General features: G+C 69.4%; 111 protein-coding genes, 2 tRNA genes, 1 pseudogene and 1 riboswitch (1 of these 115 cut by a window edge). Of the genes and pseudogenes, 38 read left to right on the plus strand and 76 right to left on the minus strand.

The window, feature by feature from the left end; translation table 11 throughout:
* Window positions 1-91: 91 nt before the first annotated feature.
* From smc to ACIBGM_RS29235, 10 genes are all read right to left on the minus strand, one after another.
* On the minus strand, window positions 92-3652 hold the full coding sequence (smc, locus tag ACIBGM_RS29190; RefSeq protein ID WP_396387581.1) for a chromosome segregation protein SMC: 3561 nt from the start codon (window positions 3650-3652) through the stop codon (window positions 92-94).
* 290 nt (window positions 3653-3942) lie between these two features.
* On the minus strand, window positions 3943-4098 hold the full coding sequence (locus ACIBGM_RS29195) for a hypothetical protein (protein WP_233712037.1): 156 nt from the start codon (window positions 4096-4098) through the stop codon (window positions 3943-3945).
* A 186-nt stretch (window positions 4099-4284) separates the two neighbouring features.
* Window positions 4285-5139 (minus strand): bifunctional DNA-formamidopyrimidine glycosylase/DNA-(apurinic or apyrimidinic site) lyase, encoded by an 855-nt coding sequence (gene mutM, locus ACIBGM_RS29200; protein ID WP_360533950.1) that lies wholly within the window; start codon window positions 5137-5139, stop codon window positions 4285-4287.
* Window position 5140: 1 nt separating this feature from the next.
* A complete protein-coding gene (gene rnc / locus ACIBGM_RS29205) occupies window positions 5141-5869 on the minus strand; it encodes a ribonuclease III (protein WP_360533953.1) in 729 nt (242 codons plus the stop codon).
* 14 nt (window positions 5870-5883) lie between these two features.
* Window positions 5884-6075: a 50S ribosomal protein L32 gene (gene rpmF / locus ACIBGM_RS29210; protein WP_360533956.1), complete on the minus strand. Its 192-nt coding sequence runs from the start codon at window positions 6073-6075 to the stop codon at window positions 5884-5886.
* 68 nt (window positions 6076-6143) lie between these two features.
* Window positions 6144-6665: a YceD family protein gene (locus ACIBGM_RS29215; RefSeq protein ID WP_360533959.1), complete on the minus strand. Its 522-nt coding sequence runs from the start codon at window positions 6663-6665 to the stop codon at window positions 6144-6146.
* A gap of 130 nt (window positions 6666-6795) precedes the next feature.
* The gene (gene coaD / locus ACIBGM_RS29220) at window positions 6796-7266 is read right to left on the minus strand and encodes a pantetheine-phosphate adenylyltransferase (protein ID WP_360533962.1); all 471 of its coding nucleotides are present in this window, start codon (window positions 7264-7266) and stop codon (window positions 6796-6798) included.
* A complete protein-coding gene (rsmD, locus tag ACIBGM_RS29225; protein WP_360533964.1) occupies window positions 7235-7819 on the minus strand; it encodes a 16S rRNA (guanine(966)-N(2))-methyltransferase RsmD in 585 nt (194 codons plus the stop codon). The genes coaD and rsmD overlap by 32 nt, the downstream gene beginning before the upstream one ends.
* Window positions 7816-10062 carry an ATP-dependent DNA helicase RecG gene (gene recG / locus ACIBGM_RS29230; protein WP_396387333.1) on the minus strand — a complete coding sequence of 749 codons (2247 nt, stop codon included), beginning with the start codon at window positions 10060-10062 and terminating at the stop codon, window positions 7816-7818. Before recG ends, rsmD begins: the two co-directional genes overlap by 4 nt.
* Window positions 10059-11681 carry a DAK2 domain-containing protein gene (locus ACIBGM_RS29235; protein ID WP_396387334.1) on the minus strand — a complete coding sequence of 541 codons (1623 nt, stop codon included), beginning with the start codon at window positions 11679-11681 and terminating at the stop codon, window positions 10059-10061. The genes recG and ACIBGM_RS29235 overlap by 4 nt, the downstream gene beginning before the upstream one ends.
* Before the next feature lie 35 nt (window positions 11682-11716).
* On the opposite strand from ACIBGM_RS29235, the gene ACIBGM_RS29240 reads away from it, so the two are divergent.
* The gene (locus ACIBGM_RS29240) at window positions 11717-12712 is read left to right on the plus strand and encodes an SAM-dependent methyltransferase (RefSeq protein WP_396387335.1); all 996 of its coding nucleotides are present in this window, start codon (window positions 11717-11719) and stop codon (window positions 12710-12712) included.
* A 56-nt stretch (window positions 12713-12768) separates the two neighbouring features.
* On the opposite strand, the gene rpmB is transcribed toward ACIBGM_RS29240, so the two are convergent.
* From rpmB to ACIBGM_RS29265, 5 genes are all read right to left on the minus strand, one after another.
* Window positions 12769-12990, minus strand: a complete 222-nt coding sequence (gene rpmB, locus ACIBGM_RS29245; RefSeq protein WP_131355194.1) for a 50S ribosomal protein L28 — start codon at window positions 12988-12990, stop codon at window positions 12769-12771.
* Window positions 12991-13085: 95 nt separating this feature from the next.
* The gene (locus ACIBGM_RS29250; protein WP_396387336.1) at window positions 13086-15068 is read right to left on the minus strand and encodes an aldo/keto reductase; all 1983 of its coding nucleotides are present in this window, start codon (window positions 15066-15068) and stop codon (window positions 13086-13088) included.
* A 24-nt stretch (window positions 15069-15092) separates the two neighbouring features.
* Window positions 15093-15920: a carbohydrate ABC transporter permease gene (locus ACIBGM_RS29255; protein WP_360533978.1), complete on the minus strand. Its 828-nt coding sequence runs from the start codon at window positions 15918-15920 to the stop codon at window positions 15093-15095.
* Window positions 15910-16902: a carbohydrate ABC transporter permease gene (locus ACIBGM_RS29260; RefSeq protein WP_396387337.1), complete on the minus strand. Its 993-nt coding sequence runs from the start codon at window positions 16900-16902 to the stop codon at window positions 15910-15912. The genes ACIBGM_RS29255 and ACIBGM_RS29260 overlap by 11 nt, the downstream gene beginning before the upstream one ends.
* A 1-nt stretch (window position 16903) precedes the next feature.
* Entirely contained in the window at window positions 16904-18181 is a 1278-nt protein-coding gene (locus ACIBGM_RS29265; protein WP_360533984.1) for an extracellular solute-binding protein, read from the minus strand.
* A gap of 160 nt (window positions 18182-18341) precedes the next feature.
* Here ACIBGM_RS29265 and ACIBGM_RS29270 point away from each other — a divergent pair, with 160 nt between their 5' ends.
* Window positions 18342-18941: an HAD-IA family hydrolase gene (locus tag ACIBGM_RS29270; RefSeq protein ID WP_360533987.1), complete on the plus strand. Its 600-nt coding sequence runs from the start codon at window positions 18342-18344 to the stop codon at window positions 18939-18941.
* 76 nt (window positions 18942-19017) lie between these two features.
* A complete protein-coding gene (locus ACIBGM_RS29275) occupies window positions 19018-20604 on the plus strand; it encodes a GxGYxYP domain-containing protein (RefSeq protein ID WP_360533990.1) in 1587 nt (528 codons plus the stop codon).
* Between the two features lie 4 nt (window positions 20605-20608).
* Here the strand turns inward: ACIBGM_RS29275 and ACIBGM_RS29280 are convergent, their stop codons facing one another.
* The 4 genes from ACIBGM_RS29280 to ACIBGM_RS29295 form a co-directional block, all read right to left on the minus strand.
* Window positions 20609-21091, minus strand: coding sequence for a GNAT family N-acetyltransferase (locus tag ACIBGM_RS29280; protein WP_360533993.1), 483 nt, complete (start codon window positions 21089-21091; stop codon window positions 20609-20611).
* Window positions 21092-21781: 690 nt separating this feature from the next.
* Window positions 21782-23803 (minus strand): hypothetical protein, encoded by a 2022-nt coding sequence (locus ACIBGM_RS29285; protein WP_396387338.1) that lies wholly within the window; start codon window positions 23801-23803, stop codon window positions 21782-21784.
* 484 nt (window positions 23804-24287) lie between these two features.
* Complete coding sequence (locus ACIBGM_RS29290; protein ID WP_396387339.1) at window positions 24288-25472, minus strand: MFS transporter; 1185 nt, start codon at window positions 25470-25472, stop codon at window positions 24288-24290.
* Window positions 25469-26125 carry an HAD family hydrolase gene (locus ACIBGM_RS29295; protein ID WP_396387340.1) on the minus strand — a complete coding sequence of 219 codons (657 nt, stop codon included), beginning with the start codon at window positions 26123-26125 and terminating at the stop codon, window positions 25469-25471. The genes ACIBGM_RS29290 and ACIBGM_RS29295 overlap by 4 nt, the downstream gene beginning before the upstream one ends.
* Before the next feature lie 47 nt (window positions 26126-26172).
* Between ACIBGM_RS29295 and ACIBGM_RS29300 the strand changes: the two genes are divergently transcribed.
* Window positions 26173-27324 (plus strand): ROK family protein, encoded by a 1152-nt coding sequence (locus ACIBGM_RS29300; RefSeq protein ID WP_396387341.1) that lies wholly within the window; start codon window positions 26173-26175, stop codon window positions 27322-27324.
* Here ACIBGM_RS29300 and ACIBGM_RS29305 read toward each other — a convergent pair.
* From ACIBGM_RS29305 to ACIBGM_RS29315, 3 genes are read right to left on the minus strand one after another with little or no spacing between them, the layout of a single operon-like run.
* Window positions 27302-27925 carry a DinB family protein gene (locus ACIBGM_RS29305; RefSeq protein WP_396387342.1) on the minus strand — a complete coding sequence of 208 codons (624 nt, stop codon included), beginning with the start codon at window positions 27923-27925 and terminating at the stop codon, window positions 27302-27304. The two genes, ACIBGM_RS29300 and ACIBGM_RS29305, sit on opposite strands and share 23 nt — an antisense overlap.
* Window positions 27922-28725, minus strand: a complete 804-nt coding sequence (gene thiD, locus ACIBGM_RS29310) for a bifunctional hydroxymethylpyrimidine kinase/phosphomethylpyrimidine kinase (RefSeq protein ID WP_396387343.1) — start codon at window positions 28723-28725, stop codon at window positions 27922-27924. The genes ACIBGM_RS29305 and thiD overlap by 4 nt, the downstream gene beginning before the upstream one ends.
* Before the next feature lies 1 nt (window position 28726).
* A complete protein-coding gene (locus ACIBGM_RS29315) occupies window positions 28727-29689 on the minus strand; it encodes a thiamine-phosphate kinase (RefSeq protein WP_360536644.1) in 963 nt (320 codons plus the stop codon).
* A 140-nt stretch (window positions 29690-29829) separates the two neighbouring features.
* Between ACIBGM_RS29315 and ACIBGM_RS29320 the strand changes: the two genes are divergently transcribed.
* The 4 genes from ACIBGM_RS29320 to ACIBGM_RS29335 all read left to right on the plus strand — a co-directional run bounded on the left by ACIBGM_RS29320 (window position 29830) and on the right by ACIBGM_RS29335 (window position 32292).
* On the plus strand, window positions 29830-30063 hold the full coding sequence (locus ACIBGM_RS29320; RefSeq protein WP_040455366.1) for an Lrp/AsnC family transcriptional regulator: 234 nt from the start codon (window positions 29830-29832) through the stop codon (window positions 30061-30063).
* Window positions 30064-30091: 28 nt separating this feature from the next.
* Complete coding sequence (locus tag ACIBGM_RS29325) at window positions 30092-30547, plus strand: DUF3515 domain-containing protein (RefSeq protein WP_396387344.1); 456 nt, start codon at window positions 30092-30094, stop codon at window positions 30545-30547.
* 119 nt (window positions 30548-30666) lie between these two features.
* Window positions 30667-31083, plus strand: coding sequence for a YciI family protein (locus ACIBGM_RS29330; protein ID WP_360536640.1), 417 nt, complete (start codon window positions 30667-30669; stop codon window positions 31081-31083).
* A 6-nt stretch (window positions 31084-31089) separates the two neighbouring features.
* Window positions 31090-32292: an RNA polymerase sigma factor gene (locus ACIBGM_RS29335; protein ID WP_396387345.1), complete on the plus strand. Its 1203-nt coding sequence runs from the start codon at window positions 31090-31092 to the stop codon at window positions 32290-32292.
* A 14-nt stretch (window positions 32293-32306) separates the two neighbouring features.
* Here the strand turns inward: ACIBGM_RS29335 and ACIBGM_RS29340 are convergent, their stop codons facing one another.
* The gene (locus ACIBGM_RS29340; protein ID WP_360536636.1) at window positions 32307-33437 is read right to left on the minus strand and encodes a D-alanine--D-alanine ligase family protein; all 1131 of its coding nucleotides are present in this window, start codon (window positions 33435-33437) and stop codon (window positions 32307-32309) included.
* Between the two features lie 101 nt (window positions 33438-33538).
* Window positions 33539-33661, minus strand: coding sequence for a hypothetical protein (locus tag ACIBGM_RS29345; protein WP_360536634.1), 123 nt, complete (start codon window positions 33659-33661; stop codon window positions 33539-33541).
* A 158-nt stretch (window positions 33662-33819) separates the two neighbouring features.
* On the opposite strand from ACIBGM_RS29345, the gene ACIBGM_RS29350 reads away from it, so the two are divergent.
* Window positions 33820-34434, plus strand: a complete 615-nt coding sequence (locus ACIBGM_RS29350) for a TetR/AcrR family transcriptional regulator (protein WP_360536632.1) — start codon at window positions 33820-33822, stop codon at window positions 34432-34434.
* 78 nt (window positions 34435-34512) lie between these two features.
* The gene (locus ACIBGM_RS29355) at window positions 34513-35625 is read left to right on the plus strand and encodes a trans-sulfuration enzyme family protein (protein ID WP_396387346.1); all 1113 of its coding nucleotides are present in this window, start codon (window positions 34513-34515) and stop codon (window positions 35623-35625) included.
* Here ACIBGM_RS29355 and ACIBGM_RS29360 read toward each other — a convergent pair.
* The gene (locus tag ACIBGM_RS29360; protein ID WP_360536628.1) at window positions 35609-36775 is read right to left on the minus strand and encodes an MFS transporter; all 1167 of its coding nucleotides are present in this window, start codon (window positions 36773-36775) and stop codon (window positions 35609-35611) included. The genes ACIBGM_RS29355 and ACIBGM_RS29360 overlap by 17 nt on opposite strands.
* Complete coding sequence (locus ACIBGM_RS29365; RefSeq protein WP_396387347.1) at window positions 36772-37533, minus strand: DeoR/GlpR family DNA-binding transcription regulator; 762 nt, start codon at window positions 37531-37533, stop codon at window positions 36772-36774. The genes ACIBGM_RS29360 and ACIBGM_RS29365 overlap by 4 nt, the downstream gene beginning before the upstream one ends.
* Window positions 37534-37585: 52 nt before the next feature.
* Between ACIBGM_RS29365 and ACIBGM_RS29370 the strand changes: the two genes are divergently transcribed.
* Together ACIBGM_RS29370 and ACIBGM_RS29375 are read left to right on the plus strand one after the other, a co-directional pair.
* A complete protein-coding gene (locus tag ACIBGM_RS29370) occupies window positions 37586-38740 on the plus strand; it encodes an MFS transporter (RefSeq protein ID WP_360536624.1) in 1155 nt (384 codons plus the stop codon).
* A gap of 102 nt (window positions 38741-38842) precedes the next feature.
* Entirely contained in the window at window positions 38843-40237 is a 1395-nt protein-coding gene (locus tag ACIBGM_RS29375) for an MFS transporter (protein ID WP_396387348.1), read from the plus strand.
* On the opposite strand, the gene ACIBGM_RS29380 is transcribed toward ACIBGM_RS29375, so the two are convergent.
* Window positions 40163-40414, minus strand: a complete 252-nt coding sequence (locus ACIBGM_RS29380) for a hypothetical protein (RefSeq protein WP_360536620.1) — start codon at window positions 40412-40414, stop codon at window positions 40163-40165. The genes ACIBGM_RS29375 and ACIBGM_RS29380 overlap by 75 nt on opposite strands.
* 48 nt (window positions 40415-40462) lie before the next feature.
* On the opposite strand from ACIBGM_RS29380, the gene ACIBGM_RS29385 reads away from it, so the two are divergent.
* The gene (locus tag ACIBGM_RS29385) at window positions 40463-41194 is read left to right on the plus strand and encodes a MerR family transcriptional regulator (protein WP_396387349.1); all 732 of its coding nucleotides are present in this window, start codon (window positions 40463-40465) and stop codon (window positions 41192-41194) included.
* Here ACIBGM_RS29385 and ACIBGM_RS29390 read toward each other — a convergent pair.
* The gene (locus ACIBGM_RS29390) at window positions 41184-41636 is read right to left on the minus strand and encodes a winged helix-turn-helix transcriptional regulator (RefSeq protein WP_396387350.1); all 453 of its coding nucleotides are present in this window, start codon (window positions 41634-41636) and stop codon (window positions 41184-41186) included. The two genes, ACIBGM_RS29385 and ACIBGM_RS29390, sit on opposite strands and share 11 nt — an antisense overlap.
* Window positions 41637-41727: 91 nt before the next feature.
* On the opposite strand from ACIBGM_RS29390, the gene ACIBGM_RS29395 reads away from it, so the two are divergent.
* Genes ACIBGM_RS29395 through ACIBGM_RS29405 form a run of 3 tightly spaced genes read left to right on the plus strand, consistent with a single transcriptional unit; the run spans window position 41728 to window position 43652 of the window.
* A complete protein-coding gene (locus ACIBGM_RS29395) occupies window positions 41728-42321 on the plus strand; it encodes a dihydrofolate reductase family protein (RefSeq protein WP_396387351.1) in 594 nt (197 codons plus the stop codon).
* Complete coding sequence (locus ACIBGM_RS29400) at window positions 42318-43256, plus strand: NAD-dependent epimerase/dehydratase family protein (protein WP_396387352.1); 939 nt, start codon at window positions 42318-42320, stop codon at window positions 43254-43256. The genes ACIBGM_RS29395 and ACIBGM_RS29400 overlap by 4 nt, the downstream gene beginning before the upstream one ends.
* A gap of 12 nt (window positions 43257-43268) precedes the next feature.
* Window positions 43269-43652, plus strand: coding sequence for a PPOX class F420-dependent oxidoreductase (locus ACIBGM_RS29405; protein WP_360536610.1), 384 nt, complete (start codon window positions 43269-43271; stop codon window positions 43650-43652).
* Window positions 43653-43656: 4 nt separating this feature from the next.
* On the opposite strand, the gene ACIBGM_RS29410 is transcribed toward ACIBGM_RS29405, so the two are convergent.
* Both ACIBGM_RS29410 and ACIBGM_RS29415 read right to left on the minus strand, forming a co-directional pair.
* Entirely contained in the window at window positions 43657-44664 is a 1008-nt protein-coding gene (locus ACIBGM_RS29410; RefSeq protein ID WP_360536608.1) for a sugar phosphate isomerase/epimerase family protein, read from the minus strand.
* 11 nt (window positions 44665-44675) lie between these two features.
* On the minus strand, window positions 44676-45770 hold the full coding sequence (locus ACIBGM_RS29415) for a Gfo/Idh/MocA family protein (RefSeq protein ID WP_396387353.1): 1095 nt from the start codon (window positions 45768-45770) through the stop codon (window positions 44676-44678).
* A gap of 74 nt (window positions 45771-45844) precedes the next feature.
* Here ACIBGM_RS29415 and ACIBGM_RS29420 point away from each other — a divergent pair, with 74 nt between their 5' ends.
* On the plus strand, window positions 45845-46972 hold the full coding sequence (locus ACIBGM_RS29420) for an ROK family transcriptional regulator (protein ID WP_360536604.1): 1128 nt from the start codon (window positions 45845-45847) through the stop codon (window positions 46970-46972).
* Here the strand turns inward: ACIBGM_RS29420 and ACIBGM_RS29425 are convergent.
* The 3 genes from ACIBGM_RS29425 to ACIBGM_RS29435 are packed head-to-tail and all read right to left on the minus strand — an operon-like array spanning window position 46948 to window position 49660.
* Window positions 46948-47853 (minus strand): aminoglycoside phosphotransferase family protein, encoded by a 906-nt coding sequence (locus ACIBGM_RS29425; RefSeq protein ID WP_396387354.1) that lies wholly within the window; start codon window positions 47851-47853, stop codon window positions 46948-46950. The two genes, ACIBGM_RS29420 and ACIBGM_RS29425, sit on opposite strands and share 25 nt — an antisense overlap.
* Window positions 47850-48851, minus strand: a complete 1002-nt coding sequence (locus tag ACIBGM_RS29430) for an NAD(P)H-dependent glycerol-3-phosphate dehydrogenase (RefSeq protein ID WP_360536600.1) — start codon at window positions 48849-48851, stop codon at window positions 47850-47852. The genes ACIBGM_RS29425 and ACIBGM_RS29430 overlap by 4 nt, the downstream gene beginning before the upstream one ends.
* Window positions 48848-49660, minus strand: coding sequence for a lysophospholipid acyltransferase family protein (locus ACIBGM_RS29435; RefSeq protein WP_360536598.1), 813 nt, complete (start codon window positions 49658-49660; stop codon window positions 48848-48850). Before ACIBGM_RS29435 ends, ACIBGM_RS29430 begins: the two co-directional genes overlap by 4 nt.
* A 16-nt stretch (window positions 49661-49676) precedes the next feature.
* On the opposite strand from ACIBGM_RS29435, the gene cofC reads away from it, so the two are divergent.
* Entirely contained in the window at window positions 49677-50348 is a 672-nt protein-coding gene (gene cofC / locus ACIBGM_RS29440) for a 2-phospho-L-lactate guanylyltransferase (RefSeq protein ID WP_396387355.1), read from the plus strand.
* Window position 50349: 1 nt separating this feature from the next.
* Window positions 50350-50556, plus strand: a complete 207-nt coding sequence (locus ACIBGM_RS29445; RefSeq protein ID WP_360536594.1) for a hypothetical protein — start codon at window positions 50350-50352, stop codon at window positions 50554-50556.
* Window positions 50557-50651: 95 nt separating this feature from the next.
* On the opposite strand, the gene ACIBGM_RS29450 is transcribed toward ACIBGM_RS29445, so the two are convergent.
* The 5 genes from ACIBGM_RS29450 to leuC all read right to left on the minus strand — a co-directional run bounded on the left by ACIBGM_RS29450 (window position 50652) and on the right by leuC (window position 55127).
* Entirely contained in the window at window positions 50652-51224 is a 573-nt protein-coding gene (locus ACIBGM_RS29450) for an HU family DNA-binding protein (RefSeq protein ID WP_360536592.1), read from the minus strand.
* A gap of 214 nt (window positions 51225-51438) precedes the next feature.
* The gene (locus ACIBGM_RS29455; protein WP_360536590.1) at window positions 51439-51624 is read right to left on the minus strand and encodes a hypothetical protein; all 186 of its coding nucleotides are present in this window, start codon (window positions 51622-51624) and stop codon (window positions 51439-51441) included.
* A 61-nt stretch (window positions 51625-51685) separates the two neighbouring features.
* Window positions 51686-52828, minus strand: coding sequence for a magnesium/cobalt transporter CorA (corA, locus tag ACIBGM_RS29460; RefSeq protein ID WP_360536588.1), 1143 nt, complete (start codon window positions 52826-52828; stop codon window positions 51686-51688).
* A 255-nt stretch (window positions 52829-53083) separates the two neighbouring features.
* Window positions 53084-53683: a 3-isopropylmalate dehydratase small subunit gene (gene leuD / locus ACIBGM_RS29465; protein WP_396387356.1), complete on the minus strand. Its 600-nt coding sequence runs from the start codon at window positions 53681-53683 to the stop codon at window positions 53084-53086.
* Window positions 53684-53696: 13 nt separating this feature from the next.
* Window positions 53697-55127 carry a 3-isopropylmalate dehydratase large subunit gene (gene leuC / locus ACIBGM_RS29470; RefSeq protein ID WP_360536584.1) on the minus strand — a complete coding sequence of 477 codons (1431 nt, stop codon included), beginning with the start codon at window positions 55125-55127 and terminating at the stop codon, window positions 53697-53699.
* Between the two features lie 110 nt (window positions 55128-55237).
* Between leuC and ACIBGM_RS29475 the strand changes: the two genes are divergently transcribed.
* On the plus strand, window positions 55238-55957 hold the full coding sequence (locus tag ACIBGM_RS29475) for an IclR family transcriptional regulator (protein ID WP_012922430.1): 720 nt from the start codon (window positions 55238-55240) through the stop codon (window positions 55955-55957).
* Here ACIBGM_RS29475 and ACIBGM_RS29480 read toward each other — a convergent pair.
* Window positions 55949-56458 (minus strand): 2'-5' RNA ligase family protein, encoded by a 510-nt coding sequence (locus tag ACIBGM_RS29480; protein ID WP_396387357.1) that lies wholly within the window; start codon window positions 56456-56458, stop codon window positions 55949-55951. The genes ACIBGM_RS29475 and ACIBGM_RS29480 overlap by 9 nt on opposite strands.
* Window positions 56459-56529: 71 nt before the next feature.
* Between ACIBGM_RS29480 and ACIBGM_RS29485 the strand changes: the two genes are divergently transcribed.
* Window positions 56530-57105 carry an HdeD family acid-resistance protein gene (locus ACIBGM_RS29485; protein WP_396387358.1) on the plus strand — a complete coding sequence of 192 codons (576 nt, stop codon included), beginning with the start codon at window positions 56530-56532 and terminating at the stop codon, window positions 57103-57105.
* A 10-nt stretch (window positions 57106-57115) separates the two neighbouring features.
* Here the strand turns inward: ACIBGM_RS29485 and ACIBGM_RS29490 are convergent, their stop codons facing one another.
* From ACIBGM_RS29490 to ACIBGM_RS29520, 7 genes are all read right to left on the minus strand, one after another.
* Window positions 57116-57805, minus strand: a complete 690-nt coding sequence (locus ACIBGM_RS29490) for a LuxR C-terminal-related transcriptional regulator (RefSeq protein WP_396387359.1) — start codon at window positions 57803-57805, stop codon at window positions 57116-57118.
* Window positions 57780-59885 (minus strand): ATP-binding protein, encoded by a 2106-nt coding sequence (locus tag ACIBGM_RS29495; RefSeq protein ID WP_396387360.1) that lies wholly within the window; start codon window positions 59883-59885, stop codon window positions 57780-57782. Before ACIBGM_RS29495 ends, ACIBGM_RS29490 begins: the two co-directional genes overlap by 26 nt.
* Window positions 59886-59962: 77 nt before the next feature.
* A tRNA-Glu gene (locus ACIBGM_RS29500) sits at window positions 59963-60038 on the minus strand.
* Between the two features lie 78 nt (window positions 60039-60116).
* Window positions 60117-60188, minus strand: a tRNA-Gln gene (locus ACIBGM_RS29505).
* 117 nt (window positions 60189-60305) lie between these two features.
* Window positions 60306-61214, minus strand: coding sequence for a CPBP family intramembrane glutamic endopeptidase (locus ACIBGM_RS29510; RefSeq protein ID WP_360523817.1), 909 nt, complete (start codon window positions 61212-61214; stop codon window positions 60306-60308).
* Window positions 61214-62731 carry a glutamate--tRNA ligase gene (gltX, locus tag ACIBGM_RS29515; protein WP_396387361.1) on the minus strand — a complete coding sequence of 506 codons (1518 nt, stop codon included), beginning with the start codon at window positions 62729-62731 and terminating at the stop codon, window positions 61214-61216. Before gltX ends, ACIBGM_RS29510 begins: the two co-directional genes overlap by 1 nt.
* Complete coding sequence (locus ACIBGM_RS29520; RefSeq protein WP_396387362.1) at window positions 62724-63512, minus strand: fumarylacetoacetate hydrolase family protein; 789 nt, start codon at window positions 63510-63512, stop codon at window positions 62724-62726. The genes gltX and ACIBGM_RS29520 overlap by 8 nt, the downstream gene beginning before the upstream one ends.
* Before the next feature lie 41 nt (window positions 63513-63553).
* Here ACIBGM_RS29520 and ACIBGM_RS29525 point away from each other — a divergent pair, with 41 nt between their 5' ends.
* The 3 genes from ACIBGM_RS29525 (at window position 63554) to ACIBGM_RS29535 (ending at window position 65239) form a co-directional block, all read left to right on the plus strand.
* Window positions 63554-64036 carry a GNAT family N-acetyltransferase gene (locus tag ACIBGM_RS29525; RefSeq protein WP_360523820.1) on the plus strand — a complete coding sequence of 161 codons (483 nt, stop codon included), beginning with the start codon at window positions 63554-63556 and terminating at the stop codon, window positions 64034-64036.
* Window positions 64033-64893, plus strand: coding sequence for a 3-methyladenine DNA glycosylase (locus ACIBGM_RS29530; RefSeq protein WP_396387363.1), 861 nt, complete (start codon window positions 64033-64035; stop codon window positions 64891-64893). Before ACIBGM_RS29525 ends, ACIBGM_RS29530 begins: the two co-directional genes overlap by 4 nt.
* 148 nt (window positions 64894-65041) lie before the next feature.
* Window positions 65042-65239 (plus strand): hypothetical protein, encoded by a 198-nt coding sequence (locus ACIBGM_RS29535; protein ID WP_360523826.1) that lies wholly within the window; start codon window positions 65042-65044, stop codon window positions 65237-65239.
* Here the strand turns inward: ACIBGM_RS29535 and ACIBGM_RS29540 are convergent.
* Window positions 65195-65521, minus strand: coding sequence for a hypothetical protein (locus tag ACIBGM_RS29540; protein ID WP_360523829.1), 327 nt, complete (start codon window positions 65519-65521; stop codon window positions 65195-65197). The two genes, ACIBGM_RS29535 and ACIBGM_RS29540, sit on opposite strands and share 45 nt — an antisense overlap.
* Window positions 65522-65571: 50 nt before the next feature.
* Here ACIBGM_RS29540 and ACIBGM_RS29545 point away from each other — a divergent pair, with 50 nt between their 5' ends.
* The gene (locus ACIBGM_RS29545) at window positions 65572-66042 is read left to right on the plus strand and encodes a MarR family winged helix-turn-helix transcriptional regulator (protein WP_396387364.1); all 471 of its coding nucleotides are present in this window, start codon (window positions 65572-65574) and stop codon (window positions 66040-66042) included.
* Here ACIBGM_RS29545 and ACIBGM_RS29550 read toward each other — a convergent pair.
* From ACIBGM_RS29550 to ACIBGM_RS29560, 3 genes are all read right to left on the minus strand, one after another.
* Window positions 66009-66635 (minus strand): class I SAM-dependent methyltransferase, encoded by a 627-nt coding sequence (locus ACIBGM_RS29550; protein WP_396387365.1) that lies wholly within the window; start codon window positions 66633-66635, stop codon window positions 66009-66011. The two genes, ACIBGM_RS29545 and ACIBGM_RS29550, sit on opposite strands and share 34 nt — an antisense overlap.
* Complete coding sequence (locus tag ACIBGM_RS29555) at window positions 66632-67651, minus strand: alpha/beta fold hydrolase (protein ID WP_396387366.1); 1020 nt, start codon at window positions 67649-67651, stop codon at window positions 66632-66634. Before ACIBGM_RS29555 ends, ACIBGM_RS29550 begins: the two co-directional genes overlap by 4 nt.
* Before the next feature lie 87 nt (window positions 67652-67738).
* A complete protein-coding gene (locus tag ACIBGM_RS29560) occupies window positions 67739-68614 on the minus strand; it encodes an alpha/beta hydrolase (protein WP_396387367.1) in 876 nt (291 codons plus the stop codon).
* 77 nt (window positions 68615-68691) lie between these two features.
* On the opposite strand from ACIBGM_RS29560, the gene ACIBGM_RS29565 reads away from it, so the two are divergent.
* The gene (locus tag ACIBGM_RS29565) at window positions 68692-69393 is read left to right on the plus strand and encodes a TetR family transcriptional regulator (protein WP_360523844.1); all 702 of its coding nucleotides are present in this window, start codon (window positions 68692-68694) and stop codon (window positions 69391-69393) included.
* Between the two features lie 33 nt (window positions 69394-69426).
* Here the strand turns inward: ACIBGM_RS29565 and ACIBGM_RS29570 are convergent, their stop codons facing one another.
* A complete protein-coding gene (locus ACIBGM_RS29570) occupies window positions 69427-70251 on the minus strand; it encodes a class I SAM-dependent methyltransferase (protein ID WP_360523847.1) in 825 nt (274 codons plus the stop codon).
* 233 nt (window positions 70252-70484) lie between these two features.
* Here ACIBGM_RS29570 and ACIBGM_RS29575 point away from each other — a divergent pair, with 233 nt between their 5' ends.
* The 4 genes from ACIBGM_RS29575 to ACIBGM_RS29590 all read left to right on the plus strand — a co-directional run bounded on the left by ACIBGM_RS29575 (window position 70485) and on the right by ACIBGM_RS29590 (window position 77795).
* Window positions 70485-71759, plus strand: a complete 1275-nt coding sequence (locus tag ACIBGM_RS29575; RefSeq protein WP_396387368.1) for a Fic family protein — start codon at window positions 70485-70487, stop codon at window positions 71757-71759.
* Window positions 71760-71840: 81 nt separating this feature from the next.
* The gene (locus ACIBGM_RS29580) at window positions 71841-72422 is read left to right on the plus strand and encodes a DinB family protein (RefSeq protein ID WP_360523853.1); all 582 of its coding nucleotides are present in this window, start codon (window positions 71841-71843) and stop codon (window positions 72420-72422) included.
* 75 nt (window positions 72423-72497) lie between these two features.
* Window positions 72498-72654, plus strand: a riboswitch (cobalamin riboswitch).
* 132 nt (window positions 72655-72786) lie between these two features.
* Complete coding sequence (locus ACIBGM_RS29585) at window positions 72787-76734, plus strand: ribonucleoside-diphosphate reductase subunit alpha (RefSeq protein WP_396387369.1); 3948 nt, start codon at window positions 72787-72789, stop codon at window positions 76732-76734.
* On the plus strand, window positions 76716-77795 hold the full coding sequence (locus tag ACIBGM_RS29590; protein WP_396387370.1) for a ribonucleotide-diphosphate reductase subunit beta: 1080 nt from the start codon (window positions 76716-76718) through the stop codon (window positions 77793-77795). Before ACIBGM_RS29585 ends, ACIBGM_RS29590 begins: the two co-directional genes overlap by 19 nt.
* A gap of 39 nt (window positions 77796-77834) precedes the next feature.
* On the opposite strand, the gene ACIBGM_RS29595 is transcribed toward ACIBGM_RS29590, so the two are convergent.
* The 6 genes from ACIBGM_RS29595 to ACIBGM_RS29620 form a co-directional block, all read right to left on the minus strand.
* Window positions 77835-78071: a hypothetical protein gene (locus tag ACIBGM_RS29595; protein ID WP_360523862.1), complete on the minus strand. Its 237-nt coding sequence runs from the start codon at window positions 78069-78071 to the stop codon at window positions 77835-77837.
* Window positions 78068-79657: a citramalate synthase gene (gene cimA / locus ACIBGM_RS29600; RefSeq protein WP_360523865.1), complete on the minus strand. Its 1590-nt coding sequence runs from the start codon at window positions 79655-79657 to the stop codon at window positions 78068-78070. The genes ACIBGM_RS29595 and cimA overlap by 4 nt, the downstream gene beginning before the upstream one ends.
* A gap of 229 nt (window positions 79658-79886) precedes the next feature.
* Window positions 79887-80285, minus strand: a complete 399-nt coding sequence (locus tag ACIBGM_RS29605) for a hypothetical protein (protein WP_360523868.1) — start codon at window positions 80283-80285, stop codon at window positions 79887-79889.
* A 156-nt stretch (window positions 80286-80441) separates the two neighbouring features.
* Window positions 80442-81533 (minus strand): branched-chain amino acid aminotransferase, encoded by a 1092-nt coding sequence (locus tag ACIBGM_RS29610; protein ID WP_360523871.1) that lies wholly within the window; start codon window positions 81531-81533, stop codon window positions 80442-80444.
* A gap of 119 nt (window positions 81534-81652) precedes the next feature.
* Entirely contained in the window at window positions 81653-82702 is a 1050-nt protein-coding gene (locus tag ACIBGM_RS29615) for a 3-isopropylmalate dehydrogenase (RefSeq protein WP_360523874.1), read from the minus strand.
* A complete protein-coding gene (locus ACIBGM_RS29620) occupies window positions 82699-82854 on the minus strand; it encodes a hypothetical protein (RefSeq protein WP_396387371.1) in 156 nt (51 codons plus the stop codon). The genes ACIBGM_RS29615 and ACIBGM_RS29620 overlap by 4 nt, the downstream gene beginning before the upstream one ends.
* A gap of 168 nt (window positions 82855-83022) precedes the next feature.
* Here ACIBGM_RS29620 and ACIBGM_RS29625 point away from each other — a divergent pair, with 168 nt between their 5' ends.
* Window positions 83023-83589 (plus strand): class I SAM-dependent methyltransferase, encoded by a 567-nt coding sequence (locus ACIBGM_RS29625; RefSeq protein WP_360523880.1) that lies wholly within the window; start codon window positions 83023-83025, stop codon window positions 83587-83589.
* A gap of 99 nt (window positions 83590-83688) precedes the next feature.
* Here ACIBGM_RS29625 and serA read toward each other — a convergent pair whose 3' ends face one another.
* The 11 genes and pseudogenes from serA to ACIBGM_RS29680 form a co-directional block, all read right to left on the minus strand.
* Complete coding sequence (gene serA / locus ACIBGM_RS29630; RefSeq protein WP_360523883.1) at window positions 83689-85287, minus strand: phosphoglycerate dehydrogenase; 1599 nt, start codon at window positions 85285-85287, stop codon at window positions 83689-83691.
* A gap of 116 nt (window positions 85288-85403) precedes the next feature.
* On the minus strand, window positions 85404-86603 hold the full coding sequence (locus tag ACIBGM_RS29635; RefSeq protein ID WP_396387372.1) for a serine protease: 1200 nt from the start codon (window positions 86601-86603) through the stop codon (window positions 85404-85406).
* A gap of 105 nt (window positions 86604-86708) precedes the next feature.
* Window positions 86709-87728 (minus strand): ketol-acid reductoisomerase, encoded by a 1020-nt coding sequence (gene ilvC, locus ACIBGM_RS29640; RefSeq protein WP_396387582.1) that lies wholly within the window; start codon window positions 87726-87728, stop codon window positions 86709-86711.
* A 184-nt stretch (window positions 87729-87912) separates the two neighbouring features.
* A pseudogene (ilvN, locus tag ACIBGM_RS29645) lies at window positions 87913-88416 on the minus strand (acetolactate synthase small subunit); the annotation flags it as partial.
* A gap of 82 nt (window positions 88417-88498) precedes the next feature.
* Window positions 88499-90247 carry an acetolactate synthase large subunit gene (locus ACIBGM_RS29650; RefSeq protein WP_360523889.1) on the minus strand — a complete coding sequence of 583 codons (1749 nt, stop codon included), beginning with the start codon at window positions 90245-90247 and terminating at the stop codon, window positions 88499-88501.
* Between the two features lie 334 nt (window positions 90248-90581).
* Entirely contained in the window at window positions 90582-92249 is a 1668-nt protein-coding gene (gene ilvD / locus ACIBGM_RS29655; RefSeq protein ID WP_396387373.1) for a dihydroxy-acid dehydratase, read from the minus strand.
* Between the two features lie 36 nt (window positions 92250-92285).
* Window positions 92286-93227: a hypothetical protein gene (locus ACIBGM_RS29660; protein WP_396387374.1), complete on the minus strand. Its 942-nt coding sequence runs from the start codon at window positions 93225-93227 to the stop codon at window positions 92286-92288.
* Window positions 93228-93290: 63 nt separating this feature from the next.
* Entirely contained in the window at window positions 93291-93824 is a 534-nt protein-coding gene (locus ACIBGM_RS29665; RefSeq protein WP_360523898.1) for an AAA family ATPase, read from the minus strand.
* Window positions 93821-94090 carry a MoaD/ThiS family protein gene (locus tag ACIBGM_RS29670; protein WP_396387375.1) on the minus strand — a complete coding sequence of 90 codons (270 nt, stop codon included), beginning with the start codon at window positions 94088-94090 and terminating at the stop codon, window positions 93821-93823. The genes ACIBGM_RS29665 and ACIBGM_RS29670 overlap by 4 nt, the downstream gene beginning before the upstream one ends.
* A gap of 1 nt (window position 94091) precedes the next feature.
* A complete protein-coding gene (locus ACIBGM_RS29675) occupies window positions 94092-95189 on the minus strand; it encodes a WD40/YVTN/BNR-like repeat-containing protein (protein ID WP_396387376.1) in 1098 nt (365 codons plus the stop codon).
* Window positions 95190-95201: 12 nt separating this feature from the next.
* The gene (locus ACIBGM_RS29680; RefSeq protein ID WP_396387377.1) at window positions 95202-96131 is read right to left on the minus strand and encodes a 2-hydroxyacid dehydrogenase; all 930 of its coding nucleotides are present in this window, start codon (window positions 96129-96131) and stop codon (window positions 95202-95204) included.
* A 70-nt stretch (window positions 96132-96201) separates the two neighbouring features.
* Between ACIBGM_RS29680 and ACIBGM_RS29685 the strand changes: the two genes are divergently transcribed.
* The 5 genes from ACIBGM_RS29685 (at window position 96202) to ACIBGM_RS29705 (ending at window position 101603) form a co-directional block, all read left to right on the plus strand.
* Entirely contained in the window at window positions 96202-97581 is a 1380-nt protein-coding gene (locus ACIBGM_RS29685; RefSeq protein WP_360523910.1) for an FAD-binding oxidoreductase, read from the plus strand.
* Entirely contained in the window at window positions 97578-98864 is a 1287-nt protein-coding gene (locus tag ACIBGM_RS29690; protein WP_396387378.1) for a class I SAM-dependent methyltransferase, read from the plus strand. Before ACIBGM_RS29685 ends, ACIBGM_RS29690 begins: the two co-directional genes overlap by 4 nt.
* Before the next feature lie 72 nt (window positions 98865-98936).
* A complete protein-coding gene (locus ACIBGM_RS29695) occupies window positions 98937-99839 on the plus strand; it encodes an LLM class flavin-dependent oxidoreductase (RefSeq protein WP_360523916.1) in 903 nt (300 codons plus the stop codon).
* 31 nt (window positions 99840-99870) lie between these two features.
* The gene (locus ACIBGM_RS29700) at window positions 99871-101019 is read left to right on the plus strand and encodes a PQQ-dependent sugar dehydrogenase (protein ID WP_360523920.1); all 1149 of its coding nucleotides are present in this window, start codon (window positions 99871-99873) and stop codon (window positions 101017-101019) included.
* Window positions 101020-101096: 77 nt separating this feature from the next.
* The gene (locus ACIBGM_RS29705; RefSeq protein WP_360523923.1) at window positions 101097-101603 is read left to right on the plus strand and encodes a general stress protein; all 507 of its coding nucleotides are present in this window, start codon (window positions 101097-101099) and stop codon (window positions 101601-101603) included.
* 48 nt (window positions 101604-101651) lie between these two features.
* Here ACIBGM_RS29705 and gatB read toward each other — a convergent pair whose 3' ends face one another.
* Genes gatB through gatC form a run of 3 tightly spaced genes read right to left on the minus strand, consistent with a single transcriptional unit; the run spans window position 101652 to window position 104946 of the window.
* On the minus strand, window positions 101652-103148 hold the full coding sequence (gene gatB / locus ACIBGM_RS29710) for an Asp-tRNA(Asn)/Glu-tRNA(Gln) amidotransferase subunit GatB (protein ID WP_396387379.1): 1497 nt from the start codon (window positions 103146-103148) through the stop codon (window positions 101652-101654).
* Entirely contained in the window at window positions 103145-104650 is a 1506-nt protein-coding gene (gatA, locus tag ACIBGM_RS29715) for an Asp-tRNA(Asn)/Glu-tRNA(Gln) amidotransferase subunit GatA (protein ID WP_360523929.1), read from the minus strand. The genes gatB and gatA overlap by 4 nt, the downstream gene beginning before the upstream one ends.
* Entirely contained in the window at window positions 104650-104946 is a 297-nt protein-coding gene (gene gatC / locus ACIBGM_RS29720) for an Asp-tRNA(Asn)/Glu-tRNA(Gln) amidotransferase subunit GatC (protein ID WP_360523932.1), read from the minus strand. The genes gatA and gatC overlap by 1 nt, the downstream gene beginning before the upstream one ends.
* Window positions 104947-105146: 200 nt before the next feature.
* Between gatC and ACIBGM_RS29725 the strand changes: the two genes are divergently transcribed.
* Window positions 105147-105794, plus strand: a complete 648-nt coding sequence (locus tag ACIBGM_RS29725; RefSeq protein WP_360523935.1) for an ACT domain-containing protein — start codon at window positions 105147-105149, stop codon at window positions 105792-105794.
* A 57-nt stretch (window positions 105795-105851) separates the two neighbouring features.
* On the opposite strand, the gene ACIBGM_RS29730 is transcribed toward ACIBGM_RS29725, so the two are convergent.
* Window positions 105852-106076 (minus strand): hypothetical protein, encoded by a 225-nt coding sequence (locus tag ACIBGM_RS29730; RefSeq protein ID WP_360523938.1) that lies wholly within the window; start codon window positions 106074-106076, stop codon window positions 105852-105854.
* Between the two features lie 20 nt (window positions 106077-106096).
* Window positions 106097-107083 (minus strand): hypothetical protein, encoded by a 987-nt coding sequence (locus tag ACIBGM_RS29735; protein WP_360523941.1) that lies wholly within the window; start codon window positions 107081-107083, stop codon window positions 106097-106099.
* Window positions 107084-107167: 84 nt separating this feature from the next.
* On the opposite strand from ACIBGM_RS29735, the gene ACIBGM_RS29740 reads away from it, so the two are divergent.
* A complete protein-coding gene (locus ACIBGM_RS29740) occupies window positions 107168-107575 on the plus strand; it encodes a hypothetical protein (RefSeq protein ID WP_360523944.1) in 408 nt (135 codons plus the stop codon).
* A 70-nt stretch (window positions 107576-107645) separates the two neighbouring features.
* On the opposite strand, the gene ligA is transcribed toward ACIBGM_RS29740, so the two are convergent.
* The 3 genes from ligA to mnmA all read right to left on the minus strand — a co-directional run.
* Entirely contained in the window at window positions 107646-109772 is a 2127-nt protein-coding gene (gene ligA / locus ACIBGM_RS29745) for an NAD-dependent DNA ligase LigA (RefSeq protein WP_360523947.1), read from the minus strand.
* Window positions 109773-109802: 30 nt separating this feature from the next.
* On the minus strand, window positions 109803-110783 hold the full coding sequence (locus ACIBGM_RS29750) for a methionine synthase vitamin-B12 independent (RefSeq protein ID WP_396387380.1): 981 nt from the start codon (window positions 110781-110783) through the stop codon (window positions 109803-109805).
* 115 nt (window positions 110784-110898) lie between these two features.
* On the minus strand, window positions 110899-111124 hold the 3' end of the coding sequence (gene mnmA / locus ACIBGM_RS29755; protein ID WP_360523953.1) for a tRNA 2-thiouridine(34) synthase MnmA. 869 nt of this gene lie beyond the right edge of the window; the window shows 226 of its 1095 coding nt (coding positions 870-1095); the start codon falls outside the window, past its right edge; it ends in the stop codon at window positions 110899-110901.

The following is a 111124-nucleotide window of genomic DNA, read 5'->3' on the forward strand; positions in this document are numbered from 1 at the left end:
CTTCATCACGCACCAGACCCCGTCCGAACCGCCAAGACGCCGGACGGCACTCACGCCTGCCCACACTCACCCTTGACTCCCAGCGCGAAAGCTAGACCGGCTCGGGCTCGCGGATGCGCTGGGAGATCACCGACGACACACCGTCTCCGCGCATGGTCACGCCGTACAGCGCGTCGGCGACCTCCATGGTGCGCTTCTGGTGGGTGATGACGAGCAGCTGGCTGTTCTCCCGCAGCTCCTCGTAGATCTCCAGCAGCCGGCCGAGGTTGGTGTCGTCCAGCGCCGCCTCGACCTCGTCGAGGATGTAGAACGGCGACGGCCGGGCCTTGAACAGCGCGACCAGGAAGGCGACCGCGACCAGCGACCGCTCACCACCGGACAGCAGCGACAGCCGCTTCACCTTCTTGCCCGGCGGGCGCGCCTCGACATCGATGCCGGTGGCAAGCATGTCATCCGGGTCGGTGAGCACCAGCCGGCCCTCACCGCCGGGGAACAGCCGGCTGAACACGTGCTGGAAGGCGACCTCGACGTCCCGGTAGGCCTCGGTGAAGACCTGCTCGACCCGCTCGTCGACCTCCTTGACGATGTCCATCAGGTCGCGCCGGGACTTCTTCAGGTCGTCGAGCTGCTCGGACAGGAAGCGGTGCCGCTCCTCCATCGCCTCGAACTCCTCCAGCGCGAGCGGGTTGATCCGCCCGAGCTGGTTCAGTGCCCGCTCGGCCTGCTTGAGCCGCTTCTCCACCTTGGTCCGGTTGAACGGCTCGCCCTCGAGCTCGAGGGTGTTTTCCTCGCCGTCCTTCGGCAGCGGCGGCACCAGCTGGTCCGGGCCGTACTCCGCGACCAGCGCGTCGACCTCGATGCCGAGCTCGCCCAGCGCCTTCTCGTACAGCGCCTCCAGCCGCATCTTCTGCTCGGCCCGCGCCAGCGCGTCCCGGTGCACGGTGTTGGTCAGCTGCTCCAGCTCGGAGCTCAGGTTCCGCGTCGCGGACCGGGCTTGCGCCAGCGCCTGCTCACGGTCCGCTCGCTGGGCCTGGATCGCGGCCCGCTCCGACGCGGCCATCTGCAGGGACGACTCCAGTCGAGCCAGCACGTGACCGGCAGCCAGGTGCACAGCCTGGGCCGCCTCCGCCTGCCTGGCCCTGCGTGCAGCCCGTGCGACCGCCCGCGCCCGAGCCTCGCGCTCCTGCCGCGCTGCGCGCTCCAGCGAGTCCGCACGGCCGGCCAGCGCTCGCGCACGCTCCTCGGTGGTCCGCAGCGCCAGCCGCGCCTCCATCTCGGCCGCCCGTCCCGCCTTGGCCGCGTCGGCCAGGCGGTCGCGCTCGCTGGTGTCCGGCTCGTCGCCGTCCTCGTCGAACTGCTCGGCGTCGGTGAGGCGCTCCTCCAGCTCGGCCAGGCCGGACAGGTTCCGATCGCGCTCCTCCTCGGCCGCCGCGATCGCCTCGGCCATCCGCTGCGCCTCGCCGCGGGACGCCTTGGCCAGCGATCCGAAGTGCGCGAGCTGCTCGGCCACTGCGGCCATCGCCGCGTCCGACTCGTGCAGCCGGGCCAGCGTGATCTCGACGGTGTCCTTCTGCCGCGTCCGCTCGTCCTCGAGAGCCTGCAGTTCGAACCGCAGCCGCTCGCTGCGCGCCGTCGCCTCGGTCAGGTTCTCCGCGGCCTCGTCGACCGCGGACTGCACCTCGATCAGGCTGGGCGCCGCGTCCGAACCGCCGTACGCGAAGTGCGCTCCCAGTACGTCGCCCGCGCGGGTGGTGCAGGTGACGTCGGGCAGGTGCCGGACCAGCGACTGAGCCGCCGGTACGTCGTCGACCACGGCCACCTTCCGCAGCAGTCGCCGCAGCGCGGGCCGCAGGCCGTCCGGGCAGTCCACGACATCAACGGCGTACGACGCTCCGTACGGCAGCTGAGGCCAGGACGTGTAGTCGTCGGTTGGCGCGTCGCCCAGCAGCATCCCGGCGCGGCCGAGATCGTGCTGCTTCAGGTGGCCGACCGCCTCGAGTGCAGCGTCGGTGTGGGTGACTGCGACGGCGTCTGCGGCCTCGCCGAGGGCAGCCGCGATCGCCGTCTCGTAGCCGGTGCGCACGCTCAGCAGCGCCGCCACCGAGCCCATGAGTCCGTTGATCTGCTCGGAGGCGGCCAGCAGGGCGCCGGCGCCGTCCTTGCGGTTCAGACCGAGCTCGAGGGCTTCCTTGCGCGCTGCCAGGCCCGTGCGCTCGCGCTCGGCGTCGCGCTCCTCGGCACGCACCTTGGCGAGCCGCTCGTCCATCTCGTCGAGAACCGCCTGGGCTGCCTCGTACTCCTCGTCGAGACCCCGCTCGCCGGCGTCGAGGCCGGCCACCTGGGTCTCGAGCGCGGTGAAGTCGTGCTGGGCCTTGGCCGCCCGGGCCTCCGCCTCCCGCATGTTGCTGGCGAGCCGGCCGATCTCGGACTCGGCCGCCGAGGCGCGGCTCTTCAGCGCGTTCACCTGACCGGTCAGCCGGGCCAGGCCCTCGCGGCGGTCCGCCGCGGCCCGGATCAGCGCCGCGATCCGGCGCTCCTCCTCGGCCTCCTGCGACTCCAGCTGCTGGCGGCGCTCGACCGCCTCGGCGAGCAGCTCCGAGTGCGCCTCGACCTCGGCCTCGATCTGCGCCTCGGTCTCGCGGACCCGCGCCGCCTCCAGCTCGAGCTCGTCGGGGTCCCGCCCGGCGCGCGGCTCCTCGGCCTCGTCGTTCAGCGACCGGATCCGGTCCGCGGCGATCCGCGCCGTACCTTTGATCTTCTCGCTGAAGCCGGACAGCTGGTACCAGGTGTCCTGGGCCGCCTGCAGGGCCGGCGCGTCCTCGCGCAGCGCGTCCTCCAGCTCGGCCTCGAGCTCCCGGGCCTCTCGCAGCCGGGCCTCGGTCTCGGTCCGGCGCTCGGTCAGCCGTGCCTCGTCCTTGAGCTCGGCCTCCAGCGCGGACTGCGCCTGGACGATGTCGTCGGCGAGCAGCCGGGCCCGGCCGTCGCGGACCTCCGCCTGGATCGTCACCGCGCGGCGCGCCACCTCCGCCTGGCGCCCGAGCGGCTTGAGCTGGCGGCGGATCTCGGTGATCAGGTCCCCGAGCCGGTGCAGGTTGCCCTCGGTGGCCTCCAGCTTCCGGATCGCCTTCTCCTTGCGCTTGCGGTGCTTCAGGACCCCGGCCGCCTCCTCGACGAACCCGCGCCGGCCCTCCGGCGTGGCGCGCAGGATCGAGTCGAGCTGGCCCTGGCCGACGATGACGTGCATCTCGCGGCCGATACCGGAGTCGCTGAGCAGTTCCTGGACGTCGAGCAGCCGGCAGCTCTGGCCGTTGATCTGGTAGTCGGACCCGCCGTTGCGGAACATCGTCCGGCTGATCGTCACCTCGGCGTACTCGATCGGCAGCGCGCCGTCGGTGTTGTCGATGGTCAGCACCACCTCGGCGCGGCCCAGCGGGGCGCGGCCGGAGGTGCCGGCGAAGATGACGTCCTCCATCTTGCCGCCGCGCAGCGACTTCGCGCCCTGCTCGCCCATCACCCAGGCGAGGGCGTCGACGACGTTGGACTTGCCGGAGCCGTTCGGGCCGACGATGCAGGTGATGCCCGGTTCGAAGTTCATCGTCGTGGCCGACGCGAACGACTTGAAGCCTCGGAGCGTCATGCTCTTCAGGTACAAAGCGAAGCTCTCCAACCCGTGAAAGGACAGACGATACCTGGGGAACCGTCGTAACTGCTCGTGACGCTGCCGCTACCCGGGGGAAGTAGTTCCGCTTCGCAGTCTACAAAGACATTCTCGCGAACCGGTGGAGGCCGACCGACAGAATGGCCGGCAATGGCGTGGGCGCTCAACATTCCATGAACATACGGTGTACTTCAGGCAAAAAAGGCGGCGGAGGCCCGGACGGGGGCCACCGCCGTGGTTGTGCGGACGGTAGAGATGGAACTCTGTGTCTGCGGCTCGGGTCCTCAGACCGAAGCGGGGGCGCGCAGAGCCTCGTCGACAGTGAGCAGTCGGCCTTCGTGGACCTGTGCGACGAGGTGGTCGTTCTCTGCCTGCAGGCGCATCACGTGCGCCTCCAGATCGGCGACACGCCGGTTGAGCAGTCGAACCTGCTCCAGCATGCGCGGGTCAGTGCCTCCAAGGTGCCCTAGAAGAGCCTTGGCCATTGTGCTGTCCTCCGGAAGGGTTCTGGCCTGTGAGCGCCCCTGGTCCACGGAGCGCCGAAACAAATAATGTGTGCCGTCTTTCAGGGTGACACCGGTGGGCCCGACGGTCAACCTAGGCCCACACTCTTTAACGATACCTCTCTACCAGCGGACGTGCCGCGGGACCGGCTGGCACTTCGGGCAGCGGTACGACGAACGGTTCATGAACGGCTCGCGCCGGATCGGCCGGCCGTCGCGCGGGCACGGCGAACCCTCTTGCCCGTAGACGTTCAGGCCGCGTTCGAAGTAGCCGGACTCTCCGTTCACGTTGACGTACAGGGCGTCGAAGCTGGTCCCGCCGACGTCGAGCGCCGCGGCCATCACCTCGTGCGCGTGCCGGAGAATCTCCTTTGCCTGAACGGGTTTCAGCGTTTCGGTGGCGCGCGCGTAGTGCAACTTGGCGCGCCACAACGCTTCGTCGGCGTAGATGTTGCCGATCCCGCTGACCACGTTCTGATCCAGCAGCGCCCGTTTCAGGCCGGTCCTGCGGCGCCGGATCGCGGCCCCCGCGGCGTCCAGGTCGAACAGAGGATCGAACGGGTCCCGGGCGATGTGGGCGATCTCGGGGGGTAACTCAGCGCCACCGTCGGAGTACGACAGACCACCGAACATCCGCTGGTCCACAAACCGGACCTCTCCGCCGTCGTCGGCGAACCGGAACCGGACCCGCAGGTGCGGCTCGTCCGGCGCGCCGACCGGCTGGACCCGGAACTGGCCGCTCATTCCGAGGTGGGTGAGCACCGCGTCCCCGGACTCCAGCGGCAGCCACAGGTACTTGCCGCGGCGGGCCGGCTCGGCGAACACCTGGCCCTTGAGCCGGGCCACGAAGTCGTCCGGCCCGGCGGCATGACGCCGTACCGGGCGGGGGTGCAGGACCTCGACGGCGTCGATGGTCCGGCCGGTGGTGAACTGCGCCAGCCCGCGGCGAACGACCTCTACCTCCGGAAGCTCGGGCACCTCAGGCTTGCGAGGGGTCCGTGCTGTCGGGGTGCGCGGCGCGCAGCGCCTTCCAGGCGGTCTCGGCGGCCTGCTGCTCGGCTTCCTTCTTGCTCCGGCCGATGCCGTGGCCGTAGGTGTCGGAGCCGATCCGGACCCGCGCCTCGAACGTCTTGGCGTGGTCCGGGCCGGACTCGGCGATCACGTACTCCGGGACGCCGACGCCGAGCTGGGCGACCAGCTCCTGCAGCGAGGTCTTCCAGTCCAGGCCGGCGCCGAGCCGGGCCGAGGACTCCATCAGGTCGTCGAACAGCTTGTGCACGACCTGGCCGGCGGTCTCGAACCCGCGGTCCAGGTAGACGGCGCCGATCAGCGCCTCGACGCAGTCCGCCAGGATCGACGACTTGTCCCGCCCGCCGGTCGCTTCCTCGCCCCGGCCGAGCCGCAGGTACTTGCCCAGCTTGAGCTCACGGGCGACCCCGGCCAGCGCGCGCATGTTGACCACGGCGGCACGCAGCTTGGCCAGCCGGCCCTCGGACAGGTCCGGATGGTTGCGGAACAACGACTCCGTGACGATGACGCCGAGGACGGAGTCCCCCAGGAACTCCAGTCGCTCGTTCGTCGGCAGCCCGCCGTTCTCGTACGCGTACGAGCGGTGGGTGAAGGCGTGCTCCAGTAAGTTGTCAGCCAGCGATACGCCGAGCCGCTGGTTCAGCTCGGCGTAGAGCCCCGTTTCGTTGGCAGAGTTCACTGGGTTGGTGCCGTTTAGCTCTCGACGACCTGGCGACGCTCGCCCTTGGCGCCGTACTGGCCGCAGGTCGGGCAAACGGTGTGCGGCAGGTGCTTCGCGCGGCAGGCGGGGTTCACGCAGGTGACCAGCGACGGGGCAGTGGTCTTCCACTGGGCCCGGCGGCTGCGGGTGTTGCTGCGCGACATCTTCCGCTTCGGAACGGCCACGGTTATGACTCCTCGGTTCGGCCGGGGGCTGGTGGACCCGGCCGGCTGGCTGACGTGATGATCGGTATCTAGTTGTCCTGCGGTCGTTCGTCCTGCTGGAGCAGGCCGCTGAGCGCGGCCCAGCGCGGGTCGACCGCCTCCTCGTGCTTGTGGCCGGGCTCGTCCGCCAGGCGCACCCCGCAGTCGGGGCACAGTCCCGGACAGTCGTCCGTACACAAGGGCTGGAAGGGCAGCGCGAGCACCACCTGGTCCCTCAGCACCGGCTCGAGGTCGATCAGATCGCCCTCCATCCGGCTGGCCTCGTCCGGTTCGGCTTCGCTCTCCGGGTAGACGTACAGCTCCTGGACGTCAGCGAGGAACTCGTCCTCGATATCGACCAGGCACCGCGCGCACTCCCCGACCAGACGACCGCGGGCCGTTCCGGTGACGAGCACCCCTTCGACAACCGACTCCAGCCGTAGATCGAACTGGATCGGATCGCCTTCGGGGACGCCGATCACGTCGATTCCGAGATCTGCCGGCGCCGGTGCCGTGAAGGTGACTTCGCGCTGGGACCCGGCGCGGCGTGTCAGCTCGTGCGTGTCGATCACGAGTGGGGACCGCGGGTCCAAGACGCTCAGGACATCCCTTTCAAGGCGTGGGCAGGCAAGATCTCGGTCTCGTCGAGACCGGTGGTCAACATTACCAACTCCGCGGCCCGTCGCCCAATTCGGGGTGATTTTAGAGTTTCTTCAGTAACCGAGCGTGAACGGACGGCGGCACGAAGGCGACGACGTCACCACCCAGCCTGGCGATCTCCTTGACCCAACTCGAGGAGATGAACGCGTTCTCCGACCGGGTCGGCAGGAAAGCGGTGTCCACTCCGGTCATGGCGTGGTTCAGCTGCGCCATCTGCAGCTCGTAGTCGTAGTCCGCGGCCGAACGCAGGCCCTTGACGATCACGCCGGCGCCCTCGGCCCGGCAGTAGTCGACCAGCAGGCCCTCGAAGCTGCCGACCCGGACGTTGCCGAACGGCGCGGTCAGCTCGGTGAGCATCTCCAGCCGTTCCTCCGGGCTGAACAGCCGGTTCTTCGACTGGTTCACCCCGGCGGCCACGATCACCTCGCCGAACGCGGCCGACGCCCGGGCGATGATGTCGAGATGCCCGTTGGTGGGCGGGTCAAATGTCCCCGGAAAGACCGCCGTGCTCATGGCGGTGACCGTACCAAAGCCGGGCCTCGCCGTACTTGCGGTCCCGCAGCGCGGCGAACCCGTCCGGCCATTCCCACGGCTCGCGCTTCCCGCGCTCGACCACGACCACCGCGTCCTCGGCCAGCCAGCCGCCCTCGGCCAGCGAGGTCAGCACGTCCTGCACCTCGGCCGTCTCCAGCTGGTACGGCGGGTCGGCGTAGACGAGATCGAAGGGTCCCTGGGCCCCACCTGCCGCGACTTTCTCGACCGGACGCGTGAGCACGGTTGCCCCGGGCAGGCCGACGACGCGGACGTTCGCCGTGATCACCTCGGCGGCCCGCCGGTCCGACTCGACCAGGACGACCCGCGCGGCTCCCCGGGACAGTGCCTCGAGCCCGATCGCCCCGGACCCCGCGTACAGGTCGAGCACCGCGAGCCCGTCGAAGCTGCCGAACTCCGACTCCAGCGACGAGAACAGCGCCTCCCGGACCCGGTCCGCGGTCGGCCGCGTCCCCGTCCCCGGAGGCACGGCGATCCGCCGCCCGCGGGCCGCTCCCCCGACAATCCGCGTCACGTCTTCTCCAGGTACTCAGTCGTCTCCGACTCCAGCGCGCTCCGGACGAACGACCTGAGCGCCGGGTACTCGGCCAGCTCCGCGTCCACCGAGACGATCGAGTTGGCCACGTGCCGCGCGGCGAAGATGACGTCCTCGTCCCGCAGCACGCTGAGCAGCTTCAGGCTGCTCCGCCGCCCGGACTGCGCGACGCCCAGTACGTCGCCCTCGCGCCGGGTCTCGAGGTCGATCCGGGACAGCTCGAACCCGTCGGTCGTGGACGCGACGGCGTCCAGGCGCCCGTATGACTTCGATCCGGCCCACTGGTCGGTCACCAGCAGGCACAGCCCCGGCACCCGGCCCCGGCCGACCCGCCCGCGCAGCTGGTGCAGCTGCGAGATGCCGAACCGGTCGGCGTCCATGATCACCATCGTCGAGGCGTTCGGTACGTCGACGCCGACCTCGATCACCGTGGTCGCGATCAGCACGTCGACCTCGCCTGCCGCGAACCGCGACATCACCGCGTCCTTCTCGTCGGCCGGCAGCCGGCCGTGCAGGATCTCCACCCGCAGGTCGTGCAGGATCTCGGCCAGCGCCTCGGACACCTGCAGCACCGAGATCGGCGGCCGGGCCTGCTTCTTCGGCCCGTCGCCATCGTCGTCACCGGCGACGAACTCGCCCTCCTCGTCAGCGGCGTTTTTCACGTCGTCGCCGATCCGCGGGCAGACGACGTACGCCTGGTGGCCCTTGCCGACCTCTTCGCGGACCCGCTGCCAGGCCCGCTGCAGCCAGTCCGGCTTCTCCTTGGCAGGGACCACGGACGACTGGATCGGCGACCGCCCGGCGGGCAGCTCGGTCAGCGTCGACACGGCGAGGTCGCCGAACACGGTCATCGCCACGGTCCGCGGGATCGGGGTCGCGGTCATCACCAGCACGTGCGGGGTGTTGTCGCCCGACTTCGTGCTCAGCGCGGCCCGCTGCTCGACGCCGAACCGGTGCTGCTCGTCCACGACCACGAGGCCGAGGTCCGCGAACTGCACCTTGTCCTCGAGCAGCGCATGCGTGCCGACCACGATCCCCGCGGCCCCGCTGGCCGCGTCGAGCATCGCCGTACGGCGGGCTGCCGCGCCGAGCGACCCGGTCAGCAGGCCGACCCGCGTCGCCCGCTCCGCGCCGCCGAGCATGCCCTCCTCGGCCAGGTCGCCGAGCATCTTGGTGAGTGTCTTGTGGTGCTGGGTGGCGAGGACCTCGGTCGGGGCGAGCAGGACGGCCTGGCCGCCGGAGTCCACCACGGACAGCATCGCCCGCAGCGCGACCACGGTCTTGCCAGAGCCGACCTCGCCCTGCAGCAGCCGGTGCATCGGGTGCGGCCGGGCCAGGTCCGCGAAGATCTCCTCGCACACCTCGGACTGCCCCTCGGTGAGCGTGAACGGCAGCCGCTGGTCGAACTCGTCCAGCATGCCGCCCTCGGTCCGCGGCCGCGGTACGGCGTTGAGCGCGTCGGTGACCGCCCGGCGCTGGGCCAGGATCGTCTGCATCACCAGCGCTTCCTCGAACCGGAACCGGTGCTGGGCGTCGCGGATGTCCTTCTCGGTGTCCGGCAGGTGCACCTTCTGCAGTGCCTCGCGCAGCCCGAGCAGCTTCTCGTTGCGCAGGATCAGGTCCGGGATCGGGTCGTCCACAGCGTCGTCCAGGCTGTCCAGGACGATCTTGATCGACCGCTCGATCGTTGCAGTCGGCAACTTGGCGGTGGCCGGGTAGAGCGGCCGGAACGGCCGGGCCCGGCGTTCGATCTCGGCCTCGGTCAGGTCCTCGTCGTCGAGGATCTCGGTGCCCGGGCTCTTCAGCTGCATGATGTCGCGGAACATCGTCACCTCGCCCCAGAACAGGGCGGCGGTGCCTGGTGTCAGCTTGGTCGCCAGCCATGGCTGGTTGAAGAAGGCCAGCTCCAGGTCGCGGCGGCCGTCGGTGACGACGACCTTGGTCAGCGTCCGGCGCCGGGCCCACTTCTGGACGTCGGTGAGCGGGATCTCGGCCTTGGTGTCGAGCGACCGGACGGTGACCTTCTTGACCCGGCCGTTCACGGTGGCCTGGTCGCCGACCTCGAGCTCGTCGAACGGAGTCAGCTCGCCCTTCTTCAGGTAGCGGCGCGGGTAGTGCCGCAGCAGCTCCCCGACCGTCTCCAGGCCGAGCACCTCCGCGAAGGTCTTGGCCGTCCTGGCGCCGAGGAAGTCGCGGAGCTTCCGCTCCATGTCCGTCTTCATTCCACCCCGATCAGCAGCGGGTACCTGTCCTGACCTCCGTCGTACACCACGACATCGACATCTTTGCGGTTCCGCCGGACGTGCCGCTCCACCGCGACCACCAGACCGGGCTGGGCGTCCCGCCCGGTGACGATCGTGAGCAGCTCGCCACCGCCGCCGAGCAGCCGGTCGACCACGCCGATCGCGGCGTCCTCGAGGTCCTCGGTGATCAGCGCGAAGTCGCCGTCGACGACGCCCAGCGCGTCGCCGGTCCGGCACATCCCGGCCATCGTCCAGGCGTCCTTCACCGCGATCGTGACCGCGCCGTGCCGAGTCTGGCCGGCAGCGGCGGACTGGTGCACGACGTCGTCGTCGAAGCTGCGCTCAGGGTCGTGTACGGCGATCGCCGCCAGCCCCTGGACCTGCGCCCGGGTCGGGATCACGGCGACCCGGATCCCGTCCTGCCGGGCCGCGGTGGCGGCGGCCTCGGCGACCGCGATCGAATCCTTGTCGTTCGGCAGCAGCACGATCTCGGGCGCCTGCGACGTCTCGATCGCCTGGAGCAGCTCACCGGTCGAGCAGCGCCGGCCCGGGCCGCCCATGATGGTGTGCGCGCCCGCCTCGGTAAACAGCGCGGCCAACCCTTCGCCGGCCACGACGGCGATCACCGCGCGGCCCGGGGCCGGCTCGTGGTGGTGGGCCTGGTCGGCGAAGTGGGTGACCCGGATCCGGTGCGGCCGGCCGATGTCGATGCCCTGCTCGATCGCGGCGCCCACGTCGTCGGTGTGGACGTGCACGTTCCACAGCCCGTCGCCGCCGACGACCACGACGGAGTCGCCCAGCCCGGCCAGGAGCTGCCGGAAGTCGCCGACCTTGTCGTCCGGCGCGTCCAGCAGGTACATCACCTCGTACGCCGGTCCGTCCTGGCTCTCGGCGCTCTCCCCCTGCGGCTCCACCCGCGCCGGTACGTCGACCCGCACGTGTCGCCCGGTCAGCACCGACTCCATCGCGCCGAGGATGACGACCAGGCCGGCTCCCCCGGCGTCCACCACGCCCGCACGCCGCAGTACGTCGAGCTGTTCGGTCGTCCTGGTGAGCGCCTGCCGGGCGGAGGCGACCGCGGCCAGGCAGACGTCGGCCAAGCTCTTGCCGTCGTTGGCGGCCGTCATCGCCCCGCTTGCCCCGGCCCTGGCGACGGTGAGCATGGTGCCCTCGACCGGCTGTGCGACTGCGCCGTACGCGGCGTCAGCGGCGTACCGCAGCGCGTCGGCGAAGGCGACGGCCTCGCTCATCCGCGGATCTGCCAGTACGGCGTTCCCGTCGGCGTCCGGGTGTCGCGGCAGGTTCTCGGCCAGCCGGAGGCCGAAGGCGCGGACGAGTTGGGAGGTGATGACGCCGGAGTTGCCGCGCGCGCCGAGCAGGGCGCCGCGGCCGAAGGCCTGGACCGCCTCGACGAAGGTCAGCTCACCGGCGGGCAGCGCGTCGCAGGCGGCCTCCCAGGTGAGGTAGAGGTTCGTCCCGGTGTCACCGTCCGGGACCGGGTACACGTTCAGCTCGTCGATCTCGGTCCGCGCCCGGCCCAGCTCGGCCAGCGCGGTCCGAGCCCAGGCCCGCAACACCTCGACGCTCAGTTCCTCCACGCCCGGAAGGCTAACCGGTCGCCTTACCATGTGCTGTGCTCTCCCCGATCTTGTTCTCGGTTGCCGCTGACAGTTACGAGTGGGCGGTGCGGGAGATCCGGGCCGAGTTCGGCCGGGAGGTGCGGATCGAGCGGGTCAGCGGCGATCTCGGGCGTGTCGCCGGACCGCCGGTCGCGGAGCTGGCCGCGGCGTGCGACGCCGGCCGGATCATCTTCGTCCGGCACCTGACCACGGAGGTGGCGAGCTTCGAGGAGCTGCCGCCCGACTACGAGCTCGCCGACCTGGTGCTGGGCGAGCTGCCCGACTACCCGAAGGCGCTCGCCGTTCAGGCCTGGACCGACGGAGCGGGCACCGGTGGCTCCTACTACCACCGGCTGCACGACGCGCTCGCGGATCGTGGGGTGACGGTCACCCGATCCGGTCAGGAGGTGGTCATCTCCTGCTTCGCGGGCCGCCGGGGCATCCTGCTGGGCGTCAACCGCCGCGAGCACAGCCTGTCGGACTGGCCGGGTGGCCGGATGCGGCTGGCTCGCTCGGACGACCGGGTGTCGCGCTCGGAGTTCAAGCTGGAGGAGGCGATCGCCACCTTCGGGCTGGAACTGCCGGCCGGCGGGAAGGCAGTCGATCTGGGTGCCTCGCCGGGCGGCTGGACCCGGATTCTGCGGCTGCACGGGCAGGAGGTGTGGTCGGTGGACCCGGGTGCGCTGGACCCGCGGCTGCGCGGCGACCGCCGGATCCACCACGCGGCGACGACGGCCGGGCGGTTCTTCGCGGAGAACCGGGTCCGCTTCGACGTCGTGGTCAACGACATGCGGATGGATCAGGTGATGAGCGCCCGGATGATGGTCGACGCGGCGGCACACCTGCGCCGGGGCGGGCTCGCGGTAGTCACGCTGAAGGGTGGCGGGAAGAACCCGCTGGACGGGGCGCGGCGTGGGATGGACGTGCTGCGGCAGGAGTACGCCGTACTGCACGCTCGGCAACTGCATCACAACCGCAACGAGATCACGGTGGTGGCCAGACACGAATAGGCGCCCGGGATGATCCCGGGCGCCTGTTCAGGCCCTACAACGGAGAAAGCTGGGGGTCAGCCGACGACGCGCTGGACCTTGCCGGCCTTGATGCAGGACGTGCAGACCTTCAGGCGGGTCGGGGTGCCCTTGATGAGCGCCCGGACCGGCTGGATGTTGGGGTTGAACCGCCGGGGCGTGCGAGCCTTGACCCGGCGGATCATCGCGCCCTTACCCAGGCGGGCAACGTTGTTGCCGAACGTCGGCTGCTTGCCGCAGACATCGCACTTCTTAGACATGATTCTCCGTGTTCAGGGTCGTGACACCGACAGACCATGTTACATGGGCGTCTGCGCACGACCAATTCGGCTCAGGACGTGGTTCAGCTGCTGGTTCAGGCTGTGAGCCAAGCCACTTCCTCGTCGGTGAGGTCCACCGACAACCCCGGCATCGAGGTCCTGGTCTCGCTGATGTGCCGCGGCCCGATCAGCGGGAACACCGGGTACGGCTGGTGCAGCAACCAGGCTAGCGCGATCGCGGTCGGCTCGACGCCCTTGGCGGCGGCGAGCTCCCGGGCGCGGTCGAGCCGCTGGAAGTTCTCGTCGGAGTAGAAGCAGCGGACCAGTTCCTCGTCCGAGCGGTCCTCGGGCTTGGCCCGTCCGGTGAAGAACCCGCGGGCCTGGCTGGACCACGGGAACAGCGCGACCTGCCGGTCCCGCAGCCACGCCTGCGACTCGTCGTCGGCGACGTGCCGGCAGCCCTTCCACGGTACGTCGTACGCCCGGGCGAGGCTGAGGTGGTTGCTCAGCAGGGTGAACGGCTGCTTGCCGTTCGCCTCGGCGTACGCGTTGGCCTCGTCGAACCGCGCGGTGGACCAGTTGGAACCGCCGTACGCCTTGATCCGGCCGGCCTTGAAGTGCTCGTCCAGGACGTCGACGAACTCGCCGACCGCGATCTGCTCGTTGTCGCGGTGCATCAGGTAGAGGTCGACGTGGTCGGTCTGCAGCCGCTCGAGGCTCTCGTGCAACTGCCGGGTGATCGACTCGGGGTCGCAGTGCGGGGTGTGCGCGCCCTTGCCGATGACAACGACCTGGTCGCGGTTGCCGCGCGAGGTGATCCACTGGCCGAGCAGCTTCTCGCCGCGTCCGCCGCCGTAGATGTAGGCGGTGTCGAACGTCGTACCGCCGCGCTCGACGAAGTCGTCGAACATCGCCGCGGCGTGGGTCAGCGTCTGCTGGTTGTCCACGCCCATGACGAGCCTGGACACGTCCTTGTCCAGGCCGGGCACGCGGCCGTACTTCATCGGGGCGTCGGCGCGTCTGGCGAGCGGCCGTCCGGTCGCGGTCGGGATGATCGCGTCGTCCCGCTCGCTCGCGTACTGCTGCCCGATCGCCTTGCGCCACTCGTCCTGGACGGTCAGGTTGCCGAGCGTGTCGGCCCAGCTCATCTCGGGCGCCTGCCGGAGCTCGATCGCGGCCGCGACCGCCTCGGCCTCGGCGGCGTAGATGAGGGCGGGGTCGGCGGAGATGTCGCGCGGCTCCTCCCCCACCTTGTGCAGGGTGACGTGGGTCGGCTCGCCGTCGCCGCCGAACCACGGGTCCTCGACGACGAGGTAGCCCTCGCTGCCGTAGATCCGGACCTGGTTGGCGTCGCGGAGCCGGACGCCGGTGCTCACCTGGGCGGTCACGCCGCCCTCGAAGAACAGCGTGGCGACCGACCACTTGTCGGCGCCGGTCTCGCCGACGTGCCCGACCGCGGTCACCGCGGCCGGGTCGGCGAACGGCTGCCCGGTGGCGGCGCCGGCGATCAGCCGGGCCATCGAGACCGGGTAGCCGCCGACGTCGAGGATGCCGCCGCCGGCCAGCTCGTCGGCGAAGATCCGGCTCTCCGGCCGGTACGACGAGGCGAACGCGAAGGTGGCCTGGATCTGGTGGACGGTGCCGAGCTCGCCGTCGCGGACCAGCTGGGCGATCAGCTTGGTCTGCGGCAGGCAGCGGTACATGTACGCCTCCATCAGGAAGACGTCGTTGGCGACCGCGGCCTCGATCATCGCCTCGGCCCAGGCCTTGTTGATCGCCAGCGGCTTCTCGCACAGCACGTGCTTGCCGGCCTCGGCGGCCTTGATCGCCCACTCCGGGTGCATCGGGTGCGGCGTGGCGATGTACACCGCGTCCACGGTCTCGTCGGCGAGCAGGTCGTCGTACGAGCCGTGCCGGTTCTGGATGTCGTACTTGTCCGCGAAGGCTCCTGCCGAGTCGATGGAGCGGCTGCCGACGGCGACGACCGTGTTGGCCGCCGACGTCGGCACCTGGCTCGCGAACCGGGACGCGATGTTCCCGGTCCCGATGATTCCCCAGCGGAGGGTGGTGTCAGTCAAGAGGTGTCCCGTTCGGTTGAGGGGTCAGAACTTCATGGCGCCGGCGGCGATGTCGGCGATGAAGTGGCGTCCACCGATGATGAAGACGCCGATGAGTGGGATCACACTCATCAAAGCACCCGCCATCACCATGGAGTAGTCGGTTCCGTAGATGCCGTTCAGCTGCTGCAGGGCGACCTGGAGCGGCAGCTTGTTCGGGTCGGTCATCACGATCAACGGCCATAGGTAGTCGTTCCAGACGTTGATGAAGGTGAAGATGCCCAGGAACGCCAGGCCGGGGCGCAGGACCGGGATGCCGACGGTGAGGTACTGGCGGAAGAAGCCGGCGCCGTCGACCTTGGCGGCCGAGATGAGCTCGTCGGGGATGGCGCCCTTGGCGTACTGGCGCATCCAGAAGATGCCGAACGCGTTCGCCGCGCCGGGGATGATGAGCGCCTTCAGCGACCCGATCCAGCCGAACTCGGCCAGCGTCACGAACTGCGGCACCAGCGACAGCTGGGCCGGGATCATGAACGTTGCCAGCAGCAACCCGAACAGCCAGTTGCGGCCGGGGAACTCGTACTTGGCGAACGCGAAGGCGGCCAGCGAGTCGAAGAACAGCACCAGCACGGTGACCGCCAGCGAGACGATCAGCGTGATCAGCATCGAGCCGAAGAAGTCGATGTTGTCGAGCACCTTGCCCATGTTCTCGAACAGGTGCGAGCCGATCACGAGTTTCGGCGGGTAGCTGAAGATGTCCGGTGTGGTGTTGGAGGCCATCACGACCATCCAGTAGAACGGGAAGATCGACAGCACGACGCCGAACATCAGCACGACGTGGCTGACGATGTTGCGGGTCCGGTCAGCTCGCATCGGCGTTCTCCTTCGCGTTGCGGCGGGCGACGCGCCGGCCGATCCGGTCCTCGCCACCGCCGATCAGCCGCCAGTTGATGATGCTGAACAGCACGATCAGGATGAACAGCGCCCAGCCGATCGCGGCGCCGTACCCGAACTGGTTGTCCAGGAACGCGCTCTCGTACAGGTACGACACGATCGTCGTCCCGGCTCCGCCCGGGCCGCCGGTGTCACCCAGCAGCACCTGGGACTCGGTGAAGATCTGCAGGCCGCCGATGGTCGAGGTGACCGCGGTGAACAGGATCACCGGGCGCAGCAGCGGAACCGTGATCCGCCAGAACGTCTGCCGTGGTGAGGCGCCGTCGACCTTGGCGGCCTCGTACACGTCGTTCGAGATCGCCTGCAGGCCGGCCAGGAAGATGATCGCGTTGTAGCCGACCCAGCGCCAGGTGACGATGGTGGCGATCGCGATCTTGATCCCCCACGGCTGGGTGAGCCACTCGATCTTGGTCAGCCCGATGGACTGCAGGAAGGCGTTCAGCAGGCCGAAGTTGTTGCTGAAGATCGAGCCGAACACCATCGTGACAGCGACGATCGAGGTGACGTTCGGGACGAAGTACGCGATCCGGTAGAAGCTGCGGAACCGGGTCGCGTTGTGCAGCGCGTTGGCGATCACCAGCGCCAGCAGCAGCATCGGCACGGTCGAGAGCACCCAGATGATCAGAGTGTTGCCGATCGACTGCCAGAACTTCGGGTCGCCGAGCAGGTAGTTGTACTGCTCCAGCCCGACCCACGTCATCTGGCCGATGCCGTCCCAGGAGTGGAACGAGATCCAGATCGAGAACAGCACCGGGAAGGCGCCGAACACCGCGAACAGGATGAAGAACGGCGAGATCGCGGCGTACTGCGGCAGTGCCTGGCGGTACTTGCCGGGTGGTTTCTGGCCGGGGTCCTTGGTGGTGCTGATCGTGGCCGGGAGTGTCTTGCTGGTCACTGCCATCTCAGATCGCCCCCGCTCGGGTGAGTTCGCGCTCGACCTGCCGCTGCGCATCGGCCCACGCCTGGTCGGGCGACTTGCCGGCGGTCTCGACGTTGACGAGTTCGGCGGCGATCGGCGAGCCGATGATCGAGTCGTACGGGCTGAAGTAGGCGCCCGGGTACTTCTTGGCGGACGCGCCGAAGACGTCGACGATCCGCTGACCGCCGAAGAACGGGTCCGGCGCCGTCATCCGCTCGTCGGTGTAGCTGGCCGGCGTGGACGGGAACAGCACCGGGTCCAGGAAGGCCTGGGCCTGGTTCTTGGACGACTCCAGCCAGCTGATGAAGGCGAAGGCGGCCTCGGGGTTCTTGCAGTACTTCGTGATCGCCAGGAAGGACCCGCCCCGGTTGCCGGCCCCACCAGGAGCTGCCGTCACTCGCCAGAGTCCCTTGGTCTTGGGCGCGGCGTTCTTCGGCCCGAGCTGGGCCCACCAGACGGCCGCGTTGTAGGCGACGAGCTTGCCGTTGGTGACGACGGCGTCGGCGTCGGTGGTGTCCTGCTGCGCGTTGGCGGACAGCCCTTCCTTGACCACCCGGATCGCGAGGTCGAACTGTGCGCGGATGTGGTCCTGGTCGCCGATGTACTGGCCGTCCTCGGTCATGTAGCGCTTGGACTGCTGCGCCAGCGCGTAGCTGTAGATGCCGGTGATGTTGTCGGTGATCGCCGAGCCCGGCACCGCGGCCTTCAGCTTCTTGCCCAGCTCGATGTAGGCGTCCCAGGTCGGCGCCAGCTCCGCGACCGCGGCGGGATCGGTGTCGATGCCGGCCTTCTGGAGCATGTCCGTGCGGTAGAACAACGCGGTCGGCCCGGTGTCCATCGGGTAGGCCATCATCTTGCCCTCGGGCGTGATGCCGAGCTTCCACTTCCAGGCGAGGAAGTCGGACTCGTGGTCGCCGGCGCCGAGGCTCTTGAGGTCGACGAACTGGTCGGCGTTCGGGAAGTACGTCGCGACGTCGTCGTTGATCGCGACGATGTCCGGGACCAGCGACTTGCCGGCCAGCGAGGTGAGCACCTTGGTCTTGTAGCTGGTGCCGATCCGGGTCATCGCCAGGCGCATGTCGTCGTACCCGGGGATGCCTTTCTCGGCCTGGCCGATCAGGTCGTCGTTCACCGAGCCGACCCAGGTCCACATGCTGAGCTCGTCGGACCCGCCGAGCGAACTTCGGGACCCGCAGCCGGTGAGGCCGGCCGCGGTCGTGGCGGCGCCCAGCGCCAGGAACTTCCTTCTGCTCACTGTCATACGCCTTCACCTGGCGCTTTCTGTGTTCATTTCCGCCGGAAGTTGTCCATAATTGTTCAGGCATCGACTAGGTAAGCGCATACCGCTGAACCGGTCAAGGGCCCACCGTTGCCGCCTCCGGCCATCCCGGGCAGGTTCGGGCGCCTGACAGGATGGCGGCATGATCTCCGCCGTGCTCTTCGACGCCGACGGCGTCATCCAGCGCCCGACCATCGACTGGTGGTCCCGGCTGACGTCGTTCGTCCCCTCCGACGGCTCCGCGTTCGTCGCCGACCTGATGGCGGCCGAGAAGCCGAGCCTGGTCGGGAAGGGCGACTTCCGGGACGCGGTCGCCGAGGTCCTTCGGCGGTGGGACTCGCCGGTGTCGCTGGAGGAGGCGCTGGAGCCGTGGCACTCGTTCGCGGCCGAGCCGGCGGTGGTGTCGTTGATCGCCGAGCTGCGCGCTTCGGGGGTGGGTTGCCACCTCGCCACCAACCAGCAGGCGTACCGGCGCGCGATCATGCAGGACGAGCGCGGGTACGGCGAGTGGTTCGACCAGACCTTCTACTCGTGCGATCTCGGGCTGGCCAAGCCGGATCCGGCGTACTTCCGGGCCATCCTGGGCACGCTGGACGTGCCCGCCTCCTCGGTGCTGTTTATCGACGACAACGAAAGCAACGTGGCGGGCGCCCGGAGCGTCGGGTTGCACGCCGAGGTTTACGACCTCTCGTCCGGCGTCGACACGTTGATTGCGCTACTTCGCCAGTACGAACTCTTGTGATGTCTGCACGGTTGTGGCATCGTCGCCCGGCAGATGACAACGTAGGACAGTCACCAGCCGCTCCTGGAGGCACCGCATGTCCGATCGACGACGTCTCACCCGCCGCCATGCCCTCGGCCTGACCGCCGGCGTGGGCCTCGGCTCTCTCGCTCCTTCCATCGCACCTTCCTTCGTTCCTCCGGCCTTCGCCGGCACGGTCTCGGCGTACCCCAAAGGTCAGCGGCCACGGCTGCTGAACGTCCTGGACGAGTCGGCCCTGAGCCTGCCCGAGCGCACGCTCGCGACCACGCTGCAGGGGCTGCTGGCCCGGCGCGGCAGCGAGACGCTCTACCTGAACATCCCCTCGCTGGGCTACCAGTTCTGGCTCGACGACCTCGTCTCCCGGTACGGCGTGGAGGTGCGCCCCGGCGACCTGTGGAAAACCGTCACCCGGTCGCGCATCGGCGGATATGTTCTCTTTCGAACAGGCACCCCGTCGGTCAACGTCGCGACCACGCTCGCCGGGCTGACAGGTGCCGTGGCTATCGAGGAGAGCTTGGAGGCACTCGCGATCCAGAACGGGTTGCGCAAGGTCCTGGACTTGCGGGACAAGGACGACCGCTGGGTGCTGGACAACTACTGGTCCCGGTTGCGGCACGACGTCGCGATCGAGCAGCGAGCAGACATTGCGGAACGACTGCGGGACTACGTCACGATGGCGGGGACGCTCGCCTTCTTCGACGGCAACTCGGACTTCCGGGCCGAGGTGGTCGGCGCGCTCGACGACGACGCGACGGTGATCGGCTGGGGCGATGCTGCCCAGGGCGAGGACAAGTTCATCGGGCCGAACTCCGACGCGGGCGCCAAGGCGATCCCTGCCGACCATGCCCGGAACCTGTCGGTGTTGTCCGGGATCCGCGAAGACCGGTTGAGTCAGGGCGGAGGGGGTGGGGGGAGGGTCCCCGAACCGGATCCGAACGCCCACTACGTGACCTTTCTGATCACCGACGGCGACAACATCCAGTGGATGCTCGGCGACTTCCCCACCGACAAACGCTGGTTCGGCAGCCCGTTGCGCGGCCAGGTCGACCTCGGCTGGGGAATCTCCCCGTCCCTGATCGACCTCGCACCCTCGGTCATGCGCTGGTACTACGACCAATCCGCCAAGGACCGCTGGGTCGTAGGCCCCTCCGGCGGCGGCTACATGTACCCGAGCCGTTACCCCACCGCTGCGCTGACCAAGCACACAGCCACCTTGGCGAAGTCCATGGAACGTGCGGACCTGTCGGCCGTCCAGATCATCGACTTCGACTCCTTCCACGACAAGCGACTCTGGTCGTCGTACCTGAAACACCCCCAGATCGACGGCCTCATCTACCTCGAGTACTCCCGCTACGACACCCACAAGGGCAAGGTCGTCTGGTCCGAAGGCAAGCCGGTCATCTCGGCGCGAACCATGCTCTGGGAAGGCCTCGACGGCGCCGACGAGGCCTCGGTCACCACGGAACTCAACACCGCGGCCCGCAACCCGCGCTCGACCGCCGGCTACTCGATCGTGTTGTGGCATGCGTGGAGCAAGTCCGTCGACCACGTCATGACAGTCGTCAACGGACTTGCTCCGCACGTGAAGATCATCCCGCCGGACACCCTGGTGAAGATGGTCGGCACGTACGCGAAGCCCTAGGAGTTCAGAGCTCGCGGTAGTACACGGCGACCGGGAGCTGGACGCAGCCGAGGCTCTCGTAGAGGGCCCTGGCCGGCGCGTGGAAGTCGTCGCCACCGGTGCCGATCTCGACGACCTCCGCATCCAGCTCCCGCATCGCGTCGAACGCGTGCTCACACAACGCGGTGCCGACTGATCCTCGCCGTTGTTCGGCCGCGACTGCGAGGATCGTGACGGTGCCGTTCCGGCGGGCCGGGTCAACGCTCCACGCGACATAGCCGGCGAGTACGTCGCCCTGCTCGGCGACCGCGACGTACTTGTGCTGGCTGGGGTCGTGGAGCCCGGCGACCTGCCGGCGGTAGTCGTCGCGCCAGTCGCCGTGCTGGTTGGCGAAGATCGCATCTCCGACGAGCGGTCGGAAGGAATCCTCGTAGAACGGCCGGAACGTCTCGATGGTCAGCTCGGTGAGCCGAGCGAGGTCAGCATTGACGTACGAACGAATAGACATGAAGTGTGCCTCTCAGGCTGAAGGGAGTCGGGCATGGCCGGACCCGACCCCGCTGACGATGCAGCGGCGGGTCCTCTTCAGCAGCGAGGACGCCCAGCAGCAAAGCACTCCATGCGACCCATGCTACGGCCCACCGAACTCGCCTAACGCCGCAGCGAACTCGCCTAACGCCGCAGCGCGTGCCTCCTCGCACAGTTGGGAGGGCACGATGGACACCCGACATCGCCATCCGACTCTAACCGCTGCGAGCTCACAGCTCCAAGCAGCGGCCTGGTGGTGCAGAGCCCTCCAGCGTGCCGCCCGGCAGGCTGGCAGGTACCGGCTCGCGGCTGGCGGCTGAGATTCCTCCAGCATGTCGCCACGCGCGCTGAATGCTGGCACTTCAGGTTCATCCAGCATGAGCAGGGCGCGCTGACGGGCGTCCTAGGTGCAGGGTCCTCCAACACGCCCCCGCGCGGACTGGCGGCTCAGATTCCTCCAGCACGGCACTGCCGACGCTGCCGGCCGGCGGTTCAGGTTCATCCAGCATGAGCAAGGCGAGCTAACGGGCTTCCTGGCTTCAGGGTCCTCCAACACGCCGCCACGCGGACTGGCGGCTCACATGCCTCCAGCACGGCACCGCCGACGCTGCCGGCCGGCGGTTCAGGTTCATCCACCACGACGCCAGGCGCGCTGACGGGCTTGCTGGGTTCAGGGGTTTGGAGTGCGGTGGGTGCCGGTGGGGTCGATGGTGAAGGTGAAGCCGTTGGGGGTGGTCCATTGGATGGTGGTGGGGTTGGGGCGGTGTGCGGTCCAGCGGCCGTGGGTTTTGATTCTGTGGGGGAGGCGGCGCAGGGGTGCGAGGTTGGTGGTGTTGGTTTGGCCGGGTGGGCCGAGGGGGTGGTAGGGCTGGATGTGGTCGAGGTCCATGGCGGGGTGGGTTTCGCGGGTGCCGTAGGGGAAGAGTTCGACGGGGTGGGTGAGGCGGACGCGTTCGCGGATGCGGTCGGGGATTTCGTAGGCGTCGACGCTGACGGCGTCGTTGAGGTCGATGACTGGTTTGACGGTGTAGGGGCCGTGGCCGACGAGCTCGCTCAACTGGGTGGCGAGCAGGGGGCCGATGTTCTCGGCGCGCAGGACGCCGGTGCCGGTGGCGAGGGTGTGGTCGGTGAGGTGTACGTAGACCTCGGTCTGCCCGGGCCGCAGGCGGCTGCCTGGCCGCCCCGAGCGCGGGGTGGCGTGGGTGGTGTGGGCGTCGTGGCGGATCTGGGCGAGCCGGGCGTCCAGGGCGCGGCGGGCGGCGGCGTCCATCGGACGGCCGTCGTCGGGGTCGGGGCACAGGCCGGGGTCGAACGCCTCGATGGGTTCCTTGGATGGGGTGTCGAGCGGGTCGGGGAGGTCGCTGTCGCTGGGGTGGGGCGCGTCGCGGTCGGCCTCGTCGTGCAGACCGGGCTCGGCCCAGTCGGCCAGCAGCCCGTCGTCGCCCGGCCAGCCAGCGCAGGGGCCGCCGTCCCATGCATGATCACGGCGCTGCCCACCGCGCCCAGCACCGCGCTCCGCACCGCGCTCCGCCCCGCGTTCGCCGACGCGTTCCGGCGCGGCCGCCGCGGGCTTGGTCCGCGAGGCCAAGTCGGCAGTCGCCACTTCACCATCGTCGAGCGCGCGGCCAGCGGCGGCCCCGCTGATCCGGTCGGCAGTCGAGGTTGGAGCCGGATCGGCGGCCAGGGCGACGGCTGGAGCCGCAGCGCGACTGGTTACATCGGCAGTCGGGACTGAGGCCTGATCGACGTCCAGCGCGACTACTGGAGCCGCGGACCGGGTGGTTGCGTCGGCAGTCCGGGCTGGGGGCTGATCCGCGGCCGGGGTGGCGGGTGGAGCGGCGGGGCGGCTGGTTGGGGCGGTGGTGGGGGCGGCGTCGGCTGTGGCGGTGGCTGGGGGCGGTGGGGTGGTGTGGAGGTGTTGGTGGGCTTGGTGGAGGAGTTCTTCGGTGTAGCGGGGGTCGGCGATGATGCCGACGGCGTCGGCGCGGCGGCGCTGCAGGCAGGCGGTGTCGCCGAGGATCTTGAGGGCTTCGGCGATGCTGGTGATCCGGGCGTCGAAACGGATCGCCGCACCGGAGCCGGTGCGGATGAAGATCTTCTTGGTGCCGTGCTCGTCGCAGCGACCCAGGTAGACGCCGCGTTCGCGGGCCCTCTCCGCGGCCTTCGCTCGAGCGGCTTCGGGGTCGGCGTGCTTCTTGGCGGCCTCGACGATCCTGTCCAGCCGGCCGGGGGTGAGGGTGTCGACGACCTTCGCGACGCGGTGGTCGACGGTACGGGCGGCGTCCTCGGACAGGTCCAGGCAGGCGGTGGCGATCTTGCGGGCCTTCCACGGCGTCGCCTGACCGGACTGCACCCGCGCCCAGGTCAGCGGGAGCCGGTGGCGCAGCGCGAGGGCCTGGCCGATGAAGTCCGCGGCGGCACCGGCGGAGATGCCGATCATCGCGCCGAACTCGGCCGGGGCGAACTCGGCGATCTCCGGGCAGCCCTCGCCGCCCAGGACGATGGCGCGTTCGCGGCCGTCGCTGGGGCGGCGGGTGGGGCGGGGTGAGCAGGCGCTCGGGTGGTAGTGGTCGGCGTAGACCTGGGCGTGCTCCAACAACCGCGCGTCGAGGCGGTTGGCCTCGGCGCGGTGCGCGGCGGCCGACTCCAGCAGGTCGGCCGTCGGGAGGGACGTCAGATCTCCTTCGAACATGTGTTCGATTCTATGCCATGTCGGCGCGTGGGACAAACTCAGAAGAGGCTGGAATCTCTTATCCACAAGGGGAAACTTCACACATGGCCGGGCAGGTGGAGCGGGTAAGCAGGTGCTGGTCGCGTCGAGGCGGGCGAGGTCGGTCGCGTGGTGTGAGTGGGGTGGATCGCGGTGATTTGGCCGCCGGGACGGCGGGACGGGGCGGGACGGCGGGCTGAACGGGGAGGGTCGGCCGGACGGGACAGGGCGCGGGCGGGGCGGACGGGACCGCAGTAACCACGGGCGGACGGGGCCGCGGTGAGCAGGCGCGGGCGGGGGTGGGCGGGGCAGCAACAAGCAGGCGCGGGCGGGGCGGACGGTACCGCGGGAAGCAGGCGCGGACAGGGCGGACGGGGCCGCGGTAAGCAGGCGCGGGCGGGGCGGGCGGGGCCGCGCTGGGCGGGCGCGGGCTGGGGTGCCCTGGCCTGTGTGCTCCGGGTGGTGGTTAGTCGGTTCGGGTGGGTAGGCCGTCGGTCGACGGGTGCTGGTGCGACAGGGCGAGGGGCTCTGGCGGGGCGGCGCGGTTGGGGCTACGGCGGTGTGTGCGCGGGCTGAGTGCGATCAGGAGGACTAGCAGGGGCAGGGCGATCAGGTAGGCGGTCTGGAGGGGGACGGCGCGAGCCATGAGGGCGAGGGTGGCGGGGGTGATGAGGATGGCGGTGCCGGAGGCTAGGGCGCCGATGGCGGATAGGCGGGTGGGGTTGGGGCCTGGGATGGCGACCAGGGCGGCGAGCGTGACTGGGTAGAGCGGGGCTACGCCGGTGCCGGCCAGGACCAGGCCGAGGGTGACTGCGGCGGGGCTGTCGAAGAGGCTGACGAGCAGCGTGCCGACGATCGCGAGCAGGCCGCCGGGTACGACGGGAGACAGGCCGCGCACGTGGATCGGGCCGATCGCGCGCCCGACCGCCATGCCTATCGGGAACGCACTACCCAGCAGTGCGGCCGTTGCCATCGGCAAGCCCGTAGCAGCCAGCCGCGCGACCGCCCACACCACGAAGCAGAACTCCACTCCAACGGCCAGCACAACCCGCAGCCACCCCAGCGCAACCGCCGCAGCCGCAGTGCCGCTCGATTCACGAGCCGGCGCAGCAGGGCGCGAGTCAACGGACCCCTTCAGTACGGCGAGGGCGACAAGCGGCGGTACGGCGGCCAGCAGCGCCAACCGACCCGTCGGGCCAACGGAGTCAACTGCACCGATCGCCAGCGGTGCCAGAATCCCGGTCGCACTGGCGACCGCATTCACCCGACTCAATCGCGACGCAGCCGTAGGACCGTGCAACACCAGTGGAGCAACGAGAACGAGCAGCGCCCCACCAAGTCCGATGCACAGCCCGCCTGCGACCGCCACGCCGTACGCAGGCGCTAGTGCCAGCAGCACGGCTCCGGCCGCGCACACCAGCGACCCAAGGCGCAGCACGGTGATCAGTGCCCAGGACCGCAGCAGCATCGGGCCCACCACAGCTACCACAACGAGCCCCACTGCGAACGCCGACGACAGCAAGGCGAGCCGACCGGTGGACTCGCTCAGGTCCCGTGCGAGCAGAGCGACGCAGGCACCCAGCCCGGCCAGCAAGTACCCCATGGACGAGAGCCCGATCCCGATCCGGATCTCGTCTGCTCGCCCGGTCATCCGGCAGTCAGGTCGTCAGACCCCGTGCCCTCCGTCCGGGCCGTGGTGAGCAGGTCAGCAAGCTGGTGGAGGTCGGTGAGCCGGAAGTCAGCGTCCAGCCCCTTCAGGCCGGCAGTCACGGCCCCAGCCGCACGCCCAGCCTCCAGACCGACCGTCGCGTCCTCCACGACCAAGCACTGCTCCGGCGGTACGCCGAGGAGCTCAGCAGCATGCAGATAGCCCTCAGGGTCCGGCTTGCCCCGGCTGATGTCGTCGACCGTCACCAGCACGGGTGGTGACATGCCGGCCGCAGTCAGGCGTACCTTCGCCAGCCGGTCATCCGCGCTCGTCACGACAGCCCATGGCAGGCCGAGCCGGTCCAACACACCCAGCACCTGATATGCACCCGGAGTCGCGGTCACATCGGACAGGTCGTCGTACTGGAGCTCCAGCTGCCTGGCCGCGGCTGCCGTCTGCTCGGCCGCTGAGAGGTCCGGGCGGGTGCGTGCGACGGTCGAGTCCGCCGGGCTGCCGTGAGCAGCAGGGAGTACGTCGGCCAGCGGTACGTCGTACTCCGCCGCCCAGACCGTCCACGCACGCTCCACGGCGGCGTCGGAGTCGACCAGCGTGCCGTCCATGTCGAACAGCACGGCGCGGATGTCGCGGATCCTCATCACCCCTCCATTAAACTCGTTCTCCGAGCATAAGGTAGAACCATGGCATGACGACAGGTGTCCGGCGGGGGCAGTGGCAGACCGCGGCCGACGTACTCGCGTGGGTGAGCCGCCGGCCCGGGATCACGCGGGCGGCGGTCGCGCGGGAGCTGCGACTGAGCACCAGCTCGGCGACTGAGGTCACTGCGCGGTTGCGCGACGTGCAACTGCTCACCGAGGTCCCCGCGCCTAGTCAGGGACGCGGTCGGCCCACGACTGTCCTACGGGCGCACCCGCGCGGTCCTGTGGCGCTTGCGCTGGAGCTGCGGCAGGGCAGTTGGCGGAGCGCCGTGGTCGCACTGGACGGCTCGTTCCTGGAGCAGCAATCCAAGCGGCACCGCAGCCGGAGGCCGCAGGTGGTGCTCGGCAACCTGCAGAAGGCCGTGCAGCAAGTGCAGGAGCAGTACGGCGATCGCCTGCAAGTCGTCAGCCTGGCAGCAGCTGGCACGATCCGCGACAACCGCCTGATGCAGGCACCCACCCTCGGCTGGGCCGAAGTAGACCTGCAGACCGTCACAGGCCTCCCGCTGCTGGTCGGCAACGACGCAACGCTGAGCGGTGTCGCGGAGGCTCGCACCGGAGCCGCCGCCGGTGCGGGTACGGCGTTGCACCTCATCGTCGAGGTGGGAATCGGCGGCACGCTGCTGATCGACGGCGTACCGGCGCAAGGTGCGTCCGGGGCGGGTGGTGAGTACGGGCACATCCCGTTCGGTGAGCGTGGACGGCAGTGTCCGTGCGGTGCGCGCGGCTGCTGGGATCTGGAGATCGACGGCCGGGCACTGGCGCGGCACCTGAAGGAGCCGGAGCCGGCCGACCCGTACGGCTACACAGAGGCCGTGCTACGCCGTACGGACCGTGCTACGAGCCGTGCGGTCGCCAGAGTGGTGACTGCACTCGCCACAGGCATAGCCGGTCTGGTCAACGCACACGACCCGGAAGTGGTCACGGTGGGCGGTTTGGCGATCCCACTCCGAGCCGCCGCTGTGTCCACGTTCGAGCAGGCCTATCTAGGCGGGCTGATGACCTTCCACCGGGCCGCTCCCCCGCCGGTCCTGCCAGCCGAGTACCAGAGCGACGGTCCGCTGCGTGGTGCCGCAGCGCTGGCCCTCGACCACCTGACGACGGAGCCGTCGATCGCTAGCTGGGCTGATCGACGCTGACCTCGTCAGCCTCTTCGGCGCTGATCTCCTCAGCCGGCGCCTTGGGCACGATAGGCGGCTCCACCTTCGCCAGGATCGTGGTGATGTCGTGGCGGTGGTGCTGGATCTCGTGCGCGGTGTGACGGATGATCCAGCCCAGCGTCCGCGGCGCCCGCACCGGGTAGTTGTAGAGGCCGAGCTTGCCCAACTGCGGCGGCGTAAGCACCCGTGCAGCAGCACCGAACTCGCGAGCGAACCCCACCAGGGCAGCAGCGACCTCCATCGGGTCCTGGTCCTCGTACTTGGCCTGCTTCACGCGACCAGTCCGGTCCATCGGCGCGTACACCGGCCGGTCCTCGGCCAGGCACTGCGCGATCCGCAGCCGCTGCACCTCCAGTACGTCGCGCACGTGGCACGCGTACTCGATTGCCGACCACACCTCAGGCTCTGGGCGCAGCCGTACGACGTCCGGGTCCGGACCGGCGGCCGCCTTCGTCAGCGCCATGCTGCAGTCGGCCGCCTGCCGGATCAGCAACGTCACTGTGCCCTGCAGGTCACCTGTGTCGTAGTTGAACCCGCACTGCTCGCAGTACCCGTCCACTGGCGGCTGCTGCTTGCTCAACTGCTGCTCCCTCGAAATCGCCAGGCGTGATCGACCGGACCGATTCCACCACCGAGCGCGAACCCGGCCCCGATCGCCCCCGTCACGTACTCCTTCGCCGCTCCCACTGCTCCGGGTACGTCGTACCCACGCGCGAGGTACGACGCGATCGCGCTGGCCAACGTGCAACCCGTGCCATGCGTGTGCCTGTTGTCCGCGCGTACGGCGCTGTAGGCCCGGCGCACCCCATCACCGTGCAGCACGTCGACAGACGCCGTACCGGGGTCGTGGCCGCCCTTGACGAGCACCCAGTCGGCGCCGGCGTCCAGCAGCAGCTTCGCGGCGAGCTCTCGGTCCTCCACGGTCTCCAACTCCATGCCGGCGACCGGTCCGAGCTCGGTGAGGTTCGGTGTCAGGACGGTTGCCAGCGGCACGATCTCCATCCGTACGGCGTCCATCGCATCAGCAGCCAGCAACGCATCGCCGTGCTTCGACACCGACACCGGGTCCACCACTACGGGCACGGACGGCGGCAGCGTGCGCAGCAGGTCAGCGACCACCCGGACCATCAGCGCAGAGGCCAGCATGCCGGTCTTGACCGCGTCGACACCGATGTCGTCCACCACACTGCGGAACTGCGCCCGGACTTGTTCCTCCGGCAGCTCCCACGCACCCTGCACGCCGAGGCTGTTCTGCGCGGTGATCGCGGTCAGCACACTCATCCCGTGCACACCGTTGGCCAGCATCGCCTTGAGGTCGGCCTGGATCCCGGCGCCGCCGCCGGAGTCGGAGCCCGCGATCGTCAGCACTCTGGGCAGCATCTCAACTCCTGAAGTGAGCGTGACCGGACTCGGCGGCGTACGCCGCTCCGTCCACGGTCACGGTTCCGGCCGGGCGGTCCTCGTTGCCTTCCGCAACCGAGCCGATGACAGTCCAGCCCTCGGGCACGTCGGCGGGCTCGAAGGTGCCTACCAGCGCATGGTCCTCGCCGCCGGTCAGGACGAACTTGAGCGCATCCACACCAGTCGCGGCGGCCACTGCCTGCAGCGGCTCGGGCACAGTCAACGCCTGCGAGTGCACGTCGATCGCCACCTGGCTCGCCACGGCTATGTGGCCCAAGTCGGCCAGCAGTCCGTCGCTGACGTCACACAGCGACGACGCACCGGACTGAGCCGCCCTAGGTCCTTCGGCGTACGGCGGTTGCGGTCGGCGATGCGCCTCGACGACGGCTCGTGGTGAGCGGAAGCCGCGCGCCAGCACCGCCCAGCCTGCTTCGGCCCAGCCCAGCCGCCCGACGTAGGCGACCTCATCACCCGGGCGCGCGCCAGAGCGCAGCACCGGCGGACGGCCGTCCAGCGAACCGAATGCGGTCACCGAGACGACGATCTTGTCCGACTGCACGGTGTCGCCGCCGACGATGCTCACGTCGACCAGCTCCGCCTCGTCGACCAGGCCCTGGTTGAGCTCCAGCGCCCACGCGGTGGGCAGGTCCGCGGGCGCGCCGAACCCGACCACGAGCGAGGTCGGTCTAGCGCCCATGGCCATGATGTCGGCCAGGTTCTGCGCGGCTGCCTTGCGGCCCACGTCGTACGCCGACGACCAGTCCTGGCGGAAGTGCCGGCCCTCCACCAGCAGGTCGGTCGTGATCACCATCCGGCCGTCCGGCACCGCCACCACGGCCGCGTCGTCGCCCGGCCCGACCAGGACGTCCTCACCTGTGGACAGCCCTTTGGTGACGGCCGCGATCAGGCCGAACTCACCTGTGCTCCCCAACGTCTCTGTCACGTCAGCAGACCTCCCATATCGCCAACCGGAGTCTAGGCGGTACCGTGACCGGGCAACGAAGAGTACGCCCGGCCGTCTCGCAGTACCCCTGCGGAGCACGGCCGGTGCCCGCTGAGGACGACTGAGTGGAGAACGACGTGGTGGTCCAGGCCTACATCCTGATCCAGACCGAGGTCGGCAAGGCTGCCGACGTCGCGGCACAGATCGCCGAGGTCCAGGGCGTCACCCTGGCCGAGGACGTCACCGGCCCGTACGACGTGATCGTGCGCGCCGAAGCCCGCAACGTCGACGAGCTCGGCAAGCTGGTGGTTGCCAAGGTCCAGAACGTGCCCGGCATCACCCGCACCCTGACCTGCCCCGTCGTCCACATCTGAGCGCCACGGGGTCCCGCCCGTCTTTCGCATGCCCAAAGTCCTGCTCGCTGCACTCGGCCTGATCCTGCTGGCCGGGTGCAGTCCGGGTCCCGCACCCGTCGCCGTACCGTCTGCCGCTCCCGAGGTCGCAGCCGCCTGTGAGCCGCTGGTGAAGGCGCTGCCGGAGAAGGTGCTGGACGCGTCGCGGCGCAAGACCGAGCCGGCCAGTCCGCTGACCACCGCGTACGGCGATCCGCCGATCGAGGTGACCTGTGGCGTGAACCCGCCGGCCGGGATGGCCGAGGCGCAGTCGCAGTGCTTCGAGGTCAACGGCGTCGGCTGGTTCGCCAAGGATGTCGGGAACGGTTTCATCTTCACCACCATCGGCCGCCAGCTTTACCTCGAGGTCGCGGTCCCGTCGAAGTACGCCCCGGAAGCGAACGCCCTGACCGACGTCTCCGACGCTGTCCACAGGTACAACAAACTCGTTACTCCCTGCACCTGACAACTGCATACTCCCGTCGAGACCGAAAATGTTCGTCGACGGTGTCCGGTTCGATCCGGCGGGGGCGACGTACCAGGCGAGCGGCGCCGCGGTGGCGCCCTGGACGACGGGAGATTGCGATGAAGTACATGATCCTCACCTACGCGTCGCAGCAGGACTACGACGGGATGGCGGGCAAGGACACCGGGAAGCCGGCCTGGAGCGCGGAGGACTTCGCGGCGATGGGCGCCTTCATGGAGAAGTTCAACAACGACCTGATCGAGTCCGGTGAGCTGGTCGAGACGCGCGGGCTCGCGGCGCCGGTGCACACCCGGCGGCTGGGTTCGAAGGACGGCGCCGCGGTCGTCACCGACGGGCCGTACGCCGAGACCCAGGAGGTGCTCGCCGGGTACTGGATCGTCGAGTGCGAGTCGTTCGACCGGGCGACCGAGATCGCGGCCCGGCTCGGCGACACCCCGGCGCCGGAGTTCGTCCGGGCGACCGCGTACGCCGACATCCGGCCGATCATCGAGGGCCGCGGCGAGATCGCGGACTGATCGATCATGGCCGTGGCTCTAGAGGATCTGCTCCGCGAGCTCACTCCGCAGGTGCTCGGAGCGCTCGTGCGGCGGTTCGGGCACTTCGACACCGCGGAGGACGCGGTGCAGGAGGCCTTGCTGGCCGCGGCGCAGCAGTGGCCGGTGGACGGGGTCCCGGACAGTCCTCGGGGCTGGTTGATCACGGTTGCTTCGCGCCGGCTGACGGATCTGCTTCGCCGTGAGCAGGCCCGTCAGCGGCGCGAGGACCGGGTAGCGCAGTGGGCGACCGGTCCCAGTGAGCCGGTGGCGGACACCGACGACACACTGGTCCTGCTGTTCATGTGTTGCCATCCGTCGTTGTCGCCGGCTTCGCAGATCGCGCTGACACTCCGGGCGGTCGGCGGTCTCACGACAACGGAGATCGCGCGGGCGTTCCTGGTGCCGGAGGCGACGATGACGCGGCGGATCAGCCGGGCCAAGGCGAGCGTGAAGGACAGTGGCGCCCGGTTCGCCCTGCCGGCGGACCGGGACGAGCGGCTGGGCGCGGTGTTGAAGGTCGTGTACCTGATCTTCAACGAGGGCTACTCGAGTACGACGGGGCCGAGCCTGCAGCGGGTGGAGTTGGCGGCGGAGGGGATCCGGTTGGCGCGGATGCTGCATCGACTGCTGCCTGACGACGGCGAGGTCGCGGGATTGCTGGCGCTGATGCTGCTGACCGACGCCCGACGACCGGCCCGGACCAGTCCGCTCGGCGAGCTGGTCCCGATGGACGAGCAGGACCGATCGCTGTGGATACCGGAGCTGATTCAGGAAGGAGTCGAGTTGATCACCGCAACGCTGCCCCGTGGACCTGTCGGGCCGTATCAGCTCCAGGCCGCGATCGCCGCCGTACACGACGAAGCGCCGACCGCGGCGGAGACCGACTGGGCGCAGATCGTCGCGCTGTACGACGTGCTGCTGCAACAGGTCGACAATCCGATGGTCGCGCTGAACCAGGTGGTCGCGGTCGCGATGGCTCAGGGCCCGGACGCCGGCCTCAAACTATTGGCGACGATCGAGACCGACGAGCGCCTCACCGCCGACCACCGCCTACCGGCAGTCCGCGCCCACCTCCTGGAAATGTCCGGCGACGTGGAGGGGGCGCGGGCCGCGTACGAAGAAGCCGCCAACCAAACCACCAGCCTGCCCCAGCAGCGCTACCTCCGCGCCCGTGCGAGACGGCAATGAGCAGCGGCCAGGGGTTAGCGGAGGCCGGTGGGACGGGTGGTAGCCAGGGTCAGAAGGCGGTCGACCAGGGCGGGGTAGTCGACGCCGGTGGCGGCCCAGAGGCGAGGGAACATACTCGTGGGCGTGAAGCCGGGCATGGTGTTGATCTCGTTGATGACGACCCGACCGTCGGCGTCGAGGAAGAAGTCCACGCGGGCCAGGCCCTCACCCTCGATCGCGTCGAAGGCGGTCAGGGCCTTGGCGCGGATCTCGGCGGCGATCTCCTCGGGGAGGTCGGCGGGAACCGACAGGGCGGTGTACTCCTCCCCCTCGGGCAGGTACTTGGTCTCGAAGTCGTAGAAGTCGTGCCCGCCACCGGATACCGCGATCTCACCGCACACGCTGGCCTCGGCCGGGCCCCCGTCCAGGCCGCCGAGCACGCCGACCTCGATCTCGCGCGGGTCCTTCGCGGACGCCTCGACGATCACCTTCGGGTCGTGCGCCCGCGCCTCGGCGACGGCGTCGTCGAGCTCGGCGAGGCTGTTGACCTTGCTGATCCCCAGGCTCGACCCACCGCGGCACGGCTTCACGAACACCGGGTAGCCGAGCGCGTCGACCGCAGTCCGGCAGGCCTCCGGGTCGCGGGTCCAGTCGCGGTCGCGGATGACGACGTACGGCGTGACCTCGAGGCCGGCTGCCTGGAAGACGACCTTCATGAAGTGCTTGTCCATGCCGACCGCGCTGGACAGGACGCCGGAGCCGACGTACCGGATGTCCGACATCTCGAGCAGGCCCTGGATGGTGCCGTCCTCACCCCACGGGCCGTGCAGCAGCGGGAAGACCACGTCGACCTCGCCGAGCGTGTTCGGGACCTGGCCCGGTTCGCTGACCACGAGCTCGCGGTTCGCGCCGAACAGCACCGGCATCGCTGTCACGTCGACCTCCGGGAGCTTGCCGTCGGTGATCGACAGCCGCTCCGGGTCGCCGCTCTCCAGCACCCAGTGGCCGCTGGTGCTGATGCCGACCGGTACCACGTCGTACTTGTCCCGGTCGATCGCCTGCAGCACGTTGGCCGCGGTCACGCAGGAGATGGCGTGCTCGCTCGACCGGCCGCCGAAGACCACGGCGACACGGGGCTTTCGTTGTTCCCTCGAGTACTCACTCACCGGCTCGACTGTAGCGGCCTCGCGATCAGGTTCCGACCTGGGTTCGGTAAAGAGCTCTTCAGATCTCGATCCGTAGTGGCGCACAGACCGTGGCCGTCCGGTCACTCCCAGGTGACGGGCAGGTCGGTCACGCCGTACACGAGGGTGTTGTCCTTGAAGCGGATCTCCTCGAACGGGACGGCCAGCCGCAGGGTCGGAATCCGGGTGTACAGCCGGATGAACACCTCCTGCAGCTTGACTCGGGGTCGAACGGGCAGCCGGACGGGCGCGTCATCGGGAAGGTCATCGGGGCGATCCCTTCAGCCAGATTTTGGTAGTGAATACCATATGGCAGAAGCATCCATGACACGCCGGAACCGGTACTCTGCCCGCGGAGGTGGAGATGGGACTGCGCGAACTCAAGCGGGAGCGGACCCGCCGGCTGATCGCGGACAAGGCGTTCGAGCTGTTCACCGACCACGGCTTCGGCCGGACCACGGTGGAACAGATCGCCGCGGCCGCCGAGGTCGGACCGAGCACGCTGTACCGGTACTTCCCGACCAAGGAGACACTCGTCCTGGAGTTCGTCGAGGACTGCCTGCTGGGCGCGGTCGCGTGGTTCCGCGAGCAGCCCGAGGTGGACCTGCCGGACGGCCTGCAGTCGGTGATCGAGCGGGTGCTCGAGCAGCTCGAAAGCAACCCGGACCGGGTGCGGGCAGTGTTCGACCTGGCCGCGCAGACGGCGTCGGTGAGCGCTCACCTGAACGAGATGATCTGGCGCTTCCGCAACGAGCTGACCGACGAGCTGGTACGGCGCCTGCCCGGCGACGATCCGCAATCCGTCGAGTTCACGGCCGCGCTGTCGGCCGGCATCGCGATGAACATCATCGAGACAGTCGTCCGGCTGTGGGTGGAGAACCCGGGCACCACCGAGGTGAAGCCGCTGGCCCGCCGGGCCATGAAGCTTCTTCGAGGTGGCGGCATCCCCCTTCCGGCGGTGAACGTCTCCGGCAGCTGACCTTCGGCGCCGGCGGAATCGGGCTCTGGGGTGGAGGCCGCTCGACTCGGGATGCGGTCGTGTCGGGAGAATTCCGGTATGAGCTCTGATCTCGATCCGTCCACTGTTGTGGTGCATGCCGGCCGACCTGAGCGGGTGCCGAACGCACCGGTGAATCAGTCGCCGGTGTTCAGTTCTACGTATGTGGCTGGTGGAGACCGGGGGTATGGGCGGTTCGGGAACGACTCGTGGGTCGCGCTCGAGGAGACGCTGGGTGAGCTCGAGGGCGGTCGGGGGCTGACGTTTGCGTCCGGGATGGCGGCGGTGGCGGCGATCGTCGACCTGGTGCCCGTCGGCGGGAAGGTGGTGGCGCCGCAGCACGCGTACTCCGGCGTACTCGCGTTGCTCGACCAGCAGGCGGCAACCAACCGCCTCACCGTCGAGCGGGTGAACGTCGCTGACACCGACGCCGTCATCGCGGCGACCGTCGGCGCGGACATGTTGTGGATCGAGTCGCCGACCAACCCGGCGATGGAGGTCGCCGACCTGCCCGCGCTCTCCGCAGCGGGACGCCAAGCCGGTGCGACGGTCGTCGTCGACAACACCTTCGCGACCCCGCTCCTCCAGCAGCCGCTGAAGTACGGCGCCGACGTCGTGATGCACTCGGCAACGAAGTTCATCGCCGGCCACTCCGACGTCGTCCTCGGCGCGGTCGTCACCGCCGACGACGACCTCTGGAACGCGATCGAGCTCCGCAGACGCAGCCTCGGGGCGATCCCCGGACCGATGGAGGCCTGGCTAGCCCTCAGGGGCCTGCGAACGCTCGCCCTGAGACTGGAGCGGGCCCAGTCCAACGCAGCCTTCCTGGCCGAGCGACTGCGAGAGCACCCGCGCGTCAGCCGCGTGCGATACCCGGGCCTGCCGGATGACCCGGGTCACGCCAGAGCCGCCGCCCAGATGTCCGGCTTCGGCGCGATCCTGTCGTTCGAGCTCGGCGGCGACGCCGAGGGCGCTCAGCGGGTCTGCGAGAGTACGGCGCTCTGGGTGCACGCGACCAGCCTCGGTGGCGTCGAGTCGATGCTCGAGCGTCGTCGCCGCTGGCCGATCGAGGTGCCGACGATCCCGGACGACCTGATCCGGCTGGCCGTCGGGATCGAGCACCCGGACGACCTGTGGGCCGATCTCGAGCAGGCCCTCAAGACCTTGACTTGAGCACCGGCGCGCCGAAGAACGTCAGCACGCACAGCACCACCGGCAGGATGAACGCGATGTTCAGCGGCATCCAGTGCGCGAGTCCGCCGATCAACGCCGGCCCGGCGAGCAGGCCGACGTACCCGAGTCCGACGACACGTGCCATCAACGCACCGGACGCGCGCGGGTCGAGGTTGCCGGCGGCGGTGAAGAGTTGCGGCACACCACCGGCCAGGCCGAGGCCGAACAACGCCCAGCCGAAGAGCCCGACCGGCACCCAAGGTACGACGATCACGATGGTGAGCCCTATCGCCGCCATCGCGGCGCCATAGCGGACGATGGCCGCCGGGCCGACCACGGCCGCGACCCGGTCGGTGAGGAAGCGCCCGACTGTCATCGCGACGGCGAAGGCGCCGTACGCGTAGGCCGCCGTACTGACCGAGGTGTCGAGGACGTCGCGGAACTGGAGGGCGGCCCAGTCGTTGGCGACACCCTCCGCGAGCATCAGGCCGAAGGCGAGGCCGCCGAGCGCCCATACCAGCTTGGCCGGAGGTTTCGCGCGCTCCTCCTGCTCCTCGTGCTCTTCGGGCGTGGCCTCGAGCAGGAATCGGCTCACGACCAGCGACACGACGACACACAGGACGCCGGCCAGGCCGAGCGTGACCTTGGTCGGCACCTCGGCCCGCAGGGTGGCGGCCCCGATCAGCGCGGCGAAGGCCCCACCGATCGACCACATCGCGTGGAACGCAGCCATGATCGGGCGCGGGTAGCCGCGTTCGACGACCACGGCCTGGGCGTTCATCCCGACATCGATCGAGCCGTTGGCGAACCCGAGCGCCATCAACGCGAGGCCGAGGGTCCACCAGTTCTCGGCGAATCCGGGCCAGGGCAGGGCGAGGCCGAGCAGAACACCGGTGGCCGGGACCAGGCGGCGCTGGCCGAGACGGTCTGCGAGCGGTCCGGCGACCTGCATGCCGAGGAAGGCGGCGCCGCCCAGGGCGAGCAGCAGCAGCCCGAGCGTGCTGTGCGTGATCCCGGTGGCGTGCTCGATGCTGGGGATGTGGACAACCCACATGCCGACGGCGAAACCGTTGAGGCCGAAGTAGGTCCAGGTGGCGATGCGGGCGGCTCTTGGCGGTGCGGTCTGCGGACGCAGATCGGTAGCGGTCAAGAGGTCACCTCAACCAGAACTCCACGTTGGGCAAGCATCGTCCTCTGGTCCTCCGGGGCGGTCGGGTCGGTGATGATCAGGTCCGGCCGGTCGGCCGGGCACACGTACGCCAGCGCGGCGCGGTCCCACTTGGCGCCGTCGGCGAGCACCATCGTGCGGGTGGCGACCTCGAGCGCTGCCTGCTTGACCTCGGCGTCGCCGAGGTCGAAGGCGGTGAGCCCGGCGTCGAGGCTGAAGGCGCAAGGGCTGAGTACGGCGAGGTCGAACCGCAGCGCCCGGAGCGACGCAACGGTCAGCGGGCCGACCAGGGCCAGCTCGCCCTTGCGCGCCTCACCGCCGGGCATCAGCAGCCGGATCCGCGGCGCTTCGGCCAACTCGTTGGCGATGTGCAGCGACAGCGGCATCACAGTGATCGCGCGATCGTGCAGGAGCTTGGCCACCTCGAGCGCCGTCGTCCCGCTGTCGAGCACGATCGTCTCGCCGTCATGGATGTGCTCGACCGCGGCCGCGGCAATGGCCTGCTTGGCCGCGACAGCAGCCTGGGCGCGCAGCGAGTACGGCGGCTCGACGCCCGACGGCATCGCGGACACAGCTCCGCCGTGGACCCGCTTCAGCACGCCTTGAGCGGCCAGGAAGTCGAGGTCGCGACGGACCGTCATGTCGGATGCCTCGGTGGCGTCGACCAGTTCCTGGACCGTCACTCGGTCCACCCTGCGCAGTCGTTCTACGATCACTTGGTGCCGTTCTGCACTCCTCACGCGCAGAAAGCTACCATCTGGATGTTCGATCAAACAAAGTGAGTGTTTGCCTGTGGCTGACCTGGTCGCGCGGTCGAGGTATGCGGTGGCAGCCGTCTTCTGTGTGCACGGCGCGGTGACGGGATCTTTCGCGACCCGGGTGCCCTGGATCCAGGAACACTCCGGGGTCTCGGCCGGCCAACTCGGGCTCGCGCTCGCGTTCCCGGCGCTCGGCGCGGCGCTGATGATGCCGCTCGCCGCCCGCGTCAGCCACACCCTGGGCACCCGCAACGCCCTCCGCGTCCTGCTCGCGCTCTGGACGCTCGCACTCGTCCTGCCGTCGCTCGCCCCCAACCTGCCCACCCTGTGCGCGGCTTTGCTGGTGTACGGCGGCACAGCAGGCATGGCCGATGTCGCGATGAACGCGCTCGGCGTCGAGGTCGAGCACCGGCTCGACAGATCGATCATGTCCGGCCTGCACGGCATGTGGAGCGTCGGCGCACTGATCGGGTCGGCCGTCGGAACAGTCGCCGCCCACACCGGGATGAGCGCGCAACTCCATCACGCCCTGGCGGCCGCCGTCCTGACGGTCATCGGTCTTGTCGTGTGTCAGTTCGTGCTGAACCTGCATCCCGCGGACGACGAGGAGCCGCCGGCGAGGTTCGCCTTGCCGCCGCGGTCGGCGTTGCTGATCGGGGCGGTCGGGTTCTGCGCGGTCTTCGCGGAGGGCGCCAGCCTGGACTGGTCGGCCATCTACCTGCACGACGTCCTCGACAGTTCGGCGGGCGTGGCTGCTGCGGCGACCACGGGCTTCGCGTTGACGATGGCGATCGCCCGGATCAGCGGCGATGCGGTGATCGACCGGTACGGCGCCGTACGGACGGTGCGGTGGAGTGGCGTGATCGCGACGGCAGGCGGCGTCCTGGTCGTGGTGGCCCAGAACCCGGCGATGGCGATGGCCGGCTTCGGACTGATCGGGATCGGCATCGCGGTCGTCGTACCACTCGCCTTCGCCGCGGCGGGGCGTACCGGCGCCAACGCGAGCCACGCGATTGCGGGCGTCGCGACGATCACCTACGCCTCCGGACTGGTGGCGCCGTCGATCATCGGCGGGATCGCGCAGGCCAGCAGCCTGACGATCTCGTTCCTGGTGGTCACCGTGCTCGCGACCGGTCTCGCGATCTTCGCCCCGGTACTGCGCACGCGCAGCCGCTCCCGGGTGAGCTGACAACCTCACTCCCCCACAGACGGTCCAACCAGCTCCTTTGACGCAACCGAATGGTTGCTATAGAGTTGCAACCCAACGGTTGCTAAAGAGGTGGAGCGTCTCATGTTCAGTGCACGCCAACGCGTGGTCCTGCTGGTGCTGCTCGGCGCCGGGTTCATGCTGTCCGTCGACTTCTCGATCCTGAACGTCGCGTTGCCGCAGGCCGGTGCGGGCGTCGGGCTGGGGCCGGACGGGCTGGCGTGGATCACCTCGGCGTTCGCGCTGCCTGCGGCGGGGTTCGCCTTGCTGTTCGGGCGACTGGCGGACTACTTCGGCCGGCGGCGGCTGTTCCTGGCCGGCATGGTTCTGTTGGCCTGCGCGTCCGTGCTTGGCGGTCTGTCGACGAGCGCTGAGCAACTGTTGACCGCGCGAGTGCTGCAAGGCTTGGCGACCGCGATGGCCCTGCCCACGTCGTTGTCGTTGCTGACCACGACCTTCGACGGATCGAAGCGTGAGCGGGTGTTGGGTCTGCGGGGTGCGCTGCTGTCCGCGGGCTTCGCGGTCGGCGCTCTGGTCGGCGGTGCGCTGGTGAGCCTGCTGGGATGGCGGGCGGCGTTCTTCATCAACGTGCCGGTCGTGCTGACCGTTCTGGTGCTGGCGCCGTTCGTGATTGCGGAGAGCAAGGCGGCCGTGCGGACGCGTCTCGACGTACTTGGTGCGGTAACGGTGACCGGCGGTCTGCTGGCCGTGATCTACGCCGTGATCGAGCGAAGCCTTCCGACGGCGATCGTCGGCGTACTGCTCCTGGTGGCGTTCTGGCGGATCGAGCGGCGATCGGCCGCACCGCTGGTCCCGGTGCACATCCTGCGACGGCCGTCGGTGACGTGGGGCAACTTCGCGGGTCTGGTGGTCTGCTCGATGGAGCCTGCGATGATCTTCCTGACCACGCTCTACCTGCAGCAGACACTCGGCCTGTCACCGCTCGCGACAGGTCTGGTCTTCGGCATCCCCGGGGTGGCGTCGGTGTTCGCCGGAGTGGTTGCCGGACGCATCATCGGGCGCTTCGGCTACCGCACCGTCCTGACCGTGAGCATGGCCGTGCAGGGCCTGGCGACACTGCCGCTGGTGTTCCTCGGCACCGACCGGGTGATCGCGCTCGTGGTGCTGATTCCGGCGCTGTTCATCGGGTTCTACGGGCACGTGGCCGCGATCGTCGCCTACACGGTGACCGGTACGGCGGGTGTCGCAGACGAGGAGCAGGGCCTGGCGAGTGGTCTGACGTCGATGACCCAGGAGGTCGGCGGCACGGTCGGCACGCCGGTCCTCGCCGCCATCGCCGCGACGCAAGCCACCCACCTCGCGGGGACTCAGCTCGCGCTGGCGGTCGACGTCGTACTGACCCTCGCCTGCGTCGTACTCGTCTGGTTCGGCCTCCGCCCCCGCCTAGCCAAGGAGCCGGTCGAGCGCCTCGCCGGCCTCGCCGTACCCGGCGTCGGAGATCCGCTGAAGCTCCAGTAGGTCGTTCGCGGCGACCGCCCGACGCGTGAGGTGCTCCCCCGCCCGCTCGCATCCCTCGTCCAGCAACTCGCTCAGCGCCTCGACGTCACCACGCTCGTCGGCCAGGTCCGCCAGCCGATCCATCGCCTTCTCGTTCCCCTCGTCAGCCAACGCCCGAAGAGTCTCCCAGTCCGTCATACCTCGATCCTTGAACATTGCCCCAGGGGCAGGGTCAACAATGACTGTGTGCTCACCATCGGACAGCTCGCCCGGTACGTCGGGGTGTCGACCAAGACCGTGCGCGTCTACCACGCCAAAGGCCTCCTCCCCGAGCCCGAACGCGATGCCTCCGGGTATCGCCGGTACGGCGCCCAAGCGGTCGTCGACCTGGTCCGGATCAGGACCTTGGCCGAGGCCGGCGTACCGCTCGCGCGGATCCGCGACCTCGACCAGACGGATCTCGGCGAGGCGCTGCAGCAGATCGACGCCGAGCTGACCGCGCGGATCCGGGGCCTGCGGGACACTCAGCGCCGACTGCGGAAATTGGCGGCCGGCGACATCCGGCTGCTGCCGATCGACGTGGAGAGCCACCTCCAGCAGCTCGAGAAGCGTGGATTCACCCGCCGCTGGGTCGAGTTGGAACGTGACCTGTGGATCGTCGTCTACGCGACGCACCCGGAGATCGCCGGCGACCTCTTCCGCGATCAAGCCGAAGCACTCACCGACCCGGCGCTCGAAGCGCTCTACCTCGCCTACGACCAGGCCCACGACCTCGACCCGGCCGACCCCGTGCTGCCCGAGCTCGCCGACCGCATCGTCGAGGCGACGGTCCAGCGCTACGACCCCGGCAACCTGCCTGGGCAATCGACGGGCACCGCCATCCCCCAACTCCTGCAGAGCACCGTCAACGCGTCATCGCCGGCGTGGCAGCGGCTCGACGGCCTCATCCGCCACCGGCTTCAGCAGCTCACCACATAGCGGCGGGGCCGGGGAGGATGTCGACGTCGTTCGCATGCATGGGCTTGTCGCAGTGAGTGCAGTGGAGGTCGACGTCGGCGATCTCGCCGCAGGCGTGATGGCGGTAGAGAACCGGCGGTCCGGCCTCGCCCGCCAGCCACTTGTCACCCCAGCCCTTCATGACCATGAGCAGGTCGACGAGCTCGGTGCCCTTCTCGGTCAGGTGGTACTCGTACCGCGGGCGGTTGTCGTACGGACGGCGCTCGAGCACGCCGTGGCCGACCAGGTGCTGGAGCCGCTCGGTGAGCACCTTGCGGGAGATCTTGAGGTCCGCCTGGAGCTCGTCGAACCGGCGCATCCCGACCCACACGTCGCGCAGGATGAGTGGCGACCACGGCTCCCCGATCACCTCGAGGGTGCGCGCGATCGAGCAGACCAGCTCACCGAAGTTCGTGCGTTGCATGCCATGAGCCTAACAGTTGGGGTTCCCTTACGGAACTCTAACTGCTACGGTCGTGGAGTCTCTTGAAGGAACCCCAAACCGGAGGACGGCGATGAGCAAGGTCTTCAGCGCACTATCGGTCTCGGTCGACGGCTACATCACCGGTCGTGACCCGCGACCAGGACACGGGCTCGGCGACGGCGGGATGCTCCTCGACTGGTACTTCGACGGCGACACCGCCAGCCAGGTGATGGACGGCTTCAAGCTCAGCGAGCCGAGCGCCCGGCTCTTCGACACCCTCGCCGCCCGGGTCGGCGCCTCCCTCGCCGGGCGCAACACGTACGACGACTCCGAAAACTTCGGCGGCGGCAGCCCGCACCCGACGGCGCCGCTCGTCGTCGTCACCCATCGGCCGGCGCCGGAGGCAAGCGACCGCCAGACGATCGTCACCACCGGGATCGAGGACGCGGTCGCGGCCGCCAAGAAGGTTGCCGGCGACAAGGATGTCGCGCTGATGGGCGGCGGCGTCGTGACCGCTGCCCTGCAGGCCGGCCTGGTCGACGAACTGGTCCTCCACCAGGTGCCGATCCTGCTCGGCGGCGGCCGCCCGTACTTCCAGGACCTGCCCGACCACATCCGGCTGCGTCTGATCGACGTCGTACCGGCGCCGGGCGTGACCCACCTGCACTACGAGGTGCAGCGATGATCCTCGTCACCGGCGGCCTCGGGATGATCGGCGCGCACACCGCTCAGGCGTTGCTCGACCTCGGCGAGGAGGTTGTCGTCACCAGCCACCACAGCGTAGACGTCCCGTCCTTCCTGGCCGGCCGAGTCATCGTCGAACAGCTGGATGTCACCGATCGCGATGCGTTCCTCGACCTCGGCAAGCGCCACGAGATCACCGGGCTCGTGCACCTCGCGGCCCCGCGTCCGTCGTTCGCGCCCTCCCCCACGGGCGCGTCGATCGCCGATCCTGTCGAGTTCCTGCGCAGCAACACGACCGGCCTCTACAACGCCCTCGAAGCCGCTCGCGCGTGGCAGGTACGGCGGTTCGCGGTCGCCAGCAGCATCGGTCTGTACATCGGCCGCCCGGAGTCCAGCTGGCATGAGGAACTCGCGCTGCCGGCGATGACGCTCGACAACCCGATCCTGGCTTTCAAGGAGGCGGCCGAGCCGCTCACCCAACAGGCATTGGCGGGCAGCGCCGTACAGCCTGTCATCCTGCGGCTCGGAACCATCTGGGGCCCGCTGGGCGACCCGACGTCGCCGTTTTATCCGATCCCCTCGCTCATCACCGCTGTTGTCCGCGGAGGCGAGCGGCCGCAGGTGTACGGCGACGACGGTGGCGACCGCTGCTACGTGCCGGACGCCGGCCGGGCGATCGCGCTCCTCATGACCGTCCCGACCCTGAACCACGACACCTACAACGTGTCCAGCGGCCGTCCGGTCGCCAATCACGAGTTCGCCACCGCACTCGAGGCCGCCGTACCGGGGGCACAGGTCCCGTTGACATCGGGCGGCCAACTGGAGCCGTACCTCGACATCACTCGGCTGACCGCCGACACCGGCTTCACGCCGCGCTTCGACACCGCCACCGCAGTCGCCGACTTCGTCGGCTGGCTCGGAACCAACCCTCGCTAGGAGCTGATTGCCATGCTGAACCCCGACGTACGCCGTGTGCTCGAGACGACTGCGGTCGGCCACCTGGCCACTGTGCTGCCCGACGGCGCGCCGCACTCCGTTCCGCTGTGGGTCATGCCGGTGGGCGAGCGCATCGCGTTCCTCACCGGGCCGGACTCGCGGAAGGCCCGCAACCTGCGGCGCGATCCGCGAGTCGCCCTGTCGCTGACGCCGCTCGACAACCCGTTCGAGCCGGTGATCGTCCGCGGCCGCGTCGTCGAGTGGCTCGACGGCGACGCGGCCTGGGAACTCGTGGACCAGCTTGCGGCGAAGTACATCGGCCAGCCCTACCCGCGCGAGCAGGAGCGGGTCGTCGCCTTGATCGAGCCCGAGTGGCAGCAGTTCGGGATGAGGTGACGGCCTACTTGTCCGTCGAGAAGGCCGCGTCGAAGGCCGCCGCGGGCTTGTCGAAGGCGAGCGCCCGGATCACGTTGACGGCTTCGGCGGCGCCGACCTTGCGCTCCATCCCGGCGTCCTCCCACTCGACCGAGATCGGGCCGTCGTACCCGATGGAGTTCAGCACCCGGAAGCAGTCCTCCCACTTCACGTCGCCGTGACCGGTCGAGTAGAAGTCCCAGCCGCGCCGCGGGTCGCCCCACGGCAGGTGCGAGCCGAGCCGGCCGTTGCGGCCGCCGCCGACCCGCATCCGGGTGTCCTTGCAGTCGACGTGGTAGATCCGGTCCTTGAAGTCCCACAGGAACGCGACCGGGTCGATGTCCTGCCAAACCATGTGGCTCGGGTCCCAGTTCAGGCCGAACGCCTCGCGGTGGCCGATCGCCTCCAGGGTGAGCTGGGTGGTCCAGTAGTCGTAGGCGATCTCGGACGGGTGCACCTCGTGCGCGAACCGCACGCCGACCTCGTCGAAGACGTCCAGGATCGGGTTCCAGCGGTCGGCGAAGTCCTGGTAGCCGGCCGCGATCCGCTCGGCCGGCACCGGCGGGAACATCGCGACGTACTGCCAGATCGACGACCCGGTGAAGCCGATCACCGTGTTCACGCCGAGCTTGGCCGCGGCCCGCGCTGTGTTCTTCAGGTCCTCGGCGGCACGCTGCCGCACCCCTTCGGGATCGCCGTCGCCCCACACCCGCGACGGCACGATCGCCTGGTGCCGGAAGTCGATCGGGTCGTCGCAGACCGCCTGGCCGACCAGGTGGTTCGAGATCGCGAACACCTGCAGGTTGTACTTGGCCAGGATGTCGTGCCTCCCCTGGACGTAGGAGTCGTCCTCGACCGCCTGCTGGACGTCGAAGTGATCACCCGAGCAGGCGATCTCGACACCGTCGTACCCCGCTTCGGAGGCGAACTGGCAGACCTCCTCGAACGGCAGGTCGGCCCACTGACCGGTGAACAACGTGATCGGACGTGGCATCTGACTGGCTCCTAAGAGTTCTCGACGGTGATCCAGGCGCTGTCCGCGGCGGCCGACCGCAGCACGGCGTCGACCAGCCGGGCGGACCGCGCTCCGGCGGCGAAATCGGGCAGGCCGTCCGGGCGGTCACCCAGTACGGCGGCATAGCTGTCGGCGACGAAGCTGTCGAAAGCGTCCTGGTACCCCTGCGCATGCCCGGCCGGCAGCCGGTTCACCCGCGCCGCGGGCGGGCTCAGCGTCTCGGGATCCCTGGTCAGCACCTGCGAGGCGGTACGGCGGCCGACCCACAGCCGGTCGGGGTCCTCCTGGTCGAAGCCGAAGCTCGACTCGGTCCCGGAGACCTCGAGGTAGAGGCGGTTCTTCCGGCCGGCCGCGACCTGGCTGACAACGATCGTGCCGACGACTCCGGCCTCGGTCCGGAACTGCGCGGTCGCAAGGTCCTCGGTGCGGACCTCGACGCCGCCACGGTTCGAGCGAACGGTCCGCAGCTGGGCGCTGATCGCGGCGATCCGGTCGCCGGTGACGAACTCGGTCAGGTCGCACCAGTGCGACCCGATGTCGGCAAAGGTCCGCGACGGGCCGCCGGCCTCGTCGTCCACCCGCCAGTTCTGGTCGTCCTCGCCCGCAAGCCAGTCCTGCAGGTACGACCCGTGCAGGCTGGTGATCACACCGGCCTCACCCTCGGCGATCCGGGTGCGGAGCTCGCGAACCATTGGGTGGTAGCGGTAGACGAACGGGACCGTCCCGACCCGCTCGGTCTCGAGGGCCGCGGCGTGCAGTCCGGCAGCGTCCTGGACCGAGGTCGCGAGCGGCTTCTCGCAGACCACGTGCTTGCCGGCTTCGAGCGCCTGCAGCGTCACCGGGAGGTGCGTGTCGTTCGGCGTACAGACGTGGACCACGTCGATGTCGGCGGCGAGCAGCTCGTCGAGGTCGGCGTACCCGCGATCGGCGCCGGTCGCCTCCGCGGCCGCCACGGCGCGTTCGGGTGTTGATCCGATCGCGCCGACCACCTGGGCGCCAGCGACCAGCGCAGACCTGCCGTGGACGCGGCCCATGAAGCCGCCGCCGACGATCCCGACCCGGAGCTTGCGCGCACTGGTGGACACGCTGAAGGACGCTATGTGACACTTTTGAACCCTGTCAAGCAAAAGTCCACGCCCCTCCGACGGAAGTCCTGCGCATGAGTGATCTCGGTACGGCGGGAAGCGGCGCGGTCCTGCGCTTGCTGCTCGACGGGCAGCCGCGGACCCGCGCAGAGCTCATCGACCTCAGCGGACTCGCCCGGTCGACCGTGACCGGGCGGATCGAGGAGCTGGTCGCGGCCGGTCTCGTCGTACCGTCGGGTGAGGCCGCGTCGACCGGCGGACGGCCGCCGGCGCGGTTCCGGTTCAACCCGGCCGCCCGGCTGATCCTGGCCGCGGACATCGGAGCGACGCACCTGTCGGTCGCCCTCACCGACCTGACCGGCGAGATCCTCGACCGGTCCACGATGCCGCTGAACATCGCGGAAGGGCCGGAGACGGTGCTCAGCGAGGTCGTGCGGATCAGCCGCGGCTTGCTGAAGTCGGCGCGGCGATCGGTCAAGGACCTCGCGGGTACGGGCGTCGGACTGCCAGGTCCCGTGGAGCACAGCACCGGGCGGCCGAACCACCCGCCGATCATGCCGGGCTGGGACTCGTACGACGTCGTCGGCCGGCTCGGCCGCGAGCTCGCCGGACCGGTGCTGGTCGACAACGACGTGAACATCATGGCGCTCGGCGAACACGCCTCCGAGTACGCCGACGTCGAGCACCTGCTGTTCGTGAAGGTGGCGACCGGGATCGGCGCCGGCGTGATCAGCGGTGGCCGGCTGCATCGGGGCGCGCAGGGAGCGGCCGGGGACATCGGCCACATCCAGGCACTCGATCACGACGAAGTCTGCCGCTGTGGGAACACTGGCTGCCTGGAGGCGGTCGCGTCGGCCGCAGCGATCGCCGCCCAGCTCGGAGTCAACAGCAGCCAGGACATCGTCAAGCTGGTCCGGGCCGGCGACACGGCTGCGACCGCAGCGGTTCGGCAAGCAGGCCGCGAGATCGGCACCGTGCTGGCGGCCTGCGTCAGCCTCTTGAACCCGTCAGTGATCGTGGTCGGCGGCTCACTGTCGCAGGCCGGTGACAGCCTGCTGGCCGGGATCCGGGAAGCGATCTATGCCAGATCGTTGCCCCTGGCCACCACCGACCTGCTCGTGGTCACCAGCCGGTCCGGCCAGGACGCTGCGCTCCGCGGCGCCGCGACACTCGTCCTTCAGCACCAACTCATGGCCAACTGATCCGCGAGGGCGTTGAGCCGCTTCAGCAACGGCCCACTCCGCGCACGGCCGTAGCCGTACCGCCTGCCGTGCAACGCGGCCTGCACAGCCTGCAGCTGCGCCCACAACCGAACACGTTCCGGATCGAGCTCGGCAGCTTCGGCAAACACCTCCAGCTCGCGCTGCAGCGCCTTCATCAGATCGTCGGACTCCATCAACGCGAGCGCCCGCGGCTTGAGGAACGTGGCGCCGTCGTACGCCGGATCACCCACGTAACCCTTGGGATCCACGGCCAGCCACGGCTCCCGGTCGGCGCGCAGGATGTTGCGCGGATGGAAGTCGCCGTGGATGAGGATGTCCGGTTGGCCCCGGCCGAGCTCGTGGATGACGGCAACAGCCGCGTCGAGGACCGAGTCGGGCAGCGGATGCGTCAGTTCAGCGGCATCCTTGCGGAGCTCCGCTTCCCACTCGTCGGCACGGTCCTGCAGTCGCGGCAGGCCGACGGGTGCAGGAACCGCCAGCCGACGATGCAGCCGCCCCGCGTCCTCCGCGATGTTTGTGCCCTCGTTGAGCGTCGTCGGATGCACGCGTTCGAGCAGCAGCGCGAACCGGTCGTCGTCCCGCTCGTAGAGCCGGACCGCACCACGACCGTCCCAAGCGGCGAAGGCATCCGGCTCGTGCACGTTGCCGGGATGCGGGAACGACACCTTCAACACGGCCGGTGCGGGCGCCAGGACGGGAACGACGACGCCGACCTGGCCATGCATCGCATCGCCGTCGACGGCGCAGTCCCACCGGGACAGCAGTTCCTCGATGATCCCCGGCAACCGTTCGAGCCAGGCTTCTCCGGCCTCGCCTTCGCGATCGACGGTCGCCCGGACGAAGGCCTCCGGGACGATCACCAGCGCTCGGACTTGGCCGACCGGGACACCAGGCTGAACAGCATGTCCTTCGGCGTCATCTCGCCGGCCACGACCTTGGTCACGTGTTCGGCGATCGGCATCTCGACGTCGTGGTGGTGGGCGAGCTCGGAGATCGACGCGCAGGACTTCACGCCCTCGGCGACCTGCCGGGTGGCGCCGGCGATCTCGGCGACGGTCATGCCCTGGCCCAGTTTCTCCCCGAAGGTCCGGTTCCGCGACAACGGCGACGAGCAGGTCGCGACCAGGTCGCCGAGCCCGGCCAGGCCGGAGAACGTGTGCTCCTGCGCGCCGAGCGCCGTACCCAGGCGGGCGATCTCGACCAGGCCGCGGGTGATCACCGACGCCCGGGCGTTGTCGCCGAAGCCGAGGCCGACCGCCATCCCGACGGCCAGGGCGATCACGTTCTTGGAGGCGCCGCCGAGCTCGCAGCCGATCACGTCGTTGTTCGTGTACGGGCGGAACGTCGGCGAGTGGCACAACTTCTGCAGCCGGGTCGCGGTGCCCTCGTCGGCACAGGCGACGACGGACGCGGCCGGCTGCCCTTCGGCGATCTCACGGGCCAGGTTCGGGCCGGAGACGACCGCGATCCGTTCCGGGCCGGCGCCGGTGAGCTCGGCGATCACCTCGCTCATCCGCTTCGTCGTACCGACCTCGACGCCCTTCATCAGGCTGACCAGCGGTACGGCGTTCGGCAGCACGCCGGCCCAGTCCTTCAGGTTGTCCCGCAGCGACTGACTCGGCACCGCGAGTACGACGGCCTCCGCGCCGGCCGCGGCCGCGGCCGGGTCGTGGGTCGCAGTGATCGAGTCCGGCAAACGGATCCCGGGCAGGTAGTCGGAGTTCTCGTGCTGGGTGTTGATCGCCTCGCAGAGCGACTCCCGCCGGCCCCAGATCGACACCTGGTTGCCGGCGTTGGCCAGCACCGTGGCGAACGCCGTACCCCAGGAGCCGGCCCCGAACACCGCAACCTTGGTCATGCCTTCTCCTCACCGTCGTCCTTGGCGTCCTTGGCATCCTCGGCACGCGCCTTGCGCAGGTCGTAGAGCTCCTTGGGCGGGATCTCGCCGCGCACCTCGCCGAGCGTGTCCGCGACCGCGCGCATGATCACCTCGGTTGCCTCGTGCAACAGCCCGTTGGTGATCGGCTTGCCCTCGAACGCGCTCAGGTCGACCGGTTTCCCGGCCCGCACCTTGATGGTCTTGCGCGGCAGCAGCCGGATCCGCAGCTTGCCGGTGTACGACTCCAGCACGTCCTGCGCTCCCCAGTTGGCGATCGGGACCACCGGACACCCGGTCATCAAGGCGATCCGGGCCGCGCCGGTCTTGCCGGTCATCGGCCACAGCTCCGGATCCCGGGTGATCGTGCCTTCGGGGTAGACGCCGACGCACTCGCCACGCTCGATCGCGGCGACCGCATCCCGGAACGCGTCGGCCGCCTGGGCCGACTCCCGGTACACCGGGATCTGCCCGGCACTGGAGATGATCCGGCCGAGGACCGGGATCTTGAAGACCGAGGCCTTGCCCAGGAACCGCGGGATCCGCCGGCACTCCCAGATGAAGAACCCGAGCACCAGCGGGTCGAAGTGCGAGATGTGGTTCGGCGCGAACACCACGCCGCCGGACCGCGGCATGTTCTCCCGGCCGCTGAAGTCCGGCTTGGTGAAGGCCAGCATGAACGGCTTGACGATCGCGACCACCAGCCCGAACCAGAACCCCCGGCGCGGCCTGGGGTCACTCTGCCGGCTGTCCACTCCTGCCTCCTGCTGCTCGTCACTGCCATCCGTCATGGGAGAATCCTGCCTGATGGCAGACCTACAGGTCGCTCCCTGGACCCTGGCGATCCCGGTGAAGCGTACGGCGATCGCGAAGAGCCGGCTCGCTGCGGCCTACCCCCAGCACCGGCCCGAGCTCGCCCGCGCCTTCGCTGTCGACACTACTGCGGCCGCCCTCGCCTCTCCCCTGGTCCGCGCCGTCCTGGTCGTCACCGACGACCCGGTCGTCGCCGGGGACGTCACAGCCGTGGGCGCGCTGGCGGTGCCGGACCTCCCGTCCGCAGGGCTGAACGAAGCCTTGCTGCACGGTGCCACGGTGGCCGCCGCCGAGTTCCCGGACCACGGGGTCGTTGCCCTCTCCGCAGACCTCCCGGCGCTGCGGCCGGCCGAGCTGACCGCCGTACTCGCGGCGTGTGTGGCGCCACGATCGTTCGTGGTCGACCTCCCCGGGACCGGTACGACGTTGCTCGCCGCAGCGCCCGGTGTCGCGCTGGATCCCCGCTTCGGCGCGGGTTCCGCACTAGCCCACCAACTGTCGGGCGCGGTCCCGATCGAGCTGCCCGGCATCGACTCGGTACGGCGTGACGTCGACACCGCAGCCGATCTGGCACACGCCGTACAACTCGGTGTGGGTCCGGCGACGGCCGACGTGATGTCGCTGGTGCTCGGTGCCGCCACCGGGACCGAGGGTCTAGCCTGCTGACATGCAGGGAACCGTGAGCCGTTACGACACCGAGAGTTTCGCCGGTGCGGTGCTGACCGACACCGGGATCGAGTTGCCCTTCACCGTGCACGCGGTGGCCGACACCCCGGTGCGCCACCTGCGGGTCGGCCAGCGGGTCCGGCTGCAGACCAGCGGATCCGGGGCCGGGCTGACTGTCACCAAGGTCGAATTCATCACCGAGCTCTGAAGGTTGCCCGAGGCATCCTGAACACGGCGAAGGCCGGTCGCCCCTGGAGAGGGTGACCGGCCTTCGCTGGTGTTGCGGTGCTGCAGTGCTGAAGGTCAGCGAGAAGCTGCGCGCTTCGCCGGAGCCTTCTTGGCGGGGGCCTTCTTGGCCGGCGCCTTCTTGGCAACGGTCTTGGCCGGGGCCTTCTTCGCCGGCGCCTTCTTCGCGACGGTCTTGGCCGGGGCCTTCTTCGCCGGGGCCTTCTTGGCCACCGTCTTCTTGGCGGCGGTCTTTGTCGCTGCTGCGGTCTTGGTCGCTGCGGCCTTCGCCGGGGCGGCCTTCTTGGCCGGCGCGGCTGCCCTGGTGGCGGTCGCGGTGGCCTTCGGCACAACCAGCTTCGGCAGCTTCTTCGCGCCGGAGACAACGGCCTTCAGCTCCGCACCGGCGCGGAACTTCGGAACCGTGGTCTTCTTGGCGCGCTTGGTCTCACCGGTCCGCGGGTTGCGCACGATGCGCGCCCCACGCTCGATGGCCTCGAAGGCACCGAAACCGGTGATGGCGACCTTGCCACCCTTCTTGGTCAGCTCGCGCTCGATGGTGTCGATGACCGACTCCAACGCATGCTGGGCCTGGCGGCGGTTTCCGTCGAAGTGCACTGCGAGCGCTTCGACCAACTGGCTCTTGTTCACTGCTTCCCTCCGTGAACACTAGGCGTCGAGCACAGCGCTCGATCTCACGTGAACGTTATGGACTCAACACGCCGTTCACAAACACCAACGCGGCAATTCGGCCTTGTTTTGGGCGATTCGTGCCACAATTTCGCCCGATTCGGCCTTCTGGAGGTCTCCGAATCCCTGCTGAGCAACGATCCGATGCCCAAGGGTGACGGCTTCGCAGGCCCCTTCAGTGACGCTTTCCCCGCAAGGTTCGCAGCCCCGACTGGGCTGTGTCGAGGCCTCGCGTCACCGCCGACTCACCTTTGCGGGCCCGCAACTCCTCGGCCACCTTGCCCAGCAGATAGTCCAGCAACGGTACGGCGATCGCCACGATCGCCCACATGATCAGCTTTCGCCGCAGGAACAGCCACATGGTCGGCCTCCAAGGTCCGCAGGGTGTCTGAAGACTAGTGCCCTGGGCGGGCACGGATCATTCAGAGCCAGCCGCGGCGCTTGAAGATCTGGTGCAGACCCCCACACACCAACGCCATCAGGCCGATCGCGAACGGGTAGCCGTACTGCCAGTGCAGCTCGGGCATGCTGTCGAAGTTCATCCCGTAGACGGTGCCGATCAGGGTCGGGGCGAACAGGATCGCCGCCCACGCGGAGATCCGCTTCACCTCTTCGTTCTGCTCGCTGCTGGCGATCGCGAGGCTCTTCATCTCCTCGTTCTGCTGCTGGGCGACCAGCGTCGCGTTCACGGTCAGGATGTCGCGGAGCAGCTCGCGGAACCCGTCGACCTTCTCCACCACCTCGGTGACGTGGTCGGCCACGTCCCGCAGCGACCGCTGCAGCTCCTCGTCCACGCCGTACTTCTCGAAGCCGCCGCGCAGGGACTCGAGCATGCCGACCAGTGGCCGGGTCGCGCGCTGGAACTCGATCACCTCACGGGACAGCTCGTAGATGCGCCGCGAGACCTTCGGGTCGCCGCGGAACACCTCGGTCTCGATCTCGTCGATGTCGTTCTCCAGGCCGGCCACCACGGGCGCGTAGCCGTCGACGACCTTGTCCATGATCGCGTAGAGGACCGCCTCGGTGCCGCGCTGCAGCAACTCGGGGTCGCGTTCGACGCGGCGCCGTACCGCGGCCAGATTGGGCGCCTCGGCGTGTCGGACCGTCACCACGAAGTCCGGGCCGACGAACACATGCACCTCGCCGAACTCGACCTCCTCGGTCGCGTCCCGGTAGCGAGCGGCCTTCAGTACGACGAACAACGTGTCGCCGTACCGCTCCAGCTTCGGGCGCTGGTGGGCCTCGTTGGCGTCCTCGATGGCCAGCTCGTGCAGATCGAACTCCTGGGCCAGGGAGTCGAGCTCGCGCCGGTCCGGACGGTAGAGGCCGATCCAGGCCAGGCTCTGCGGCGCCTTGTGCAGCACGCGGTAGGTCTCGGCCAGCGAGTCCGGCGACGCGACCCGGTTGCCGTCGCAGTAGATCGCGCTGTCGACGACGCTGTGCCCCTTGGGCTTCGGCGTGGTGTCGCGGATCTGCAGCTCGGCGGGCTCCGGCGCGGGACGGCGGGGAGCACGGAAGGGGGTGCGGCCGAAGGCGCGCAGCGGACGGATACGAAGGTCGGACATGAGTCCCCCAGATGCGGTGGCGCGGGTGTATGGGCACACGTCTGCCCGACCCCGCGGCACCCAGGCCGCATCAGAAGAAGAGGAATCAGCCCCTGGAAGGTCGAGCGAGATCGGTATGTCTGGAGGGATCGCTGTTCATGAGCGCCTCACCTCCCGGATCTCGCAAGCCTTGTTCTGACAACCACGCAAGGGTAACACCAGAGTTATCGCCGCCGATGTGCTGCGTGTTACGGCGGCGACAACTCTGCGCGCGTTCTACGCCTTGGCAGGCAGCGTGGCCGGCTTGAAGCTCGGCCGGGTCGCCTCGTAGGCGGCGATGTCGGACTCGTGCGACAGCGTGATGCCGACGTCGTCCAGGCCGTTCAGCAGCCGGTAGCGGGTGTAGTCGTCGATCTCGAACGGCGCGGACACGTCACCGGCCGAGATCGTCTTGTTCTCCAGGTCCACCGTGACCTTGGTGCCCGGGTCGGCCTCGATCGTGGTCCACAGCTGCTCCACGACGTCCTGCGTCACCAGGGCCGCGAGCAGCCCGGCCTTGCCCGAGTTGCCGCGGAAGATGTCGCCGAACCGCGACGACACCACGACCCGGAACCCGTAGTCCATCAGCGCCCAGACCGCGTGCTCCCGGGACGACCCGGTGCCGAAGTCCGGACCGGCCACGAGCACCGAGACCCCGTCGTACTCGGGCTGGTTCAGGACGAAGGTGGGGTCGTTGCGCCAGGCCGCGAACAGCCCGTCCTCGAAGCCGGTCCGGGTGACCCGCTTCAGGTAGACGGCCGGGATGATCTGGTCGGTGTCCACGTTGCTGCGGCGCAGCGGGGCCGCCGTACCGATGTGCTGGGTGAAGGCTTCCATTTCTCTGCTCTCCTCAGACGTTCTCGGGTACGGCGACGTCCAGCGGCTCCAGGTCCGCCGGGGCCGCGAGGGTTCCGGTGACCGCGGTCGCGGCGGCGACCAGCGGCGAGACCAGGTGGGTGCGACCGCCCTTGCCCTGGCGGCCTTCGAAGTTCCGGTTCGAGGTGGAGGCGCTGCGCTCGCCGGGGGCCAGCTGGTCCGGGTTCATGCCCAGGCACATCGAGCAGCCCGCGCCCCGCCACTCCGCACCGGCTTCCTTGAAGATCCGGTCCAGGCCCTCGGCCTCGGCCTGCAGCCGGACCCGGCCGGAGCCCGGGACCACCAGCATCCGGGTGCCGTCGGCAACCTTCCGGCCGGCCAGCACGCCGGCCGCGGCCCGCAGGTCCTCGATCCGGCCGTTGGTGCAGGACCCCAGGAACACCGTGTCCACGTGGATCTCGCGCATCGGCGTCCCGGCGGTCAGGCCCATGTACTCCAGCGCCCGCTCGGCGGCGCGCTTGTCGTTGTCGTTGTCGAAGTCGTCCGGCGACGGCACGTTCTCCGACAGCGGGATGCCCTGGCCCGGGTTGGTGCCCCAGGTGACGAACGGCGTGATGTCCTCGGCGCGCAGCACGACCTCGCGGTCGAAGGTGGCGTCGTCGTCGGTGGCGAGGCTCTTCCAGTACTCGACCGCGGCCTCCCAGTCCACGCCCTGCGGCGCGTGCGGCTTGTCCTGCAGGTAGGCGAACGTGGTCTCGTCCGGCGCGATCATGCCGGCCTTGGCGCCCCACTCGATCGACATGTTGCAGATCGTCATCCGGGCTTCCATGCTCAGCGCGCGGATCGCCTCGCCGCGGTACTCGACGATGTAGCCCTGGCCGCCGCCGGTGCCGACCTTCGCGATCAGCGCCAGCACCAGGTCCTTGGCCGAGACGCCGTCGGGCAGTACGCCGTCGACCGTGACGGCCATCGTCTTGGGCCGGGCCTGCATCAGGGTCTGGGTGGCCAGCACGTGCTCGACCTCGCTGGTGCCGATGCCGAAGGCAATCGCGCCGAACGCGCCGTGGGTGGAGGTGTGGCTGTCACCGCAGACCACGGTCATCCCGGGCTGGGTCAGGCCGAGCTGCGGGCCGATCACGTGCACGACGCCCTGGTCCGGGTCGCCGAGGGTGTGGATCCGGATCCCGAACTCCTCGGCGTTCCTGCGCAGCGTGTCCACCTGGGTCCGCGACACCGGGTCGGCGATCGGCTTGTCCACGTCGAAGGTCGGGACGTTGTGGTCCTCGGTGGCGATGGTCAGGTCCGGGCGGCGGACCTGCCGGCCGGCCAGCCGGAGCCCGTCGAACGCCTGCGGGCTGGTCACCTCGTGCACCAGGTGGAGGTCGATGTAGAGGAGGTCGGGTTCTCCGTCGGCATGGCGCACGACGTGCGCATCCCAGACCTTTTCCGACAACGTCCTACCCATCAGACTCTCCTTTGAGATGTGTGTGGTGCAGTGCCTTATCGCTCACAGTGCTCTGAACTGGGTCACGGAAGCGACTTGCGTTCCACGATTCGAGACGGCAATATCGTCTCATGGACAACTCTAGCGGAGTCGGCGTTCTCGACAAAGCAGCCCTCGTTCTGTCCGCGCTCGAGTCCGGGCCGGCGACCCTGGCCGGACTGGTCGCGGCCACCGGTCTGGCCCGCCCGACCGCGCACCGGCTCGCGGTGGCGCTCGAGCACCACCGCCTGGTCGGACGGGACATGCAGGGACGGTTCGTGCTCGGCCCGCGACTGAGCGAGTTGGCCTCCGCCGCCGGAGAGGACCGGCTGCTGGCGACAGCCGGTCCGGTGCTGGCGCGACTCCGCGACATCACCGGTGAGTCGGCGCAGCTCTTCCGCCGACAAGGTGAGTACCGCGTCTGCGTGGCTGCGGCCGAGCGTCCGTCCGGCCTGCGCGACACCGTGCCGGTCGGCAGCCAGCTGACCATGGCAGCCGGGTCGGCCGCTCAAATACTGCTTGCCTGGGAGGACCCGGAGCGGATGCACCGCGGCCTCCACAACGCGACCTTCAACGCTGCCGCACTGGCCGGCGTACGGCGTCGCGGATGGGCGCACTCGGTCGGTGAGCGCGAGCAGGGCGTCGCGTCGGTGTCGGCTCCGGTCCGCTCCCCCAGCGGCAAGGTGATCGCCGCAGTCTCCGTCTCCGGCCCGATCGAGCGCTTGTCCCGCCAGCCCGGCCGCATGCACGCCCCAGCCGTCATGGCCGCGGCCGAGCGCCTCTCGGAGGCTCTGCGTCGCGCGTCAGAGTAGCCAGACCTGACCCGTTCCGCTGTCGATCAGTGCGGCGTGGTCCGCGGTCGCCTCGAGCGGCAGGACGTCGTACACGGCTGCTGCGAGGATGGGTAGCGACGCCAGTGGAACGCGCGGTGCGAGCGTGCAGTGTGGCACCCAGCGCCCTGGTTCGTAGTGGCGGTGGAGATCGGCACCGGTCTCCCTGACCGCCGAGACTGCTTTCTCCTGCAGCTCCAGCACGTCGACGCCCACCGCCGGCACCAGCCAGGCCCGGCCGCGCCGGAACGTCCCGAGCGCGTCGAAGTACAGACCGACAGGCCCGTCCATCAAGGGCTGCACGGCCTTCGTCACCTTCTCCTGGTCCCACTCCCGCAGCACCGCGAGGGACAGGTGCGGCACGTGCCGCCCGTGCGTGTGCGACTTCAGCGTCGGTACGCCGCGATCCTCCAACCGGTCCCACAACGCCCGCAGGATCCGGTCGGTGCGTCGATCGAACAGGAGGCACACCGCCAGCGCCATACCGGCACAGTACGCCCGGGGCGTTGTGCGTCGCCGGTTGCGCGGTCACGATGGGCTTGGGAGGTGGGGACATGGAGCGTGAGTGGCTCACGGTCGGCTGGAAGTCCTTGGTCATCCGCGGTGCGATCGGTGTCGTGTTCGGCATTCTGGCGATCGTCTGGCCGATCGAGACCGCGATCGCGCTGGCACTGCTGTGGGGCTTCTGGGCCCTGATGGACGGCATCGGGTCGCTGGTCCAGGCGTTCCGGCCGGAGTCGAAGGGCAGCAGCCGGGTCTGGCTGATCCTGCTCGGCGTGGTCGCCCTCGTCGCGGCGTTCTTCGCGATCTTCAGCCCGGGCGTGGCGGCGGTGACGCTGACCTGGATCCTCGGGATCTGGCTGATCGTGCGCGGCCTGTTCGAGGTGTTCGGCGCGTTCACCAGCAACCACGTGATGCCGCGCTGGCTGCTGATCCTGAACGCGGCGCTGTCGATCCTGATCGGCGTCCTGTTCGTCGCCAACCCGGGCGCCGCCGCGGTCGGCATCGCCGTCTTCCTCGGCTGCGTCGCCCTGCTCTGGGGCGTCGTCCTGATCGGAGCCGGCCTGGCCGTCCGCCACACCCACAGCGGCGGACCGGCCACCACAACCACCACCCCGTCCCCGGCCTGACCGCAACACCTCACGACTGCTGGGGTTTGTCGAGGCCAAGCCGAACGGCCACGGCAGCGGCCTGGACCCGGCTCTCGACGCCGAGCTTCTCCAGAATGTGCGTCACGTGGACGCTCGCGGTCTTGGGACTCATGTAGAGGGCATCGCCGATCTCCCGGTTGGTGCGGCCTCCGGCGAGCAGCGCAAGGACCTGCCGCTCCCGGTCCGTGAGCCCCTGCGGCGGCACCTCCGCCTTCGCTTGAACGGCGGCCGGGTCCGGTCGTCCCGTGTCGACGCGGGCGAGTCGTGCGAGTTTGTCGATCTGTTCTAGCAACGGAACCGCACCGAGACGTTCAGCGAGACGCCGCGCGCCGGTGAGTTGTTCTGCGGCCGTACGGCGGGCGACAGCGCCTGGCGTGCCGGCGAGGATCGCCTCGGCTGCGCGCAGGCGTGCCCGCGCCTCGTCGTGCGGCCGGCCGACCGCGGCCCACTCCGTTGCCGCGAGCAGCCATGGATCCGGATCGCCGGCGCCGGCCGCCCGGGATCGCTCACCGCTGATGACCGCGCTCACCGCGGCTCCGGTGCGGCCCGTCGTCGTCACCTCGCCGAGCAACGCCACCAACTCTTCGAGCCGCTCGGGATCAGCGGCGCTCCCGGCCGCATCGAGGCCGGCCGTCAGCAGGTCCGCCGCATCGTCAGGTCCGAGGAGGTGGTCCGGCATCGTCCGTGCGGCCGACAGGACCACATCGAGCGCCTCGCCGGGGTGTCCGATGAGGAGCAGGAGCCGGGCGCGCCTCGCCGTACAGGCTCAGGAACTGCGGTTGGTCACGCTCGCCGAGTGCCTCGACTTGTACTTGCAGCTCCTCGGCCGCTGCCAGGTCACCACGCGCGAGGTGAACCAGTTGCAGCACGCCCTGGAAGAAGCCCAGGTCGGACGCATCTGTCGGGTCGGGCATCCAGTCGATCGCCTCGTCCCACCGACCCGCGTTGTAGAGCGCGAGGACGACGTTGCCGTCTATGATGTCCTCCAGCCAGTGCCGTCCGAGCATCAGCCGGCCGATCTCCCGCCGAACGAGCGCCGCGACCCGCACGGCTCGGTCCGGATCACCGAACCCCCCATGGACGTCGGTCAGTACGACGCCGGCCAGGGCGAGATCCTCGGGCTCGGCCAGCGCGTACGCGATCGCAAGGGCGGTCTGACGATGCCCGAGCGCCTCGGACAGGCGACCTTCGAGACCGGCCGGGACGCCGAGCATGCCATGCACTATCCCGACCGTGCGGATGTCTCCGCACTTGGCGCCGAGCTCCAGCGCGGTCCTTGCCGGGCCGAGCGCTTCGTCCCAGCGCGAGCAGGTGCCGAGTGCCATCGCGCGGGCAGCGCATACGCGGGCCCACGTCGGCTCGTCATCCGCAGACGTCAACCGCTCAGCGAGCTCGATGTCCCGCAGCGCCTGCTCGGTGTGTCCCACAGTCGTTCCGAGCCAGCAGCGGGCGAGGGCTGCCCGCACGACTTCGTCGTCTGTGTCGGACATGGCCGCCAAGTCGCCGTCCAGCAGCGCCATGGCGCGATCAGTCTGGCCGACGGACGCCAGGTGAGTCGCCGCGGACACCAGCAGTGCCAACTTCTCACGTACGTCGGCTCGCACCTTGCGGGCCGAGTCCCAGAGCTCCGCGGCGACGGCGTACCAATGACCGGCCTCCGCGATCGCGAACCCCTGCTCGGCTGCCACCGCGGCGCGCACCGACCAGACAAGCCCGTCGTCGGGGTCGTCCGCGCGTCGATACTGCTCGGCGACCTCGGCGACCTCGGCCGCGGTCGGCCGCGCAGGCAGAGCTGCCTCCAGGTGTCCGGCCATTCTGCTGTGCAGCTGTCGGCGATCGCGCGACAACAGCCGTTCGTACGCGACCTCGGCCAGCACTGGGTGCCGAGCGGACGACCCACGGCCGGGATCGCGCAGCATGAGGCCGGCATCGCAGGCCCGCCAGACGGCGTCAGGGTCACCGGCGGCCGCGGCAAGCATCTCGTCGTCGGTCAGCGCGCGGCCAAGCGTCGCGGCGGCAGCGACCACCGTCCGCGCCTGCGCATCGACGGCGTCGAGCCTCGACGTCAGCACTTGGCGCAGTGACTCCGACGGACTCGCACCATCCCGAGCGAGCTCCGCGTTGAGATACGGGTTGCCCGCACTGCGTCCGTACACCGCGGCCACCAACTCTGCGGAGCACTCCGGCAACTGGCGGCTGGTCTCATCGAGTGTGAGCCGGCGAAGCGGCACCTCGGTGACGGACGGGCTGCGGACCTGCTCGCTCAGCCACCGTGCTCGCTCGGGATCGGTTTCCTCGTCCCGCCAGGTCAGCAGGACCAGCAGACCGGTAGCGGGCAGGTTGCGGCTCAGGTGCGCGATGAAGTCGAGCGTCGACACATCCGCCCAGTGCAGGTCCTCGACAACGAGTACTGCGCCGCCCTCGGCGATCTCCCCCACCGTGCGCAGCATCGACTCCGCGGCCCAGGCGCGTCCCGCCGCGAGCGAGGTGAACACCTCGCCGGCGGCGGCCTGGCCAACCCCAAGTGCCGCGTCCAGACCGCCGTACGCGACCGTGCCGGACAAGGGCGCGCACGCACCGCTCAAGATCCGTAGGCCGGCAGCGTCGGCATCCGCGACGGCGGCGCGAACCAGCGTCGTCTTCCCGATTCCGGCTTCACCGCGCACGACCGCAACAGCCGACGCCGCCCCCGGCAGCCGAGCCATCAAGCCTTCGATCAGCGCGAGCTCCCCCTCGCGCCCGACCATCGCGCCGCCCACCCCACCATCATGCGCCCGGCCGCGAGTGCCCTGAAACCAGTAAGCGCCTCACACCCGAGGGTGTGAGGCGCTTTCTCTGGTAGCCCCGACGGGATTCGAACCCGCGCTACCGCCTTGAGAGGGCGGCGTGCTAGGCCGCTACACAACGGGGCCAGAGGGTTGTCGTCCGATCCTTTCGGACCGGGCAACGAGGCTGAACTCTACCGATTTTCATCGGTGCGGTCCAATCCGCTGGGGTACTAGGACTCGAACCTAGACTAACTGAACCAGAATCAGACGGGCTGCCAATTACCCCATACCCCAAAGGCATTTCACTGCCGCTGTGAGTTTGTCTCCGCCCTCACAACCTGGCTCGAAGAGAGTACCCGAGCAAGGGCCGAGACACCAAAACGAGGTCCCCCCGGCGGGTTGTCACTCCCGTCACACCAGCCTCTTGCCTGGCATCGGCGCAGCGGTCAGCGGCAGGTCGCAAACGGTCGCGAGCTTCGTCCGCCGCGCGATCCACAACGCCACCAGCCCGAACGCGACGAACTTCGCCACATCCGCGATCACGAGCCCCCACGGCGCGTCCTTGGCGCCCAGGCTGTCGCCCACGCTGTCGGTCAGGGCCGCGAACACGAACGTCACCACGTTGTTCGCCGCGTGCACCGCGATCGGCGCCTCCAGGCCGCCGGTGCGGACGGCGAGGAAACCGGCCACCAGCCCGAACGCGAACCGGTCGAGGAACAGCGCCGGGCTCTCCCACGGCCAGATCCCGTGCGCCATCGTGAACAGCACGGTGGTGACCAGCACTGCAATCACCGAGCTCCGCACCAGCGCACCGACCGCCTGCAGCAGGTAGCCGCGGTAGAAGTACTCCTCCCCCGCGGCCTGGAATGTCGACGTGAGCAGCGTGACCGCAATCACCCCGGCCGCGTCCGGCGCGATCCCGCCGCTGCCGTCGCCCAGTGTCTCCACGCCGCCGAACTGGATCACGCCGACCATCACCAGCTCGATCAGCACGGCGACCGCCGCGAACCAGGCTAGGGGCCGCCAGCGCACCTTCCCGGCCACCGAGGACAACAGCCCCGGCGCCTGCCGGTTCAGCTTCTGCGCGACCAGCATGCAGAGCGGGATCAGCGCGATCAGCGAGAGGTTCGTCGCCAGCAAACCGAACCACGAGACGGTGCCCTCGGGGTCCGTGCGGATGCTCTGCTGGACGAGCGCGATCAAAAGGCTGACGAAGATCCAGCCCGCGAAGATCGCGAAGGCCCCGAGGACCACGTAACCGCGCGGGTTCAGCGGGTTGCGCAGCAACCGGTGGTACGGCGCCGGGGTCGCGTCGGGCATCACTCCGCCAGCAGGGACGCGCGGGCCCGCTCGAGCCGGTGCAGCGACTTCTCCCGGCCGAGCAGTTCCAGCGACTCGAACAGCGGCGGCGAGATCCGGCGCCCGGAGATCGCCACCCGGACCGGCCCGAACGCGTTCTTCGGCTTCAGGCCGAGTCCTTCGATCAGCGATGTCCGCAGGGCCGCCTCGATCGCCTCGGTGGTCCAGTCGACGTCGGCCAGCGCCTTCACCGACGCCTCCAGCACGGCGCCCGCGTCACCGGTCAGCACCTTGCCGGCGGCGTCCGGGTCGAGGCTGAACGCTTCCTCGTCGACGAACAGGAACCCGAGCATGTCGACGGACTCCGACAGCGAGTTCATCCGCTCCTGCACCAGCGGTACGGCGGCCTGCAGGAGGGCGAGCTGGTCCGCCGACGGCTCGACCGGCAGCACGCCGGCCTTGGCCAGGAACGGGATCATCCGGGTCCCGAAGTCGTCGGCCGGCAGCATCCGCATGTGCGCGGCGTTGATCGCCTCGCACTTCTTCGGGTCGAACCGGGCCGCGTTCGCGTTCACCTTGCGGATGTCGAAGGCCTCGACCATCTCCGCCATCGTGAACACGTCACGGTCGTCGGCGATCGACCAGCCGAGCAGGGCCAGGTAGTTCAGCAGGCCCTCGGGCAGGAAGCCGCGCTCCATGTACTCGCCCAGGCCGGCCCCGGGGTCGCGCTTGGACAGCTTCTTGTTGCCCTCGGTGCCCATCACGAACGGCAGGTGCCCGAACCGCGGGGTCCGGCCGCTGCCGACACCGATCTCGGCCAGCGCCTCGTAGAGCGCGATCTGCCGCGGCGTCGACGGGAGCAGGTCCTCGCCGCGCAGCACGTGGGTGATCTCCATCAGCGCGTCGTCGACCGGGTTCACCAGCGGGTAGAGCGGGTAACCGTTCGCCCGGACCAGCACGTAGTCGCCCAGGTTCTCCGGCAGGAAGGTGATCTCGCCGCGGACCAGGTCCTCGAACACGATCGGCCGGTCCGGCATCCGCAGCCGGACCACGGGCCGCCGGCCCTCGTCGACGTACGCCTTGACCTGCTCCTCGGTGAGGACGCGGCAGTGACCGTCGTACCCGCTGTGCTGCCCGGCGGTGCGGGCGGCCTCGCGGCGCTGGTCGAGCTCCTCCTGCGAGCAGTAGCAGTGGTACGCCTTGCCGGCGGCCAGCAGCTTGGCCACGACGTCGGCGTAGATGTCCATCCGCTCGGACTGCTTGTACGGGCCGTACTCGCCGCCGACCTCGGGGCCCTCGTCCCAGGTGAGGCCGAGCCAGCGCAGCGACTCGAGGGTGTAGCCGAGGGCCTCCGGAGTGTTCCGGGCCTGGTCGGTGTCCTCGATCCGGAGCACCAGCGTGCCGCCGTAGTGCCTTGCGAACGCCCAGTTGAACAGGGCGCTGCGGATGTTGCCGACCGTCAGCAGCCCGGTCGGGGACGGTGGGAAGCGCACCCGCACCTTGTTCGGCTCCAGGTCGCCCAGCACGTCGTCAGTCACGCACGATCACCTTGTTCGTCAGAGTTCCGATTCCTTCGACGCTGACCGACACCTCGTCGCCGGGCAGCATCGGACCGACCCCCGCCGGGGTGCCGGTGAGCACCACGTCGCCGGGCAGCAGCGTGGTGAAGGAGGTGATGTAGGCCAGCACCTCCGGGATGCCGAAGATGAACTGCGAGGTCCGCCCGTCCTGCTTCGGATCGCCGTTCACGGTCGTGGTGACCTGCAGGTCGGACACGTCGAGCTCGGTGCTGATCCACGGGCCGAGCGGGCAGAACGTGTCGTAGCCCTTGGCCCGGGCCCACTGCCCGTCGGTCTGCTGCAGGTCGCGCGCGGTGACGTCGTTGGCCACCGTGTAGCCGAAGATCACCTCGTTGACCCGCTCCTTGGGCAGGTCCCGGCAGATCCGGCCGATCACGATCGCGAGCTCGCCCTCGAAGTGCAGGTTGTTGGTCTGCTCGGGGTAGACGATGCCGTCGCGCGGGCCGATCACGCTCGTGTTCGGCTTGAGGAAGATCATCGGCTCCTTGGGGACCTCGTTGCCGAGCTCCTCCGCGTGCGCCGCGTAGTTGCGCCCGACGCAGACCACCTTGCTGCGCGGGATCACCGGCGCCAGCAGCCGGACGTCGGCCAGTTGCAGCTTCTCCCCGGTGAACTGGACCGGCCGGTAGAGCGGGTCCGAGTCGAGCACGGAGACGGTGCCGACGAGCCCCTCGGGGTCGTCGGTCTCGACGACGCCGTACTTCGGCTCGTCGTCCACGGAGAATCTGGCGATACGCACGGCCCGAGCCTACCGTCGGCCCGGGATGAGACAGTTATCCGGTGACTCTAGAGATCCGGCTTGCGCTGCCCACCGAGTACGACGCGGTCGGCGAGCTGGCCGCGGAGGCTTACGCGCACGACGGCTTCCTGAAGCCCGGCTACGCGCAGACCGTGCGCGCGGCGGCGGACCGGGCCGCGAAGGCTGAGCTCTGGGTCGCGGCGGACGCTACCGGTCTGCTCGGCACAGTTACTTACTGTCCGCCCGGCTCCGTCTACCGGGAGATCGGCCTGGACGACGAGGGCGAGTTCCGGTTGCTCGCCGTACCGGGTCGCGCCCGGGGGCTCGGCATCGGGACGGCGCTGACGGTGCGCTGCATCGAGCGCACCCGCGAGCTCGGACTGTCCAGGATCGTGCTGAGCAGTGCGTCGTACATGGCGGCCGCGCACCACATCTACGAGCGACTCGGCTTCGTCCGCCTGCCCGAGCGGGACTGGTCGCCGCTCGCCGACATCGATCTCTACGCCTTCGCACTGGACCTGTGACTGTCACGCTGCCCCGCCCGGAATGGACGTCTTCGGCTGACGCCCATGGTGCCCGCGTCGACTCGTTGGTCGCGGACCACCTGGACCGCCGGCGTCGCCGCGAAGCGCACCCGGTCGAGGACTTCCTCTTCACCTACTACCCGACCCGCCCCAACCAGCTCCGCGTCTGGCACCCCGGCCCCGGCGTCCGGCTCCTCGACGCACCCGAGTACGGCGGACGCCGCGGCTACACGTCCGTCGACGGCGCGACCGGCCTGGATCCGGCCGAGATCTCGCGGCGGCGCGACAGCATCCAGTGGATCCGTGAGTTGCTCGCGGCGACCGCGGACGGCCAGCCGCAGTTCGGCTGCTTCGGGATGCACGAGTGGGCGATGGTCTACCGGACCGCCGACGTACGGCACGAGAAGTGGCCGCTGCGACTAGGTGCCGAGGGCACCGATCGGGTGGTCGAGTCGCACAAGATCGCCTGCTCGCACTTCGACGCGTTCCGGTTCTTCACCACGCCGGCGCGCCGGCTGAACGTCCTGCAACCCACCCGGGAGTCGCAGCCGGCACTGGAGCAGGGCGGCTGCCTGCACGCCAACATGGACCTCTACAAGTGGGCCGGCAAGCTGATGCCGTTCACGCCGAGCGCGTTGGTACTGGACTGCTTCGAGCTGGCTCGGGACATCCGCACGCTGGACATGCGCGCCTCGCCGTACGACCTATCGGCGCTTGATTATCAGCCGGTCGCAATCGAAACGCCCGCCGGAAAGGCCGAGTACGCGGCCGCCCAACGCTCCTTCGCCACCCGCGCCCGGCCGTTGCGGCAGCAACTCGTTGCATTGTGCGACGAACTCCTCGAGCCGGCTGGTTGAACGCGGCCGTGACCCCCCACGCTCAGGGGACCCGCACCGCCTGTTCGTCGCCACATCGGGGATCACCGCGGACGCGGCCGAGTACTTCGGCCTCCCCCACGACCGGGTCGTCATCATGGGCTCGCACATCAGCGTCTAGTGTCATCACATGGGGAAGATTGTGGCGATCGCGCTCGGCGTCCTGCTCACTGTCTGCGGCGCCGTCTTCACGTTCCAAGGGCTCGGGTACCTCGAGGGCAGCTCTATGACCGGCAGCAGCTTCTGGGCCATCGTCGGCCCGATCATCGCCGCCGCCGGCGTCTCACTGCTGTACGTCGCGATCCGCGGGCCGAAGCAACGCCGCTAGCGGCTGCGTGGAGTGGCTGGAGTCGGCCCAGCCCAGGCGGGCGGGGACGAACGCGAGGTAGGTCCAGACGCGCATCGCGAAGTAGCGCGCGGCGGCGGCAACGATGAGGATCCGGCGCCTGCCCGGACGCCAGCCGACGTACACGATCAATGGGATGACGAGGATCTCGAGCACGCTGTTGACCGCGATGTAGTACGGGATCGACGGCAGGAACATCTGCTCCAGCGCCTCGCCGGTGAGCGATGTGCTGTTCAGCGCGCCCTTGAGCAGCAGGATGGCCATCAGGCCACCACATCCGGCGAACGCGAAGCCGGCCGCGCCGACGGCGTCCTATGGCGAGGAAGCGGGCGGAGCTGCTGGCGGCGTTGGTGCAGGAGATGCCGTGGTACATCTCGGCCGCGACGCGCTACCAGATCGCCGTCGCCGACCAGCTCGGCATGCCCGTGACCGAAGTCCACGCGGTCGGCGCCCTGCTGGAGATCGGCCCGGCCGGAGTACGGCGACTCGCCGACCTCATGGGGATGACCACCGGCGCCGTCACCCGCCTCGTCGACCGTGTCGAACGCGCCGGCTACGTCCGCCGCGAACCCGACCCCGCCGACCGCCGCCGGGTCGTCGTCCAGGTCGTCCCTGAACGCGTCGCCGACATCCGGCCGCTACTACGAACCCATCGGCGAACGCTGGCAGAACCAGGTCTCCACCTACACCGACGCCGAGCTCGCCTTCCTCCTGGACTTCCTCCGCCAAGGCCGCGCCTCGTCGGACTGACTCAGGCCGGCGTGCGCAGCACCGCCCACTGGTAGTGCATTGGGCCGCCCACGCTCCAGTTCGACCATTGCTCGATCGCTCCGTGACGCGTGAGCGCTGCCTGGACCGCACTGTCGGTGCGGATGCTGAAGAACCGGCCGGGCCCGTGGCCGCTGTCGTCCTGCCAGACCCGTTCTCCACCGACCTCATCACCCCACAGGCCGACGCCCAACGGAGCACCCGGCCGCAGCACCCGCACGATCTCCGCCAAGGCGGCGTCCAGATCCTCGTCCGCGACATGCAGCAACGTGCTCATCGTCCAGCCCGCCTCGAACACCCCATCTTCGAACGGCAACTCGAGCACCGACCCGACGTACGCCTGCAGACCAAGCGACCGGCATGCCTCGACGCTCGCCGGAGCCAGATCAACGCCGGTGTACTCGAGCCCCGCCGCCACGAACGCCTCCCCGTCGCGGCCCGGCCCACAACCGATCTCCACCACCGACCGACGCCCCTCGGCCTGCAACTGCCCGACAAAGCCTGTCCGTACGTCGATTCTGGCGTCTGGCAGCTCGCGATCCAGACGGTCCTGCACCTCGTTGGTGTAGTAGTCGATCAGATCGCTCTCACGCTGCGCCCGGTCACTCATCGAGACATTCTAGGAGCGGCGAAGAAGGCCAGGAGGTGCCGGTTGACCGGCTCCGGGCAGTCCAGCTGGGGGACGTGGCCACAGCCGTCCAGGATCACGAGTTGATCGTTCGGGAGCAGCTCCGCGAAACGGTACGCGCGCTCGACAGGCTGGATGGTGTCCTGCTTGCCCCAGAGCACCAGCGTCGGGGTCTTGGTGGCAGGGAGGGCACCTTCGGTCGGCGCCCAGTCCAGACGTCGCTCCAGCAGGTAGGTGGCGCGGATGTTGTCGTGGAAGGTCATCGGAGCCCACCACTCGTCCAGCAGTTGCTCGGTGAGGCGGCCCTTGTTGACCAGCATGCCCTCGGCGAGCCCGCGCACGGTGGACTTGCCGGTGGACAGCTTCACGGCCAATTCGCCGACTACGGGGATCTTCAGGGACTCCCACATCAGCGTGCCGCGCATGTCCAGTCCGGTGGCGTCCAGCAGGGCAAGTTTGGTGACCCGATCGGGGTGGCGCTGGGCGAAGGCCAGAGCCCAGCCGCCGCTCCAGGAGTTGCCCGCCACGGCGGCCTGCCGGACGCCGATGCTGTCCATGAACGTACTGACGGCGGAGACCATGGCATCCAGGTCGAAGGCGAAGCCGGAATCCTTCAACTGGGTGTAGCCCTGGCCGGGAAGATCGACCACGTAGACCGTGTGTTCACGGGCTAGCACGTCGACTTGGTCCTTCCAGCCGATGACAGAGGTACCGCCGGGCGACAGCAGGATCACGGGCGTGCCGGATCCGGCCTGGACGTAGTGGAAGCGGGCGATCGGCGTCTCGGCGTAGCGTGATCCGGCCTCGGCCAGGTACGGCGAGCGGAATGCGCGACCGTCCTCGGCCGGCTTCCAGCCGTACGCGCCGAAGAGCAGGATCGCCACCAGCACCGCCAGCACAGCCGCCAACCAGTGGCGCCAGCGCCGCTTCCGAGCCGGACGGGCCTGTATGGGTTGGCCGGCGGTGCCGGGTTGCGGTGTTTTGTCCAGGTTGACCATGGCGACCCCTTGGCTTGATCCGTTGCGTGTTCCTACGTCTGGACACGTCGGCTTCGGCCGAGGTGACACCGCGGCAGATGACACGGCTCACACGCGGCGGTAGAAGTCGATCTGGTCGGCGACCACGCGGTCCCGGAAGGCGGGGTCTGTGTAGAAGGTGAAGTGAGTGCCTGGGTAGGCACGCAGCTCGCCTCGCGGCGCACGGTCGGCAAGCTGCCTGGTGGTCTCCAGCGGCGTCTCACGATCCTCGGTTGCGACACAGACCAGCAGCGGGCAGGTCAGCCGTGCCGCGGCCTCGGCGGGCCGATAGCGCATCATCTGCAGTAGTCCTCTGGGCGCCACGCTGTTGCGCCACAACGTCGTTTGGCCGCCGGTCAGAATCTGGATGTGTTGCTCGGCCTCGGGCGTCGCGGTCACAGCGAGCTGTCCCGGCCGGCCCACCATGGGGATGTAGTACGGCGGCAGGCCGAGCTTGCCGCGGACCGCGTCCCAGACGATCGCGCCCAGCAGTCGCAGAGTGTCAGCTGTCGACCGTCCCTCGACCTTCTTCGGGAACCCGTTGAACGGGATCTGGGCCACCACGCCGGCGATCCGGGGATCGCTGCCGGCCACGGTGATCACGTGCGCGCCGCCCAGCGAGTTGCCCCACAGCAGCACCCTGTCGGGATCGACGCGCTCGTGCCCTCGGGCGAACGCCACAGCGGCGCGAACATCGACGAGCTGTGCGTCGATGTCGGGAAGCTGACGCGGCTCGCCGTCACTCTCGCCGAAACCCCGATAGTCGAAGACCAGCGCAGCGAACCCCGCGGCGGCGAAGCGCTCGGCATAGTCGAACAGGCGGTCCATCGTCCCGCTGAAGCCGTGGCAGAGCACCACGCAGGGCAGCGGACGGGAACCGGCGGGCAAGTAGAGGTAGCCGACGCACCGGACGCCGGCCGCGCTGAAGGACACCTTGGTCCGCATGCGGATCTCCCCAGAGTCATAGACTGACTTCCGGTAAGCACTCTAGCGAAAAAACTGACCGCAGGTAAGTGAGCGCTATGACATCCGAGCGGATCCTGGAAGCGGCCCGAATCCTGTTCGCCGCCCGCGGCTACCGTGCCTCCTCCATGCAGGCCATCGCGGACGAAGTGGGCATCACCAAGGCCGCCCTCTACTACCACTTCGACTCCAAGGAGGAGATCCTCCGCCAGCTCACGGTGCCGTTGCTGGACGAACTGGAGGCGGTGCTGGCTCAGGCCGAGTCCGGCGCCGATGCCGATGAGGTCCGTTGGCGGGCAATCGAGGGGTACGTCGACGTACACCTGCGTCACCGTCACACGCTCACGATGCTGGTCAAGGACATGACCCTGCTCGTCCAAGCGCCGATCGCCGACCGTTTCCGCACCTCGATCGCGTTGGCCAACGACTTGGTGGCCGGCCCGAGCAGCGGGCTCGAGCAGCGGGTGCGTGCCTGCCAGGTGGTCGCCGGACTGGCCGATCCGGTCGTGCTGTTCCGCGACGCACCGGCCGATCGATTGCGCAAGCTGATCCTGGACGGCGCACGGGCGTTGCTGGGCGAAGCGCCCGTACCCCAGGAGCGCGGGCGCGCCCGGGGACGCAACGGCGGGCGACGCCCGCTGCTCACCGAGGAACAGCTGGCAGAGGCTCGGTCCCTGTACGCCGATGGGCAGAGCGCCGAGGAGATCGGAACGCGTCTCGGCGTCTCCAGAGCGACCGTCTATCGCCATCTCAAAATCTAAAGATTCTGAGATTTGATTATGAGACGAACGGCTTCAGGCCCTGACCGCCTTGAGTGCGAAGAGCAGGGGGACGCGGGGCGCGTCGTCGGGTAGGCGCCACCAGCCCTCTGGGGTTTGTTGCATGGACGGCCAGCGCGGCCATTGGAGGACTTCGGACTCGCGGAGGCTGGTGATGGTGAAGCCGGTGGCGGCGAGGGTGGTGACGAGTTCGCCGAGGCCGTGCCGCCACTCATAGCTGCGTTGACGGCCGGGGACTTCGTCGCCGGTGTAGGTCACCGTCGATTCGTGCGCGATCGGGCCGCGGCCTTCGAGGTAGTCGGTACGGATCGTCAGCTCTTCGGACTCGCCGGGCAGCGACACCGGCCGAAGCGCGTTCAGGAGCGGGTGGAACTCGACGATGTAGAGCGCACCGCCGGGCTTGAGCAAGTCGCGAACGACCTTCGCCCACGCCTGCAGCTCCGGCAGGTAGCAGAGCGCGCCCTTGCCGGTGTAGACGACATCGAACTGACGACCCCGCACTGCCTCGACGGCGTCGTACACGTTGGCGTGCACATACTCGACTGCCTGCCCCGACTCGCTTGCGATCCGGCGCGCTTCCTCAAGCGACTTCGCCGACAGGTCCAGCCCGACCGTCCGGGCCCCACGACGCGCGAACGCGATCGTCTCGGTCCCCAGGTGACATTGCAGGTGCAGTACGTCGCGCCCGCCGAGTCGACCCAGGTCCTCCCACTCGTAATCGGCGAACCAGTACTCCGCCGGCTGACTGTAGAACTGGCTGGCCGCGTGCAACGGCGCTCGTGCGTCCCAGTCGGCCTCGTTGGCCGCCACCATCTGCCGAGTCTCCGCGTCCAGGCTCACTGACCCCTCCGTTCGCTGACGTTCAGCCACGGCCCAGTCTGCCCAAGCCCAGGTCCACATCTCCGCGCTCATGCTCATCGGCGGTTCTCACTCACAGTCATGCCACCGATGCCAAGGAAGCTCAGGGCCTGATCGCAACGCTGAGTAATCATGATTCGATCGCACTCCCCTTCACCTCCGCACCGTCTTGTTCAAGGTTATGAAGTAAGCTTGAACACGGAAGGGACATGGTCATGGCGCGAGTGGAGTTGCATCGGTGGCCTGGGCACCCGGACGGGTTCACCCGGGCGGAGCGGTTGGGCGGGTCGTACGAGCTGTACTTCCCGGATCCCTTGGTCGGGCGGACGTTCGACCTGAGTGACGACGTGCTCGCCGCCCTGGAGGACGCGGCCGGCGATCTTGCCCGGCTGGACGCGACGGCCGCCGTCCTGACGAACAGTGAGGCGTTGGCGCGACTGCTGCTGCGGGCCGAGGCGGTCGGGTCCTCGCAGATCGAGGGACTGGTCGTCGGCGCGCGCCGCCTGCTGAAGGCCGAGGTCCTGGGGGAGCGACAGCGTGACGTGACCGCCGAAGAGGTGCTCGGCGCGGTCGACGCGATGACCTGGGTGACCGAGTCCGTGCAGGCCGGCGACAAGCTCGAGGTCGAGCACCTGCTGGAAGCCCACCGCCGGCTGATGGCGCACTCGCCGACGCCAGAACTCGGCGGCGAGGTCAGGTACCTGCAGAACTGGATCGGCGGCCGCTCCCCCGCCGAGGCGTACTACGTCCCGCCGCCGGCCCAGCTGATCCCGGAGCTCCTCGCCGACCTGATGACCTTCGTCCGCGAGTCCCGCCTGCCGGTGCTGGCGAAGACCGCGATCGCGCACGCACAGTTCGAGACCGTCCATCCCTTTGCCGACGGCAACGGACGGACCGGCCGCGCGCTGATCCACCTGATCCTGCGCGCAGAGGGCCTGGTCGAGCGAACAGTCCCGCCGGTGTCGCTGTCGCTCGCGACCCACGCCACGCAGTACATCGAGGCGCTCACCGCCTTCCGGCACGTTGGCAAGCCGACCACTCCACGGGCCCGCACGGCAGCCAACCAGTGGCTGCAGATGTTCGCCGCCGCGTGCAGCCACGCCACCGCGGAGGCCGCCCGCTTCGAGCGGACGGCGGCCGACCTCAAGGCCGCCTGGCGAGACCGGGCCGCACCGGTGCGGGCCGGCTCGGCCGTGGAGCTGCTGATCGAGACGCTGCCCGCGGCGCCGGTGCTCACCTTGGCGGGCGCGGCCCGACTGATCGACCGCTCGCAACAGGCCGCGAACCAGGCGCTCGCGAGGTTGGTCGAGGCCCGCATCCTGCGGGAGGTCACCGACGGTCGCCGGAACCGCGTCTACGAAGCACCCGAGCTGATCGATGCCTTCATCTTGCTGGAACGGCGTTTCGCCAGCCCGGCCGCCGATACCAGGATCGAACCGCCTAGCAGGCCAGTGCCGTCGAGGCCAGAACCGACACGCAGTGCTCATTGACTTTCTCCTCCCGTTCAGGCAACAATTCGAACACATGTTCGATCCTGCTGCAAAATCTGATCGGGAGCGTGAGGAACCGTGATGCCGGAGCCGTTCGACTGGGACATCCTGTACCGCCCCTCGGCGATGGCGATGGTCCGCGGCCAGCTCGGCTTCAGCTGGATGGTGTTGTCCACCCGGCTCGCGGAGCTGACCGACGAGCAGTACTTCTGGCAGCCGAGCGGCGAGGCGCTGACCGTCGTCCGGCGCCACTACGCCGGCCGGTTCCGATCACTCGGCTCCGGCGAGTGGGTCGCGCAGTGGCCGGACGAGCCCGACCATCGCGGCCCGCGCACGATCGCCTGGCTGATCGCCCACCTGACCGAGATGTTCTTCGAGCGCTGGGAGTGGACCTTCGGCGAGCGAAGGCAAGGGCGCGCCGACATCACGTTGCACGGCAACGCCCGCGACGCCGTCGCCTGGCTGACGCACTGGGTCGAGGCCTGGCGTGAATCGGTCGCCGCGCTGGACGAGGAGCAGGTGATGACGGTCGGCCTCAGCCAGGCGACCGAGCTCGACGCCGCCGAGCCGTTCGGTCACGTCGTACTGCGCCTCAACCGGGAGCTGATCCACCACGGCTCGGAGATCATGACGCTGCAGGACCTCTACGCGGCGGCGGCCTGAGACGCGGGGCGGCGGGGACCACAAGATGTGCGACACGCGGCGCGGCGCTGCCACAAAATGTCGGAGCCGACCCCTAGCATCACTACTGCTGGTGGTTCGGAGTCACCAACACCACAAGATGTGGGTGACGCCGAGGCAACAGGGGAATCCGGTGCGACTCCGGAGCTGCCCCGCAACGGTGAGCGGAATCCGTCCGCGAGTCCGAGTACCTGCCACCGGCGCGTGCACCGCCGGTGCGCGCGGTCCGAGACCTCGAGGGCGGGTCGCAGGGCGTGACAGGCGCAGTTCCGGCCGGTGCTGCCTGTCCCGTCATGCTCCCCGCCCGCGAGTCCAGGCCCTCCGAACTCGCGTGGAAAGAGCATCTGTGACCGTCACTTCCTCATCGCGATCGACGGCCGGCCGGCCGTCGATCGAGCTGACCGTCGTCCGCCGCGACGGCAGCAGTACGGCGTTCGACCAGTCCAAGATCGCCGTTGCCATGTCCAAGGCGTTCCTCGCCGTCGAGGGCCCGGACGCAGGCGCGACGCACCGGGTCCGCGACCTGGTGACCGACCTGACCGGCCGGGTCGTCGACGCGCTCACCAGCCGCGGTGACGCCCGTCGTACCGTCCAGGTCGAGGACATCCAGGACCAGGTCGAGCTGGCGCTGATGCGCGCCGGCGAGCACCAGGTCGCCCGCGCCTACGTCCTCTACCGGGAGGAGCGCACCCGCGCCCGCACGCCCGCCGACCTGGCCGGCGTGACCGAGAAGCCGGTCATCACCGTGCGCGCGGCCGACGGCAGCGCGGCGCCGCTCGACCTCGACCGGCTGCGGGTGATCGTCGGCGAGGCTGCCGACGGCCTCGACGCGGTCGACCCGCAGCTGATCTTCGACGCGACGCTCGGCTCCTGCTACGACGGCATCGCCCAGCACGAGGTCGAGCTCGCGCTGGTGATGGCGGCGCGGTCGTACGTCGAGACCGAGCCGCAGTACAGCTTCGCCGCCTCCCGCCTGCTGCTCGACCAGATCCGCCGCGAGACACTCGGCCGCGTGCACGGCGAGCCGCGGCAGGCGAGCCAGGCCGACATGACCACGGCGTACCCGGCGTACTTCCCGGAGTACATCCGGACCGGCATCGAGGCGGGCCAGCTCGACCCGGAGCTCGCGAGCTTCGACCTGACCGCGCTCGCGGCCGCGATCAAGCCCGAGCGCGACCTCGACTTCGCGTTCCTCGGCCTGCAGACCCTCTACGACCGCTATCTGCTGCACATCGACAAAGTGCGGTACGAGCTGCCGCAAGCCTTCTTCCTGCGGGTCGCGATGGGGATGGCGCTGCGCGAGGACGACCGCGAGGCGCGGGCCATCCAGTTCTACGAGCTGCTCAGCTCGTTCCGGTTCATGTCCTCCACGCCGACGCTGTTCAACTCCGGCACGACCCGGCCGCAGCTGTCGTCCTGCTTCCTCACCACGGTCGAGGACGACCTGGGCGGCATCTTCACCAAGATCCGCAACAACGCCCTGCTCGCCAAGTACTCCGGCGGTCTCGGCAACGACTGGACCCCGGTCCGCGGCATCGGCGCCAAGATCCGCGGGACCAACGGCGAGTCGCAGGGCGTCGTACCGTTCCTGAAGATCGCCAACGACACGGCGGTCGCGGTCAATCAGTGTTTTGCTCCGGAGACTCTCGTCTATGCCGCATGCGGCGCAACACCGATCAGCGAGATCACGACGGGCGATCTGGTGCTCGGTGCGAGCGGTAAGTATCGCGAGGTAACGAAGACATTCACGTACGACCAAAACGACCCGATGGTGGAGATCGACGTGAAGCATTCGATCGAACCGCTCACGGTTACGGCAGGTCATCCTCTCTACGCGATTCAAGGCGTGCCGATGGAGCAGAGTAACGAGCGAACGCTCGAGTGGCTCGCGAAGGGAAAGGCACAAGCAGCCTGGGTCGAGGCCGGCATGCTCAGCAGCGGTGACTACGTCGGGCAGGTCGTCCCAAAGGAGGTCATTCCGGTTCACGGTCTGACCGAAGACGATGCACGCCTGTACGGCATCCTCCTCGGTGACGGCCACCTGTCGAAAAACGGCAGTCAGTGGGGAGTGTCCGGCAATCCACAGCGCGACACGCACCTGTCGTTCGTACGCGATTACCTCAGCGCTCGCGAAATCCACTTCTGGGAGACCAGTCGCGGTGACAGCTACGCACAGGTCCATTGGGCGGCGGGACGCGGCCCCAGAAGGGACCCGTTGACGGGACGTATCGCCGGACCCGGCGAAGCGACGCTACCGTTCGCCGGCAAGGACCTCTACGACGAGCAACATCGCAAGCACATCGCGCGTCGACTCGCGCATCTCCCGCTCGCCCAGACCCGTGCGCTCATCCGCGGGCTCCTGGAAACAGACGGTGGAGTCTCGCGTGGCAAGGAGATCTACTTCACGACTACTTCACGAAAGCTCGTCAACGGCCTGCGCTACCAGCTGCTCCGGCTCGGAATTCCCACCGCAGGGCAACACCGCACGCGCGACGATCGTCACGTCGGTCAGCGCTCCGACGGATCCGGGATTACCTTTTCGAAACCTGTGCACGTCTTCGACCTCCGTATTCCCGCCGTACCTGGGATTGCCGAACTCGTCGGCGTCACGCCCATCCGGAAGCTCAACTGGATCGCACACCAAAGCATGGTCTTCTCGCGCGTGCGAGAGGTGAGCACAATTGCGACCGTGCCAGTCGTGCACGACCTCGAGGTCGAGGTCGACGAGTCGTACATGACCAGCGCCGGCTTGGCCCACAACGGCGGCAAGCGCAAGGGCGCGGTGTGCGCCTACCTGGAGACCTGGCACATCGACCTCGAGGAGTTCCTCGACCTGCGCAAGAACACCGGCGACGAGCGCCGCCGGACGCACGACATGAACACGGCGAACTGGGTGCCCGACCTGTTCCTGCAGCGCGTCGAGGCGGACGGCCAGTGGACGCTCTTCTCCCCCGACGAGGTCCCCGACCTCCACGATCTGTACGGCGCTGCCTTCGTCGACGCCTACCGTGGTTACGAGGAAGCGGCGGATCGCGGCGAGATCAAGGTGTTCCGCCGGGTCCGGGCGGTCGAGCTGTGGCGGCGGATGCTGACCGTGCTGTTCGAGACCGGGCATCCGTGGATCACCTTCAAGGACGCCTGCAACCTGCGGTCGCCGCAGCAGCACGACGGCGTGGTCCACTCGTCGAACCTGTGCACCGAGATCACCCTCAACACCACCGTTGACGAGACCGCGGTCTGCAACCTCGGTTCGGTCAACCTGGTCGCGCATCTCACCGACGAGGGCCTCGACGCCGAGCTGCTGCGCGACACCGTGAAGACAGCGGTCCGGATGCTCGACAACGTCATCGACGTGAACTTCTACACCACCCCGGAGTCCGAGCGCGCCAACCAGCGACACCGCCCGGTCGGCCTCGGCCTGATGGGATTCGCCGACGCGCTCTTCCGGCTGCGCATCCCGTACTCCTCCGACGCGGCCGTCACCTTCGCCGACACCTCGATGGAGCAGATCAGCTACCACGCGATCGAGGCCTCCAGCGAGCTCGCCGCCGAGCGCGGCCGCTACTCGACGTACGACGGTTCGCTGTGGAGTCAGGGTGTGCTGCCGATCGACTCGATCGCGCTGCTGCGGAACGCCCGCGACGGTGACCTGATCGTTGATGAAAGCAAGCAACTGGACTGGGACGCGCTCCGGGAGAAGGTTCTCCGGGACGGGATGCGCAACTCCAACGTGATGGCGATCGCGCCGACCGCGACGATCTCCAACATCTGCGGGGTGAGCCAGTCGATCGAGCCGGCGTACAGCAACCTGTTCGTGAAGTCGAACATGTCCGGAGAGTTCACGGTGGCGAACCCGTACCTGGTCGCCGACCTGAAGGCGCGGGGGCTGTGGGACCAGGTGATGGTGTCGGACCTGAAGTACCACGACGGCATCCTGGCCCGGATCGAGCGCGTCCCGGCCGACCTGCGCGAGCTGTACGCGACCGCGTTCGAGATCGAGCCGCGGTGGCTGGTGAAGGCGGCCTCGCGGCGGCAGAAGTGGATCGACCAGGCGCAGTCGCTGAACCTCTACATGGCCGCGCCGTCGGGCCGGGCGCTGGACGAGCTGTACCGGTCGGCATGGCGTCATGGCCTCAAGACGACTTATTACCTGCGTTCCCAGTCAGCGACCCACGTGGAGAAGTCCACGCTGCAAGGCACGGACGGCCGGCTGAACGCCGTACCGGTGAACCTTCCTGCACCGACCGGAGCCGTGTGTGCCATCGACGACCCGGAATGCGAGGCGTGCCAGTGACCACCGGATTGGACGAGATCTCCGTCGGCGCGGGCCGGGTGCACGTCGACGACAAGGCGATGATCAACGCGCGGGCGGACGTCAACCAGTTGCTGCCGCTGAAGTACCGGTGGGCCTGGGAGAAGTACCTTGCCGGATGCAACAACCACTGGATGCCGACCGAGGTGTCCATGCAGGCGGACATCGCGCTGTGGCGGCGTCCACCAGGGGCTCGCGACGGACTGACCGACGACGAGCGGCTGATGCTGAAGCGCAACCTCGGCTTCTTCGCCACCGCGGAGTCGCTGGTCGCGAACAACATCGTGCTGGCCGTCTACCGGCAGCTGACCAACCCCGAGTGCCGGCAGTACCTGCTGCGCCAGGCGTTCGAGGAGGCCGTGCACACGCACACCTTCCAGTACATCTGCACGTCGCTCGGCCTGGACGAGGGCGAGTTGTTCAACATGTACCGGGAGGTGCCGTCGATCTCGGACAAGGACGCCTGGGCGCTGAAGTACACCCAGCACCTGGAGGATCCGGACTTCCGCACGGGGACGCCGGAGGCCGACACCGCCTTCCTGCGGGACCTGATCGTGTTCTACGTGGTGTTCGAGGGGATGTGGTTCTACACCGGGTTCGCGCAGATCCTGTCGCTCGGCCGGCGGAACAAGATGGTCGGGATCGCCGAGCAGTACCAGTACATCCTGCGCGACGAGTCCATCCACCTGAACTTCGGCATCGACTGCATCAACCAGATCAAGCAGGAGAACCCGCACCTGTGGACGGCGGCGTTCCAGGCCGAGGTGCGGCAGATGCTGACCGAGGCGTGTGAGCTCGAGGTGGCGTACGGGCGCGCGACGATGCCGAACGGCATGCTCGGGCTGACGGCGGAGCTGTGCGAGCAGTACATGCACTTCATCACCGACCGCCGCGCCGAGCAGATCGGCCTCGCGCCCATCTTCGGCGAGACCCGCAACCCGTTCGGCTGGATGTCGGAGGTGATGGATCTGAAGAAGGAGAAGAACTTCTTCGAGACCCGGGTGATCGAGTACCAGTCGTCGAGCGGACTGAGTTGGGAATGACCGTTGAGATCCCCCGGGTCCGCGAAGACCTGGGGGATCTTAATTCACCTCGACCTCGAGGATGCCGATGATCTTCTCCAGGCGGGCGGCGACCCGGCCGGCGTCGAAGCCGTTGCCTTCGACGACTACGCGGAGGAGGCCGTCGTCGAGGGAGAGGGAGAGCTCGCGGACGTCGTACGGGTTGAGGAGTACGGCGATGCGGGCGAGCAGGCCGCCGGTCTCGACCACGGTGGCGGTGAAGACGGTCTGCGTCTGCTGGGCGGCCAGCACGGTCATCGGGCGACCTCCTTGTGGCGGAGCAGGCCGTACGTGAAGCCGTCGACGAGGGCCTCCCAGGACGCCTCGACGATGTTGTGGCCGACGCCGACCGTGACCCAGGAGCCTTCGCCGTCCGCGGTCTCGATGAGGACTCTGATCACCGCGTCCGTCCCGTGGCCCTGGTCGAGGATCCGGACCTTGTAGTCGACCAGCTCGAACTTGTTCACCACCGGGTACGCGCGCTCGATCGCGGTCCGCAGCGCGTGGTCGAGGGCGTTCACCGGGCCGTTGCCCTCGCCGGTGACGATCTCCCGCTCGCCGCCGGCGACCAGTTTCACCGTCGACTCCGACACTGCCTCGCCGTCGGCGCGCGACTCGGTGATCACCCGCCACGACTCGACGTCGAAGAAGCTGGCCCGCCGGCCGGTGACCTCCTCGGTGAGCAGCAGCTCGAACGACGCGTCCGCCGCCTCGAATGTGTACCCGCGGGCCTCCATCTCCTTGACCCGCTCGGTCACCCGGCTGACCAGGTCGCGGTCGTTGCCGAGGTCGAAGCCGAGCTCGCGGCCCTTCAGCTCGACACTGGCCCGGCCGGCCATCTCGGAGACGAGCATCCGCATGTCGTTGCCGACCAGGGCGGGATCCGTGTGCTGGTAGAGGTCGGGATCCACCTTGATGGCGCTGGCGTGCAGCCCTGCCTTGTGGGCGAAGGCGGACACACCGACGTACGGCTGCCGGGTCGACGGCGGCACGTTCGTCACTTCGGCGATCGCGTGCGCGATCCGGAACGACTCGGCCAGCCGGCCGGCCGGAAGCAGTTCCATTCCCCGCTTCAGCTCGAGGTTGGCGACGATCGCGAGCAGGTCGGCGTTACCGGTGCGTTCGCCGTACCCGTTGATCGTGCCCTGGACGTGCGTAACGCCGGCTTCGACGGCGGCGATCGAGTTCGCCACCGCGCAGCCGGCGTCGTTGTGACAGTGGATGCCGAGCCGGGCACCGGTGGATTCGAGGACATCGCGTACGACGTCCTGGAGCTCCCGCGGCAGCGTCCCGCCGTTGGTGTCGCAGAGCGCGACCACGTCGGCCCCGGCCTCGGCGGCTACTCGTACGACTTCCAGCGCGTAGTCCCGGTTGGCGCGGTACCCGTCGAAGAAGTGCTCGGTGTCGAGGAAGACCCGCTGGCCGTGCTCGCGTAGGTGCGTCACGGTGTCGGCGACCATCCGGAGGTTCTCGTCGAGCGTCGTCCGCAAGGCGCGCTCGACGTGCGCATCGTGGCTCTTGGCAACGAGTGTGACGACCGCGGCGCCGGAGTCACGCAGGGCGGCGACCTGCGGGTCGTCGGCCGCGACGGCTTCGGGCTTGCGGGTCGCGCCGAAGGCCGCGAACGTCGCGTTGCGCAGGTGCAGCTCGGTCCGGGCCCGCTCGAAGAACTCGGTGTCCTTCGGCACCGCGCCCGGCCAGCCGCCCTCGATGAACCCCACCCCGAGGTCGTCCAGGTGCTGCGCGATGGCAATCTTGTCGGCCACGGACAGCGCCAGCCCCTCCTGCTGCGCACCGTCGCGCAGAGTCGTGTCGTAGACGTGGAACTCGTCCGAGATGCTCATGGTCGGCCTTCCGGAGGGGTGCGGCTGGACTGTCGGGGGCAAACAAAAAACCTCCCGCAAGGTGCGAGAGGTCTGCGCGCTCAGGTACAGCTTGCTGAGCGCGCCTAGGGAATAATGACCCGGCAGTTCTTCATGACATTCGGCAGTCTGCCACAACATGTCCGCCAGGTGGCGGCAGCGTCTCGAATCACGAACATTCAGTACTGCGGAGTACCGCAGAGTTCAGGAATCAGGCGGTGAGGGACCAGCCCGGGTCGTCCCAGGCGGTGTAGAAGTCCTCGCGGGTGAGCGCCCGCAGCCCCCACTCGTCGCGGTCGAGCGCCTGGTCGGTGAGCATGCCCTCGTCGTCCTCGAGACGCTGCCACCAGTACCGGGTGATCGTGCCGTCCTCGGCCGCGCCGAGCTGGCGGACCACGACCCACTCGCGCTCGTGCCAGACCGCCTCGTACAGCCAGTCGGTTCCGTTGTCGTCGGCAAGCGCGCCGTACGTCCGCGGGGCGGTGCCGCGGTCGAGGTCCCGGATCAGCTGCACGGTGGACCGGATCGCGGCGGCGGTCTCAGGTGACCAGCCGCGCCGCTCGGCGAGCTCGGCGTAGTAGGCCTCGACGTCGTCCGGGAAGCTGCTCATGGGCCCCGACCCTATCCAAACCCGGCGGTGGACAGCGACCGCCCGTCCACACCACAGACCTGAAAAGCTGCCGTGAAAAGCGGTTGTTGCTCTTGGCATCTGGTTGTGCGGCGACCCGCTCCTGAAGCAGGAGCGGGTCGCCAGGAAACCAAGGGATCAGCAGACGCGGGTCATCCAGCCGTGCGGGTCGGCCGCGCGGCCGTACTGGACGTCGAGCAGGGCGCTGCGGACCGCGGCGGTGGTCGGGCCACCGTTGCCGTCGGCGACCTGCACCTCGCCGTCCTCCCACTTCAGCGACGCGACCGGCGTGATCACGGCGGCGGTGCCGCAGGCGAAGACCTCGCGGATCTTGCCCGAGGCGGCGCCGTCGCGCCACTCGTCGATCGAGATCTTGCGCTCGGTGACGTGGTGGCCGAGGTCGGTGACCAGCTTCAGGATCGAGTCCCGGGTGACGCCCTCGAGGATGGTGCCGGACAGCTCCGGGGTGACCACGGAGTTGTCGTCGAGGACGAAGTACAGGTTCATCCCGCCGAGCTCCTCGACCCACTTCTTCTCGACCGCGTCCAGGAACGCGACCTGGTCGCAGCCCTGCTCGATGGCCTCGGCCTGGGCGAGCAGCGACGAGGCGTAGTTGCCGCCCGTCTTGGCCGCGCCGGTGCCGCCGGGGGCGGCCCGGGTGTACTCCTCGCTCAGCCAGATCCGGACCGGCTTGACGCCGTTCGCGAAGTACGAGCCGGCCGGCGAGGCGATCACGCAGTAGGTGACCTGGGCCGACGGCCGGACGCCGAGGAACGGGTCCGAGCCGAACATGAACGGCCGCAGGTAGAGCGACGTCTCGCCACCGCCGGGCACCCAGGCCCGGTCGAGCTCGACCAGCTTGTGCAGCGAGTCCAGGAACGCCGCCTCGGGCAGCTCCGGGAGCGCGAGCCGGTACGCGGACCTCGCGAACCGGGCCGCGTTGGCCTCGGGGCGGAACAGGTGGATCGAGTCGTCGGGATGCCGGTAGGCCTTCATCCCTTCGAAGATGGTCTGGGCGTAGTGGAACACCGCGGTAGCCGGAGACAGCTCCAGCGGTCCGAAGGCGGTGATCCTCGCGTCGTGCCAGCCGTTCTCCTTGTCCCAGGTGGCGATCGCCATGTGGTCGGAGAAGTTCTGCCCGAATCCCGGGTTCGCCAGGATCGCGCTGCGCTGGTCGTCGCTGGCCGCATGGGTGGTTGGCTCAACGGTGAACTGCAGATCGGCGCTCATGCACCCACCTCGCTGTCGCTCGGTGTCCGCATGAGCGCCGTGGGCGACAGTGTTTTTGTTCGCTCGCTACGCTCGCTCATGAGCGCACCGTACCTCTCGGGCAGGTGGTCATGCGAGCCTCAGCCTGCTGCCCGCTTGGCGATCGCGTCCCCGATCTCGGCGGTGGTCCGGGCGGCTCCGGTGCGCTCCTCGATGTCGGCCGTGACGGCCGCCTCGATCGCCGCGGCGGCCTCGGCCAGGCCGAGGTGGTCGCACAGCAGCGCGGCGGACAGGATCGCCGCGGTCGGGTCCGCTTTCTGCTGGCCGGCGATGTCCGGCGCGGAGCCGTGCACCGGCTCGAACATGCTCGGCGCGGTCCGGTCCGGGTTGATGTTGGCGCTCGCGGCCAGCCCGATGCCACCGCTGATCGCGGCGGCCAGGTCGGTGATGATGTCGCCGAACAGGTTGTCGGTGACGATCACGTCGAACCGGGCCGGGTCGGTGACCAGGAAGATGGTCGCCGCGTCCACGTGCAGGTAGTCCACGGCGATCTCCGGGAACTCCGTCGCCACCGCGTCCACGGTCCGCTTCCACAGGTGGCCGGCGTGCACGAGCACGTTGTTCTTGTGCACCAAGGTGAGCTTCTTGCGCGGCCGCGCCATCGCCCGGGCGAAGGCGTCCCGGACGACCCGCTCGACGCCGTACGCCGTGTTGACCGACACCTCGGTGGCGATCTCGGCCGACGTGCCGACGCGCAGCGCGCCGCCGTTGCCGGTGTACGGGCCCTCGGTGCCCTCGCGGACGACGACGAAGTCGACCTCGCCCGGGCTCGCCAGCGGGGAGCCGACGGACGGGTAGATCTTGGACGGGCGCAGGTTGACGTAGTGGTCCAGGGTGAACCGCAGCTTCAGCAACAGGTTCCGCTCGAGCACGCCGGACGGCACCGTCGGGTCGCCGATCGCGCCCAGCAGGATGGCGTCGTGGCTGCGGATCGCCTCCAGCTCGGCGTCCGGCAGCGTCTCGCCGGTGGCGTGCCAGCGCCGGGCGCCGAGGTCGTACTCGGTCCGCTCGAACGTCACGCCGTGCTGCGCGGCGACCGCGTCGAGCACCTTCAGCGCCTCGGTCGTCACCTCGGGTCCGATCCCGTCACCGGGAACGACGGCCAGCCTGAAGGTCTGTTGCGTGCTCACTTCTTGGGTTCTCCCCCGTTGTAGAGGCGGTTCACGGCTTCCTGGGCAGCCCTGACCTCGGATGCTGCTTCGACGGTACGGCGGGCCGGTCGGCGACGGCGAGCCGCCTTCGGTTCCCGGGCGTCGATCGCGGGCCAGTTGGCTGGATACATGTCGTACATGGTGTTCTCCGGAATGGGTCTCGCCGACTGTGGAACGGGCGGCACGACGGGTCCGAATTTACTCTGACGTCCGACTAAATCGCCACTATGCGGGCACGTTGTCCCGAGATGTGAGATCCCGGTGCGATGCCTGGACCAATGCTGTGCGACTCTCACCCGGTGAGTGCACCTCCAGAACTGCCGCCGCTGGTGTCGGCGGCCCTCAGCCTGTCCGGACGGCGTGGATTCGTCAGCTCGACCAGGAACGAGACCGGCCGGCTGCTCGCCAGCCTGGCGGCGTCGAAGACCGGCATCGTCGGCGAGCTCGGGACCGGCTGCGGCGTCGGCTCGGCCTGGCTGCGCAGCGGCGCCGGCGAGAACACGAGGATCGTCACCGCGGAGAGCGATCCGCAGCTGGCGCAGGCGGTGGCGGAGCTGTTCGCCGACGACGAGCTGATCGAGGTCGTCTCGGCCGACTGGACCGCGCTGATCGAGCGGGGCCCGTTCGCGCTGCTGTTCGTGGACGCGCGGGAGGCGAAGATCGGCGCCCGCGACATCATCGCCGACGTGGTCGAGCCCGGCGGGTTCGTCGTACTGGACGACTTCACGCCGTCCGCGGTGTGGCCGCCGATGTACGAGGGCCGGGTGGACACGCTGCGCCAGGACTGGCTGATGGACAAGCGGTTCACCACCGTCGAGGTGATGGTCGCGCCGGACGCCGCCGTACTGCTGGCCACCCGCCGCTAGACATGAGGCGGGCCCGAGTCATTGGACTCGGGCCCTGATCGGCCGCCATGCGCCTGCGGGCGGCTGACTACCTCCTAGTAAAGCAGTCGTTGTTTTGAATCAGTCGTCCAGGTCCACGGCCCGGGCGGTGTCGGCCTGGACCGCGGTGGCGATGTCGTCCAGGACGGCGGTCGGGATCGCGGAGTCGACGGCCAGGGCGACCAGCGCCTTGCCGCCCTTGCGGTCCCGGCTGACCTGCATGCCGGCGATGTTCACGTCCGCGTCGCCGAGGATGCGGCCGATCTGGCCGACGATGCCGGGCCGGTCCTCGTAGGTGAGGAAGGCCAGGTGCGCCGACAGCTCGATCTCGACGTCGAACCCGTCGATCTCGACCAGCCGCTCGGACTGCCGGACGCCGACCAGCGTGCCGCTGACCGAGACCTGGACACCGTCGGCCAGGGTGCCACGCAGGGTGATCAGGTTGCGGTGCTCCGGGCTGTCGTGGTCGGTGACGAGGCGGACCTCGAGCCCACGCTCGGCGGCCAGCAGCGGGGCGTTCACGTACGAGACGTTGTCCTCGACCACGTCGGCGAACACGCCCTTCAGCGCGGCCAGCTCGAGCACCTTCACGTCGTACTGCGTGATCTCGCCGCGGACCTCGACGTCGAGCTGCTGCGCGACGCCGCCGGCCAGCGCGGTGAAGATCCGGCCGAGCTTCTCGGTGAGCGCGATGCCGGGCCGTACGTCTTCTGCGATCACGCCGCCCTGGACGTTGACCGCGTCCGGGACCAGCTCACCCGACAGCGCCAGCCGGACCGACTTCGCGACCGCGATTCCGGCCTTCTCCTGCGCCTCGTCGGTGGACGCGCCCAGGTGCGGGGTGGCGACCACGTTGTCGAACTCGAACAGCGGCGAGTCGATGCACGGCTCGGTCGCGAACACGTCGAGACCGGCGGCAGCCACCCGGCCCTCCTTGAGCGCGCTGTGCAGCGCCTGCTCGTCGACGATGCCGCCGCGGGCGGCGTTCACGACGATGACCTCGGGCTTGACCTTGTGCAGCTCCTCGTCGCCGATCAGGCCGATCGTCTCCGGGGTCTTCGGCAGGTGCACCGAGATGAAGTCGCTGACCGACAGCAGCTCGTCCAGGGTCGCGAGCCGGACGCCCATCTGCGCGGCCCGGCCGGCCTGCACGTACGGGTCGTAGGCGATCACGTTCATGCCGAAGGCGGCCAGCCGCTGCGCGACCAGGACACCGATCTTGCCCAGGCCGACGATGCCGACGGTCTTCTCGAACAGCTCGACGCCGGAGTACTTGCTGCGCTTCCACTCGCCGTTCTTCAGCGACTGGTCGGCGGCCGGGACCCGGCGCGCGGCAGCCAGCAGCAGCGCGACCGCGAGCTCGGCGGCGGAGACGATGTTGGAGGTCGGCGCGTTGACCACCATCACGCCCGCCTGGGTGGCGGCCTTCACGTCCACGTTGTCCAGGCCGACACCGGCCCGGGCGACGACCTTGAGCCGCTTGGCCGCGGCCAGCGCCTCGGCGTCCACCTTGGTGGCGCTGCGGATCAGGATGGCGTCGACGTCGGCGATGGCCGGGAGCAGCTCGGCGCGGTCGGCGCCGTTGGCGTGCCGGATCTCGAAGTCGGGACCGAGGGCCTCGACGGTGGCCGGGCTGAGCTCTTCGGCGATCAGGACGACGGGCCGGGTTACGTCAGTCATGGGAGAAGTCTCCTGCAGAAGCGGTAGGGGCTCGTTGATCAGAGCACCGCGCTGTGCCCGCTGTCACTGATAGTACCTTGTCGCCCCAACCGGCCACCTGCGCACCCAGGATCCGGTCAGTCGGAGTCGCACATCCGCGTCGGAGAAACCGTCTCGCCGGTTCCACCGAGGCGGAGCTGGCCGCGCTCCCGGACGAGCTGATAACGCAGGTCCAGTTGGTTGCAGGTCCCGCCCTTCGCACCCCGGGCGTTCGGTGAGAACAGGATGGTGAAGGTCATCCGGACGTTCGCGCCGTCAGCGTCGAACCGGGTCACCTCGATGATCTTGGCGCCGAAGAAGTACGACGTCTCATGGTTGGCCCGGTCCTTACTCTCCGGATAAGAACGGGTCATCGCCTTCGAGTACACCTGCTGCTGCAAGGCGGGAAAGTCGTGCCGGTTCTCCAGGGTCAGGAAGTTGCCGAGCGCCTTCTGTGACTCCAGCGCGAGCGGGGTGGCCGCGACCAGCAGCTCCGGGAGCATCGCGGTTTGCGGACCACGCGACCGCTTGCAGGTCCCTGGCGGCTCGGCTGTGCGGCCGACAGGCTTGGCCGCGACGTAGCCCTGCAGCTTGTCGAGGGGGACGATCGTGCTGGTGGTGAGTGTGTCACCGGTGACCAGGCCGACGACCTGGCCGGATTTGTCGACCACGGGGCCGCCGAGTTTGGCGGTGTTCAGCACCGAGCTGAGTGCCTGCGGCTGCTCCGTCGTACCGACCGATCGCGAGGTCAGCTGGCCGGCCGCGGTGTAGCCGAGGAGGGCCCGCTCGGCCTTCGGGTCGGGGTTCGCCGACGCGAGCGGGACCGGCTCGACGTCCAGTCGAGTGAGCAACCGCAGTACGGCGACGCCGTCGGCGCTGCTGCCGAGCTGGTTGACCCGGCGGACCCGGCCGTCCTCGGTCATGATCGCGATCGACAGCGGCTGCCGGATCGCGGACGCGGCGGTCAGGACCTTGTTGTCACCGATCAGCACCCCGGTTGCCTCGCCGGTGCCCTCGCAGGTCGTGGCCAGGACGCGGACGACCCCGGACCTGACCGACTCGAGGACCTGCTCGGTGTCGAGCCGCAGGCTCTGGGCGCGCAGGTACCAGCCGGCGCTCGCGCCGGCGCCCAGGATCAGCAGCACGACCACGAACCCGGCCAGGAACCGGCCGAACTTCCACGGCTGACGCGGTGGCGGCTGCGGCGCCCGCGGGGTGCTGACCTGGAGCTGGGTGAGCGGCGGCGCGCCCGCAGGAACCCGCCGAGGCGGCCGCGGCAGCTGTCTGCCGTCCTCCACCACCGGTCACCTCCCCCACACCCGCGTCGGACTCGTCACTGATTGTGCCAAAAGCAGAGGTCCGGGCCACCCACCTGGGTGCCCCGGACCTCTGTTCGGTGCGCGTCAGCGGGCTGCGGTGCCCTCGACGTAGTCCTCGTCGTGCGACTTGACCCACGCCATCAGGCCGCGCAGCTCCTTGCCCACGGCCTCGATCGGGTGCGACTCGCTCTGCTTGCGGAACTCGGCGAACTCCGGCGCGCCGGCGTCCTGGTCGGCGATGAACCGGGCGGCGAAGGTGCCGTCGGTGATGTCGGCCAGCACCTCCTTCATCCGGGCCTTCACCGACGCGTCGATGATTCGCGGGCCGGACACGTAGTCGCCGTACTCGGCGGTGTCGGAGACCGACCAGCGCTGCTTGGCGATACCGCCTTCGTAGATCAGGTCGACGATCAGCTTGAGCTCGTGCAGGCACTCGAAGTACGCGACCTCGGGCTGGTAGCCGGCCTCGGTGAGCGTCTCGAAGCCGGCCTGGATCAGCGCCGACACACCACCGCAGAGGACGGCCTGCTCACCGAACAGGTCGGTCTCGGTCTCCTCGGTGAAGGTGGTCTTGATGCCGCCGGCCCGCAGGCCGCCGATGCCCTTGGCGTACGAGAGCGCCAGGTCCCAGGCCTTGCCGCCGGCGTCCTGCTCGACCGCGACCAGCACCGGGACGCCGCGGCCCTCGGAGAACTCGCGGCGGACCAGGTGGCCCGGGCCCTTCGGGGCAACCATGAACACGTCCACACCGGCCGGCGGCTTGATGTAGCCGAACCGGATGTTGAAGCCGTGGCCGAAGACGAGCGCGTCGCCGTCGACCAGGTTCGGCTCGATCGCCTCGGTGTACAGCTTGCGCTGCGCCGGGTCCGGCGCGAGGACGACGATCACGTCGGCCTCCTCGCACGCCTCGGCTGGGGTGACCACGCGCAGGCCGTGGGCCTCGGCCTTGGCGCGGCTCTTGGAACCCTCGGGCAGGCCGACCCGGACATCGACGCCGGAGTCGCGCAGCGACAGCGCGTGGGCGTGGCCCTGGCTGCCGTAGCCGAGTACGGCCACGTGGCGGCCCTGGATCACCGACAGGTCGGCGTTGTCGTCGTAGAACATTTCAGCTGCCACTTTGGGCTCTTCTCCTCTGTAGTGAAATTCGGTACGGCGCTGCGACTCAGCTGTGCCGGGCCACGGATCGGCCCGGCGGCGGCGCCGGAACCGGGTGCGGTCGATCGCCGGCGGGCTGTGCCTGGACGTTCGGGGTGCCCGAAGCGACGTGTGGCGGTGGCACCGGGACCGGCCGCAGGGTGCGGTCGGAGATGGAGCGGCTGCCCCGTCCGATCGCCACCATGCCGGACTGCACCAGCTCGCGGACGCCGAAGGGTTCCAGCACCCGGAGCATGGCCTCGAGTTTGTCGGGATTACCGGTCGCCTCGATCGTGATCGCGTCCGGTGCGACGTCCACCACCTTCGCACGGAACAGCTGGACGGTCTCCAGCACCTGTCCCCTGGTCAGGGTGTCCGCCTTGACCTTCACCAGCAGCAGTTCACGCTGAACCGTCTGGCTGGGCTCGAGCTCGACGATCTTGATCACGTTCACCAGCTTGTTCAGCTGCTTGGTGATCTGCTCCAGAGGCTGCTCGTCCACGCTGACCGCGATGGTCATCCGGGACACCTCCGGATGCTCGGTCGGGCCGACCGCGAGCGAGTCGATGTTGAACCCGCGCCGCGAGATCAGCGCCGCCACCCGGGCCAGCACACCGTGCTTGTTCTCGACCAGGATCGACAATGTGTGCTTACTCATCGACGTCCTCGCTTCGCTCCGGGCGCCGATGAGGCACAAGTTACGCTGTGTTGGATTGTTCCTTCGCTTCGCTCAGTCACGGCTACAGCTCCTCGCTGTCCCAGGTCGGCGCCATGTCACGGGCGATCTGGATCTCGTCGTTGCTCATGCCGGCCGCGACCATCGGCCAGACCATCGCGTCGCGGTGCACCACGAAGTCGACCACGACCGGCGCGTCGTGGACCGCCATCGCCTTCTCGATCGTCGCGTCCACCGAGTCCCGGTCGGAGCAGCGCAGCCCGACGCCGCCCATCGCCTCGGCCAGCTTGGCGAAGTCCGGGATCCGGGCCGAGTGCAGGTCGGTGTTGGAGTAGCGCTGGTCGTAGAACAGCGTCTGCCACTGCCGGACCATGCCCAGCGACTGGTTGTTGATCACGGCAACCTTGATCGGGATGCCCTCCAGCGCGCAGGTGACCAGCTCCTGGTTGGTCATCTGGAAGCAGCCGTCGCCGTCGATCGCCCACACGGTCTTGTCCGGCCGGGCGACCTTCGCGCCCATCGCGGCCGGGACGGCGTACCCCATGGTGCCGAGGCCGCCGGAGTTCAGCCAGTGGCCGGGCTTCTCGAACGGCAGGTAGTGCGCGGCCCACATCTGGTGCTGGCCGACGCCGGCGGTGTAGACGGCGTCCGGGCCGGCGATCTTGCCGATCCGCTCGATCACGTGCTGCGGCGACAGCGTGCCGTCGTCGGGCTCGTCGTACGCGACCGGGTACTTCGCCCGGACCGCCTCGAGCTGCTTGCGCCAGGTGTCGTACGACGGGGTGCGGCCGGTGTTCGTGATCTCGGTCCGCAGGGCGGCGATCAGGTCGGTGATGACCTCCTTGCAGTCGCCCACGATCGGCACGTCGGCGGCCCGGTTCTTGCCGATCTCGGCCGGGTCGATGTCGGCGTGGATCACCTTCGCCTCGGGGGCGAACGAGTCGAGCTTGCCGGTCACCCGGTCGTCGAAGCGGGCGCCCAGGCAGATCAGCAGGTCGGACCGCTGCAGGGCGCCGACCGCGGACACCGAGCCGTGCATGCCCGGCATGCCGAAGTGCAGGTCGTGGGTGTCGGGCAACGCGCCGCGGGCCATCAGCGTGGTGACCACCGGGATGCCGAGCAGCTCGGCGAGCTCCTTCAGCTCGGCGTCGGCCTGGGCCCGGATCACGCCGCCGCCGACGTACAGGACGGGCTTCTCGGCGGCCGCGATCAGCCGGGCCGCCTCCCGCACCTGCTTGGGGTGCGGGCGGGTCACCGGCCGGTAGCCGGGCAGCGAGAGCTCGGTCGGCCAGTGGAAGTCGACCTTGGCCTGCATCGCGTCCTTGGTCACGTCGACCAGCACCGGGCCGGGCCGGCCGGTGGAGGCGATGTAGAACGCCTCGGCGACCGTGGTGGCGATGTCGTTCGGGTCGTTGACCAGGAAGTTGTGCTTGGTGATCGGCATCGTGATGCCGCGGATGTCGGCCTCCTGGAAGGCGTCCGTGCCGATCGCGGCGCTGGCCACCTGGCCGGTGATCGCGACCAGCGGCACCGAGTCCATGTAGGCGTCGGCGATCGGCGTGACCAGGTTGGTCGCGCCCGGGCCGGAGGTGGCCATGCAGACGCCGACCTTGCCGGACGCCGAGGCGTACCCCTGGGCGGCGTGGCCGGCGCCCTGCTCGTGACGTACCAGGATGTGGCGGATCTGGGTCGAGTCGAGCATCGGGTCGTACGCCGGGAGGATCGCGCCACCCGGGATGCCGAAGACGGTGTCCACTCCGGCATGTTCCAGCGCGCGGATCAGAGCCTGTGCCCCGGTCAGCTGCTCACTCATGAGTGCCTTCCTGTCCTGTCACGATGTTGGCTTTGTCGCGACCGATCCATCCTCGCTCTTGTCTGTCGTCAGGTCACATCTGGGTCGCAGATAGTCGCCCTGGCAACAACTGAGCTCAATAAAAAGGCCCCTTCCGCCGGGTTGGCTGAAGGGGCGCGCTCGACTCGGTGGTCGCGTCAGTCGGCGCGCCGCACAAGTACGAGGAGAATCGATCGCATGTAGGCAACATTCGCCGACACACCGCGACCGGGTCAAGTTCGACGGCTAACCGTCCCATGATCTGAGATCCCCGTCTTACCGATAGCGGACCGAGAGCGTACTGCTTGGGCGTCGGCTAGATGCAGACCGCGCCCTCAGAAGCTGAGCGGACGAGCCGGGTGTACTTGCCGAGCACGCCCTTGGTGATGTTCGGCGCCTTCGGGGTCCACCCGGCTTTGCGCTGCTCGAGCTCCGCGGCGCTGACGTGGAGCTCGAGGGTGCGGTTCTTGACGTCGAGCGTGATCCGGTCGCCGTCGCGGACGAACGCGATCGGCCCGCCGTCCACAGCTTCCGGCGCGACGTGGCCGACGCAGAGTCCCGTCGTACCGCCGGAGAAGCGGCCGTCGGTGAGCAGCAGCACGTCCTTGCCGAGGCCGGCGCCCTTGATCGCGCCGGTTACGGCGAGCATCTCGCGCATCCCGGGGCCGCCCTTCGGGCCCTCGTAGCGGATCACCACGACATCACCGGGCTTGAGGGAGGCGACGGCGTCCATCGCACCACGCTCGCCGTCGAAGACCCGCGCCGTACCCTCGAAGACGTCGGAGTCGAAGCCGGCACTCTTCACCACCGCACCCTCCGGCGCCAGCGAGCCGTGCAGGATGGTGATCCCGCCGGTGCCGTGGATCGGCTTGTCCAGCGCGCGGATGATCACGCCGTCGACGTCTGGCGGGGCGATCTCAGCGAGGTTCTCGGCCATCGTCTTGCCGGTCACGGTCAGGCAGTCGCCGTGCAGCAGGCCCGCGTCGAGCAGCGCGCGCATCACCACGGGGATGCCGCCGACCCGGTCGACGTCGGTCATCACGTAGCGGCCGAACGGCTTCAGGTCGCCGAGATGCGGCACCCCGGCGCCGATCCGGTTGAAGTCGGCCAGGGTCAGCTCCACATCGGCTTCGCGTGCGATCGCGAGCAGGTGCAGTACGGCGTTCGTCGAGCCACCCAGCGCCATCACGACGGCGATGGCGTTCTCGAACGCTTGCTTGGTAAGGATCTGCCGGGCCGTGATCCCCTTCTGCAGCAGGCCGACCGCGGCCTCGCCGGACTTGCGGGCGTACCCGTCCCGGCGCCGGTCCACCGCGGGCGGGGCGGCCGAGCCGGGCAGCGACATCCCGAGCGCCTCCGCGGAGGCGGCCATCGTGTTCGCGGTGTACATGCCGCCGCAGGCGCCTTCGCCGGGGCAGATCGCACGTTCGACGGCGTCGACCTCGTCCTGCGTGATCAGGCCGCGCACGCAGGCGCCGACCGCCTCGAAGGCGTCGATGATCGTGACGTCCTTGTCGCCGAGCCGGCCGGGCATGATGGAACCGGCGTACAGGAAGACACTTGCCAGGTCGAGCCGCGCGGCAGCCATCAGCATGCCGGGCAGCGACTTGTCGCAGCCGGCCAGCAGCACCGAGCCGTCGAGCCGCTCGGCCTCCATCACGGTCTCGACCGAGTCGGCGATGATCTCCCGGCTGACGAGTGAGTAGTGCATGCCGACGTGGCCCATCGAGATGCCGTCGGACACGCTGATCGTGCCGAACTCCAGCGGGTACCCGCCGGCCGCGTGCACGCCCTCCTTGACCGCCTTCGCGAGCCGGTCCAGGGACAGGTTGCACGGGGTGATCTCGTTCCAGCTCGAGGCGACGCCGACCTGCGGCTTGGCCCAGTCGTCGTCACCCATCCCGACCGCCCGGAGCATCCCACGCGACGCAGTCGCCTCGAGTCCATCGGTCACTGTCCGGCTACGTGGCTTCACATCGACCATGGCCTCACTCTATGCCGCTGTAAATCGACTACACCGTCACTGTCGGCCTAGGCGGGTGAAGGCTGTTAGGGGGTCGGGGGCGGTGGTGTAGGACCAGGGGAGGGATTCGATGCGGCCTTGGGTTTGGGTGGCGTGGTGCAGGGCGGCGGGTTTCGCGCCGGTGAGATCGAGGGCGAAGGCCATGGCGCCGTGGGCGGAGATGTCGGCGGCTTCGGCGGGGCGGCCGGGGAGCATCCACTTGTCACGGGCGGCCAGTAGTTCTTCTCGACGATCGGCGACGTCGCGGGTTTCGACCCAGAGTTCGTTGACGACTTGTGCGAACAGCGAGCAGAGCACGCTGCCGGGTTGTGCGTTCGTCACCACCTGACGGCCGAACCTGACGATCTGCCCGAGGTCCAGGCCCGACCACTTCGGAGCCAGCGCCTGCACTCGCCCGCTGTGCGCCTGGTAGCTGCCCGGGTTGCGTTCCATGGCCGAGCGGAAGATGTCGTTCTTGTCCTGGACCGACGCGTGCAGGCCGATCGCGACCCACTGCAGCACCTCCCACGGCACCGCGTCGTCCGGGGCCGACGCGATCGCGTAGTCCAGGACTTCGGCCGCCGTACGGAGAATGTCGTGGAAGGTGGCGAACCGCTGCTCGGAGACGTACTGCGCGAGTTGTCCGGTCCGCACGTCCCACGCCTCGAAGACCAGCGTGTGGCCGAGCCACACCAGCAGGTCCGGGTCGCCCGGCGCCGCCTCCAGCCGCAACTCGAGCTGCTCGCTGTGCCCGACCGCCGCCTTGCCGAGCCCCATCACCCGGATCGATCGCAGATCGGTGCTCTGCGGCGTCGCGCTCAGCAAGGCGTGGCCGGCCGCCAGGTCCCCACCGCGGATCGCGGCGTACGCCGCGTCGAGCTCCGCGTCGGCCCAGGCCTGGTCCAGCCGCAACTCCTGCGCCGGAACCCCCACCACCGGTTTCCGCGAAAAGATCCCCATGGCCGCGATGGTAGGCCCGATTCCGCCTGCCGAAACGAGCTTTGCACCTTCGTGCAACGGGTTTCAGACGCGATAGGCCCCTGTGGCGACGGCCTCGCGGACGGCGGTGGCGGTCTGCTCGGCGGTCAGCTCGGAGGTGTCGAGGGCGTGCGACTCCAGCTCGGCGAGGTTGGCGAAGGCGCCGTACAGACCGGTGATGGCGTCGACGTCCTTCAGTTCGTCGCTCGCGCGTTGCTGCGCGCGGGTCAGCGTGGTGTCCAGGTCCGGGCGCAGTACGACGTACGACATCGTCCACTGCTCGTCGGCCGCCGCCTTCAGGAACGGCGGCAGGAACCATGGGCCGATGACGCCGTCGACCACCACGTCGTACCCGCCGCGGGCATAGACGACGACCGCGGCCACGATCGCGTCGACGACCACGTCGTTCTGCCGGGAGGACTCCGGCAGGTACGGCGCGATGAAGCCGGTGCGGATGGCGCGGTAGAACTCATCCGTCGTCACGTGCACGGTCGGCCGCGGCGCGTCGGTCGCGACAAGGCGGGCCACGGTCGTCTTGCCGGACCCGGGTGAGCCGGTCAGCAGGAGTACGTCGGTCATGCGCCGCCCGCCACGCTCGGCAGGACCACGAGCTCGTCCCCGTCCTGGACCGCCGTACCGAGGCCGTCCAGGTCGCGGATGTTGTCGTCGCCGAGGTAGATGTTCACGTGTCGCCGGACGGCGCCCTGTTCGTCGGTCAGCCGTCGCCGCAGGACCGGGTCCAAGGCGGCGACGACCTCGCCGACGGTGGCGCCGTCGGCCTCGACCCGCTCGGCGCCACCCGCGAACGGTCTCAGCACGGTAGGCAGCTTCACCGCGATCGCCATGTCAGCCGATCACCGCCGCGCGGACCGTGAGCACGTCCGGCAGGTGCCGCGCGACCTCGGTCCACGTGTCGCCGGCGTCCGCGCTCGCGTAGACGCAGCCGTCCCGCGTGCCGACGTACACCCCGGCCGGATCGGCCGTGTCCGTGGACATCGCGTCCCGCAGCACCGGCGCGTACGACGGGACGTCGGGAAGTCCCTCCGACAACGGCTCCCACGTGGACCCGGCGTCGCGGGACCGGAAGACCCGGCACTTCGCCTCGGTCGGGATCCGGTTCCCGTCGGCGACCAGCGGGAAGACGTAGACCGTCTCCGGCTCGTGCGGGTGCACCGCGATCGGGAAGCCGAAGTCCGACGGCAGCCCGTCCGCGATCGACTTCCAGATCGACCCGCCGTCGTCGGACCGGTAGACGCCGTGGTGGTTCTGCGCAAACATCCGCTCCGGCACGTCCGGGTGCGCGGCCAGCTTGTGGACACACTGCCCGAACTCCGGGTACGGGTCCGGGAAGAAGTACGCCTTGATGCCCTGGTTCGCCGGCTCCCAGGACGCGCCGCCGTCGGTCGTCCGATACACGCCGCCGGTCGACATCGCGACGCTGACCCGATCCGGATCCGTCGGGTGCGGCAGCACGGTGTGGATCGCCTGCCCGCCGAACCCGGCGCCCCACTCCTTGCGGTGCGGGTGGTCCCACAGCCCGCGGACGAGCTCGAACGTCACTCCCCCGTCGGTCGACTTCCACAGCGCCGACGGCTCCGTCCCGGCGTACACGACGCCTGGCTGACCCGCGGGACCCGGCTGGATCTGCCAGACCCGCTCGAGCGAGGTCTCGGAGTCCTTCGGGAACCCGATCGAGCCCTCCGGCGGCTCGTCCCAGCTCGCGCCGAGGTCGTCGCTGTGGAACACGGCCGGTCCCCAATGCTCACTCGTCCCGCCGGCGAAGACGCGCGGCCGGTCGCCGCGGGTGTCGATGCCGACCGCGTACACACCCTGCATCTCGAACTGCTTCACCGGACCGTCCAGCGTCCAGTCCTTGCGCGCAGCGTCGCTGCGGCCGATCCAGAGCCCCTTCTTGGTCCCGATCAGCAGTACGGCCTCGGACATCGTTGTCCTCCTCTATCGCGGTGGTCCCGCCACCACGTTGATCAATGGTTCGCCGGCCGCGTACCGCTCCAGCTGCGCGCGGACCAGCCGGGCAACCCGCGGCGCGAACGCCGTCGAGGCGCCGCCGCGGTGCGGGTTGACCAGCACATTCGGAGCCGACCACAGCGGGTGTCCGGCAGGCAACGGCTCGGGATCGGTCACATCCAGCGCGGCGCGGATCCGGCCGCCGGCCAGCTCGGTCAGCAGCGCGTCGGTGTCCACCACGACACCACGCGAGACGTTCACGAGCAGCGCACCGTCCTTCAGTTGCGCCAGGAACTTGCCGTCCACCATCCCGCGCGTGTCGGCCGTCGCCGGAGTCAGCAGCACGACGACGTCCGCCAGCGGTAGCAGGGCGGGCAGCTCGCTGATCGGGTGCACGCCCTCCCGCGGCCGCCGCGCGACCCGGATGATCTCGCACTCGAACCCGGTCAGCCGTCGCTCCAGCGCCTCCCCGATCGACCCGTACCCCAGGATCAGCACCGTCCGGTCCGCGAGCGAGTCGTCCATCTCGTCGTACGACTCCGGCCAGACCTGCTGGTCCTGGTTGCGCACGGCACGCGGCAGCCGACGGTACGACGCCAGGATCAGGCCGACCGCGAGCTCGGCGGTCGACGCGTCGTGGACCCCACGCGCGTTGCACAAGGTCACGTCATCGGCCAGATGTGGCAGCACGTTCTCGAAGCCTGCCGTCTGCAGCTGCACGACCTTCAGCGCAGGCATGTCGCGGACCACCTCGACCACGTCGGAGCCGCCCATGTACGCCGGCACATAGAACTCCACCTGGTCGAGTGAGGCCGGCGGCTCGCCCCCTGCGTAGCACTCCGCGTCGAAACCCGCGGGCACTCCGCCGAGGGTGGATTCCGCGTCCTCCCACGGCAACCATGCCTTCACATCAGCCATGCCCCCGAACCTACTCGCCCGCGCAGACAATTTCCTTCCCCACCCCACCACCCCGGATTACATTGGATCGGTGCCTTCGACATCGGATCTGGCCTCGACCCTCGATCACGATCAGGCCGTGGGGCGGCTGCGTTCGTCGTACCAGCGCATCCCGCAGGGGGAGCCGGTGCGGCTGGCGAAACGCAGCTCGAACCTGTTCCGGCCGCGGACCGAGGTCGATCGGCCAGGCCTCGACGTGTCCGGGCTGACCGGGGTGATCAGCGTCGACGTGGCCGCGCGGACCGCCGACGTGCAGGGCATGTGCACGTACGAGGACCTGGTCGCCGCGACCCTGCCGTACGGGCTGACGCCGATGGTCGTGCCGCAGCTGAAGACGATCACGCTCGGCGGCGCGGTCACCGGGCTCGGGATCGAGTCGTCGTCGTTCCGGGCCGGCCTGCCGCACGAGTCCGTGCTCGAACTCGACATCCTCACCGGCGCCGGCGACATCGTCACCGCGCGGCCCGAGGGCGAGCACGCGGACCTGTTCCGCACGTTCCCCAACTCCTACGGCACGCTCGGGTACGCGACCCGGCTGCGGATCGAGCTCGACCGGATCTCGCCGTACGTCGCACTCCGGCACGTCCGGGTCGGGCTCGACCGGCTGGCCCCGGCGATCGAGGAGATCGTTGCCTCCGGCATGTACGAGGGCGAGCCGGTGCACTTCGTGGACGGGGTCGTCTTCAAACCCTCCGAGGTGTACCTGACGCTCGGCCGTAACAGCGACGCCGCGGTGAAGACGAGCGACTACACCGGACAGCAGATCTACTACCGCTCGATCCAGCAGCGGCAAACGGACTTCCTCACCGCACACGACTACCTGTGGCGCTGGGACACCGACTGGTTCTGGTGTTCGGCGGCCTTCGGCGCGCAGCAGCCAGTGGTACGGCGGCTCTGGCCGAAGCGCTGGCGGCGCAGCGACGTGTTCTACAAGATCGTCGGTTTCGAGAACCGGCACCAGGTCGCCGCGCGCATCAACCGCCGTCGCGGCAAGCCCGACCGCGAACGCGTGGTCCAGGACGTGGAGATCCCGGTCACCAGGCTGGCCGCGTTCCTGCGCTGGTTCGACGCCGAGGTCGGGATGCGCCCGGTGTGGTTGTGCCCGCTGCGGCTGCGCGGTACGACGGCCTGGCCGCTGTACCCGCTGACGCCGGAGACGACGTACGTGAACGTCGGCTTCTGGGGCACCGTGCCGATCGCTCCCGGCGCAGCGGACGGTGACGTCAACCGGCGGATCGAGGCGGCCGTCGCGGACTTCGACGGGCACAAGTCGCTGTACTCCGACGCCTACTACGACCGAGACACGTTCGACCGGCTCTACAACGTCCCGGCCCTGACAGAGGTGAAGAAGCGGTACGACCCCGACGCCCGGCTGACCGGGCTCTACGAGAAGGCGGTGACACGCCGATGACCACCCTGGAGACCCGGGTCTCGATCGCCGAGGCGCTGACCGCCGTGACCCAGGACGGGCTGCCGTTCCGGTTCACGGCGTACGACGGCAGTGCGGCCGGACCGGAAGACTCGCAGATCCACATGCACCTCGCATCCGAGCGCGGGCTGTCCTACGTCCTCACCGCACCGGGCGACCTCGGCCTGGTCCGCGCGTACGTGATGGGCGACCTGGAGATCACCGGTGTGCACCCGGGCAACCCGTACGGCCTGATGCAGATGATGCTCAACCAGGTGCACTTCCACCGCCCGACGCCCGCCGAGGCGCTGCGGATCGTCCGCGGGCTGGGCTGGAGCCACCTCAAGCCGCCGCCTCCGCCACCGCAGGAGCACCTGCCGAAGTGGCGCCGTACCTTCGAGGGCCTGCGGCACTCGCGGACCCGGGACCGCGCGGCCATCCACCACCACTACGACGTGTCGAACCGCTTCTACGAGTGGATCCTCGGGCCGTCGATGACGTACACCTGCGCGGTCTACCCGTCGCTGGACGCGACCCTGGAGCAGGCGCAGGCGGAGAAGTACGACCTGGTCGCGCGCAAACTCGATCTGCGCCCTGGGCAACGACTTCTCGACGTCGGCTGCGGCTGGGGCGGCATGGTCCGGCACGCGGCCCGCGAGTACGGCGTGCGGGCGCTCGGCGTCACGTTGTCGTCGGCGCAGGCGGAGTGGGCGACCGAGGCGATCGAGCGCGAGGGCCTGGCGGATCGCGCCGAGGTGCGGTTCCTGGACTACCGCGACGTCCCCGAGTGGGACTTCGACGCGATCAGCTCGATCGGCCTGACCGAGCACATCGGCGTGCGCAACTACCCGTCGTACTTCGGCTTCCTGCTCGACCGGCTCAAGCCGGGCGGCCGGCTGCTCAACCACAGCATCACCCGGCCGGACAACCGCTACCGCTCGACCGGCGCCTTCATCGACCGCTACATCTTCCCCGACGGCGAACTGATCGGCTCCGGCCGGATCATCGCCGAGGCCCAGGACGCCGGCTTCGAGGTCCGCCACGAGGAGAACCTGCGCGAGCACTACGCCCTGACGCTGGCCGCCTGGTCCGACAACCTCGAGGCGCACTGGGACGAGGCGGTCGCCGAGGTCGGCTACCCCACCGCCAAGATCTGGGGCCTCTACCTCGCCGCCTGCCGCGTCGGCTTCGAACGCAACAACACCCAACTCCACCAAATCCTCGCCGTAAAACTGGACCCCAACTCCAACGCCCACTTCCCCCTCCGCCCCACCTGGCTGAGCTGATACCGCCGGCGCATGAACTGTGCGCCGGATCGGCATTGGACGCCGTCGGGTGGGCGGGCGAGGGTGGGTTGGGTGATCGAGTTCGGGGTGTTGATGGATGTTCGGGAGGGTGGGTACGGCGCGGATCGGGTTGCTGAGGTGGTGGTTGCCGATCGGCTGGGGTTCGATGCGGTGTGGTTGTCGGAGCACCACCTGACCGGGGACGGGATGTTGCCGTCGCCGTTGGTGATGGCCGGGGTGCTCGCGGCGCGGACGTCGCGGATCCGGGTAGGGACGAACATTCTGGTGCTGCCGCTGCACCACCCGTTGCGGGTCGCCGAGGACGCGGCCGTGCTGGACCAGGTATCGGGTGGACGGATGATGCTCGGGGTCGGGCAGGGGTACTCGGAGCGGGAGTTCGCAGCGTTCGGGGTCGACCGGCGGCGGCGCGGGAAGCTGCTGGAAGAGGGCGTGCGGGTCATCCGGGACGCCTGGTCGGGTGCGGTGACGCCGAAGCCCTGGAGCGACATCCCGATCTACGTGGCCGGGGTGACCGCGGCCGGCTTGCGGCGGGCGGCACGGCTGGGTGACGGGGTGATCATCTACTGCGCGACGCCCGCCGACCTGGTCGCCCGGCGGAAGCTGCTGGACAAGGTGGTCGGCAGTCCACCGCCGCTGATCTGCACGGGGATCATGCACGTGGACGACGACGCCGACCGCGCGTGGGACGACGCAGCGCCGGGAATCGCCTACCTGGAAGGCGAAATCGCGTCGTACGGCGGGACCGAACCGCCGCCGCTCAACCGGGTGGACTACCTCGTCGGCACCCCGGACGACGTCGCCGCCCGGCTGGTCGCGCTGCACGAGGCGACCCGGTTCGCGCACTTCGCGCACTGGCTCCGGCTGCCGACGCTGTCGCACAAGGCCGCGATGCGGTCTCTCGAATTGGTTGCAGGTCGGGTGATTCCCGCCGTACGGGCTGGTGTGAGCCGCTAACTTGGGAGGCATATCGACCTGAGGAGACGGCGTGAAGGCTCGTGCTGCACTGCTGGTGACCGCGCTCGCGCTCGTGGCCGGGTGCTCCGGGGACGACGGCGAGCCGTCCGGCTCGGGGACGACGGCAACCAGTCCCAGCAGCACGACGCCGGCGCCGACAAGCCCCGGTACGACGTCCACCCCGCCACGGACCACCGCCACCGCGCAGGGGCCGGTGAAGCTGACCGTCGCGTCGACGGTGGCGACCGGGATCGAGGTGCCGTGGGGCCTGGCGTTCCTGCCGGACCAGAGCGCGCTGGTGAGTGAGCGCGACTCGGCCAAGATCAAGCGGATCGCGGGCGGGCAGGTGAGCGAGGTCGGCGAGGTCGACGACGTGGACCCGTCGTCCGAGGGCGGCCTGCTCGGGCTGGCCGTCGACCCGCAGTACCCGCGCCGCCCCTACATCTACGCCTACTACAGCGCCGGCGGCGACAACCGGATCGCCCGGATCACCTTCCAGAACAATCGGCTCAGCGACCAGCAGGTGATCCTGGACGGGATCCCGGAGGCGTCGATCCACAACGGCGGTCGGCTGCGGTTCGGCCCGGACGGGTTCCTGTACGCCGGGACCGGCGACGGCGCCGACCGGCCCAACTCGCAGGACGACGGGTCGCTGGGCGGCAAGGTCCTGCGCATCACGACCGACGGCAAGGCCGCGCCGGGCAACCCCGGCGGCCGGGTCTGGTTCACGAAGGGCCACCGGAACGTGCAGGGTCTCGCCTTCGACGGCAACCAGCTGTACGCCGCCGAGTTCGGCCAGAACACCTGGGACGAGCTGAACGCGATCACCTCCGGCGCGAACTACGGCTGGCCGGCCGCGGAGGGGATCGAGGACCTGGATGGGATGACGAACCCGATCGCCCAGTGGCGGACGAGTGACGCGTCGCCGTCCGGGATCGCGTTCGCCCAGGGACACGTGTTCATGGCGTCGCTGCGGGGCGAGCGGCTGTGGGCGATTCCAGTTGCCGGAGGCAAGCGAACGGGTGAGCCGCAGGCCTTCTTCACCGGCCAGTTCGGCCGGCTGCGCACGGTCGAGACGGCGCCGGACGGGTCGCTGTGGCTGACCACGTCGAACACCGACGGCCGCGGCGACACCCGCGACGGCGACGACCGGATCCTGCGGATCACGATCAGCCGGTGATTCCGCGAACCGTTTAGTGGCTTTGGTCGTCTGGTACTTGTGGAGGAAGCCCACAGGTCAGAGGAGGACTGATAGTCATGCGGCCCGACCAGGTGTCCGTCGTACCCAGCAGTGTGATCGCATCGGCGAGCAGCTTCGAGAGTGCTCAGCGGACCGTGGATTACCTGAGAAGTTACGGGATGGACTCCGGGTCGATGAGTATCGTCGGCGCCGATCTCCGGCAGGCGCGAAAACGGCAAAGCGTCCCGGTGGTCAGGCTGACCGCGGCCGGCGCGCTGCAGGGCGCCGTGCTCGGGCTGCTGGCCGGGGTCTTCATCACGCTGGTCGCGGAGACTACGCTGACCGGCCTGGTGGTGGTGATCTGGGGACTGGTGTACGGCGGGTTGCTCGGCACGCTGTGGGGTCTGTTCCGCGGACTGATCCGGAATCGTCCGGAGGCCGAGACCCTCGAGGTGGTGCCGACCCGCTACGAGGTCCGCTGCCCGGTCGAGGAGCTCTCGGTCGCCCGCACGCTGCTGGCCGACGCCTCCGACGTCGACGACGACGGCCGGGTCGAGCGCGAGGTCATCGCCGACGCGGCCTGAAGGACCTCGGGGCCGGCCAGGCGGCCGGCCCCGAGACTCAGAGCGCTCTCAGATCCCGAGCTTGGCGTTCAGCAGCTCGCGGACCTTGGCCGCGTCCGCCTGACCGCGCATGTCCTTCATGACTGCGCCGATCAGCGCACCGGCCGCGGCCGGCTTGCCCGAGTTGACCTTCTCGACCACGTCGGGGTTGGCGGCGATGGCCCGATCGATGGCTTCGATCAGGGCGGAGTCGTCGGAGACGAGCGCCAGCCCGCGCTTCTCGATGATCTCGGCGGGCGTGCCCTCACCCTTGACCAGGCCGTCGAAGACCTGCCGGGCCAGCTTGTCGTTGAGCGAACCCTCGTCGACGAGCTTCTGCACCTCGGCGACCTCGGCCGGGCCGACGCCGAGCGCGTCGAGCTCCTGGCCCGACTCGTTCGCCGCCCGGGCCAGCTCACCCAGCCACCACTTCTTCGCGGCGGCCGGCGTCACCCCGAGCTCGACCGTCTTCACGATCGGCTCCAGCGCGTTGCCGTTCACGACGTCGCGCATCTCCAGGTCGGTGAAGCCCCACTCCTCCTGCAGCCGGACCCGGCGCAGCGACGGCGCCTCCGGCAGCGACGACCGGACCTCCTCGACCCACTCGCGGGCCGGGGCGACCGGAACCAGGTCCGGCTCCGGGAAGTACCGGTAGTCCTCCGCGTCCGACTTCTCCCGGCCGGACGTGGTGATGCCGGTGTCCTCGTGCCAGTGCCGGGTCTCCTGCACGACCTTGCCGCCGGACGACAGGATCGCCGCCTGCCGGGTGATCTCGTAGGTCACCGCGCGCTCGACCGAACGGAACGAGTTCACGTTCTTGGTCTCGGTGCGGGTGCCGAAGACGGTCGACCCGGACGGCTTCAGCGAGACGTTCGCGTCGCAGCGCAGCGAGCCCTGGTCCATCCGGACGTCGGAGACGTCCAGCGCGAGCAGCAGGTCCCGCAGCATGCTCACGTACGCCCGCGCCACCGCGGCCGCCTTGTCACCGGGCACCTCGATCGTCTTGGTGACGATCTCGATCAGCGGGATGCCGGCCCGGTTGTAGTCGACCAGCGAGTGCGAGGCGCCGTGGATCCGGCCGGTCGCGCCGCCGACGTGGGTGGACTTGCCGGTGTCCTCCTCCATGTGGGCGCGCTCGATCTCGATCCGGTACGTCTCGCCGTCGACGACCACCTCGGTCCACCCGTTGTACGCGATCGGCTCGTCGTACTGGGAGGTCTGGAAGTTCTTCGGCATGTCCGGGTAGAAGTAGTTCTTCCGGGCGAACCGGCACCACTCGGCGATCTCGCAGTTCAGCGCCAGGCCGATCTTGATCGCGGACTCGACCGCACGGGCGTTCACCACCGGCAGCGCACCCGGCAGGCCGAGGCAGACCGGGCAGGTCTGCGTGTTCGGCGGCGCGCCGAACTCGGTCGGGCAGCCGCAGAACATCTTCGACTTCGTGTTCAGCTCGACGTGGACCTCGAGGCCCATCACCGGGTCGTACTGCGCCAGCGCATCGCCGATCTCTAGGACGTTCGCGGTCATCGAGTCACCTCCAGCTCCGGAGCCTGTGCCATCAGGACGCCGCCCCACTGCTCGGCCAAGGCGGCCTCGAGCGCGGAGCCGACCTGGTACAGCAGCTCGTCGCGCATCACCGGGGCCATCACGTGGAAGCCGACCGGCATGCCGTCCTCGTCGGCCAGGCCGCACGGGAACGACGCGGCCGCGTTGCCGGCCAGGTTGACCGGAATCGTGCACAGGTCGTTCTTGTACATCGCGATCGGGTCGTCGGCGCGGTCGCCGATCGGGAACGCGGTCGTCGGCGTGGCCGGCGACACCAGCACGTCGACCTGCTCGTAGGCGGTGGCGAAGTCGCGCTGGATCAGCGTCCGCACCTTCTGCGCCTGGCCGTAGTAGGCGTCGTAGTACCCGCTGGACAGCGCGTGCGTGCCGAGCATGATGCGGCGCTTGACCTCGTCGCCGAAACCGGCCTCGCGGGTCAGGCTCATCACCTTCTCGGCGCTGTTCTCGCCGTCGTCGCCGACCCGCAGGCCGTACCGCATCGCGTCGAACTTGGCCAGGTTGGACGAGGCCTCGCTCGGCAGGATCAGGTAGTACGCCGGCAGCGCGTACTGGAAGTGCGGGCAGGACACCTCGACGACCTCGGCGCCGAGCTTGGTGAGCAGCTCGACCGACTCGTGGAAGCGCGCCTCGACGCCCGGCTGGTACCCCTCACCGCCGAGCTCCTTGACCACACCGATGCGCAGCCCGTTGACGTCGGCGCGCCGGGCGGCCTCGACCACCGGCGGAACCGGCTGGTCGATCGACGTCGAGTCCATCGGGTCGTACCCGGCGATCGCCTCGTGCAGCAGCGCGGTGTCGAGCGTCGTCCGCGCGCACGGGCCGGGCGTGTCCAGGCTCGAGGCCAGCGCGATCAGGCCGTACCGCGACGTCCCGCCGTACGTCGGCTTGACGCCGACCGTCCCGGTGAACGCGCCGGGCTGCCGGATCGAGCCACCGGTGTCGGTGCCGATCGCGAGCGGCGCCTCGTACGCCGAGATCGCCGCCGAGGACCCGCCGCCGGAGCCGCCCGGGATCCGGCCCAGGTCCCACGGGTTGTGGGTGGTGCCGTACGCCGAGTTCTCCGTCGAGGAGCCCATCGCGAACTCGTCCATGTTGGTCTTGCCGAGGATCACGATGCCGGCCGCCTTCAACCGCTTGACCACGGTCGAGTCGTACGGCGGCTTCCAGCCCTGGAGGATCTTCGAGCCGGCGGTGGTCGGCACACCCTCCTGGGTGAGCACGTCCTTCAGCGCCAGCGGGACACCGGCGAGCGGGCCGAGGCGCTCCCCCGCCGCACGCTTCTTGTCCACCTCGGCGGCCTGCGCCAGCGCACCCTCGGTGTCGACGTGCAGGAACGCCTTGACGGCGTCGTCGACGGCGCCGATCCGGTCCAGGTGGGCCTGGGTGATCTCCACCGAGCTGGCCTGGCCGGACGTCATCAGCTCCGACAGCTCGACCGCGGTCTTGCGCGTGAGGTCACTCATCAGTCCTCCTCCAGAATCCGCGGCACCCGGAATCGCTGCTCCTCGGCGGCCGGTGCGCCGGACAGCGCCTGCTCCGGCGTGAGGCACGGCACGTTCTCGTCCTGGCGCATCACGTTCGTGATCGGCAGGGCGTGCGAGGTCGGCGGGATGTCGTCCGCGGCCACCTGGCTGACCTGCCCGACCAACGTGATGATCTGGTCGAGCTGAGGTGCGAGGTGGTCGAGCTCGGCGTCGGTGAGCTCGATCCGCGCCAGTCGCGCCAGGTGCGCGACCTCTTCGCGGGTAATCGATGGCATGAACTGATCCAATGGTTTCGCTGGACGTCCGGCTGTTTTCCGACCGGACCCGGCCATCCTAGTGGGCGGGTGTGACGCTGGTGTTGCCTCGGTCCTGACCGACTTGTGGATGGGCCGGGCGTGTCCCCGCGCTCCGCTCTGTAGCATTGGGCGCGACAAGGCGTTACGCGCATGGTGCTCGGCTGGGAGATGATCGTTCGGTGTTCCTGCTGCGATTGATCATCCCGGACCGTCCCGGTTCGCTGGGGACGGTGGCCACCGCCCTCGGTGAGGTGAACGCCGACATCCACGCGATCGAGATCGTCGAGCACCGCCGCGAGAACGGCACCGCCGTCGACGACATCGTGGTCGACCTGCCGCCGGGCGTGCTGCCCGACCGTCTGGTCTCCGCCTGCAACGGCGTACCGGGTGTCGAGGTCATCTGGTTCTCCCGGTACGGCGCCGGCGGCGGACTGCACATGGACCTGGAAGCCGTCGAGCAGATGACGTCGGCTCCGTCGGACGCGATCGACATCCTGGTCGAGCAGTCACCTGCCGTCCTGCACGCCGACTGGGCCGCGCTGCTGGACGGCACCGGCAGCGAGGTGAAGGTCGCGCTCGAGACGAGTGCCACCCCGGAGTTCGGCGACGTGGCCGACGGCTGGCTGCCGCTGCACAAGGCGACCACCATGGCCGCGCCGGACCAGCACAAGGGCCTGGCCGAGTCGGTGCTGGTCGCCGCGCCGCTGGAATCCGGTCGCCGCATCCTCGTCATCGGCCGGCGCGGCGGGCCCGAGTTCCTCGGCTCCGAGGTCGCCCGGCTCAGCTACCTGGCCTCACTGGCCGTCACGATCCGCGCCACCGCGTAACCGCCGTACACACGACGAAGCCTCCCTCACCGCCTGGTGAGGGAGGCTTCGTGCGTGCTAGCTGAAGCGGAAGTAGGCGAAGACCCACAGACCGGCCAGCACCAGCAGTACGGCGACGCCGACCAGGATCACGATCAGCACCGACTGGCTGTTGCTGTCACTGCGGTCCGGGAGGTCGAACTGGGTCGGGCCCCAAGGACCGCCGCCGTCGACGCGCTGGAGCGCCTCGGGTGGTGGCGTGACCACCGTCCGCGACTCCCGCTTCTCCTTGGGGAACTTCATCCGACTCCCGACTCGCGCGCTCAGACGTAGAAGGTCTCGTAGCTGATCGAGATCCGCGAGGACGAGTAGGAGTCCTCGTTGTTGGCGATGATCTCGACCCGCCATCCGGCCACGTATGAAGCGTACGACTTCCCGTCACTGTGCGCCTGGACGAACGCCTTCAGGGCCGCGATGTCCTCGCCCTTCAGCGCGCCGAACGCGTCGTTCACCGCCGCCGGCAGCGCCTGCTTGACGTCCTCCGGGTCACCCGACGAGCTCATCTCCAGCGACCGGATGCCCTCGCCCTTGCTGGCGTAGGAGTAGATCCGCTGCGAGCCGTACTTGCCGACCTGCTTGCTGCACGAGCTGGTGCAGACGTACTTCTTCGCCTTCAGCGCGGCGATCAGCTGGTCCTCGGTGGTGCTGAAGCTCTTCCGCGGCAGGTCGAACGAGTCCGACCCGGACTTGCCGCCGGACAGCTGTACCTGGTCACCGTCGTTGCGCAGCTCGAACTCGCCCCAGGTGCTGCCGACCTTCTGCGACTTCTGGCCGGTGCCGACCGCGTCCTGGATCTTCTTGACCTCGCCGCCGCCGAAGGTGTCGTTGCCGATCGCCTGCAGCGCCGCGTCGAAGGTGACCTTGGCGTTGTTGACGTTGTCCTCGTTCTCCGACTTCACCAGGACGCCGATGATCGTGCCGTCCGGCGAGAACTGGAAGACCGCCTCGGCCTCGGTCGGGCCGTCGTACTTGAAACAGCCGCGGTGCGCGCCCTGGCCGGTGTTGAACAGGTCGCTGCACTGGAAGCCCTGGCCCTGCAGCTTCTCGGTCGCGTTCTTGGCCTGGCCGGTCGCGTTGCCGAGCGAGCCATTGTCGCCGCCGTTGGACGGGTTGCCGGTCGGCTCACCGGTCTGCGAGGTGGTCGGGTTCGCCTCGGGCTCGTCGTCACCGCCGAGCGCCTTGATACCGAGGAACACGAGCAGGCCGATCAGCACGATGCCGACGACGCCACCGCCGATCAGCAGCGGCATCTTGTCCTTGCCCAGCCCACCGGGGCCCTTGTTGCCACCGCCGCCCGGCTGCCACTGCTGCTGCCCGGGCTGGCCCTGCTGCTGGTGCCAGCCGCCCTGCTGCTGAGAGCCCTGCTGGCCCTGCGGGCTCCAGGGCTGCTGCTGGTAGGAGCCACCGCCCTGCTGCTGCGGGGAACGCTGCCCCCAGCCGCCCTGCTGGCCCTGGCCCTGACCTTGGCCCTGGCCGGGGCGCTGGTCCTGAGCCGGCTGGCCCGGCTGTGGCCGGCCAGGCTGCTGCTGGCCCCAACCGCCACCCTGCTGCGGAGGCTGCTGTGGCTGCTGTGGGCGTTGACCCCAACCGCCACCACCCTGGCCAGGAGGCTGTTGCTGTCCCCAGCCGCCCCCTTGGCCGGGTTGGCCTCCCTGTCCCCCTTGCTGCCCGCCAGACTGGCCCCCCGGCTGCCCAGGACCCCACGGTCCCTGCGGCGGCGTCGTCATATTCGCTCCTTTTGACCCACGTGTAGACGTGCAAAGTTAACAGTCCGACGGCTCAGCACAGCCGCCGGATCCACCGGGGTGTTCGTTATCCGTCGCCAGGCTCAGGAGTGGTCGCAACCTTGGTCGCGGCGTCGGCGCCCTCGTCCAGCAGAACCTGGAAGCCGGCCCCGTCCAGGATCGGTACGCCGAGCTGGACGGCCTTGTCGTACTTGGAGCCCGGAGAGTCGCCGACGACCACGAACGAGGTCTTCTTGGAGACCGAGCTGGCGACCTTGCCGCCCCGGGAGACGATCGCCTCGGTGGCGTCGTCCCGGCTGAATCCCTCGACCGTGCCGGTCACCACGATGGACAGGCCGGTGAGCGTCTGCGGCACGCTCGGCCCGGTGCGCTCCTGGCGCATCTCCACGCCGGCAGCCTTCCACTTGTCCACGATCGCCTGGTGCCAGTCGACGTCGAACCACTCGATCACCGCGTGCGCGATGGTCGGGCCGACGCCCTCGATCTCGGACAGCTCCTCCTCACTCGCCGCGCGGACCGCCTCGATGTCGTCGTACACCGCGGCCAGGGCCTGCGCGGCGGTCGGGCCGACGTGCCGGATCGACAGCGCGACCAGGCCGCGGGCCAGCGGCTGGGTCTTGGCGGTCTCGAGGTTCGCGAGCAGGCGCTGGGCGTTCGCCGACAGCGCGCCCGCCTTCGTGGTGAAGAACGCGCTGCGGGACAGGTCGTCCGCGGTCAGCCCGAACAGGTCGCCCTCGTCGGTGATCAGGTCGTCGCCGATCAGCGCGTCCGCGGCCTTGAAGCCGAGCACCTCGATGTCGAACCCGGACCGCCCGGCCAGGTGGAAGATCCGCTCCCGCAGCTGCGCCGGGCAGGACTGCGAGTTCGGGCAGCGGATGTCGACGTCGCCCTCCTTCATCGGGCGCAGCGGCGTACCGCAGGACGGGCACTCGGTGGGCATCACGAACTCGTGGGCGTCGTCCGGGCGCAGCTCGACCACCGGCCCGAGGATCTCCGGGATCACGTCGCCGGCCTTGCGCAGCACCACGGTGTCGCCGATCCAGACGCCCTTGCGCTTCACTTCCTGCGCGTTGTGCAGGGTGGCGAACTCGACCGTCGACCCGGCCACCCGGACCGGCTCCATCTTCCCGTACGGCGTGACGCGGCCGGTGCGGCCGACGTTCACCTCGATGTCGAGGAGCTTGGTGGTGACCTCCTCCGGCGGGTACTTGTACGCGATCGCCCAGCGCGGCGCGCTCGACGTGGACCCGAGCGCGCGCTGCAGGTCGACCTCGTCCACCTTGACCACGACGCCGTCGATCTCGTGGTCGACGGAGTGCCGGTTCTCGCCGTAGTAGGCGATGAAGTCGTTGACCTGGTCGAGCGTCTCGACCTTGCGGGCGCGGTCGCTGACCGGCAGGCCCCAGGCCTTGAGCTGCTCGTACGCCTCCGACAGCCGGCCGACGTGGTAGCCGTCGACGCGGCCGAGGCCGTGCACGACGAACCGGAGCGGACGGCTCGCGGACACCCGCGGGTCCTTCTGCCGCAGCGAGCCGGCGGCGCTGTTGCGCGGGTTGGAGAACGGGTCCTTGCCCGCGCCGACCAGCTGCGCGTTCAGCTCCTCGAAGTCCTCGACCCGGAAGTAGACCTCGCCGCGGACCTCGAGGAAGGCCGGCAGGTCCTTGCCGTTCAGCTCGTTCGGGATGCTCTTGATGGTGCGGACGTTCAGCGTGACGTCCTCGCCGGTGCGGCCGTCGCCGCGGGTCGCGCCGCTGACCAGCTTGCCGTTCTCGTAGACGAGGTCGAGGGCGAGGCCGTCCACCTTCAGCTCGCACAGGAAGCCGCTGTCGTGGATCTGCCGCAGGGTGACCTCGCGCTCGAGCCGCTTGGCCCAGGCCTCCATCTGCTCGGCGGAGAACGCGTTCGCCAGGCTCTCCATCCGGGTCGGGTGCTGCACCGGGGTGAACAGCGTGGAGATCGGCACGCCGACCTTCTGCGTCGGCGAGTCCGGTGTCCGGAGCTCGTTGTACTGCTCCTCGAGGTCCTGCAGCTCGTGCATCAGCGCGTCGAAGTCCGCGTCCGAGATGGTCGAGGTGGCCAGGTAGTACCTGACCCGGTGCTCCTCGATCTCCTGGCTCAGGGCCGCATGCCGCGCCCGCACCTCGGCCGGCGCCGCCGGCTGCTCAGCTGCAGTCGTCTCGGGGATCTCACTCATGAGGCGAATTTACAGGGGAGCACCGACGATTTACGTGTTCTCTGCGGCCTCTGCAACTGCTTCTGCGGTACGACGCAACAGGTCGAGCCGACTGCGGGCATCTTGAGGTGAGGGAGCGGCGGCCAGACCGCAGGCCGGGGTGATGACGACCTTTTTCAGGAGTTCCGGGTCCAGGCCGAGCTCGCGCCAGCGGCGTACCAAGGGGGCGGCGGCCTGCTCGGGGTTCGGGAGTGGGCCTGTGGTGGCGACCAGGCCGGCGTAGATGGTGCTGCCGGCCTCGGCCGCCAGCGCGATCTGCTCCCAGCCCGGCTCGGTCAGCAGTGAGACGTCCACAGCGACACCGGTGGCCCCGGCCTTGGTGAACACCTCGATCGGCGGCCGTGCGGCGCAGCAGTGCACCACAGTGGGCGCTGCGCCGGTCACGAGGCTCAGCAGCTCAACAGCGCCTGGACCGTCCACCGAACGGTGTTTGCTCCAGCCAGATGCCGTAGGCACAGCACCAGCGAGTACGGCGGGCAGCCCCGGCTCATCCACCTGTACGACGACCTCCGCCCCGGGCACCCGCCGCCGTACCTCGGCCACGTGCTCGCCCAGCCCCAGCGCCAACGCGTCAGCCAAGTCCCGCCGAGCGCCGTGGTCGGCCAGCACCTTGTCGCCCCGCGGCAGCTCGACAGTCGACGCCAGCGTCCACGGGCCGGTCAGCTGCAGCTTCAGTGGCCCGGTGTAACCGTCCGCTAGCTCTTCGAGCGCATCGAGATCCTCTGCAAGCAGCGAACGCGCCCGCCGCTGGTCCAGACTCGCCCGCGGATCGCTCCCGCCTGTCAGCCGCCACCCCGCCGGCTGCAGGTCAGCAGCCAGCTCGGTCAGTACGGCGACCGCCCGGCTGACCATGTCGCCGTACGGACGCGCCGGAAGCTCAGCCAGGAACGGGATGTCCACGGCCTCGAGCAGCACCTTCGTCCACTCACGAATGTCGTCACCCGGAACCGAACCCAGGCCGGTTGTGGTCATGGGGCCTCCCGGCCTGGACTGAGGAGCGGAGGGAGCGAAGCGACTGGAGTGACGAGGGAAGGCCGGGAGTCACAGCCCCATGACCCCCGCGCCGGAGGCGCGGAGTTCAACACAGTCATGCGTGCTGTGCCGCCACGCGTGACACGGTGTCGATCGTGGCCGAGCCGATCACGCGTGTGCCGTCGTACAGGACGACTGCCTGGCCGGGTGCGACCGCTGACGCCGGCTCGTCGAAGTCGACCACGACCTGGTCACCCTCGACCCGCGCGGTGACCGCAACCTCCTCGCCGTGCGCACGCAACTGCGCCTTCGCCTGCAGCGTCGCGGTCGGCGCCGGTCCG

It is taken from the genome of Kribbella sp. NPDC050470 (assembly GCF_044458365.1).
GTDB lineage: Bacteria > Actinomycetota > Actinomycetes > Propionibacteriales > Kribbellaceae > Kribbella.

What these genes read in the sequence shown, in the direction of transcription:
- leuD (WP_396387356.1), bottom strand. Translation starts at nt 53,683, where the DNA reads ATGGAAGCCTTCACCCAGCACATCGGTACGGCGGCCCCGCTGCGCCGC.
- ACIBGM_RS29280 (WP_360533993.1), bottom strand. Translation starts at nt 21,091, where the DNA reads ATGTCTATTCGTTCGTACGTCAATGCTGACCTCGCTCGGCTCACCGAG.
- ACIBGM_RS29350 (WP_360536632.1), top strand. Translation starts at nt 33,820, where the DNA reads ATGGGACTGCGCGAACTCAAGCGGGAGCGGACCCGCCGGCTGATCGCG.
- ACIBGM_RS29435 (WP_360536598.1), bottom strand. Translation starts at nt 49,660, where the DNA reads ATGACGGATGGCAGTGACGAGCAGCAGGAGGCAGGAGTGGACAGCCGG.
- ACIBGM_RS29195 (WP_233712037.1), bottom strand. Translation starts at nt 4,098, where the DNA reads ATGCTGGAGCAGGTTCGACTGCTCAACCGGCGTGTCGCCGATCTGGAG.
- serA (WP_360523883.1), bottom strand. Translation starts at nt 85,287, where the DNA reads ATGACTGACGTAACCCGGCCCGTCGTCCTGATCGCCGAAGAGCTCAGC.
- ACIBGM_RS29545 (WP_396387364.1), top strand. Translation starts at nt 65,572, where the DNA reads ATGGCGAGGAAGCGGGCGGAGCTGCTGGCGGCGTTGGTGCAGGAGATG.
- ACIBGM_RS29480 (WP_396387357.1), bottom strand. Translation starts at nt 56,458, where the DNA reads ATGGCGCTGGCGGTGTGCCTCCTGTTCGATCGACGCACCGACCGGATC.
- ACIBGM_RS29400 (WP_396387352.1), top strand. Translation starts at nt 42,318, where the DNA reads ATGATCCTCGTCACCGGCGGCCTCGGGATGATCGGCGCGCACACCGCT.
- ACIBGM_RS29475 (WP_012922430.1), top strand. Translation starts at nt 55,238, where the DNA reads ATGGACAACTCTAGCGGAGTCGGCGTTCTCGACAAAGCAGCCCTCGTT.
- ACIBGM_RS29680 (WP_396387377.1), bottom strand. Translation starts at nt 96,131, where the DNA reads ATGGCTGATGTGAAGGCATGGTTGCCGTGGGAGGACGCGGAATCCACC.
- ACIBGM_RS29510 (WP_360523817.1), bottom strand. Translation starts at nt 61,214, where the DNA reads ATGCCCGACGCGACCCCGGCGCCGTACCACCGGTTGCTGCGCAACCCG.
- ACIBGM_RS29675 (WP_396387376.1), bottom strand. Translation starts at nt 95,189, where the DNA reads ATGTCCGAGGCCGTACTGCTGATCGGGACCAAGAAGGGGCTCTGGATC.
- ligA (WP_360523947.1), bottom strand. Translation starts at nt 109,772, where the DNA reads ATGAGTGAGATCCCCGAGACGACTGCAGCTGAGCAGCCGGCGGCGCCG.
- ACIBGM_RS29550 (WP_396387365.1), bottom strand. Translation starts at nt 66,635, where the DNA reads ATGAGTGACCGGGCGCAGCGTGAGAGCGATCTGATCGACTACTACACC.
- gatB (WP_396387379.1), bottom strand. Translation starts at nt 103,148, where the DNA reads ATGACCGCGAACGTCCTAGAGATCGGCGATGCGCTGGCGCAGTACGAC.
- ACIBGM_RS29490 (WP_396387359.1), bottom strand. Translation starts at nt 57,805, where the DNA reads ATGCCGGACCACCTCCTCGGACCTGACGATGCGGCGGACCTGCTGACG.
- cofC (WP_396387355.1), top strand. Translation starts at nt 49,677, where the DNA reads ATGGCAGACCTACAGGTCGCTCCCTGGACCCTGGCGATCCCGGTGAAG.
- corA (WP_360536588.1), bottom strand. Translation starts at nt 52,828, where the DNA reads ATGTCCGACCTTCGTATCCGTCCGCTGCGCGCCTTCGGCCGCACCCCC.
- ACIBGM_RS29705 (WP_360523923.1), top strand. Translation starts at nt 101,097, where the DNA reads ATGCGGCCCGACCAGGTGTCCGTCGTACCCAGCAGTGTGATCGCATCG.
- ACIBGM_RS29610 (WP_360523871.1), bottom strand. Translation starts at nt 81,533, where the DNA reads ATGAGCGCCGATCTGCAGTTCACCGTTGAGCCAACCACCCATGCGGCC.
- recG (WP_396387333.1), bottom strand. Translation starts at nt 10,062, where the DNA reads ATGAAGACGGACATGGAGCGGAAGCTCCGCGACTTCCTCGGCGCCAGG.
- ACIBGM_RS29420 (WP_360536604.1), top strand. Translation starts at nt 45,845, where the DNA reads ATGAGTGATCTCGGTACGGCGGGAAGCGGCGCGGTCCTGCGCTTGCTG.
- ACIBGM_RS29665 (WP_360523898.1), bottom strand. Translation starts at nt 93,824, where the DNA reads ATGACCGACGTACTCCTGCTGACCGGCTCACCCGGGTCCGGCAAGACG.
- ACIBGM_RS29565 (WP_360523844.1), top strand. Translation starts at nt 68,692, where the DNA reads ATGACATCCGAGCGGATCCTGGAAGCGGCCCGAATCCTGTTCGCCGCC.
- ilvC (WP_396387582.1), bottom strand. Translation starts at nt 87,728, where the DNA reads ATGTTCTACGACGACAACGCCGACCTGTCGGTGATCCAGGGCCGCCAC.
- ACIBGM_RS29455 (WP_360536590.1), bottom strand. Translation starts at nt 51,624, where the DNA reads ATGTGGCTGTTCCTGCGGCGAAAGCTGATCATGTGGGCGATCGTGGCG.
- cimA (WP_360523865.1), bottom strand. Translation starts at nt 79,657, where the DNA reads ATGAGCATCTCGGACGAGTTCCACGTCTACGACACGACTCTGCGCGAC.
- ACIBGM_RS29595 (WP_360523862.1), bottom strand. Translation starts at nt 78,071, where the DNA reads ATGACCGTGCTGGCCGCCCAGCAGACGCAGACCGTCTTCACCGCCACC.
- coaD (WP_360533962.1), bottom strand. Translation starts at nt 7,266, where the DNA reads ATGAGCACGGCGGTCTTTCCGGGGACATTTGACCCGCCCACCAACGGG.
- ACIBGM_RS29395 (WP_396387351.1), top strand. Translation starts at nt 41,728, where the DNA reads ATGAGCAAGGTCTTCAGCGCACTATCGGTCTCGGTCGACGGCTACATC.
- ACIBGM_RS29390 (WP_396387350.1), bottom strand. Translation starts at nt 41,636, where the DNA reads ATGCAACGCACGAACTTCGGTGAGCTGGTCTGCTCGATCGCGCGCACC.
- ACIBGM_RS29380 (WP_360536620.1), bottom strand. Translation starts at nt 40,414, where the DNA reads ATGACGGACTGGGAGACTCTTCGGGCGTTGGCTGACGAGGGGAACGAG.
- ACIBGM_RS29275 (WP_360533990.1), top strand. Translation starts at nt 19,018, where the DNA reads ATGTCCGATCGACGACGTCTCACCCGCCGCCATGCCCTCGGCCTGACC.
- ACIBGM_RS29285 (WP_396387338.1), bottom strand. Translation starts at nt 23,803, where the DNA reads ATGTTCGAAGGAGATCTGACGTCCCTCCCGACGGCCGACCTGCTGGAG.
- ACIBGM_RS29265 (WP_360533984.1), bottom strand. Translation starts at nt 18,181, where the DNA reads ATGACAGTGAGCAGAAGGAAGTTCCTGGCGCTGGGCGCCGCCACGACC.
- ACIBGM_RS29430 (WP_360536600.1), bottom strand. Translation starts at nt 48,851, where the DNA reads ATGACCAAGGTTGCGGTGTTCGGGGCCGGCTCCTGGGGTACGGCGTTC.
- ACIBGM_RS29605 (WP_360523868.1), bottom strand. Translation starts at nt 80,285, where the DNA reads ATGAGCAGCTTCCCGGACGACGTCGAGGCCTACTACGCCGAGCTCGCC.
- rpmB (WP_131355194.1), bottom strand. Translation starts at nt 12,990, where the DNA reads ATGTCTAAGAAGTGCGATGTCTGCGGCAAGCAGCCGACGTTCGGCAAC.
- ACIBGM_RS29330 (WP_360536640.1), top strand. Translation starts at nt 30,667, where the DNA reads ATGAAGTACATGATCCTCACCTACGCGTCGCAGCAGGACTACGACGGG.
- ACIBGM_RS29300 (WP_396387341.1), top strand. Translation starts at nt 26,173, where the DNA reads ATGACGACAGGTGTCCGGCGGGGGCAGTGGCAGACCGCGGCCGACGTA.
- thiD (WP_396387343.1), bottom strand. Translation starts at nt 28,725, where the DNA reads ATGCTGCCCAGAGTGCTGACGATCGCGGGCTCCGACTCCGGCGGCGGC.
- ACIBGM_RS29535 (WP_360523826.1), top strand. Translation starts at nt 65,042, where the DNA reads ATGGGGAAGATTGTGGCGATCGCGCTCGGCGTCCTGCTCACTGTCTGC.
- ACIBGM_RS29295 (WP_396387340.1), bottom strand. Translation starts at nt 26,125, where the DNA reads ATGAGGATCCGCGACATCCGCGCCGTGCTGTTCGACATGGACGGCACG.
- ACIBGM_RS29405 (WP_360536610.1), top strand. Translation starts at nt 43,269, where the DNA reads ATGCTGAACCCCGACGTACGCCGTGTGCTCGAGACGACTGCGGTCGGC.
- ACIBGM_RS29255 (WP_360533978.1), bottom strand. Translation starts at nt 15,920, where the DNA reads ATGCGAGCTGACCGGACCCGCAACATCGTCAGCCACGTCGTGCTGATG.
- ACIBGM_RS29325 (WP_396387344.1), top strand. Translation starts at nt 30,092, where the DNA reads ATGCCCAAAGTCCTGCTCGCTGCACTCGGCCTGATCCTGCTGGCCGGG.
- ACIBGM_RS29335 (WP_396387345.1), top strand. Translation starts at nt 31,090, where the DNA reads ATGGCCGTGGCTCTAGAGGATCTGCTCCGCGAGCTCACTCCGCAGGTG.
- ACIBGM_RS29260 (WP_396387337.1), bottom strand. Translation starts at nt 16,902, where the DNA reads ATGGCAGTGACCAGCAAGACACTCCCGGCCACGATCAGCACCACCAAG.
- ACIBGM_RS29560 (WP_396387367.1), bottom strand. Translation starts at nt 68,614, where the DNA reads ATGCGGACCAAGGTGTCCTTCAGCGCGGCCGGCGTCCGGTGCGTCGGC.
- leuC (WP_360536584.1), bottom strand. Translation starts at nt 55,127, where the DNA reads ATGGGTAGGACGTTGTCGGAAAAGGTCTGGGATGCGCACGTCGTGCGC.
- ACIBGM_RS29750 (WP_396387380.1), bottom strand. Translation starts at nt 110,783, where the DNA reads ATGACCACAACCGGCCTGGGTTCGGTTCCGGGTGACGACATTCGTGAG.
- gatA (WP_360523929.1), bottom strand. Translation starts at nt 104,650, where the DNA reads ATGAGTGACCTCACGCGCAAGACCGCGGTCGAGCTGTCGGAGCTGATG.
- gatC (WP_360523932.1), bottom strand. Translation starts at nt 104,946, where the DNA reads ATGCCATCGATTACCCGCGAAGAGGTCGCGCACCTGGCGCGACTGGCG.
- ACIBGM_RS29730 (WP_360523938.1), bottom strand. Translation starts at nt 106,076, where the DNA reads ATGAAGTTCCCCAAGGAGAAGCGGGAGTCGCGGACGGTGGTCACGCCA.
- ACIBGM_RS29660 (WP_396387374.1), bottom strand. Translation starts at nt 93,227, where the DNA reads ATGGGGATCTTTTCGCGGAAACCGGTGGTGGGGGTTCCGGCGCAGGAG.
- ACIBGM_RS29410 (WP_360536608.1), bottom strand. Translation starts at nt 44,664, where the DNA reads ATGCCACGTCCGATCACGTTGTTCACCGGTCAGTGGGCCGACCTGCCG.
- ACIBGM_RS29290 (WP_396387339.1), bottom strand. Translation starts at nt 25,472, where the DNA reads ATGACCGGGCGAGCAGACGAGATCCGGATCGGGATCGGGCTCTCGTCC.
- ACIBGM_RS29650 (WP_360523889.1), bottom strand. Translation starts at nt 90,247, where the DNA reads ATGAGTGAGCAGCTGACCGGGGCACAGGCTCTGATCCGCGCGCTGGAA.
- ACIBGM_RS29670 (WP_396387375.1), bottom strand. Translation starts at nt 94,090, where the DNA reads ATGGCGATCGCGGTGAAGCTGCCTACCGTGCTGAGACCGTTCGCGGGT.
- ACIBGM_RS29620 (WP_396387371.1), bottom strand. Translation starts at nt 82,854, where the DNA reads ATGTATCCAGCCAACTGGCCCGCGATCGACGCCCGGGAACCGAAGGCG.
- ACIBGM_RS29270 (WP_360533987.1), top strand. Translation starts at nt 18,342, where the DNA reads ATGATCTCCGCCGTGCTCTTCGACGCCGACGGCGTCATCCAGCGCCCG.
- ACIBGM_RS29375 (WP_396387348.1), top strand. Translation starts at nt 38,843, where the DNA reads ATGTTCAGTGCACGCCAACGCGTGGTCCTGCTGGTGCTGCTCGGCGCC.
- ACIBGM_RS29735 (WP_360523941.1), bottom strand. Translation starts at nt 107,083, where the DNA reads ATGCCGCTGCTGATCGGCGGTGGCGTCGTCGGCATCGTGCTGATCGGC.
- ACIBGM_RS29575 (WP_396387368.1), top strand. Translation starts at nt 70,485, where the DNA reads ATGGCGCGAGTGGAGTTGCATCGGTGGCCTGGGCACCCGGACGGGTTC.
- ACIBGM_RS29580 (WP_360523853.1), top strand. Translation starts at nt 71,841, where the DNA reads ATGCCGGAGCCGTTCGACTGGGACATCCTGTACCGCCCCTCGGCGATG.
- ACIBGM_RS29690 (WP_396387378.1), top strand. Translation starts at nt 97,578, where the DNA reads ATGACCACCCTGGAGACCCGGGTCTCGATCGCCGAGGCGCTGACCGCC.
- ilvD (WP_396387373.1), bottom strand. Translation starts at nt 92,249, where the DNA reads ATGGTCGATGTGAAGCCACGTAGCCGGACAGTGACCGATGGACTCGAG.
- ACIBGM_RS29540 (WP_360523829.1), bottom strand. Translation starts at nt 65,521, where the DNA reads ATGGCCATCCTGCTGCTCAAGGGCGCGCTGAACAGCACATCGCTCACC.
- ACIBGM_RS29445 (WP_360536594.1), top strand. Translation starts at nt 50,350, where the DNA reads ATGCAGGGAACCGTGAGCCGTTACGACACCGAGAGTTTCGCCGGTGCG.
- ACIBGM_RS29555 (WP_396387366.1), bottom strand. Translation starts at nt 67,651, where the DNA reads ATGGTCAACCTGGACAAAACACCGCAACCCGGCACCGCCGGCCAACCC.
- ACIBGM_RS29485 (WP_396387358.1), top strand. Translation starts at nt 56,530, where the DNA reads ATGGAGCGTGAGTGGCTCACGGTCGGCTGGAAGTCCTTGGTCATCCGC.
- ACIBGM_RS29355 (WP_396387346.1), top strand. Translation starts at nt 34,513, where the DNA reads ATGAGCTCTGATCTCGATCCGTCCACTGTTGTGGTGCATGCCGGCCGA.
- ACIBGM_RS29590 (WP_396387370.1), top strand. Translation starts at nt 76,716, where the DNA reads ATGCGAGGCGTGCCAGTGACCACCGGATTGGACGAGATCTCCGTCGGC.